Origin of the sequence: Ruminococcus flavefaciens MA2007 (genome assembly GCF_000621845.1) — a bacterium.
GTDB classification, from domain to species: Bacteria; Bacillota; Clostridia; order Oscillospirales; family Ruminococcaceae; genus Ruminococcus; species Ruminococcus flavefaciens_E.
Genome location: NZ_JHXF01000006.1, coordinates 1 through 115343, shown reverse-complemented (window position 1 = coordinate 115343; position 115343 = coordinate 1). Strand labels below are relative to the sequence as shown.

The 115343-nt window shown below is 49.0% G+C and carries 113 protein-coding genes, 1 pseudogene and 1 other annotated feature (1 of these 115 running past the window's edge); of the genes and pseudogenes, 63 read left to right on the top strand and 51 right to left on the bottom strand.

Features of this window, described 5'->3' with window-relative positions:
- The 4 genes in view from ruvB to ruvC are tightly spaced (at most 33 nt apart) and all read right to left on the bottom strand, a layout consistent with a single transcriptional unit that may run on beyond the window.
- Positions 1–466, bottom strand: partial view of a Holliday junction branch migration DNA helicase RuvB gene (gene ruvB, locus T497_RS0102330; RefSeq protein ID WP_037324326.1) — the beginning only. It extends 575 nt beyond the left edge of the window; only the first 466 of its 1041 coding nucleotides appear in the window; its start codon is at positions 464–466; its stop codon lies off the left edge, out of view.
- A 33-nt stretch (positions 467–499) separates the two neighbouring features.
- Positions 500–1234, bottom strand: a complete 735-nt coding sequence (locus tag T497_RS0102325) for an enhanced serine sensitivity protein SseB C-terminal domain-containing protein (RefSeq protein ID WP_242836600.1) — start codon at positions 1232–1234, stop codon at positions 500–502.
- Between the two features lie 26 nt (positions 1235–1260).
- Positions 1261–1884, bottom strand: coding sequence for a Holliday junction branch migration protein RuvA (gene ruvA, locus T497_RS0102320; RefSeq protein ID WP_028514234.1), 624 nt, complete (start codon positions 1882–1884; stop codon positions 1261–1263).
- Positions 1885–1897: 13 nt separating this feature from the next.
- Entirely contained in the window at positions 1898–2389 is a 492-nt protein-coding gene (ruvC, locus tag T497_RS0102315) for a crossover junction endodeoxyribonuclease RuvC (RefSeq protein ID WP_028514233.1), read from the bottom strand.
- A gap of 245 nt (positions 2390–2634) precedes the next feature.
- Between ruvC and T497_RS0102310 the strand changes: the two genes are divergently transcribed.
- Together T497_RS0102310 and T497_RS0102305 are read left to right on the top strand one after the other, a co-directional pair.
- The gene (locus T497_RS0102310; RefSeq protein ID WP_028514232.1) at positions 2635–3750 is read left to right on the top strand and encodes a bifunctional chorismate mutase/prephenate dehydratase; all 1116 of its coding nucleotides are present in this window, start codon (positions 2635–2637) and stop codon (positions 3748–3750) included.
- Positions 3751–3762: 12 nt separating this feature from the next.
- Positions 3763–6138 carry a homocysteine S-methyltransferase family protein gene (locus T497_RS0102305; RefSeq protein ID WP_028514231.1) on the top strand — a complete coding sequence of 792 codons (2376 nt, stop codon included), beginning with the start codon at positions 3763–3765 and terminating at the stop codon, positions 6136–6138.
- A 133-nt stretch (positions 6139–6271) separates the two neighbouring features.
- Here the strand turns inward: T497_RS0102305 and T497_RS0102300 are convergent, their stop codons facing one another.
- The 16 genes from T497_RS0102300 to T497_RS0102225 form a co-directional block, all read right to left on the bottom strand.
- The gene (locus T497_RS0102300) at positions 6272–7210 is read right to left on the bottom strand and encodes a lysylphosphatidylglycerol synthase domain-containing protein (protein ID WP_028514230.1); all 939 of its coding nucleotides are present in this window, start codon (positions 7208–7210) and stop codon (positions 6272–6274) included.
- The gene (locus T497_RS15555) at positions 7200–8360 is read right to left on the bottom strand and encodes a glycosyltransferase family 4 protein (protein ID WP_037324288.1); all 1161 of its coding nucleotides are present in this window, start codon (positions 8358–8360) and stop codon (positions 7200–7202) included. Before T497_RS15555 ends, T497_RS0102300 begins: the two co-directional genes overlap by 11 nt.
- The gene (locus T497_RS0102290) at positions 8357–9358 is read right to left on the bottom strand and encodes a glycosyltransferase family 2 protein (RefSeq protein ID WP_028514229.1); all 1002 of its coding nucleotides are present in this window, start codon (positions 9356–9358) and stop codon (positions 8357–8359) included. The genes T497_RS15555 and T497_RS0102290 overlap by 4 nt, the downstream gene beginning before the upstream one ends.
- Positions 9359–9375: 17 nt before the next feature.
- A complete protein-coding gene (locus T497_RS0102285) occupies positions 9376–11844 on the bottom strand; it encodes a hypothetical protein (RefSeq protein WP_028514228.1) in 2469 nt (822 codons plus the stop codon).
- Between the two features lie 9 nt (positions 11845–11853).
- On the bottom strand, positions 11854–13038 hold the full coding sequence (locus T497_RS0102280) for a glycosyltransferase family 4 protein (protein WP_028514227.1): 1185 nt from the start codon (positions 13036–13038) through the stop codon (positions 11854–11856).
- Positions 13035–14240, bottom strand: coding sequence for a glycosyltransferase family 4 protein (locus T497_RS0102275; RefSeq protein ID WP_028514226.1), 1206 nt, complete (start codon positions 14238–14240; stop codon positions 13035–13037). Before T497_RS0102275 ends, T497_RS0102280 begins: the two co-directional genes overlap by 4 nt.
- Positions 14241–14262: 22 nt before the next feature.
- Complete coding sequence (locus tag T497_RS0102270; RefSeq protein WP_028514225.1) at positions 14263–15336, bottom strand: glycosyltransferase; 1074 nt, start codon at positions 15334–15336, stop codon at positions 14263–14265.
- Positions 15336–15791 (bottom strand): hypothetical protein, encoded by a 456-nt coding sequence (locus T497_RS0102265; protein WP_028514224.1) that lies wholly within the window; start codon positions 15789–15791, stop codon positions 15336–15338. Before T497_RS0102265 ends, T497_RS0102270 begins: the two co-directional genes overlap by 1 nt.
- Positions 15792–15794: 3 nt before the next feature.
- Positions 15795–16811: a class I SAM-dependent methyltransferase gene (locus T497_RS0102260; RefSeq protein WP_028514223.1), complete on the bottom strand. Its 1017-nt coding sequence runs from the start codon at positions 16809–16811 to the stop codon at positions 15795–15797.
- 3 nt (positions 16812–16814) lie between these two features.
- On the bottom strand, positions 16815–18041 hold the full coding sequence (locus T497_RS0102255; protein WP_080693268.1) for an ABC transporter ATP-binding protein: 1227 nt from the start codon (positions 18039–18041) through the stop codon (positions 16815–16817).
- Complete coding sequence (locus T497_RS0102250; protein WP_028514221.1) at positions 18041–18817, bottom strand: ABC transporter permease; 777 nt, start codon at positions 18815–18817, stop codon at positions 18041–18043. Before T497_RS0102250 ends, T497_RS0102255 begins: the two co-directional genes overlap by 1 nt.
- 174 nt (positions 18818–18991) lie before the next feature.
- On the bottom strand, positions 18992–19468 hold the full coding sequence (rlmH, locus tag T497_RS0102245; protein WP_028514220.1) for a 23S rRNA (pseudouridine(1915)-N(3))-methyltransferase RlmH: 477 nt from the start codon (positions 19466–19468) through the stop codon (positions 18992–18994).
- Complete coding sequence (locus T497_RS0102240; protein WP_028514219.1) at positions 19465–20250, bottom strand: MBL fold metallo-hydrolase; 786 nt, start codon at positions 20248–20250, stop codon at positions 19465–19467. The genes rlmH and T497_RS0102240 overlap by 4 nt, the downstream gene beginning before the upstream one ends.
- Positions 20251–20421: 171 nt before the next feature.
- Positions 20422–21843, bottom strand: a complete 1422-nt coding sequence (gene cysS / locus T497_RS0102235) for a cysteine--tRNA ligase (RefSeq protein WP_028514218.1) — start codon at positions 21841–21843, stop codon at positions 20422–20424.
- A gap of 110 nt (positions 21844–21953) precedes the next feature.
- The gene (locus T497_RS15550; RefSeq protein WP_051530463.1) at positions 21954–22331 is read right to left on the bottom strand and encodes a hypothetical protein; all 378 of its coding nucleotides are present in this window, start codon (positions 22329–22331) and stop codon (positions 21954–21956) included.
- A gap of 21 nt (positions 22332–22352) precedes the next feature.
- On the bottom strand, positions 22353–22754 hold the full coding sequence (locus T497_RS0102225) for a hypothetical protein (RefSeq protein ID WP_028514217.1): 402 nt from the start codon (positions 22752–22754) through the stop codon (positions 22353–22355).
- Between the two features lie 469 nt (positions 22755–23223).
- On the opposite strand from T497_RS0102225, the gene htpG reads away from it, so the two are divergent.
- Positions 23224–25125, top strand: a complete 1902-nt coding sequence (gene htpG, locus T497_RS0102220) for a molecular chaperone HtpG (protein ID WP_028514216.1) — start codon at positions 23224–23226, stop codon at positions 25123–25125.
- A gap of 161 nt (positions 25126–25286) precedes the next feature.
- Here htpG and T497_RS0102215 read toward each other — a convergent pair whose 3' ends face one another.
- From T497_RS0102215 to T497_RS0102160, 12 genes are all read right to left on the bottom strand, one after another.
- A complete protein-coding gene (locus T497_RS0102215) occupies positions 25287–25673 on the bottom strand; it encodes a metal-dependent transcriptional regulator (protein ID WP_028514215.1) in 387 nt (128 codons plus the stop codon).
- Positions 25674–25692: 19 nt separating this feature from the next.
- A complete protein-coding gene (gene pgsA / locus T497_RS0102210) occupies positions 25693–26277 on the bottom strand; it encodes a CDP-diacylglycerol--glycerol-3-phosphate 3-phosphatidyltransferase (RefSeq protein WP_028514214.1) in 585 nt (194 codons plus the stop codon).
- Positions 26274–27605, bottom strand: coding sequence for a 30S ribosomal protein S12 methylthiotransferase RimO (gene rimO / locus T497_RS0102205; RefSeq protein ID WP_028514213.1), 1332 nt, complete (start codon positions 27603–27605; stop codon positions 26274–26276). Before rimO ends, pgsA begins: the two co-directional genes overlap by 4 nt.
- Position 27606: 1 nt before the next feature.
- Entirely contained in the window at positions 27607–28248 is a 642-nt protein-coding gene (locus T497_RS0102200) for a regulatory protein RecX (protein ID WP_028514212.1), read from the bottom strand.
- Complete coding sequence (recA, locus tag T497_RS0102195) at positions 28248–29432, bottom strand: recombinase RecA (RefSeq protein WP_080693267.1); 1185 nt, start codon at positions 29430–29432, stop codon at positions 28248–28250. Before recA ends, T497_RS0102200 begins: the two co-directional genes overlap by 1 nt.
- Positions 29433–29557: 125 nt before the next feature.
- A complete protein-coding gene (locus T497_RS0102190) occupies positions 29558–30166 on the bottom strand; it encodes a metallophosphoesterase family protein (protein ID WP_028514210.1) in 609 nt (202 codons plus the stop codon).
- Positions 30167–30299: 133 nt separating this feature from the next.
- Positions 30300–31157 carry a peptide chain release factor N(5)-glutamine methyltransferase gene (prmC, locus tag T497_RS0102185; protein ID WP_028514209.1) on the bottom strand — a complete coding sequence of 286 codons (858 nt, stop codon included), beginning with the start codon at positions 31155–31157 and terminating at the stop codon, positions 30300–30302.
- Positions 31151–32188: a DUF1385 domain-containing protein gene (locus tag T497_RS0102180; RefSeq protein WP_028514208.1), complete on the bottom strand. Its 1038-nt coding sequence runs from the start codon at positions 32186–32188 to the stop codon at positions 31151–31153. Before T497_RS0102180 ends, prmC begins: the two co-directional genes overlap by 7 nt.
- A 22-nt stretch (positions 32189–32210) precedes the next feature.
- Positions 32211–33614, bottom strand: a complete 1404-nt coding sequence (locus tag T497_RS0102175; protein WP_028514207.1) for a sensor histidine kinase — start codon at positions 33612–33614, stop codon at positions 32211–32213.
- Positions 33614–34315, bottom strand: coding sequence for a response regulator transcription factor (locus T497_RS0102170; RefSeq protein ID WP_028514206.1), 702 nt, complete (start codon positions 34313–34315; stop codon positions 33614–33616). The genes T497_RS0102175 and T497_RS0102170 overlap by 1 nt, the downstream gene beginning before the upstream one ends.
- 22 nt (positions 34316–34337) lie before the next feature.
- Positions 34338–35672, bottom strand: coding sequence for a hypothetical protein (locus T497_RS0102165; protein WP_028514205.1), 1335 nt, complete (start codon positions 35670–35672; stop codon positions 34338–34340).
- Between the two features lie 11 nt (positions 35673–35683).
- The gene (locus T497_RS0102160; protein ID WP_051530461.1) at positions 35684–37042 is read right to left on the bottom strand and encodes a citrate synthase; all 1359 of its coding nucleotides are present in this window, start codon (positions 37040–37042) and stop codon (positions 35684–35686) included.
- A 132-nt stretch (positions 37043–37174) separates the two neighbouring features.
- Between T497_RS0102160 and spoIID the strand changes: the two genes are divergently transcribed.
- The 20 genes and pseudogenes from spoIID to T497_RS0102065 all read left to right on the top strand — a co-directional run bounded on the left by spoIID (position 37175) and on the right by T497_RS0102065 (position 53876).
- Positions 37175–38197, top strand: coding sequence for a stage II sporulation protein D (gene spoIID, locus T497_RS15545; RefSeq protein WP_028514203.1), 1023 nt, complete (start codon positions 37175–37177; stop codon positions 38195–38197).
- Between the two features lie 204 nt (positions 38198–38401).
- On the top strand, positions 38402–39790 hold the full coding sequence (locus T497_RS0102150) for a sugar transferase (RefSeq protein WP_028514202.1): 1389 nt from the start codon (positions 38402–38404) through the stop codon (positions 39788–39790).
- On the top strand, positions 39787–40851 hold the full coding sequence (locus T497_RS0102145; protein WP_028514201.1) for a mannose-1-phosphate guanylyltransferase: 1065 nt from the start codon (positions 39787–39789) through the stop codon (positions 40849–40851). The genes T497_RS0102150 and T497_RS0102145 overlap by 4 nt, the downstream gene beginning before the upstream one ends.
- A 63-nt stretch (positions 40852–40914) precedes the next feature.
- Positions 40915–41952 (top strand): GDP-mannose 4,6-dehydratase, encoded by a 1038-nt coding sequence (gmd, locus tag T497_RS0102140; protein WP_028514200.1) that lies wholly within the window; start codon positions 40915–40917, stop codon positions 41950–41952.
- 92 nt (positions 41953–42044) lie between these two features.
- Positions 42045–42314 (top strand): hypothetical protein, encoded by a 270-nt coding sequence (locus tag T497_RS0102135; protein ID WP_028514199.1) that lies wholly within the window; start codon positions 42045–42047, stop codon positions 42312–42314.
- A 32-nt stretch (positions 42315–42346) separates the two neighbouring features.
- The gene (locus T497_RS0102130) at positions 42347–42619 is read left to right on the top strand and encodes a hypothetical protein (protein WP_028514198.1); all 273 of its coding nucleotides are present in this window, start codon (positions 42347–42349) and stop codon (positions 42617–42619) included.
- A 9-nt stretch (positions 42620–42628) separates the two neighbouring features.
- Entirely contained in the window at positions 42629–43402 is a 774-nt protein-coding gene (locus T497_RS0102125; protein ID WP_155266831.1) for a hypothetical protein, read from the top strand.
- A 12-nt stretch (positions 43403–43414) separates the two neighbouring features.
- Positions 43415–44566, top strand: a complete 1152-nt coding sequence (locus T497_RS0102120) for a glycosyltransferase family 4 protein (protein WP_028514196.1) — start codon at positions 43415–43417, stop codon at positions 44564–44566.
- On the top strand, positions 44559–45680 hold the full coding sequence (locus tag T497_RS0102115) for a glycosyltransferase (protein ID WP_028514195.1): 1122 nt from the start codon (positions 44559–44561) through the stop codon (positions 45678–45680). The genes T497_RS0102120 and T497_RS0102115 overlap by 8 nt, the downstream gene beginning before the upstream one ends.
- A 16-nt stretch (positions 45681–45696) precedes the next feature.
- The gene (locus T497_RS0102110) at positions 45697–46638 is read left to right on the top strand and encodes a GDP-mannose 4,6-dehydratase (RefSeq protein ID WP_028514194.1); all 942 of its coding nucleotides are present in this window, start codon (positions 45697–45699) and stop codon (positions 46636–46638) included.
- A 54-nt stretch (positions 46639–46692) separates the two neighbouring features.
- Positions 46693–47037, top strand: a complete 345-nt coding sequence (locus T497_RS0102105) for a hypothetical protein (protein WP_303796387.1) — start codon at positions 46693–46695, stop codon at positions 47035–47037.
- Positions 47038–47275: 238 nt separating this feature from the next.
- Positions 47276–47938: a F0F1 ATP synthase subunit A gene (locus T497_RS0102100; RefSeq protein ID WP_028514192.1), complete on the top strand. Its 663-nt coding sequence runs from the start codon at positions 47276–47278 to the stop codon at positions 47936–47938.
- A gap of 26 nt (positions 47939–47964) precedes the next feature.
- Positions 47965–48183: an ATP synthase F0 subunit C gene (gene atpE / locus T497_RS0102095; RefSeq protein WP_028514191.1), complete on the top strand. Its 219-nt coding sequence runs from the start codon at positions 47965–47967 to the stop codon at positions 48181–48183.
- Positions 48184–48207: 24 nt separating this feature from the next.
- Entirely contained in the window at positions 48208–48426 is a 219-nt protein-coding gene (atpE, locus tag T497_RS0102090) for an ATP synthase F0 subunit C (protein WP_028514191.1), read from the top strand.
- 32 nt (positions 48427–48458) lie between these two features.
- The gene (gene atpF, locus T497_RS0102085) at positions 48459–48947 is read left to right on the top strand and encodes a F0F1 ATP synthase subunit B (protein WP_028514190.1); all 489 of its coding nucleotides are present in this window, start codon (positions 48459–48461) and stop codon (positions 48945–48947) included.
- Positions 48944–49423, top strand: a pseudogene (gene atpH / locus T497_RS19010) (ATP synthase F1 subunit delta); the annotation flags it as partial. The gene atpF and the pseudogene atpH, both read left to right, overlap by 4 nt.
- Positions 49421–50971 (top strand): F0F1 ATP synthase subunit alpha, encoded by a 1551-nt coding sequence (gene atpA, locus T497_RS0102080; RefSeq protein WP_431602421.1) that lies wholly within the window; start codon positions 49421–49423, stop codon positions 50969–50971. The pseudogene atpH and the gene atpA, both read left to right, overlap by 3 nt.
- A gap of 14 nt (positions 50972–50985) precedes the next feature.
- A complete protein-coding gene (atpG, locus tag T497_RS0102075) occupies positions 50986–51894 on the top strand; it encodes an ATP synthase F1 subunit gamma (RefSeq protein WP_028514188.1) in 909 nt (302 codons plus the stop codon).
- Between the two features lie 164 nt (positions 51895–52058).
- Positions 52059–53450, top strand: a complete 1392-nt coding sequence (atpD, locus tag T497_RS0102070; protein ID WP_028514187.1) for a F0F1 ATP synthase subunit beta — start codon at positions 52059–52061, stop codon at positions 53448–53450.
- Between the two features lie 15 nt (positions 53451–53465).
- Positions 53466–53876, top strand: coding sequence for a F0F1 ATP synthase subunit epsilon (locus T497_RS0102065; RefSeq protein ID WP_028514186.1), 411 nt, complete (start codon positions 53466–53468; stop codon positions 53874–53876).
- A 174-nt stretch (positions 53877–54050) separates the two neighbouring features.
- Here T497_RS0102065 and secF read toward each other — a convergent pair whose 3' ends face one another.
- On the bottom strand, positions 54051–55022 hold the full coding sequence (secF, locus tag T497_RS0102060; RefSeq protein ID WP_028514185.1) for a protein translocase subunit SecF: 972 nt from the start codon (positions 55020–55022) through the stop codon (positions 54051–54053).
- Positions 55019–56449 carry a preprotein translocase subunit SecD gene (locus T497_RS0102055; protein WP_431602419.1) on the bottom strand — a complete coding sequence of 477 codons (1431 nt, stop codon included), beginning with the start codon at positions 56447–56449 and terminating at the stop codon, positions 55019–55021. Before T497_RS0102055 ends, secF begins: the two co-directional genes overlap by 4 nt.
- A gap of 362 nt (positions 56450–56811) precedes the next feature.
- On the opposite strand from T497_RS0102055, the gene T497_RS0102050 reads away from it, so the two are divergent.
- The 12 genes from T497_RS0102050 to T497_RS0101995 all read left to right on the top strand — a co-directional run bounded on the left by T497_RS0102050 (position 56812) and on the right by T497_RS0101995 (position 65830).
- Entirely contained in the window at positions 56812–57906 is a 1095-nt protein-coding gene (locus T497_RS0102050; protein WP_028514183.1) for an FHA domain-containing protein, read from the top strand.
- A gap of 21 nt (positions 57907–57927) precedes the next feature.
- Positions 57928–58695 (top strand): PP2C family protein-serine/threonine phosphatase, encoded by a 768-nt coding sequence (locus T497_RS0102045; protein ID WP_028514182.1) that lies wholly within the window; start codon positions 57928–57930, stop codon positions 58693–58695.
- Between the two features lie 16 nt (positions 58696–58711).
- Positions 58712–58948 (top strand): hypothetical protein, encoded by a 237-nt coding sequence (locus T497_RS0102040; RefSeq protein WP_028514181.1) that lies wholly within the window; start codon positions 58712–58714, stop codon positions 58946–58948.
- A 65-nt stretch (positions 58949–59013) separates the two neighbouring features.
- Entirely contained in the window at positions 59014–59385 is a 372-nt protein-coding gene (locus T497_RS0102035; protein WP_028514180.1) for a hypothetical protein, read from the top strand.
- 36 nt (positions 59386–59421) lie between these two features.
- On the top strand, positions 59422–60084 hold the full coding sequence (locus T497_RS0102030) for a hypothetical protein (protein WP_028514179.1): 663 nt from the start codon (positions 59422–59424) through the stop codon (positions 60082–60084).
- Positions 60085–60241: 157 nt separating this feature from the next.
- Complete coding sequence (purB, locus tag T497_RS0102025; RefSeq protein ID WP_028514178.1) at positions 60242–61681, top strand: adenylosuccinate lyase; 1440 nt, start codon at positions 60242–60244, stop codon at positions 61679–61681.
- Between the two features lie 209 nt (positions 61682–61890).
- Positions 61891–62496, top strand: coding sequence for a helix-turn-helix domain-containing protein (locus T497_RS0102020; RefSeq protein ID WP_028514177.1), 606 nt, complete (start codon positions 61891–61893; stop codon positions 62494–62496).
- 47 nt (positions 62497–62543) lie between these two features.
- A complete protein-coding gene (rimM, locus tag T497_RS0102015) occupies positions 62544–63047 on the top strand; it encodes a ribosome maturation factor RimM (RefSeq protein ID WP_028514176.1) in 504 nt (167 codons plus the stop codon).
- A gap of 1 nt (position 63048) precedes the next feature.
- Entirely contained in the window at positions 63049–63657 is a 609-nt protein-coding gene (locus tag T497_RS0102010) for a hypothetical protein (protein ID WP_242839956.1), read from the top strand.
- 51 nt (positions 63658–63708) lie between these two features.
- Positions 63709–64428 carry a hypothetical protein gene (locus tag T497_RS0102005; protein WP_028514174.1) on the top strand — a complete coding sequence of 240 codons (720 nt, stop codon included), beginning with the start codon at positions 63709–63711 and terminating at the stop codon, positions 64426–64428.
- A gap of 50 nt (positions 64429–64478) precedes the next feature.
- Complete coding sequence (gene trmD / locus T497_RS0102000; RefSeq protein ID WP_028514173.1) at positions 64479–65177, top strand: tRNA (guanosine(37)-N1)-methyltransferase TrmD; 699 nt, start codon at positions 64479–64481, stop codon at positions 65175–65177.
- Positions 65178–65557: 380 nt separating this feature from the next.
- Positions 65558–65830, top strand: coding sequence for an HPr family phosphocarrier protein (locus tag T497_RS0101995; RefSeq protein ID WP_019679940.1), 273 nt, complete (start codon positions 65558–65560; stop codon positions 65828–65830).
- A 49-nt stretch (positions 65831–65879) separates the two neighbouring features.
- Here the strand turns inward: T497_RS0101995 and spoIVB are convergent, their stop codons facing one another.
- Complete coding sequence (gene spoIVB / locus T497_RS0101990) at positions 65880–67103, bottom strand: SpoIVB peptidase (RefSeq protein ID WP_028514172.1); 1224 nt, start codon at positions 67101–67103, stop codon at positions 65880–65882.
- Positions 67104–67232: 129 nt separating this feature from the next.
- Between spoIVB and T497_RS0101985 the strand changes: the two genes are divergently transcribed.
- The 21 genes from T497_RS0101985 to T497_RS0101885 all read left to right on the top strand — a co-directional run bounded on the left by T497_RS0101985 (position 67233) and on the right by T497_RS0101885 (position 88525).
- Complete coding sequence (locus T497_RS0101985; RefSeq protein ID WP_028514171.1) at positions 67233–67703, top strand: hypothetical protein; 471 nt, start codon at positions 67233–67235, stop codon at positions 67701–67703.
- A 286-nt stretch (positions 67704–67989) separates the two neighbouring features.
- Entirely contained in the window at positions 67990–68976 is a 987-nt protein-coding gene (locus T497_RS0101980; protein WP_028514170.1) for a biotin--[acetyl-CoA-carboxylase] ligase, read from the top strand.
- 51 nt (positions 68977–69027) lie between these two features.
- Positions 69028–69702, top strand: coding sequence for a TIGR00266 family protein (locus tag T497_RS0101975; RefSeq protein ID WP_028514169.1), 675 nt, complete (start codon positions 69028–69030; stop codon positions 69700–69702).
- Positions 69703–69705: 3 nt separating this feature from the next.
- Positions 69706–69849: a WxxxWxxW domain-containing protein gene (locus T497_RS18450; RefSeq protein ID WP_177243939.1), complete on the top strand. Its 144-nt coding sequence runs from the start codon at positions 69706–69708 to the stop codon at positions 69847–69849.
- A 16-nt stretch (positions 69850–69865) separates the two neighbouring features.
- Complete coding sequence (locus T497_RS0101965) at positions 69866–70120, top strand: hypothetical protein (protein WP_028514168.1); 255 nt, start codon at positions 69866–69868, stop codon at positions 70118–70120.
- 150 nt (positions 70121–70270) lie between these two features.
- Positions 70271–70520 (top strand) — a binding site (T-box leader).
- Between the two features lie 69 nt (positions 70521–70589).
- On the top strand, positions 70590–72254 hold the full coding sequence (locus T497_RS0101960; RefSeq protein ID WP_028514167.1) for a 2-isopropylmalate synthase: 1665 nt from the start codon (positions 70590–70592) through the stop codon (positions 72252–72254).
- A gap of 20 nt (positions 72255–72274) precedes the next feature.
- The gene (leuC, locus tag T497_RS0101955; RefSeq protein WP_028514166.1) at positions 72275–73543 is read left to right on the top strand and encodes a 3-isopropylmalate dehydratase large subunit; all 1269 of its coding nucleotides are present in this window, start codon (positions 72275–72277) and stop codon (positions 73541–73543) included.
- On the top strand, positions 73540–74031 hold the full coding sequence (leuD, locus tag T497_RS0101950; protein WP_028514165.1) for a 3-isopropylmalate dehydratase small subunit: 492 nt from the start codon (positions 73540–73542) through the stop codon (positions 74029–74031). Before leuC ends, leuD begins: the two co-directional genes overlap by 4 nt.
- Before the next feature lie 233 nt (positions 74032–74264).
- Positions 74265–74675, top strand: coding sequence for an NUDIX domain-containing protein (locus T497_RS0101945; protein WP_028514164.1), 411 nt, complete (start codon positions 74265–74267; stop codon positions 74673–74675).
- A 70-nt stretch (positions 74676–74745) separates the two neighbouring features.
- The gene (ilvB, locus tag T497_RS0101940) at positions 74746–76455 is read left to right on the top strand and encodes a biosynthetic-type acetolactate synthase large subunit (RefSeq protein WP_028514163.1); all 1710 of its coding nucleotides are present in this window, start codon (positions 74746–74748) and stop codon (positions 76453–76455) included.
- A gap of 10 nt (positions 76456–76465) precedes the next feature.
- Positions 76466–76969 carry an acetolactate synthase small subunit gene (gene ilvN / locus T497_RS0101935; protein ID WP_028514162.1) on the top strand — a complete coding sequence of 168 codons (504 nt, stop codon included), beginning with the start codon at positions 76466–76468 and terminating at the stop codon, positions 76967–76969.
- A gap of 90 nt (positions 76970–77059) precedes the next feature.
- Positions 77060–78133 (top strand): 3-isopropylmalate dehydrogenase, encoded by a 1074-nt coding sequence (gene leuB, locus T497_RS0101930; protein ID WP_028514161.1) that lies wholly within the window; start codon positions 77060–77062, stop codon positions 78131–78133.
- A gap of 12 nt (positions 78134–78145) precedes the next feature.
- Entirely contained in the window at positions 78146–78523 is a 378-nt protein-coding gene (locus tag T497_RS0101925; protein ID WP_028514160.1) for a RidA family protein, read from the top strand.
- A gap of 173 nt (positions 78524–78696) precedes the next feature.
- Positions 78697–81234, top strand: coding sequence for a DNA polymerase I (gene polA / locus T497_RS0101920; protein ID WP_028514159.1), 2538 nt, complete (start codon positions 78697–78699; stop codon positions 81232–81234).
- A 143-nt stretch (positions 81235–81377) separates the two neighbouring features.
- Entirely contained in the window at positions 81378–81827 is a 450-nt protein-coding gene (gene rimI, locus T497_RS15540) for a ribosomal protein S18-alanine N-acetyltransferase (protein ID WP_037324280.1), read from the top strand.
- A 20-nt stretch (positions 81828–81847) separates the two neighbouring features.
- Positions 81848–82858 carry a tRNA (adenosine(37)-N6)-threonylcarbamoyltransferase complex transferase subunit TsaD gene (gene tsaD, locus T497_RS0101910; RefSeq protein ID WP_028514158.1) on the top strand — a complete coding sequence of 337 codons (1011 nt, stop codon included), beginning with the start codon at positions 81848–81850 and terminating at the stop codon, positions 82856–82858.
- A gap of 150 nt (positions 82859–83008) precedes the next feature.
- The gene (gene nadA / locus T497_RS0101905; RefSeq protein WP_028514157.1) at positions 83009–83941 is read left to right on the top strand and encodes a quinolinate synthase NadA; all 933 of its coding nucleotides are present in this window, start codon (positions 83009–83011) and stop codon (positions 83939–83941) included.
- Position 83942: 1 nt separating this feature from the next.
- A complete protein-coding gene (hydE, locus tag T497_RS0101900) occupies positions 83943–84980 on the top strand; it encodes a [FeFe] hydrogenase H-cluster radical SAM maturase HydE (RefSeq protein ID WP_028514156.1) in 1038 nt (345 codons plus the stop codon).
- A gap of 257 nt (positions 84981–85237) precedes the next feature.
- The gene (locus T497_RS0101895; RefSeq protein WP_028514155.1) at positions 85238–86182 is read left to right on the top strand and encodes a hypothetical protein; all 945 of its coding nucleotides are present in this window, start codon (positions 85238–85240) and stop codon (positions 86180–86182) included.
- A 36-nt stretch (positions 86183–86218) separates the two neighbouring features.
- Positions 86219–87736: a sialate O-acetylesterase gene (locus T497_RS0101890; RefSeq protein WP_037324278.1), complete on the top strand. Its 1518-nt coding sequence runs from the start codon at positions 86219–86221 to the stop codon at positions 87734–87736.
- An 18-nt stretch (positions 87737–87754) separates the two neighbouring features.
- On the top strand, positions 87755–88525 hold the full coding sequence (locus tag T497_RS0101885; RefSeq protein ID WP_028514153.1) for a type III pantothenate kinase: 771 nt from the start codon (positions 87755–87757) through the stop codon (positions 88523–88525).
- A 361-nt stretch (positions 88526–88886) separates the two neighbouring features.
- Here T497_RS0101885 and T497_RS0101880 read toward each other — a convergent pair whose 3' ends face one another.
- The 11 genes from T497_RS0101880 to T497_RS0101830 form a co-directional block, all read right to left on the bottom strand.
- Positions 88887–89573 carry an L-ribulose-5-phosphate 4-epimerase gene (locus tag T497_RS0101880; RefSeq protein ID WP_028514152.1) on the bottom strand — a complete coding sequence of 229 codons (687 nt, stop codon included), beginning with the start codon at positions 89571–89573 and terminating at the stop codon, positions 88887–88889.
- Positions 89563–90996 (bottom strand): L-arabinose isomerase, encoded by a 1434-nt coding sequence (araA, locus tag T497_RS0101875; protein ID WP_028514151.1) that lies wholly within the window; start codon positions 90994–90996, stop codon positions 89563–89565. Before araA ends, T497_RS0101880 begins: the two co-directional genes overlap by 11 nt.
- A gap of 15 nt (positions 90997–91011) precedes the next feature.
- The gene (locus T497_RS0101870; RefSeq protein ID WP_028514150.1) at positions 91012–92601 is read right to left on the bottom strand and encodes a xylulokinase; all 1590 of its coding nucleotides are present in this window, start codon (positions 92599–92601) and stop codon (positions 91012–91014) included.
- A complete protein-coding gene (locus T497_RS15535; protein WP_051530458.1) occupies positions 92598–93689 on the bottom strand; it encodes an ABC transporter permease in 1092 nt (363 codons plus the stop codon). Before T497_RS15535 ends, T497_RS0101870 begins: the two co-directional genes overlap by 4 nt.
- Before the next feature lie 29 nt (positions 93690–93718).
- A complete protein-coding gene (locus T497_RS0101860) occupies positions 93719–94816 on the bottom strand; it encodes an ABC transporter permease (protein ID WP_028514149.1) in 1098 nt (365 codons plus the stop codon).
- The gene (locus T497_RS0101855) at positions 94813–96327 is read right to left on the bottom strand and encodes a sugar ABC transporter ATP-binding protein (protein ID WP_028514148.1); all 1515 of its coding nucleotides are present in this window, start codon (positions 96325–96327) and stop codon (positions 94813–94815) included. The genes T497_RS0101860 and T497_RS0101855 overlap by 4 nt, the downstream gene beginning before the upstream one ends.
- A 157-nt stretch (positions 96328–96484) precedes the next feature.
- Positions 96485–97528: an ABC transporter substrate-binding protein gene (locus tag T497_RS0101850; protein WP_028514147.1), complete on the bottom strand. Its 1044-nt coding sequence runs from the start codon at positions 97526–97528 to the stop codon at positions 96485–96487.
- A gap of 162 nt (positions 97529–97690) precedes the next feature.
- On the bottom strand, positions 97691–98383 hold the full coding sequence (locus tag T497_RS0101845; protein WP_037324276.1) for a helix-turn-helix transcriptional regulator: 693 nt from the start codon (positions 98381–98383) through the stop codon (positions 97691–97693).
- 34 nt (positions 98384–98417) lie between these two features.
- Positions 98418–99500 (bottom strand): GntR family transcriptional regulator, encoded by a 1083-nt coding sequence (locus T497_RS0101840; protein ID WP_028514145.1) that lies wholly within the window; start codon positions 99498–99500, stop codon positions 98418–98420.
- A 440-nt stretch (positions 99501–99940) separates the two neighbouring features.
- Positions 99941–100540: a helix-turn-helix domain-containing protein gene (locus tag T497_RS0101835; protein ID WP_028514144.1), complete on the bottom strand. Its 600-nt coding sequence runs from the start codon at positions 100538–100540 to the stop codon at positions 99941–99943.
- A 214-nt stretch (positions 100541–100754) separates the two neighbouring features.
- Positions 100755–101189 carry a hypothetical protein gene (locus T497_RS0101830; RefSeq protein ID WP_028514143.1) on the bottom strand — a complete coding sequence of 145 codons (435 nt, stop codon included), beginning with the start codon at positions 101187–101189 and terminating at the stop codon, positions 100755–100757.
- A 195-nt stretch (positions 101190–101384) separates the two neighbouring features.
- On the opposite strand from T497_RS0101830, the gene T497_RS18205 reads away from it, so the two are divergent.
- The 4 genes from T497_RS18205 (at position 101385) to T497_RS15525 (ending at position 106619) form a co-directional block, all read left to right on the top strand.
- On the top strand, positions 101385–103145 hold the full coding sequence (locus T497_RS18205) for an McrB family protein (RefSeq protein ID WP_051530457.1): 1761 nt from the start codon (positions 101385–101387) through the stop codon (positions 103143–103145).
- A 15-nt stretch (positions 103146–103160) separates the two neighbouring features.
- Positions 103161–104081: a 5-methylcytosine restriction system specificity protein McrC gene (locus T497_RS0101820; protein WP_028514142.1), complete on the top strand. Its 921-nt coding sequence runs from the start codon at positions 103161–103163 to the stop codon at positions 104079–104081.
- A gap of 242 nt (positions 104082–104323) precedes the next feature.
- Positions 104324–104503, top strand: coding sequence for a hypothetical protein (locus tag T497_RS0101815; RefSeq protein WP_028514141.1), 180 nt, complete (start codon positions 104324–104326; stop codon positions 104501–104503).
- Between the two features lie 460 nt (positions 104504–104963).
- On the top strand, positions 104964–106619 hold the full coding sequence (locus T497_RS15525; RefSeq protein WP_051530455.1) for an FAD-dependent oxidoreductase: 1656 nt from the start codon (positions 104964–104966) through the stop codon (positions 106617–106619).
- A 464-nt stretch (positions 106620–107083) separates the two neighbouring features.
- Here the strand turns inward: T497_RS15525 and T497_RS0101805 are convergent, their stop codons facing one another.
- The 3 genes from T497_RS0101805 to T497_RS0101795 all read right to left on the bottom strand — a co-directional run bounded on the left by T497_RS0101805 (position 107084) and on the right by T497_RS0101795 (position 110127).
- Positions 107084–108382 carry a VirD4-like conjugal transfer protein, CD1115 family gene (locus tag T497_RS0101805; protein ID WP_028514140.1) on the bottom strand — a complete coding sequence of 433 codons (1299 nt, stop codon included), beginning with the start codon at positions 108380–108382 and terminating at the stop codon, positions 107084–107086.
- A 14-nt stretch (positions 108383–108396) separates the two neighbouring features.
- Positions 108397–109002, bottom strand: coding sequence for a ClpP family protease (locus T497_RS0101800; RefSeq protein ID WP_028514139.1), 606 nt, complete (start codon positions 109000–109002; stop codon positions 108397–108399).
- Positions 109003–109320: 318 nt separating this feature from the next.
- Positions 109321–110127 carry a hypothetical protein gene (locus tag T497_RS0101795; protein WP_028514138.1) on the bottom strand — a complete coding sequence of 269 codons (807 nt, stop codon included), beginning with the start codon at positions 110125–110127 and terminating at the stop codon, positions 109321–109323.
- Positions 110128–110985: 858 nt separating this feature from the next.
- Here T497_RS0101795 and T497_RS0101790 point away from each other — a divergent pair.
- Genes T497_RS0101790 through T497_RS15520 form a run of 3 tightly spaced genes read left to right on the top strand, consistent with a single transcriptional unit; the run spans position 110986 to position 114110 of the window.
- Positions 110986–111603, top strand: coding sequence for a TetR/AcrR family transcriptional regulator (locus tag T497_RS0101790; RefSeq protein WP_028514137.1), 618 nt, complete (start codon positions 110986–110988; stop codon positions 111601–111603).
- Positions 111604–111660: 57 nt separating this feature from the next.
- Complete coding sequence (locus T497_RS0101785; protein WP_028514136.1) at positions 111661–113424, top strand: ABC transporter ATP-binding protein; 1764 nt, start codon at positions 111661–111663, stop codon at positions 113422–113424.
- Positions 113424–114110 carry an ABC transporter transmembrane domain-containing protein gene (locus T497_RS15520; RefSeq protein ID WP_242839955.1) on the top strand — a complete coding sequence of 229 codons (687 nt, stop codon included), beginning with the start codon at positions 113424–113426 and terminating at the stop codon, positions 114108–114110. Before T497_RS0101785 ends, T497_RS15520 begins: the two co-directional genes overlap by 1 nt.
- Positions 114111–114205: 95 nt before the next feature.
- Here T497_RS15520 and T497_RS0101775 read toward each other — a convergent pair whose 3' ends face one another.
- Together T497_RS0101775 and T497_RS18445 are read right to left on the bottom strand one after the other, a co-directional pair.
- Positions 114206–115102: a sensor histidine kinase gene (locus tag T497_RS0101775; RefSeq protein WP_028514135.1), complete on the bottom strand. Its 897-nt coding sequence runs from the start codon at positions 115100–115102 to the stop codon at positions 114206–114208.
- Between the two features lie 29 nt (positions 115103–115131).
- On the bottom strand, positions 115132–115343 hold a 212-nt coding region (locus T497_RS18445), incomplete at its 5' end, for a hypothetical protein (protein ID WP_037324273.1).

Here is a 115343-nt window from a genome sequence, read left to right as displayed (position 1 = left end):
TAAAGGGTTTCAGGTCCATACGTATTGAACGTGCGGAGGGACCTTTGCCGATGATTATATCTATTACTCTGTCCTCCAGTGCAGGGTAGAGTATCTCCTCTACCGCACGGGACAGTCTGTGTATCTCGTCTATGAATAGTACGTCGTTGTCGGAAAGGCTGGTGAGAAGCGATACCAGGTCTCCCGGCTTTTCAATGGCAGGACCTGTGGTAACGCGGAGGTTCACTCCCAGCTCATGTGCGATTATTGAGGAAAGAGTGGTCTTTCCCAGTCCCGGAGGTCCGTACAGCAGCACATGGTCAAGAGGCTCGCTCCTGCGCTTTGCAGCCTCGATGTATATTGCGAGGTTTTCCTTGACCTTGTCCTGACCGATATACTCGTGGAGAGTCTGCGGTCTGAGACTTATCTCGACGTCGCTGTCCTCCGTGGTATTCTCGGGAGTTATTATCCTCGGAGCGAACTCCATATCCTCTGTCTGTATCAAAAAAACACCTCTGAATTATTTCTCGAAAAATCTCTTCTTGCGGACATAGAAGGGCTCTACGGTCTCAGCCGCCTTCTTGCCCATGTCCTGCTCATAACTGATGAAGCACAGATGCTCGTTTGCCTTTACGGTCTTGGAAAGGTACTTTGACAGCGGCACGAAGAGCTTTCTTGTGCTGCCCATCATATCAAGCACCATGAGTATCTGGGGCTTTTCGCAGCCCTTTATCATCTCCATGATGAATGCGCGGTCAACGTTAGGCTGCTTGGAAAGGAACTTGCTTGCAGCCCTTGTGATATGGCTTACGGAATGCTCTACGGGACGGTAGCTGATTATATCCGCCTCGTTGTAGGAGATAGCCTTTATCTTGAGGTTTCGGGCTATCATCAGTATGCTCTTTATCTCCTGTGACGAGAACTCCTTGCCGTAGGAATTGGGGTTGAGAACTGCCGATACGGACTGTATCAGGTCGAAAAGTCTCAGGCAGTTTATCTTGTAGCAGTCAACGTAGCGCTTTGCAAACTGCTGGAGCGCACGATAGCTTGTGAAAAACGGGATAAATATATCTCCGTCGGGATTCTGAGTGGTTATAAGTTCCAGCTGGATACCGCCCTCAGCTCTGTCGCGCTCCTGCTTTACGGGATTCTTGCAGATGACATAGACATCGCTTTTTATCAGCGTCTGTAAGAACAGCGAGCGCTGTGAGGGATCCTTTATTGCCGCTTTCAGCAATTCGTCAAGATTCATCATAACAATAACCTTCCTTGCTTATATATTTAGCGCATATTTTTTGCCGCCATGAGTCTTAATGTTTCCTTTATAAGGTCCTGTGTGCTCAGGGACTGGTCGAGCTTGCTGAGTATAGGTGCCGCCTCGCCCTGAGAATAGCCAAGCACCATGAGTGCTTCGAGAGCCTCTGCCACCGATGAGGAGGCTGCTCCTGCCGCGATATGCGAGAGCTCCGCAGCGTCATTGCTTATGCTGCCGCTTATGGATTCAGAGGATATCTTGTCCTTGAGCTCAAGCACAAGGCGCTGAGCTGTCTTGGCTCCTATGCCCTTGGTCTTGGTGAAAGCCTTGCTGTCTCCCGAAGCTACCAGCAGAGCGAATCTCTCGGGAGTAACGTCTGAGAGGATAGCCGTTGCCGCCTTCGGACCTACGCCCGATACGGATATGAGCAGCTTGAAGCAGCTCAGCTCCTGCAATGTGGCAAAGCCGAAAAGCTCCACCACATCCTCTCTCACGTAGAGGTAGGTGTACAGCATAGCCTCGCTGCCCAGCTCTCCCAGCTGTGATACCGTATTGTAGGAGGTCTTGCAGCCGTAGCCAACGCCGCCGCATTCTATTACCGCAAAGCCCAGTTCTTTCACTATGAGCTTGCCCTTTACACTGTATATCATTGTCCTGTTTCCTTTATCTGAAATCAAATCTGGTGCTGTGCCCGTGGCAGATAGCTATCGCAAGAGCGTCCGCCGCATCGTCGGGCTTGGGTATCTGCGCAAGTCCGAGAAGCTGCTTGGTCATCTCCATGACCTGCTTCTTTTCAGCCTTTCCGTAGCCTACCACGGACTGCTTCACCTGCAAGGGAGTATACTCCGAAACGGGGATATTCCTCATTGCCGCCGATAATACGGTGATACCTCGCGCCTGCGCAACGTCTATCGCCGTTTTCTGATTGGTTGTGAAGTAGAGCCGCTCTATCGCCATGCAGTCGGGGGAAAACTTGTTGAATATGAACTCGATATCCTCGTGAATGGCTCTGAGACGCTCGGGAAAGGGCGTTCCTGCCTCGGTGAGCACTGCTCCGTATTCAATGGGGGTGAACCTTACGCCGTCATAATCCAGAACTCCGAATCCGACTATGGCATAACCGGGGTCTATCCCCAATATTCTGACTTTTTTCAATGCTTTTTACCTTAAAAATTGTTAAAAGTTTCGTATGGTCATAGTTACTCACTATATACTGTATTATTATAACATAAAACAAGTAGCCATTGCAATATATTTATCCGTTTTTTATTGATTTCTACAAAAATAAATGCTATAATATGTGAGGTATATCAATGAGCCTTTAGCCATTAGCAGTCAGCCTTTAGCCGCTAATCGCTAATGGCTAAGGGCTCACGGCTAAAAACGGAGGTATTTTTTATATGGATCTTAAACAGCTTCGCGACGGGATAGATGACATCGACAGCGAGATACTTGCGCTCTTTATGAAGCGTATGGAGCTCTGCAAGGGCGTTGCAGACTACAAGAAGGAGCACAAAATGCCTGTATTTCAGGGCGGACGCGAGCAGGAGATAATCGACCGTATCAAGGCTCTTACCAATAACCCAAAGCTTGAAAACGGCACATCTGCTCTCTTCACCAATATCATGGATATCAGCAAGATACTCCAGAACCGCACTATTCTTACGGATTCCCATGATTACAGCTATACTGCTCCCGATTTTGCAGGAGCAAAGAAAATAGGCTGTCAGGGCACATCAGGCGCCAATTCCGAGGCTGCTGCCGAAAAAGTCTTCGGCAAGAGAGAGTTCACATTCTATCCCTCATTCGAGGAGGTATTCAGGGCTGTACAGGCAGGAGCGGTGGACTACGGCGTTCTTCCCGTTCAGAACTCCACCGCAGGCTCTGTGGACAGCACCTACGACCTTATGGCGAATTATCCGTTCTACATCGTGAAAATGGTGACTCTGGAGATAGACCACTGTCTCGCCGCTAAAAAAGGCACTAAATTAGAGGATATCACCTGTGTTTACTCACACAGACAGGCTCTTTCACAGTGCGAGGTGTTCCTCAGCAGGACCAAGCTCAAAAAGCACGAGTACAGCAATACCGCTACAGCTGCGGAAAAGGTGCTGAGAAGCGACGAGCCTATCGCCGCTATATGCTCCACATCATGCGCAGAAAAGCTGGGACTTGAGATAATCGCCCGTGATATCGCTGACTGCACCATAAACCGCACCCAGTTCATCATTATTTCCAAGGACCTACAGGTAGCCGAGGATTCGGACGCAGTTTCCGTAATGCTCACTATCCCTCACACAGAGGGTAGTCTTTACCGTCTGCTGACAAAATTCTACGTAAACGGCATGAACCTGCTGAGGATCGAGAGCCGTCCTATCCGCGACGGAAGCTTCGACGTCATGTTCTTTCTCGATTTCAGCGGAAAGCTCTCGGACGACAGCGTTAAGGCAGTCCTCCGCGACCTTGAGGAAAATCTCAGCAATTTCCGCTGCATAGGCACATTCAAATCCGAATAAAAGGAGATAAATATGTCCCAAAAATTCTATTCCCTGCTTGAAAACAACAGCTTCGTGTTCCTTGACGGCGGAATGGGTACGATGTTACAGGCTCATGGCATCAAGACCGAACACGTACCCGAGCTGCTGAACATCTCCGATCCCGAGGCTATTATGAAGATACACCGCCTGTACGTCGAAAGCGGCGCTGATATCATCTACGCCAACACCTTCGGCGCAAACCGCTTCAAGCTAGCAAAAAGCGGTCATACCGTTGAGGAGGTAGTCTCCGCAGGCGTTGCCAACGCTAAAAAGGCTGCCGCAGGACGCTCTCTTGTGGCTCTCGATATGGGACCTATAGGTCAGCTTCTCGAACCTGCGGGAACTCTGAAATTTGAAGAAGCCTACGACGTTTATCAGGAGCTTGTCCTCGCAGGCAGGGACGCCGATGTTATCGTCATCGAGACCATGACCGACCTTTACGAGGTAAAAGCCGCTGTTCTCGCCGCAAAGGAGAACTCCGACAAGCCCGTGCTCGTCACAATGACCTTTGAGGAAAATATGCGAACCTTTACGGGCGTTTCTCCCGAATGTATGGTGGCTGTGCTGGAAGGTCTCGGCGCGGACGCTATAGGCGTAAACTGCTCTCTCGGTCCCGAGGAGCTCTTCCCTGTTCTGGACAGGATATGCGCACTTACCACGCTCCCAGTTATTGCAAAGCCCAACGCAGGACTTCCCGATCCCGTCACCAATGAATACAACGTTGATCCCGACGATTTCGCCGCAAGCGCAGTAAAGCTGGCAAACGCAGGCGTTACTGTATTCGGCGGCTGCTGCGGAACTACTCCACAGCATATTTCGGCTATGATAGAGGCTCTTTCGGGCATGGAGCGCCAGACGCGAAAGATAGTCCGCGCAAGCATAGCCTGCTCCGCGGTGAACTGCGTTACCATAAATCAGCCCCGAGTTATCGGCGAGCGTATCAACCCAACAGGCAAAAAGCGCTTCAAGGAGGCTCTCCTCGCCCATGATGTGGACTATATCCTCGGACAGGCTGTCGAGCAGATACACGCAGGCGCCGAAATTCTGGACGTAAACGTGGGACTCCCAGGTATCGACGAAAAAGAAATGATGATAACCGCTGTAAAGGCTATACAGAGCGTATGTGACACGCCATTGCAGCTTGATTCCACTATACCAGAGGTGCTTGAAGCAGGTCTGCGAGTTTACAACGGCAAGCCTATTGTAAACTCCGTAAACGGCGAGGACGAGTCCTTAGAGGCTATACTCCCACTTGTAAAAAAGTACGGCGCGGCTGTTGTTGGACTTGCTCTCGACAAGGGCGGCATACCCAAAACTGCCGACGGACGTTTTGGTATTGCGGAGAAGATACTCCGCCGCGCTATGGAATACGGCATACCCAAGGAGGACGTTTTCATCGACTGCCTTACACTGACGGCTTCTGCCGAGCAGGACGGCGTTATGGAAACACTGAACGCTCTCCACAGGGTAAAGGTAGAGCTGGGACTCAACACCGTTCTCGGCGTATCGAATATCTCATTCGGTCTGCCCAACCGTGAGCTCATAACCCGTACATTTCTCACTATGGCGCTCCACAGCGGACTTACCCTGCCTATCATCAACCCCAATATCGAGGGAATAATCGGAGCTGTCCGCGCTTACCGTCTCCTTGCAGGAATTGACCGAAATTCCGCTGATTTCATAAGCATATACGCTCAGGACGACAGCGCTCCCAAAGCCCCTGCTCCTGCGCAGGACAAGGGAGCTCCCGATATAATGTACGCAGTTGAAAACGGACTGAAAAATCAGGCTGTAAAGGCCGCCGAGGAGCTCATGTACACCGTAGAGCCTATGGAGATAATCAATGGCTACCTCATACCTGCTCTTGACAACGCAGGCGCTAAATTTGAAAAGGGCAAGATATTCCTGCCGCAGCTCATACTCACCGCAGAAGCGGCTCAGGCTTGCTTCGAGGTCATAAAGACAAGGCTCTCCGCCGCAAACAGCGAGAGCGTATCCAAGGGCAAGGTGGTACTTGCCACGGTACACGGAGATATCCACGATATCGGCAAGAATATCGTCAAGGTGCTCCTTGACAGCTACGGCTTCACGGTCATAGACCTCGGCAAGGACGTACCGCCCGAGACCATAGTAAACGCTGCTATCGAAAACAAGGTGAGCCTTGTAGGACTTTCCGCACTGATGACCACTACCCTCGGCGCTATGGCAGAGACTATAAAGCAGCTCAACGAGAAGTACCCCGAGTGCAAGACCGTTGTGGGCGGAGCTGTGCTCACGGCTTCCTACGCCGAGCAGATAAATGCTACTTACTACGCAAAGGACGCAAAACAGACCGTGGATATTGCTTCGCAGGTCTATGGCGCATAATTGCAGGGGCTGATACTATCCGCCCGAAAATACCATAAAACCACAAAAAGCAGCCCATTCGGGCTGCTTTTTGTGCGTTATAGAATTGTTTTTTCAAATTTGGTACGTCGAGGACGTCGTCCCCTACAATTGGCTAACGGCTTTTTTCTCTGCCATAAAGCCTGCCGATAAGAAACGCCGCTACATCGGCAAATACCGACGCTATCCTCATTACCAGAACGAACAGCACTATCCTGTCCGCAAACCGGTCTCCGCATACGAAGAGCATTACTCCCTCACGTATGCCGATACCTCCCGGAGCTCCGGGGGTGACGAAGCCGATTATCCACGCAAAGAGGAAAGCTCCCGTAAGAGCGGCGAGCTCTTTCGCATCAGCCTGCGGCACCATAAGCGCCAGACAGCTCATGTACATTGCCGCCGATACGCAGTTATGGGCAAAATAGTAGAATATACCGCAAAGGAGCTGCTTTCGGCTGCCCTTTTCAAACGCCTTTGAATAGCGCGAAAGATAAGCCTTTACCTTGTCGCGGAATTTAAGCCTGAGCACTATGAAAACTGCTATGAGGAACAGCACTCCCACAGCGCCCACGACAGCCAGATTTTTACCGTATTTGCCGAGAAGCTCCGCTATCCTGCCGCCAAGGAGCAGCACTGATACGACTCCCGTCCAGAACACGCAGAAAAGCACGTCCAGAACCGTTGCGCAGGCAACGTCCACATGGCTTATCTTCATATCAGCAGCAAGCTGATTCCGTCCAACGTACTGGAAAACGTTTCCCGGGAGATACTTGTAGATGTTGGAGCGTGTAAAAACAGGCATTGCCGCTGAATAGGGTATCTTCTGTCCCGAAAGTGACCGCGTGAACAGCAGCCACGACCAGCAGCCTATGAGTATCTGCGCGGTCTGTATCACGAAGCTTACCGCAAATGCCGCTATGACACGGGGCGAGCTGAGGTCGCTCAGCTTTATGTCCATGTCGATTATCTTTTTGACAACGAATGCGAGAGCCGCAATGACAACAAGATGTCCTGCAAGCTTCATCAGCTTTTTGAGATTTATCTTATCTTTCATGGCGCTTCGCCTTTTCGTAAAGCTCCTCGATATTATCCACCATAACGTCCCATGAACGCCTGTTTGCCTCGGCGCGGACGTAATTCGTCATCTCGTCGGCATTGCCCTCGCTGTAGAACTTCTTAACAGCCTCTGCAAGGGCGTGATGATCCTTAGGCGGTACGATATAGCCTGTTTTTCCCTCGTTGACTACCTCAGGGATCCCGCCTACATCGGTAACGATAACAGGCTTGTCAAAGCCGTATGCCATCTGCACGATACCGCTCTGTGTTGCGGACTCATAGGGCAGTACAACTATATCGCAGGAGGCAAAATATTTCTCTATCTCGTTATCGGGGATATAGCCGTCAACTATTTTGATATTGCTCTCTGCTCCGCCCTTTTTGATGAGCTCCATGTAGCTTTCCTTGTCGTCGCGGAATTCTCCCACTACCCAAAGCTCGATATTCGGATCGTACTTCACTATCTCGGGCATTGCCTTGATGATATGGCGAAGTCCCTTATACTCGCGGACAAAACCAAAAAAGAGCAGTATCTTCTTCTCTGGAGCTATGCCTGCCTGCTTTCTGCCCTCTTCCTTTGTAAGGTGGTGGAGGTTGTACTGATTGTGTACGGGCAGGTCTGCCGCCTTGAATATGGGCTCGCTCTTTATCTGCTTGAGGTCCTCGGCGTCTGAGACTGAGTGGGTTATATAAGCCGAACCGCGCTTGAGGGCGAACTTCGCAAGGAATCTCTGCATGGGGAAATGCTCGTGAGGGAATACATTATGGCATATGAATATGCGGGGTATCTTCCTGAGCATGAACGAAAGACAGCCGTAGCACGGTGCAAAATAGGGGTGCCACCAGTGTATCACTATGAAATCGGGACGCATTTTCTTTATTTTACGGGCTGTGGTTATCCAGTTGAATGGATTTGCGGTATTGATAAGGAACTGTGCGTCGTCAATCTTGAAAAGGCTGTTGCTGTAGTCCTTCTGCTCCTGATGAAAGAGTATCTTCGGGTACTGCATCTTATAGGAAACAGTCTTTACGTTGAAGCGCTTTTTGAGGCTGTTTATCATAGTTGCGCAATTATAGGCTATTCCGCCCTTATACGGGTAAACAGGACCTATCATCACGACCTTTTTTCTTTTCTTTTTCTCGCTCATTTGCTCTCCGCCCTTTCAGCTCCTGCGGCTTTTTCGTCAGCTCGCTTTTCCTCGTCGCTCCTGCCGCACTCCATTTTTCTCACTCTGTACTGAACGTCCTCAAGGAGCTTTCTGTTTGACGAGATAGTGTCTCCAAGAAGTCCTATGGTTATGGTCTGGAAGCCCATCATAATGAGGATAGCCGTGAGGATAAGGGACTGGATATGTCCGTCACCCTCGCCCATAGCCATAAGGATAAGGAATCTTACGCCCAGTACTCCGCCGATAAGAAGCAGTACAAGTCCGATAGTCATGAAGAATTTCAGCGGCTTGTACATTACGAATGAACGGGTGATGACCGTTGAGGAGCGCTTCATATAGCGCCACATACTCGAAAACAGACGGGACGGTCTGGTCTCGGGATTTGTTCTTATGGGAACAGATGTCATGGCAGTTTTATTGTTTCCTGCCTGAATGATAGTTTCAAGGGTATATGTATATTCGTTTACAACGTTGAGTCTCAGAGCAGCGTCACGGGAATATGCTCTGAAGCCGCTGGGGGCGTCGGGGATATCGGTGCCCGAAGCTACGCGGACTACCCAGCTTCCAAGGTGCTGGAACTTTTTCTTCTTCCATGAGAAGTGCTCGGTCTGGTCGATAGGACGCTCTCCGATAACTATATCAGCCTTTTCATCGAGTATGGGGCGGACTATCTTCTCGATATCCGCGCCGCAGTACTGATTATCCGCGTCTGTATTGACGATGATATCAGCGCCGAGATGCAGGCAGGCGTCGATACCTGCCATAAAGCCCTTGGCAAGTCCCTTGTTGCGCTTGAATGAAACTATATGATGAAATCCCAGCTCACGGGCACGGGCTACGGTATTGTCCTTGCTGCCGTCGTTGATGATAAGGTACTCTATGGTGTCGATACCGTCTATATGTCTGGGCAGGTCGTTATACGCCAGCTCCAGCGTTTTTTCCTCGTTATAGCATGGTATCTGAATGATAAGCTTCATATTTTCATATCCTTTCTTTATGCAGCCGACGAAAAGCGGACTGACTTTACAGGTACTCCCAGTTCACGTGTGTCAACAGGATTTGAAAGCGCCGCCTTCCACAGCGGACAGCATATGGTCAGTATGTTCTCGCCTTCCCTGACCTGTTCCTCATCTGCGCTGAAATGGAGCGGCTGACCGTTGTTTTCAGCAGTTATCGTATCCGTGCCTATCTCCTTGCCGTTAAGGAGCATCGTTACCTTTACCTCGTTCACGCCCATTGCTTCAAGGGGCATTTCGCAGCCAAGCTCCAATGTTACATCATAATCGCCGGGGTAAAGTCCGCACTCTATCTGAGCCTCTTCGCTGTCTGTCCAGCAGAAATAAGTCTCAAGACCTGATACTCCGCTCATTTTCGCGTAATCTCCTGCGGCAGTGTACATGAATCTGTACTTGTCGTAGGAATATATCCTTATGTCGTCATCATAGGTGATGAAATGCTTTGAGAAAGGAACTATCCTGCCTCTGTGGTTGAGGTCGTCCTCTATGCTGTGCATTCTGTTTGAATACATTATTGAGAAGTCCTCGTCGTCCATCATTTTCTCGGTGAGCACAAGGACTCTGCCGTATCTTGCCGCAAGTCTGTCTATCTGACCTGCGTCGTTCTCGTCCTCGGGGACTACCTTTGCTCCTGTCATAGAGCGCACAGGCAGCCAGAGCTTCGTGGTGTACTTAGGAGATATCACGATACAATCGTTTTCTCCGCCGAAATCAGCGATATCCTCAAGTATGCTCCACTCTATGCGCGAATCGTCCTTGTGTCCCATAAGATATGCGTCAAAGGGGGCTATATAAAGCAGTCCCACAGCAGTTACGGGGATAAGCAGCTTTCCGCCGAAGCGGTCTGCCGCAGACGCGCAGAACAGCACCGCAACAGGTATGAAAGGTGCAAGATAACGTGAATAGTAGTAATAATGCTGTATCTGATAGCGCAGGAACGCCGAATAAACAAGTATGCAGTAGAAGAACATTATGAACAGCACAAGTCTCTGCTGACGCTCGGCAAAAAACTTTACGTTCACAAAGGCAAGTATCAGACCGAGAGGGAAAAGTATGAGTCCCGTACAGCCTGCAAAGCCCCACAGTGTGAGGTGATTGAGGTACTCCCAGCTGTCGAAGCTGAGCAGCGCCTTAACAGCTATAAATGCAGCGGGGATAATGAGCATTACCCTCAGAAGATTGCGGAAAAGCTTTGATTCCGAAGCCTTTCTTGTGAATCTTGCAGGATTGAAGTTCTGCTTGGTGCGCTTTTTTACTACAGCAATGAATATCAGAGAAGCAGCAAATGCCGCAGCAGAGCCGATAATTACAACTGTAGTTATGTCGTGTACTGTTATTCCGCCCACAAACAGCGGACTGTAATTGTTCATGGTATACATCGGCTGTACGTGTCTCATCATCAGGTAGCTTGCGAAGTATCCTGCTATGGTAACAGGCAGGAGCACTGCGAACTGGCGCTGACGGGTGAATACGTACATTCCGCCGTATATCATCACGAACATGGGTATCATGGTGTAAAGCGAAACGTGATAGCAGCCGAATACCGCTACAGGTATCACCGACAGCCATTTATGTTCGGGATAATCCTCGTCTGTCATAAAGTACAGGAACACCGCAGGGATAAGCGCAAGGAGCATTTCCGTAAGGGACGACTTTGCAACCCATATCACAACGGGAGCAAGCGCCGAGGCTGCGCATACGCAGGCGGCGGTAGTCTCCTTCAGCTTCATATTGCGGCTTATGAAGTACATCAGGAATATCAGGCACACATAAAGTATGGTCTCGAAATCCTGCATATGCTCCATTCCGAAAAGCTTGCCCCATGTGGCAAGAAGTGAGGAATATGTGGGGATACCGTGGATTATACCCGAAGCAGGTCCCTTGCTCCTGTCATACACGGTATCGGGGTAATCCTCGGGCTGTATATCAAAGCCTGCAAGGTGGTGCTTGGCGTTGTACGCAAAGGCTTCCCTTTCCTGTTCGGTGGTAAGGTCGTAGTACTCTTCAAGAGTTTTCTGGCGCTTGGTATCGCCGTTCATAAAGAGTATCGCCTGCGTCTGATAAACGCCCTCGTCCTGTCCCATGCCGAAGAAGTAATTCTTCTGTGACACAAAGGGTATCGCAAGAACGGCTATAATTATTGGTATGAGCATATCCTTTACGGAGAACTCATGACCAACGGTATGTCTTTTGCGGAAAAATTTTCCCTTGTCAAGGAACAGCACCAGACCGAGGACAGCTCCGCATATCAGCGCAGCTCCTGCGCCTGCTCGGGAAACAGTGTATCTGTCAATGACAAAGAGTCCCATGCTTGCGAATATATGGGCAAAGAACCACATTATCACGCCCATTGTCACAGCTTCTATGATGTTTTTCTTCTTAAACCAGATAACAGTGCTCAGTATGGCAAATACCATTCCCACCAAGCAGACCGCTGAAAATATCATTTATTACATTCACTCCTCACAGATATGGTTTATCATCTCACTGAAATTGCGCATTATGACTTCCCAGCGATAGTTGCTGTCGATGTAGGCTTTTGCATTTCTGCGCATTATGCCGTATTCCTCGGGGTGAGAGAAAACATAGTCCAGTACGCCCTCAAATTCAAAATAGTTTGTATAGTAAAGTCCGCCGTTGCTCTTTACGCAGTGACCTTTCAGCACCTCGCACACGCCGTTTACGATAACTGGCACGGAAAGCGTCATAGCTTCAAGCACGGATATGGAAAGGCTCTCGAAAGCAGAGGGCAGCACAAGGCACTTTGCGCCTAATATGCCGCTGAATTTATCCTCCTCGCTGACAAAGCCCAGACTCATGATGTCCTTGTCCTTGGGTATCTCGCAGACGGGCTTGCCCATTAGGACAAGCTTGAGACCGCTGTCGGGACGGCGCTTTTTGTACTCCTGAAAGTACCTGAAAAACTCGGGACAGCATTTGCCCTCGTCGATACGTCCCACGTATATGATGTAGTCGCCCTCTATGCCGTATTTGCTGCGGAAGCCTGCTTCATCGGGCTCGCAGGGCACCTCAACGCCCGTGCCCATTACGCGGCAGGGCTTGTCCTTACAGTCAAAAAGTCCCTGTACCAGCGCCTTTTCCTCGTCTGTGAGGAAAACGAAGGCTTTAGGGAGCTTGAAAAAGTTCTCATAGGTCTTGAAATGTATGAAGGGCTCCTCGTGGGCTGTGGGTATGAGTATGGACTTTTCAGCCACCTCGGGAAGTCCCTTTACGGTGAGGTAGTAGAGATAGGTCACGAAGATGAAAATGTCGTACTTATCCTTGTTTTCGCGGATATAGTTTATAGCCGCAGGGGCATAAGGTCCCTGCTTCTCGAACCACTTTTCCTCTGTCTCGGTATTGTAGTTTGCAACGCCAGAATTGAGGTACCTGCCGTTGAATTCGTTGAAATCCTTTGCGCGGAGCTTCTCAACAGGAAAACGTAGAACGTGTACTCCGTTTATGTCCTCCTCGTCGGCTTTGTAGTAATTCTCCCATGTGGTGTATTCCAGAGCCTTTGTGGTTATGACGTCCACCTCAAATTCAGAAGCAAGGCGCTCTGCGATAAGACGGGTATAGTATTCCGAGCCGCCGTTTACTTCAAGTCCGTATCTCTGATTTACAAGCGCTATCCTTTTCATTCTTCTCCGATGACCTCTCTGAAAAACTTCCTGTACTTTTCAACTATAACGTCCCATGCGAAATTGCTGCGGACGTATTCTCCGCCGTTTATTCCCATTTGCTTTGCCTTGTCCCTGTTGGCAAGATACCAGTCCGTACAGCCCTCAAACTCGAAATAGTCCCCGAAATAAAGGCCGCCGTTGGACTCGGATACGAAATTCCGCGTTACGGGACAGCCGCTGTGCACCAGCACGGGACGTCCGCAGAGCCAGCTCTCCATGATGACAAGGGAGAAGCTCTCGTTGCGTGAGGGCTGACAGAGGAACTCTGCCGCACCCTGTCCGTTGTACTTGTCCTGCTTGTCCACGAAGCCAAGGTCTATTATGCGCTTCTGCTTCACCAGATCAGCAGGGAGCTCTATGCTTCCGCCGCCGATGAGGACAAGCTTTAAGTCGGTATCGCGGCGCTTGATGTACTCCGAGAAGTACTTCACAAGGGTGTGGACGTTCTTGCCCTCGTCCTTGCGTCCAGCGTATATGATAAAGGGGCTGTCAATGCCGAACTTCTTGCGGAAAGCCTCTCCGTCGGGAACTATCCCCGTATCCATGCCAATGCCCATGACTATGGTCTTTGTGCCGCTCTGTGAGAAGCCGAAAAGTCTCTCGGCAAGCTCCGCCTCGGGACGGGCATTGAATATCATGCCTGCGGTCTGAGGGAAGAGCTCCTTATAACGGCTGATATAGGCGTAAGCCTCGTCGTGGAAGCAGGGTATGAATACCGACTTCTTCGGGAAGAGCTTAGCGCCGTTGTAGGCTGTACACAGCAGATATGGTATGAACACAAAGAGGGAGTACTCCTCGCTGTGCTCCTGCATATAGGCATAAAGCTGAGGACAGTTCACCATTTCCGACAGAAAGATATCCTCCTCCGCAGGAGTAATGCGGTGTCCCTTCATAAGCTTTGCGTTCACTGCGTCAAAAGCCGCAGTATCGCGCTTTTCTACCTTGAAGCGCCTTACGGTGATGCCCTTTGAGGTCTTTTCCGCGCCCTCTTTGTTGTAATTCTCGCTCCAGTCCGAACCTGCGTCCTTTATGCAGGTGGACAGTATCTCAAGGTCAACTCCCGCCGCATGGAGGTGGTCTGTGACCTCGCGGAGCTCCATTTCAGCTCCGCCCGGGATATTTTCTCCGTACCACGGGATAACAAATCCAATTTTTTTCATTTCAGTATCCTTATCAGGCAGCTTATTTGCCTTCAATAAAGGCTTTCAGCTTTGTCTCGAATATATTGCTGAGTCTCTCGTATGAAAAGTATTCCAGTCTCTTGCGCTGTCCCTCGATGACGCTCTCGCGGAGCTTGTCGTCGGTGAGCAGTCTGTCCATGACTGCCGCCGTGAATACGGGATCGTTATCGTCAAGAAGTATACCGCTGCCGCCGAGAGTCTCGCCGATAGCGCTGGTATTGTATGCGATTATGGGCACGCCGAAGAACATGGATTCAACCAGCGGTACGCACAGTCCCTCGTGCTCGCTCATGCAGAGAAAAGCGTCGGCAATGTGGTAATACGCCAGTATCTCGCTGAACTTGATATGTCCCGTGAAGATAACATCGTCGCTGAGCCCGAGAGCCTTGACATACTTCACAAGGCGCTCGTTGTAGTTCTCCATGCCGTTTGCCGAGCCTACAAGTATAAGTCTCGAATTCGGGTTGAGCTTCCTGTAGCAGCAGTAAGCGCGTATAATGTTTTCCTGCTTCTTGTTGGGAGCTATTCTCCCCACGAATATGATGTTTTTCTTGCCGTCGCGGTACTTCTTCATGGTAGCATCGTCGGGAGCCTGCTCATAGTCCTCAAACTTTGTCAGCGAGGGGCTTATGTCTATCTTGCAGGTATAGCCCATTCTGATAAGCTCCGACTTGTTGTACTCCGACACCGCAAGAACATAGTCCATTTTGTCGCGAAGGTACTCAACGCCCTTGTAGCCGTACTCCGTGAGCTGTGTAGCCGAAGCGCTGTAGGGGCGGAAGAAATCGGGAGGAGTGATATTGTGGTATATCATTACCCTGCGGCACTTGTAATTGTCTATTTTAAAGGATAAGTCCGTACCTGTAGACTTGTGGTATATGAGCACGTCGTCCTTTTTCAGGTCGCGGAGCTTGTCAGCCTTTATAGCTGTGCCCTCGGGAAGTCTCTTGTCTATATTCTCGGCGTAGATGTCAGTGGAATAGCCCATTTTGCCGATTATCTCTTTAAGTGCTATCGCGTCATTTCCTACGCCGTCGCCGAATGAAAGGGTAGGCAGTATCTGAACTACTCTCATTACTTGCTCTCTCCGTTAAGCCTGCTGCGGAGCTCCGCATTTTCGCGCTCCAGCTTGTCAAGACGTATCATGAGCTCCTTGTGGGCGAGCTCCATAGCCTCCACCTTGCTGCTCATATCAGCGGACTTGTTCTCTGTGAGAGACTTGATGACTGTGACCGCATTTGCGTTGAAGTCATTCTGCTCAAATACGACGGGCTCTACGTAGAACTTCATCAGCTTGCGGAGGACTTTCTTGAAGAACACCTTTATGCCGTTTCCCTGAAGCTCCTTATAGGGCTGTATATAGTAATGTGTGCTGATATAGTCGAGAGCCTCTGAGGCAGAGCCGCTCTGAGCGTTCTTCTTGTAGGGAACGTCCTCAAAGCTGAGCATATCCACAGTAAGTCCCTGCTCCTTTATCTTCTGCTTTATCTCAGCCATTATCTCTTCTATATTTATACTTCCGTTTTCCATGATTTATCCTTTCTTTACGGCTACTGCCGCGTAATCCTGACTTCCGAATATCATGTCGGATACGCGCTTCATCGCCTCATTGAATTCAGCCGTATTTTCTCCGTCTGCCAATTTCAGAGGAGGTATCTCAAAGGGCGGTCTGCTGCTTTCGGTATATATTATCTCGATGTCCCTGAAGCCTGCCTTTTCAAGGTAATATTGCAGCGTCAAAGGGTGAACAGGCTTTATATGTGAGGGATCGATGTAGAATGCATTTGTATATATGGACAGCGATGTGGGGTTCGGCGTCTCCATGATGATACAGCCGCCGACTTCAAGGCGCTCATATGCAGTATTGCACAGGCGTATTATCTGATGAGGTTTAAGGTGCTCAACTACCTGTCCCACGAATATGCCGTCAACGCCCTCGGTCTTTTCGAGGAAGTCGCAGCCGTCGGCGCAGGTGGCTTTCAGTCCCTTGGAATTGCAGTATTCGGTATAGGGCTCATAGATATCCACGCCCTCGACAGCTATGCCGTTATCCTGCATGAGTGAGAGAAATTCTCCCCTGCCGCAGCCGATATCCACTACCTTTTTCTTGCCGCGGTAGTATTTGAGGTAGAACTCCTGAGATTTCTTGATGCTCTCGATAGAGCCGCGGAAGTGGTTCTCGAAGTCGAAATAGTCGATATCATCGTAATCCGAGCCGCTGCTCTCAGCCGCAGGCTGTACGGTCTGTACAGCTCCCTCATTGCTCGTCTGCACGGGAGCTGCTTTCAGCTTCTTTTCCACAGAGCCAAGCTTGCTCTTGAGGAATTCCTCCTCGCTGATGAGCCTTTCTATGAGGGCATTGTTGTTCCTGAGATTGACGCAGGCAGCCTCAAAGTCCTTTCTCAATTCATCACTTGTCTGCACATTGGCGATATCTCTGTCTGCTGCCTCCAAGCCGGCAAAAAGCCAGCCGAAAAGCTTTCTTTTCAGCACACCCTTGATACCCTTCTGATTTTTTATACTGTCTATAAACTGCGATATATTACTCATTTTTTACCTCTTGAGCTTCCATGTGTGTTCGATGCGGGAAACTCCCACATCGCCCATTGCCGATATCATCTGTATCCTGTATGCCTGACGGAAATAGTCAATTGGTATGCCTTCGCCCTGCTCTATGGCGATGTCGATATTGTACTCGCCTGCAAGGAGCTCAACGTTTTTCATCAGTATCTCCGCCGTACCGTTTTCGCTGATAGTTATGTCGGGCTGCTTGTCTATACGGGTATTGGTGCCGTAGCACTGTATACCGTTCATGTCAAAGACTCCGAAGCCGAATACCGCGTCCTTTACGGGCTTTTTCACGGTATAGTCGATACTGAGCCTTATGTCCTCGCCTGTGCGGAAGGTCTTCTGCTCGCTGCCGTCAGCCGCAAAGGAGCGCACCTTTTTTATACGCACCTCTCCGCTGCCCCAGCGCTTTCCTGTCTCCTCCTCGGAGACCTCCTCCGTATCGCTTTCGGACTTGTTCTTTTCCTGCATTTTTCTGCTCATATAATCAAGGTATTCAAGGTCTATCTCCTTGGGAGGTCCCTCTGCCTTGATAAGTCCCTCGTGTATCCATATAGCGCGGTCGCATATCTGCTCTATCTGTCCGAGGGCGTGGGATACTATTACTATAGTAGTGCCCTGCGCCTTTATCTCCTTTAGCTTGTTGAAGCACTTGGTCTGGAAATTGGCGTCGCCCACGGCGAGTATCTCGTCGATAAGGAGCACGTCTGCGTCAACATTTATAGCTACCGAGAATGCCAGTCGCATATACATACCCGAGGAATAGGTGCGGACGGGGTTGTCGATGAACTCGGCAAGCTCCGAAAAGTCCACTATATCCTTGATACGGGCGTCTATTTCCTTTTTGGTAAGTCCGAATATAGCCGCATTGGTGTAGATGTTCTCCCTGCCGCTCATATCGGGGTGAAAGCCTGCTCCCAGCTCGATAAGGCTGGAAACTCTGCCTTTCAGCTTTATAGTTCCCTCGTCGGGATACATTATCCTTGTAAGAAGCTTCAGCGTGGTGCTCTTGCCGCAGCCGTTGTGACCGATAAGTCCTATGGCTTCGCCTTTTTTTACGTCAAAGCTTATACCGCGGAGCACCTTGCGCTCCTCATAGCGGCTGCGCTTGCGGAACAACAGGCGCTCTTTCAGCTGAGCACCCTTGTCGAGGTACACCTTGAAGCTCTTGGTCACGTTTCTGACCTCTATTGCGATATCATTTTCTGCCATCAGAGTTCCTCCGCAAAATGCCTTTGAAGCTTGTTGAATACGAATGCGCCGAATACAAGGAAGAATACTCCCAGACCTGCCGCCCAGAGAAGCGCTGTCAGGTCGGGTACCTGCTTTTCATAGAGCACCGTCCTGTAGCAGTCGATGATATGCGTCATGGGGTTGAGATTGAACAGCGGCAGATACCTGTCAGGGACTATCTTCTTGGAGTAAACTACGGGGGTAAGATACATCCACGCCATTGCAACAATGCCGAGGATATGCTCCAAGTCCCTGAAATAGACCGTTACCGCCGAAGCTATCATCGCCATACCGAGGGCGAATATATACTCCACTATCATTATCACAGGCAGAGTCAGCAGCGCAAGGAAGTTCACACCTGCTCCCGTTACTATTATCACCGCAAATATGACTATGAAGCACAGCAGCATATTCACAAAGCAGCTGGTCACATAGGATATGGGGATTACCATTCGCGGGAAGTATATCTTCTTTACGAGATCTTTCTGTGATATAATGGACGCTGCTCCCACCGTTATGGAGGAGGAGAAGAATATCCACGGTATCAGCGCAACGAAGAGGTAAAGGTAATACCTCGGTATATCGTTGCGAAGTATCTTAGAGAAAACTATCGTGTAGACTATCAGCTGGAAAAGCGGATTGATGAACGTCCACAAAAAGCCCAGCACCGAGCCCTTGTAGCGTCCGCGGAGGTCCTTTTTCACAAGGCTGAATATCATCTGTCTGTAAGCATACAGCTCTTTGATCGTACTCATTAATTGCTCCTTGAAACGCGCAGAAACGGTCTTTACCGTCAACAGCGCATAAAATTCCATAGTATCTTTTAATTATATCACAACGCCTTTTGGCTGTCAAGTCCGCAGGATTCACCTAAAATTACCGCCCCTACAAAACCAACGGCTAAAAAAGGACAGCCAAAGCTGTCCTTTCTATTTATGGTATTTTCCGCCCTCTGCTATCTGGAATGCGCGGTATATCTGCTCTAAAAGCATTACCCTTGCCAGCTGGTGTGGAAAGGTCATCTTCGACATAGAGAGCTTCAGCGCTCCCATTGCCTTTATCTCGGGATCAAGTCCGAATGAACTTCCTATTATAAAGGTCACGGTGCTCTGACCGCTTACTCCTGCGGAGCTTATCTTCTCCGAGAGCTCGGGACTTGTGAGCTGTTTCCCCTCGATACACATAGGCACTATCATGCCCTTTGCATAGCGCTTTATCTGCTCCGCTTCCTTTTTCAGCGCAGTCGCTATCTCCTTTTCCGAGGGCTCGTCGCTGAGTCGGCACTCGTCCAGCTCGTGGAGCTCAAAATTGCAGTACCTGCCCAGCCGCTTTATATATTCTGCACAGGCGCTGCGAAGATATTCCTCTTTCAGCTTGCCTATGACTATAAGATTTATATTCATCAGAAAATAACAGCTCCTCCCTGAGTTTCAACGGGAGCTACGCCCAAAAGGTAGTCCCTGCCCCTTGCGAAGCGTTCAAGGCTCCGCTGCACGGTGCTGTCCGCGATATTGGGACGGTTGTTGTCCTGACTGAGATGTCCCAACAGGAAATGGGTAGTTCCTCGCTCTATGAGCTTTCCCACCTGCACGGCGCAGTCGTCGTTGGAGAGATGACCGTTTGGCGAAAGTATGCGCTCTTTCAGATACAGAGGATACGGACCTGTGCGCAGCATATAGTCGTCGTAGTTGGCTTCGATGAGCACCATTCGGCAGCCATTCAGCGCCTCGTCCACCTCGGGAGTAACGTGCCCCAAGTCCGTACAAATGGCGCAGTACTTATCATCGGAGGTATGTATCCTGTAGCCGCAGCTCTGTATGGCGTCGTGAGGCGTATTGAAGCAGCTCACCTCGCTGCCGCCGCAGCTTATGGTCTTGCCCGTAATGTCAATGACATGAGAGACAGGCGCTATCTTATTCCCGTCGCAGAGCCGCTGCAAAGTGCGTTTCTGACCGTATACAGGCATTCCCGTTTTCTTGGTCAGCATTGCAAGTCCTGCAACGTGGTCCGAGTGCTCATGGGTTATGAAAACTCCCTGTACAGCGCTCAGAGAAATGTGGTTGACTTCGAGGGCTTCGCTGAGCCGCTTGAAGCTTACGCCGCAGTCTATGAGTATGCCGCCCTTTTCTGTTCCGATAAATGTGGAATTGCCCTTGCTGGAGCTGAAAAGGGGATAAAGTCTTGCCATTGGATATTCTCCGTTCTTCTTGATTATTATCTCTAATTAAAGAAGTTCTAAATCATAATTCACGCCAAAGTTGAGAGTTGAAAGCTGCGGTATCGCCTTCGGCGATATTATTTAAATAATATGAGCGAAGCGAATACATTAACTCTCAACTCTTCACTTTCAACTCTAAACTTAATTAAGCTTGTTTATCTCCGTGCCCTGTCTTGTTTCCTTGACCTCATAGCCCAGAGCTGCTATCTTGTCGCGGAGCTCGTCTGCCAATGCGAAATTCTTGTCCTTACGTGCAGCCTTGCGCTGTTCGACCAGTTCAAGAACTTCACTTGGGATATCAGCAGAAGCCGAACCTGCGTTTTCTGCAAGCTCCTTAGCATTTGCAATAAGGTCAAGTCCGAGAACTTCGTCGAACTTAGCGATAAGAGCAAGCTTTGTAGCCCCATTTGCCTTGGATTTCAGCACGTCGTATATAACTGTGATACCCATAGCGGTGTTGATATCGTTGTCAAGAGCGTCTGTGAAGTCCTTCATAAGACGGTCATACTCAGCCTTGTCGATATCGCCGCCGTTCTCCTTAGTAAGAGGAGCTATCTTCTCAATGAGCTTATTGTAGGCAACTACAGCATTGTCAAGGTTCTCCCATGAGAACACAAGTGACTTCCTGTAGTGTGAGAGCAGGCAGAAGAAACGGTATACCACAGGCTTGTAGCCTTTTTCCTCAAGAAGTGATACCGTCAGGAACTCGCCCTTGCTCTTGCTCATCTTGCCGCTGTTGGTATTGAGGTGGAGCACATGGAACCAGTAGTTGCACCACTTATGTCCGAGGTAAGCCTCAGACTGAGCTATCTCGTTGGTGTGGTGAGGGAAAGCGTTGTCGATACCGCCGCAATGTATATCGAGGTACTCGCCGTTGTTCTTCATGCTTATGCATGAGCACTCGATGTGCCAGCCGGGGTAGCCGATACCCCATGGGCTGTCCCATTTGAGCTCCTGGTCGTCGAACTTTGACTTTGTGAACCAAAGCACGAAGTCAGCCTTGTTTCTCTTGTTCTCGTCAGCCTCAACGCCCTCACGGACGCCTACTGCAAGGTCTTCCTCGTTGAAATCGTTGAAAACGTAGTACTTTTCAAGCTTTGATGTATCGAAGTAGATGTTTCCGCCAGCCTCGTAAGCGTAGCCCTTGTCCATAAGCACGCTGATAACGCGGATAAACTCGTCGATATAAGTAGTAGCAGGCACTACAACATCGGGCTTCTTTATGTTGAGCTTGTCGCAGTCGCCGAAGAAAGCGTCAGTGTAGAACTTGGCTATCTCCATGACAGTCTTGTGCTCACGCTTAGCGCCCTTGAGCATCTTATCGTCGCCTGTGTCGCCGTCGCTGGTGAGGTGTCCCACGTCAGTGATGTTCATAACGCGGTTAACGTCGTATCCTGTGAAGCGGAGATATTTTTCGAGGATATCCTCCATGATGTAGCTTCTCAGGTTGCCTATGTGAGCGTAGTGGTACACCGTAGGTCCGCAGGTGTACATATTGACCTTGCCCTCAGCGTGGGGCACGAATTCTTCCTTTTTATGGGATAATGAATTGTATAACTGCATTTTTATTCCTCCAAAAACATTTATGTTTGTAGGGACGCCCTTTGGGCGTCCGCAAGTTAAGCATTTATTTTCGGGCGGATAATATCCGCCCCTACAAGGCTAACGACTGTTCAGAACGCCCATATTTCAGGCGGTGGGTTCTTTATCTTCAGCTTTGAGAAATACCCGAACATCACCAGAAACTCGGGCAGTACGCGCAGTCCGTCGCGATAGTACGCGTCCATGCGCTCGCTGTCTGCGGCTATGCCCTTGTAATTGCGCGGACATGAGAACGTCCACTCTGCGGTCAGGCTGTCGAAGCTCAGCCTGAAAAAGCCTGCGGGACTGAACTCGTCAAAGGCTTCAAGAAGCGCTATGTGGTCACCTGCGTCATCAGCCGCACCTACATAGGCTTTGCTTCCGTCAAGGCTTACTGCCGCAAGGAATCGGCTGTCGTTTTTTACGGCTTCGTTTACCGCCTCGTCCGAGGGATACTTTATTATATTCATATCTGTCCTCCATTTAATATATCAAAAATCACATACAACCTTTATTTCAGGTTGTGGAACGGCATTCGGAGCTTTGTATTCAAATCCATCTATGCCATATACCATAAATGCATCTCTTAGATCTTTTTTTACTTCTTCCATATCAATAACTTCATTATCATAATCGAGCTGTTTTACACTGCTCAATTCCCATTTGATCGTATGATCATCTATAAAGCTATACTCCATAATGACATTAAAACATACATCTTTCCAGTAAAAAGCAAAATATTGTTCAGCAGGATGGTCTATGTTTGTCCAATAATAAAACATGAATACATTTTTTTCGTCATTAATAGTAAGCTGCCCCGGATCGACGGATCCGAACCCCGGTACATCAAAAACCTTTTCTTCAAGAGGTATCCACCTGTTGATAAATCCCACGCAAACCTCCTTAAAATAACAAAAGCCCCCGAGGGTATACCTCGGAGGCGCAAATGCTCGTTTCCACTCCGTCTTGAACTCGTCTTATCCTTAACGCGGACGAAACGCCGACAGATACACACGCCTATGCGCTTCCCTGCCGAAGCTGACAGCCGCACTTCACTTCTCCCGACCATGTGCTCGCACCCTCCGCACACTCTCTGAAAGTCCGCAAAAAAGCTACTCTGACTGCTATGCCTTTCTCAGTAATTAGTTTTTAGTGATTAGTGCTTAGTTCTAATCACTATGCACTAATCACTAAAAACTATTATATACTAAAAGAATAGTATTTGTCAAGATGAATCAGAGACAAATATGAACAAATTGTAAACATTTCCTTCTACTCTTGACTTTGCACCTGCAAAAGATATATACTTTATTTAGCACTCTAAGAGATAGAGTGCTAAAATCAACTACGGAGATGTTTTAAATGGAAACAAAACAGTTCAAAGCAGAGTCCAAAAGACTGCTGGATATGATGATCCACTCGATCTATACTCATAAGGAGATCTTCCTCCGCGAGCTTATCTCCAACGCAAGCGACGCTATTGATAAGCTGTATTTCAAATCTCTCACCGACGACAAGGTCGGTCTCAATAAAGACGATTTCGCTATCTGGATATCCGCCGACAAGGACAGCCGTACCCTCAAAATCACCGATAATGGTATCGGTATGACCGAGGAGGAGCTTGAAAACAACCTCGGTACTATCGCAAACAGCGGCTCTTTCAAGTTCAAGAACGAGAACAAGCTTGAAGAGGACAACCAGATAATCGGACAGTTCGGCGTAGGCTTCTACTCCGCATTCATGGTAGCCAAAAAAGTGACCGTTATCTCAAAGGCTTACGGCAGCGATAAGGCTTATCAGTGGGAGTCCGAGGGCGTTGACGGCTACACTATCACAGAAGCCGACAAGAAGAGCACAGGTACCGAAATTATCCTCGAAATGCTGGACGACACCGACGACGAGAACTACGGCGAGTTCCTCGACCAGTACAGGATAAAGTCCCTTGTAAGCAAGTATTCCGACTATATCCGCTTCCCTATCAAAATGGAAGTATCCCACAGCCGTCCAAAGGAGCAGACAGAGGAGGAAAAGGAAGCCAAGAAGCCTCTCGAATATGAGGATTACCTCGAAGTCGAGACTCTCAACAGCATGACTCCTCTCTGGAAGAAGAACAAAACAGAGCTCAAGGAAGAGGACTACAAGCACTTCTACACCGAGAAGTTCTTTGATTACAACGAGCCTCTGAAATACTCACACATCAGCAACGAGATGCCTGCTTATAACGCACTTCTCTATATCCCGTCAAAGGCTCCATTCGACTACTACTCAAAGGAGTACGAAAAGGGCTTGCAGCTCTACTCAAACGGCGTCCTCATCATGGACAAGTGCGCAGACCTGCTCCCCGACTATTTCAGCTTTGTAAAGGGACTTGTTGACTCGGAAGACCTGTCGCTGAATATCTCCCGTGAGATGCTCCAGCATGACAGACAGCTTAAAGCTATCGCCAAGAGCATTGAAAAGACTATCAGCAACGAGCTGAAGAAAATGCTGAAAAACGAGCGTGAGAAGTATGAGGAGTTCTGGAAGGCATTCGGCTTACAGCTCAAATACGGCGTATACAGCGACTTCGGCATGAACAAGGACAAGCTTCAGGATCTCCTGATGTTCACATCTTCCAACGAGCAGAAGCTGGTAACTCTCGACGAGTACGTTACAGGTATGCGCGAGGATCAGAAGTACATCTACTACGCTACAGGCGAGAGCGCAGCACGTATCGAGCAGCTGCCGCAGACTGAGCTCGTAAAGGACAACGGCTTCGAGATACTCTACCTCACCGATAATATCGACGAATTTGCATTAAAAGCTCTCATGCAGTACAAGGACAAGGAGTTCAAGTCCGTATCTGCTGACGACCTCGGTCTTGAAACTCCCGAAAAGAAAGAGGAGCTCAAGGCTAAGGAGGAGGAGAGCGCAGACCTGCTGAGCCAGCTGAAAGAGGCTCTTAACGGCAAGGTAACAAAGGTAGCACTCTCACAGAGACTGAAATCCCACCCTGTATGCCTTACCAGCGAGGGCGAGATATCTCTCGAAATGGAAAAGGTGCTCAACTCTATGCCAACCGACCAGAAGATACACGCACAGCGCGTTCTGGAGATTAATCCCGAACATGAGATATTCGGCAAGCTCAAATCTCTCAGCGAGGGTGGCGACAAGGACAAGCTGGGCAAGTACGCAAAGCTCCTCTACGATCAGGCGCTCCTTATTGAAGGCATGAGCATTGAGGATCCTGTAGAGTTCTCGAATCTCATTTGTGAATTGATGTAAATACAAAAACCCGAAAGCAATGCTTTCGGGTTTTTAGTTTAGAGTTGAAAGTTGAGAATTGAGAGTTATTGAGTCGCCTTCGGCGAAACAATTGCGATCAGCCATGTGTATGGGCTAATGGCTAACGGCTAAAAAACGGTACACTCTCGTGTACCGTTTTTTTATTTGTCCTGTTTTTTTATGGTGCGTCTTACTATCTTTTTCAGTCGTGCGCAGGTCTCCTGCGGAAAATCCGTTATGAACATGAGCGCCTGCTCATGAGCCTGCTCCTTGGGGAGCTTCAGGAACCTGTGGAAAAAGGTGTAGACCTCATCGAATGAAGCGAAAATCTCCTCAACAGCCGCCTCTCCCTCGGGAGTAAGCATAACGCTGTTGCAGAAGTCCTCGTAGACGTATCCGCAGTTAGCCAGACATCTCAGCATTTTGCTGACGCTGGGGCGTGAAACGCCTAAATGACGGGATATATTCACACAGCGCACCTGTCCGTCTCTTTCGGTGAGCTCTTTTATTGCTGCCAGATAGCGTATCTGACCTGCACAATGCTGCATTTTATGCTCCTTTCATGTATCACTTGTCGGAGTCTATGAGGTGCCAGTAGCCCTTCAGATATACTCCGCCTGAAATAACGGTGAGTATAGTCGATATCCATACGAGCACGGGCACTAAGATATTATCAACTGCGCTTCTGAAAGCATCAGGGAAGCCGATATTAAAGTCAAAGCAGAGACACAGCCAGAACAGTATAGCTATGATAGCTACCATTGTAAAGGCGGTCTTCAGCTTGCCCCAGATACCTGCGGCAACTACAACGCCGCTGTTTGCGGCAAGAAGCCTCAGCCCCGAGACCATGAATTCTCTTGCGCTTATTATGATGAGCGGTATTGCGCCCATTTTCACACAGGGCAGCTCCACAAATACGGTAAGAGCTGCTAATACAAGCACCTTATCCGCCAGCGGATCGAGGAATTTGCCGAAATTCGTAACAAGATTGCGTGATCTTGCTATCTTTCCGTCAAGAGCGTCGGTAATGGAGGCTGCTGCGAATATCACCAGCGCAATACCGTAGTGGAACGGCACGTTTATATACATAAACAGCAAAAAAAACGGAATAAGAACGACTCTCAGCAGAGTCAGCTTATTTGGCAGGTTCATTGGCTTATCACCTCTCCTATAAGGTCGTAATCAAGTGTATCGGTGATCCTTATCTTAACGTAATCGCCGATATTAAGTGGCTTATCCGACGTAAAGAACACCTTTCCGTCGATGTCGGGAGCGTCAAGAGGCGTCCTGCCGAACCAGCACTCTCCGAACTTGTCGAAGCCCTCAACAACTGCGGTGAGCTCCGCACCCATGAGGTTTTCGTTGTTCTCACAGCTTATGAGCATCTGCTGCTCCATGATTATATCAGCGCGGTGAGCGGCTGTTTCCTCGTCTATCTGGTCGGGGAAGCTGTAAGCCTTTGTGCCCTCCTCACGGGAATAAGCAAAGCAGCCCAGTCTGTCAAAGCGGACTCTCTTAACGAACTCAGCCAGCTCCTCAAACTGCTCCTCGGTCTCTCCGGGGAAACCTGTAATGAGGGTTGTACGGAGTATCACATTTGGCACTTTCTCACGGATATGAGCAAAGAGCGCCTCCAGCTTTTCCGTGTCGCCCCAGCGGTTCATACGGCTGAGTATATCGCCGTTGCAGTGCTGTATGGGTATCTCCAGATACTTCACTATCTTTTCCTCACGGGCGATAACGTCAAGAAGCTCGTCTGTGATTCGCTCAGGGTAGCAGTAAAGAGTGCGTATCCAGCGCAGGCCGTCTATCCTGCACAGCTTTGTGAGAAGCTCTGCCAGCTTCGGCTCGCCGTAGAGGTCCTTGCCGTAGAGAGCAGTGTCCTGTGCGATGACAACAAGCTCCGTAACGCCGTTGTCTGCGAGGAATTTGGCTTCTTCAAGCAGCTTTTCCATGGGAACGCTGCGGAATTTGCCTCTTATCATGGGTATAGCGCAGTAGGTACAGCAGTTCGAGCAGCCCTCTGCGACTTTAAGATATGTGAAAAAGGGCAGTGTGGAGATTATCCTCTCGCCGCAGAGCTCCGCGTCAAGCTTGGGAGCAAAGTGCACCACGCGCTCGTCTGCGAGGACGTGGTCGAGTATATCCACGATATCCTTAGTATCGCCTATTCCGATAACAGCGTCAGCCTCGGGGAACTGCTCCGCAGCCTCCTCCTTGTATCTCTCAACAAGGCAGCCTGTTATGATTATTTTCTTTAAAGTGCCCTCCTCCTTGAGCTTTCCCAGCTCGAGGATAGTGTCGATAGCCTCCTCCTTTGCAGCCTTTATGAAGCCGCAGGTGTTGACTACTGCCACATCGGCAAGTCCCGGTTCTGTAACAAGCTTGTAGCCGTGATTTTTCAGCTTGCTGAGCATACGCTCAGAGTCCACAAGATTTTTTGAGCAGCCAAGTGAAACCATGCCCACCTTGATCGCCATGTCAGTTTTCCTCCTCAAGGTCATTCCTGCTCTCGAAGTATTCCTTCACAGCGCGGTTTATCTCCGAAAAATCGTAGCCGTACCGCACAAGAGCGCTTTTGACCTTTTCTATTGATTTTCTGTCCTCAATATCTGTTAAATATCGGGAATGCTTGGTGCGGAGAAGCTCCATGAGATTCTCGCCGAATGTCTCGCTGTAGGGCGTAAGAGCGTCCTCGGCGATGAACCGGTCAACGCCTTTCAGCATTATCTCACGCTTGCAGCGGCGATAGCCGAAGTGCTTTATCTCCACCAGCTTACGCGCCATGCGCTCGGCATAGCGCTCGTCGTTGATGAAGCCGTGCTCCGTGAGCCTTTTCATCACTGCGGTGCAGAGAGCCTCGCTCTTGTAGTTCTCCACCAGCTTTTTGAACATTTCCGAATATGTGTAATCCCTGTAATCCAGCAGGTACAGCGCCCGCTGATAGGCTCTGCGGAAGTTTGAAGCGTAAACTATCTTTTTCAGGGTGTCGCGGTCTGTCTCCATGCCTGCGTGAATGCCGAAATCGGTGATGATATCGGCGTGGAGATAAAGCTTTCGCCCGTCGTCAAGCTCCGCCTCATAGGTCGAGCCCTTGTATTTGCTTACTGAGGTTATTTTCATTATTCCTCAGCTGGAGTAAATTCCTCAAAATCCTCGTCAAAGCTTGCGAGAACATCGTCGTCTGTCTCGGGAGCGCCGCCCTCAGCGGAGCTGTCCTCGGAAATGGCAGCCTTTTCAGCAGGCTTGCTCTTCTTTGCAGGAGCGGCATTCAGCTCGTCCTTATGAGCCAGTATCTGCTCCTCTATCTCCTTCATGAGAGCTTCGTCATTCTGGAGAAGCTCCTTGACGTTGTCGCGTCCCTGTCCAAGCTTCTGGTCCTTATAGCTGAACCACGAGCCGCCCTTCTTGATGATGTCAAGGTCTACCGCAAGGTCGAGCACCTCGCCTGTACGGGAGATTCCGGTGCCGTACATAAGGTCGAACTGGCACTCCTTGAATGGCGGAGCTACCTTGTTCTTGACGATCTTGCACTTTGTTGTGGCACCAATAACGTCAGTTCCCGATTTGAGCACCTCGCCCTTTCTTACCTCGATACGGACAGAGGAATAGAACTTCAGAGCGCGTCCGCCGGGGGTAGTCTCGGGGTTGCCGTACATAACGCCTATCTTCTCACGTATCTGGTTGATGAAGATAGCCACGCAGTTGGATTTTGATATAGCAGCAGTCAGCTTTCTCATAGCCTGAGACATGAGTCTTGCCAACTGACCAACGTGGAGATCGCCCATTTCGCCGTCAATTTCGGCGCGGGTAGTCATAGCAGCGATAGAGTCGAGAACTATAACGTCGATAGCTCCCGAGCGGATAAGAGCCTCTGCTATTTCAAGAGCCTGCTCGCCGCTGTCGGGCTGTGATACCAGCAGGTCGTTGATATTTACGCCGAGAGCCTGCGCATAAACAGGATCGAGGGCGTGCTCAACGTCGATGAATGCAGCCTCGCCGCCAGCCTTCTGAGCCTGTGCGACTATTGACAGTGCAACGGTAGTCTTACCTGAGCTCTCGGGACCGTATATCTCAACGATACGTCCTCTCGGAACGCCGCCTATACCCAGCGCCATATCCAGAGTCATGGAGCCTGTGGGGATAGCGTCAACATTGAGAGTCTTGGTCTGTCCGAGACGCATTACAGCGCCTGCGCCGTATTTCTTTTCTATCTGCTTGAGAGCGCCGTCAAGGGCAGTTTTCTTGTCCTCTTTGGTGGTAACTCTCACAACTGTAGGCTTTTTAGCAAGTTCTTTCTTTGCCATTGGTATTTCCTCCGTATATATTATAGTATATTAACCTTTAAATTTCCTGAATATAATTCGGAATTCCTAATTTTATTTAATGTGAGCAGAGCGAACATATCAACTCTCAACTCTTCACTCTCAACTCAACAAAGGCTTATGTGCTCAAAGTCGACTGGATCCTCATTTACTTCGATTAGGAGCCATGAAGCGCCCTCCAGTCCCGAAGCCGAAACGGAAACAACATTTCCCTTGACGAAATTCTGATGACAGTGACCGATGACTGCAAGGTCGTATTTCGTTACATTTTCGCCCTCGCAAGCCTTATCGAAGCTGCCGTCTTTCAGGCTTGACAGAGGTAAAAAGGGATAGGGCTTTTCGATATTCAAAAACAGGAAATGGGAAAAATGCAGTTTCTTTCCGCTGCTTTCTATTTCATAGAAAAGGGGCATTTCCCTGATAAACTCCATTTGCTCTGCGGTAAGCTTTTCCCTTACCCCGTCGTAATAAGCCCTGAGATGCTCCACATCGGGATCAACGTCAACGCCGTGCTGAGCGTAAAGCTCGCAGTTGCCCTTTAAACAGGTTATACCGCTTGCTCTCAGCAGTTCCAGACATTCAAACTCCTCGTTTCCGCGCTGAAAGATATCTCCAAGAAACACTGTTTTATCGGTTTTTGCTGCGTTTATCTGTTCAAGAACTGCTTCAAGGGCTTTGAGATTCCCGTGAACATCTGAAAACACCGCTATTTTCATGGCTTATCCTTTCTTGATGGGTTTGTGTAGGGAGCGCCGCCCTCGGCGTTCCGATGTAGGGGCTGATGCCCACATCAGCCCGAATTGTTTTTTAATCGAACGGGGCGATGTAGGCATCGCCCCCTACAGTTGGCTAACGGCTAAGGGCTTTAACAGCGGCTGCTGTTCTTATTATGCCGCCGCCGTCACGGCGCAATTCAACGTCAGTGAAGCCGTTTTCTTCGAGTATCGCCTTTACGGCGTCATGCTGTCCCATGCCGAATTCATAGGCTATGAAGCCGCCCGACTTTATCGAGCTTTTCCACAGCTTCGTCATGGCTCTGTAGAAGTCCAGACCGTCCTCGCCGCCGAAAAGCGCCGTGGCAGGCTCGTGCTGAACCTCTGTTTGCAGCTCTCTCATATCCTGAGCTGTAAGGTACGGCGGATTGCTGACCAGTATATCCAGCTCAGTGAGCTGCTCTGCGATACTGCTGTCCAGAACGTCGCCGTGAATTATATTTACATCACAGCCGTTGAGCTCCATATTCTGTCTCAGATAGGGCAGAGCCTTATCGGACAGCTCCACTGCGCAGATATCCGCATTGGGGAGCTCCTTTTTCAGGGCAGCTGCGATACAGCCGCTGCCGCTGCAAAGGTCGGCTATCTTAGGTGTTGTCATTTTCTCCCGTCGGCAGATGTCAAGCACCTGCTCCACAAGAGTTTCGGTATCGGGACGGGGTATCAGTACGCCCTCCCCTATTTTGAAATTGCAGCCCCAGAATTCCCACTGACCGAGGAGATACTGCAAGGGATAGCCCTCTGAGCGTCTCTGCGCAAGTGAAAGTATCTCCTGCGCCTTGTCATCGGGCACAGGGAGCTGCGGAGCGAACATGGGGTTCCTGTCTCCCAGCAGGTCCTGAAGGATACAGTTCGTATCAAAGTCGGCAGTTTCCTCGTCACGCTGAGCGATAAGGTCTCTGCAGCGGGCAAAAAGCTCCTTTCGGCTTACCACCTGTCCTCCTCCTTATCCTTGGGGATACAGGGAGTAAGAGCTGCTATTGCTATCTCTATCATGCTGTCGTCGGGCTCGCGAGTGGTTATGCGCTGCATAGCAAGTCCCGGAGCGGAAAGTATTCTTGTAAATGCGTTGTCGTTGTTGCCTGCAAGTCGTATGCACTCATAGGACACGCCAACTACCAGCGGCAGGAGCAGCAGTGAAGCAACTATTCTCTGCCATGTCACCGTGAAAGGCACGAAGCACATCACGAATATGCTGACTATGAGAACTATGAATATGAAGCTTGTACCGCAGCGCTTATGGAAGCGTGTCTGCTTGCGGACATTCTCCACTGTGAGGGGAAGCTCCGCTTCATGGCAGGCAATGGTCTTGTGCTCTGCGCCGTGATACATGAACTGGCGCTTTATATCCTTCATAAGGCTGATAATGTACATATACAGCACGAAAATTGCTATCTTGACTATGCCCTCAAGGAGTGAGCGCAGGAAACGGTGCTCCTTGACAGCAGGTATCAGACCAACTATCCACTTTGGCAGGAACACGAACAGACCGAAAGCCATGACTATACCGATGAGTATGCCGATATACATTACGATATCGTATACGGAATCCTCTTTTTTCTCGGACTTCTTCGGGGCAGCGCCCTCGGCAGGAGCAGCATCTGCGCTTTCTGCCTTTATACCGGAGGTTTCAGCCGGCTTTTCAGCTTCTTCGGACTTTTTCTTCTTGTCCTTGTCGTCCTCCTCGTCATCGGGCATCTGCTTCTCGGCAGACTTCATCATATACTTATAGCCCTTGACCAGCGAGGTCACAAAGCTCGTACAGCCTCTTACCAGCGGAACTTTCTTGTACCACGGAGCGTTCTTGCCGTTGTTTTCCTCCCACGTTTCAAGGTCTACAGTGCCGTCGGGGAGTCTGCAAGCCATTGCGCCCGTATTCGGACCTAACATCATTATGCCCTCGATAAGAGCCTGTCCGCCTATTTTTGATTTGAATTTTTCCTGTGTTGTGTTGTTTTTTCCCATGTTTTCACCTTATAGTGTGTAATTACTGCTTCACCGCAGGCAGAGTTATGGTAACAGTTGTACCAAGTCCCTCGCCCTCGCTGTCGATATCGAGGGAGCCGCCGTGCATACTGATTATCTCGTCTGCAACGGCAAGTCCGATACCCGAACCGCGGCGGGTGTGGTTTGCTTTATAGAATTTGGTCTTGACCTTAGCAAGGTCGGATTTTTTGATTCCGCAGCCCGTATCCTTTACGGAAACTATGATGTTTCCGCCCTTTTCATATGCCTTTATAGTGACGGTATCCCCTGCTGACGAGTATTTCAGCGCATTGTCGATAACGTTGATGAATACCTGTCTTATGCGGTTCTTATCGCCGAATACAAAGGGGAGCATATCGGGCTCGTCGTAGATTATCTCCTGATTCTCGCGTCTTGCCTTGTCGCTGTAAATAAGCACAGCGTCGCCAAGCTCCGCGAGGATATCCATATTTGCATTCTGAAGTGTGAAATGACCGCTCTGCATACGGGAGAAGTCAAGGAGCTCCTCTACCATCTGCGAAAGTCGCTCGGTCTCGTTGACGATAACGCCGACGCCCTTTTTCATGGTGTCGGGACTTCCGCCGCCGTCTATCATGAGAGTCTCCGCCCAGCCCTTTATAGCGGTGAGAGGAGTTCTCAGCTCGTGAGATACCGATGAGATGAACTCATTCTTCATGGCCTCCGTAGCGGAGAGCTCGTCAGCCATATTGTTTATGGCGGTACAGAGGTCGCCTATCTCGTCGTCGCTGTCGTTCTCAATACGTGTCGAGAAGTCTCCGAGGGCGAATTTACGGGCGATACCGCTTATCTGTCTGATAGGCCTTACGATAGAGCCTGCAAAATACAGACCTGTTATGACGATTATCAGTATGATAGTGACGCAGACCATAGTCACCACGGCGGAATAGCTCTTTATGGTGTTGTCTATCTCCGTCAGAGACGTTACCATGCGGACTGCGCTGTACTCGTTGCTCATAGAGGTTATGGGCACGGATACTGCCAGCACCTTTTCACCGCCGCCCAGCCTGTATACGTCGTAGCCCTCGTTCTTTTCGAGAGCCTCCTCGTAGTCGGGCATAATGTCGTTGGCGTCGGGCGAGAATCCCGATGAGGTAAGAACTACTCTGCCCTTTGAGTTTATCGCCATGAGCTCTATCTTGTCCTTCTCGTTGAAGGTCTCAAGCATTTTTCTCATCTCCGCCGAGAAATTCGCGGAGCTGTCCTGAGAATGCATACTCAGCACGCTTGTTACGGCGTTGAGCTTTGATACAAGATACTGCCTTGCGGAGCTGTAGAAATAGTTCTGTATCGCATAGATTATCGCCATATCTATTACAAGGAGCGACAGGACGACAACACCTAAGTTGTTGAATATCCAGCGCTTTGTGATACTTTTTTTAGCCATTACTGCCCGTCATTCCACTTATATCCGTAGCCCCAGATAGTGATGATGTACTTCGGGTTTGAAGGCTCCTCCTCTATCTTCATGCGGATACGTCTGATATTTACATCGACTATCTTATCGTCGCCGTAGTAGCTCTCTCCCCATATATGGTTGAGTATGCTTGCGCGGTCAAGAGCTGTGTTCTTGTTGTTCATGAAATATTCCAGTATCTGGTACTCCACCTGAGTAAGCTCTATGGGAGCGCCGTCCTTTGTAACGGTGCGGCTCTTCAAATTGAGCACGAATGGACCGCTCTCTATTACGGACTGCTTCTCGGTCTTGATGAAGCTCATGCACACACGGCGGTATATAGCGTCCACACGGGCAGTAAGCTCCGACGGTGAGAAAGGCTTGGTGATATAGTCGTCAGCGCCTATCATAAGACCGCTGACCTTGTCCATTTCCTGAGTTCTTGCAGTAAGCATGATAATGCCGATAGTCGAGCTCTTTTCACGTATCTTCTTGCAGACCGTAAAGCCGTCTATTCCTGGCATCATAATATCAAGCAGGACGATATCGAAGTTGCCGTGCTCAGCCTCAAAGGTCTTGAGAGCCGCCTCGCCGCAGTTTACATCTACTACATCATAGCCTGCGCGTTTAAGGTTTATGACAACGAATTCGCGGATCGTATCCTCGTCCTCGCATATAAGTATACGTTTCATCAGTGTTCACTCCTTTGGTGTGTCAGTCTCTGTATCTGAATCCCACAGCCGCGTCGCCCGAGGTTATGGAAAGTCCGTCGCCTTCTGTATCAACATTCTGAGGTATCAGGGCAAGGTAAGCAGAATCGCCCTTGGTATGCATGAGCATATAGCCGCCTGAGATCCTGTCCTCCCGCGAGGGTACGTCCTCTGCGCAGAAGATATGCAGGAGCTCTCTGCCCATTTTTCCGTCCCTGAAAGCGCAGAAAACGATCTCGTCATTGACGACATCGCGCTTTACCGTGACATTTCCCACCCATTTTTTAGGGAAAAGAAAGATATATCCGTCATTTACGCTGTAATATGAGGTATAGTGCTTTTCCAGCTTACCGTCGCCGCTGACCTGTTTCCAATCCGTCAGCCTGAGCTGCTCGCTCTCGGGAGACTCTCCGTATCCGGGAGCTGTTACCTGTACAGGTATCTCAATGCTGCCGTCGCCGTCAACATCGAAGCTTCCGCAGCCTGCGGGACGGATAGTTTCCGCAGACCTCTCGGGGGTGCTGAATACCTTGTGCAGAGCGCCGTTCTTCATGTACAGTACATCGGTCTGCACGGAGCCTGCGCCCGACTGAGCGTCGATATATACGCCCATTTCGGAATCGCCCACCTTGCCGTAGCTGATGTCGAAATCGCTGAAATTATCGCTGAGTTCAAGGTGCGACCTGTGGTATGTACCGCTCTCGTCCAGCTTGAAAGCCTCAGCCATAGCCTCATTCTCGCCTGTGGCTCCCATAAGTCTGAAGAGCTCGTACTGTCCGTCAAGGTCAAGGTCCACCACGTCGAAAAAGGCGTAGGACTTTGATTTCGAGAACGTAGGCGGCTCCTGTAATTTGCCGTCGGCATAGGTGTAAACGGAGACATTCTTCTCAGAACGGTTTATCATACTGGTACCGATGATGATGTTCACACGGTCGTTTGAGCCGAGTCTGGATATCTTGACCTCCTCTATCTCGCTGCCTGCGGCAGGGATATCATAGGCAGAGGTCCATTCGCCGTCCTCCTTTTTGTCGAGGACGTTTATATGCAGGGGATTCTCGTCAGCTGCATGGTTGTTTCTCTCATAGAACACAAGAGCCTCGTTGCCGCCGTCGCCGTCGATATCCTCGATTATGAACGCCGAGAGATACTTGCCCGACTTGGGGTATTTAAGGCTAATGTTCGATGTGTTGAGGGAAGTCGTCAGCTTGGAGTATATCTGCTCCTGCTCGGGACCGAGCTTCGGCGGAGTCATAAGGGTATCTATGCTTGCACCGAAGGTACAGCCCGTAAGTGCAGCCCCCGTTGTGAGGGCTGTGAAAGCTGCTGATATTTTTTTCATAGGATATGAGCTTATTCGCGCTCAGAGAGCTTTATGTATTCCTTTTCCTTTGCGATAGCCTTGTAAGCAGGACGGATTATTCTTCCGCCCGTGAGTATCTCCTCCATGCGGTGAGCAGCCCAGCCTGCCATACGCGCAATTGCGAACAGCGGTGTGAAGAGCTCGTCTGGGATACCCAGCATACGGTAAACAAGTCCCGAATACATATCAACGTTAGCGCACATTGCCTTTGAGCTGCCCTTGAGCTCGAGGAATATCTCGGGAGTAAGTCTCTCGATAGTTTCGAGAAGTCTGAACTCTGCCTCGATCTCCTTGCCCTTTGCAAGCTCGAAAGCCTTTTTCTTCAGTATAACGGCACGGGGATCGGAGATAGTATATACCGCGTGTCCCATACCGTAGATAAGACCTGAGTGGTCGTTGGTCTCCTTGCGGATAGTCTTGCGCATATAGTCGGCTACCTCGCCCTCGTCCTCCCAGTTCTTGATGTTAGCCTTGAAGTTGTCAAGCATATTGATAACAGCAAGGTTAGCGCCGCCGTGACGGGGACCTTTAAGTGAGCATATAGCCGAAGAATAAGCCGAATAAGGATCGGTTCCCGATGATGTGAGGACTCGGCAGGTAAATGTGGAGTTGTTTCCGCCGCCGTGCTCAGCCTGTAACATCAGGAGACGGTCAAGCATCTGAGCCTCGTCCTTGGTGTACTGTCTGTCGGGACGGAGCAGAGAGAGGATACACTGAGCGGTGTTCTCCTCGTAGTTTATAGGGTGCATTATCATGCTCTGGTTGTCGAAAACCCTGCGCTTTACCTGATAAGCGTTAGCCATGATAACAGGCATCTTGGCGATAAGGCTTACCGCTGTGCGCATTTCGTTTTCAAGCCCCTTGTTCTCGCACTCGTCGTCGTAGGAATACAGAGCCAGCACCGAACGGGCAAGCTTGTTCATGATATTCTTTGACGGAGCTTTGAGTATCATATCCTCAACAAAACCGTTGGGGAGGTCTCTTTTCACTGAGATATAGGAGCTGAAAGTCTTGAGCTCCTTCTCGTTGGGAAGATGACCGAAGAGCAGGAGGAAAGCAGTCTCCTCATAGCCGAAGCGGTCGTCCTTTTCAACATTCTCAACAAGGTCGTTGATGTTATAGCCTCTGTATATTAACTGTCCGGGGATAGGCTCCTTTTCGCCCTCGTTGACTACATAGCCGTGAACATTGCAGATATTGGTGATACCTGCCATAACACCTGTGCCGTCGCTGTTGCGAAGTCCTCTCTTGACATGATATTTTTCATAAAGCTTGGGATCGATAACGGAATTATCCGCAAGTCTCCCGCATAAATCTGTAATGTTAGCGCCTGAAATGTATGACGGCATCACGATCACACTCCTAAAACATATTCATATTCAATTATACACCATATTCATTATAATGTCAAATGTTATTTACAATATAAAGAGCTGTTGCAAAACAAACGTTCTTGTATATTGTGCCGAAAGGAGAACCCTATGAAAAAGCTTCTTATCTCAGCTTTACTGCTTGTTGTATCCGTAACTGTGCTCCCTGCCGTTCCCGTGCTTATCCGCGGCAGAAGCGGTCAGAACGATACGGAACAGGCGGTGAAGCTACAGGAAATAGTCCTCGATGACAAAAATACCGCCGAAAGCTCGGCTTTTTCCACCGAGCCCTACAAGGTCCTCGACATTGACAGCGGCAGGGTGCTGAAAGTGCCCGTCCGCGAATACGTCATCGGAGCTGTCTGTGCGGAAATGCCCGCTTCATTCGGCGAAGAAGCCCTGAAAGCTCAGGCTGTAGCCGCCCATACCTATGCGGAGCGCCAGCGTCTCCGCGAAAAAGAAAGCCCCTCGGCAGAGCTGAAAGGTGCGGATTTCTCCAATGATACCGGGAAATATCAGGGCTGCTACACAAAGGAGCAGATAAAAGAGGCTTTCGGGGACAATTTCGATAAAAACTACAAGAAAATAGCCAAAGCCGCCGACGAGGTGCTCCCCTACATCATCACCTACGAAGACGCGCCTATTATCGCCGCTTTTCACTCCATGTCGGCAGGCTTTACCGAGAGCGCCGAAAACGCATGGGGAGCTCCCGTGGACTACCTTGTGGAGGTTGACAGCCGCTCCGACCTGACAGCTCCGAAATTCCGCGAGGACAAGCGCTTTTCTCCCGATGACCTGAGAGCCGCCCTTGAAGCCGCCTTTGAGGGCATAAAACTGGGTGACGATTTCAGGGAATGGCTCAATGTGCTGACCGTTTCCGACTCGGGCACAGTCCTCACTGCCGCCGCAGGTGACCGCACAGTCACAGGAAACGACCTGAGACAGGCTCTTTCCCTGCGCTCCGCAAGCTTTGAGGTGCGCTGCGAGCCCGACGAGATAGTCATCACCACCAAGGGCTACGGTCACGGCGTGGGCATGAGCCAGTATGGCGCGGACGCCATGGCGGCACAGGGAAAAAGCTGGCGTGAGATACTGGAGCATTACTACCCGAACTGCACCATATCAAAGAGCTGAAATAATGGCGCTGCTCCTGCATTAATTAATCTGTTTTTGTGCAAAACGCAATAATATCTTTTCATTTATTGCCAAATACGTCAAATTATATTGACAGGTCTTTCCAGATTTGCTATAATAACTCTGTACCGCTTTTTGCGGCACAGAGAGATAATAAATACAGAATCACAAGGAGACTGCGTCCGTCACAAGCGGATAAGGATTATGAACAAAAACAGAGATTTATATAAAAGATTCGTCACCTTTATTTCGGGAATACTGCTTCTCGCCATGCTTACGGGCATTTTCGCCTTTGTATGGTACAAGAACTACAGCGGTGAGATAGTGCTCCCCTACTACAGACGAGGAAACTGGGTGCTCATCGCTATATACTGCCTGCTGGTATGGCTCTTTTTCCGAGCCTACGGCGGCTTCAAGCTGGGCTACCTCAAAAAGACCGATATGCTGTACGCGCAGATGATATCAATGGTCTGCGTAAATACAGTTTCATACTTTCTCATAAGCCTCATAGGACGACATTTCATGGCTGTTGCTCCTGTGGCGCTGATGACCTGCGCGGATATGGGAGTCATAGCCCTATGGACTCTCCTTGCAGGCAAGCTGTACTTCATGATATATCCGCCCAGAAAGCTGGTCATCATATATGGCAGTCATCAGGCGGCGGCTTTAGTCCTTAAAATGAGCCAGCGTGTGGACAAGTACATGATATGCGAGTCCATAAGCATAAACGAGCCCGAGGAAAAGGTCCGCGAGATAATTATGAAATACGAGGGCGCTATCATATGCGATATCCCTGCCGAGCAGAGAAACGATTACCTGAAATTCTGCTTCGAGCACTCCAAACGTGCGTATATCGCCCCGAAAATCTCAGATATTATAATAAGAGGCGCAGATGATATCCGTCTCTTCGATACACCTCTAATGCTCTGCCGAAATTACGGACTTGATTTCGAGCAGCAGCTCTTAAAGCGCGTATTCGATGTTATATTCTCACTTATCGCGCTTATCCCTGCGGCGCCTTTCATGCTCATATCCGCACTGGCTGTAAAGCTCTACGACGGCGGTCCCGTGTTCTACAAGCAGAAGCGCCTTACCCTCAACGGCAGGGAGTTTGACGTTTACAAGTTCCGCAGCATGATAGTTGACGCGGAAAAGGACGGCAAGCCCCGTCTCGCTTCGGAAGAAGACGACCGCATAACTCCTGTGGGAAAGATACTGAGAAAATTCCGCGTGGACGAGTTTCCTCAGCTCCTTAATATCCTGAGGGGCGATATGTCCGTGGTAGGACCGCGTCCCGAGCGTCCCGAGCTCACCAAGGAATACGAAAAGGAAATGCCCGAATTCGGCTTCCGCCTTAAAGTAAAGGCAGGTCTAACGGGCTATGCGCAGGTTACGGGAGCCTACGACACAACACCCTATGACAAGCTGAAAATGGACCTGATGTATATAGAAAATTACTCGATACGTCTCGACCTTCAAATAATATTAATGACATTAAAGACAATGCTCTTCCCACCAAAGAACAACGCCGAGACCGAGGAGCTGCTCCTTGGGGCGAAGAACAGCGAAAAAAAGGAGAACACAGAGAAATGAAGACCACCGCAGTTATCATGGCAGGCGGACGTGGCGAGCGCTTCTGGCCAAAGAGCCGAAATGCTACTCCCAAGCAGTTCCTCTCCCTCACAAAAGACGGAGAGACCATGATACAGAAAACCGTAAAAAGACTTCTGCCCATTGTTGAGGCTGAGGACATCTACATCGTTACAAATGCAGCTTACACAGACCTTGTACACGACCAGCTCCCGGATATCCCGAAGGAGAATATACTGGCTGAGCCCTGCGCAAGGAACACCGCGCCCTGTATAGCCTTTGCGGCGGCTGTCATCAACCGCAAATACGAGGACGCAGTAATGCTGGTACTGCCCTCTGACCACCTCATCGGCTATGAGGAGATATACATCAATACTCTGAAAAAGGCTATAAAAGCCGCTGAAAAAGGCAAGCGCCTCGTTACCATAGGCATTACTCCCGAATATCCCGAAACAGGCTACGGCTATATCAATTTCGGCGAGGAAAAGGGCGATGTCTATGCAGTTGAGCGCTTTGTTGAAAAGCCCGACCTTGCTACCGCCAAAGAGTACCTTGCTTCGGGAAGATACCTCTGGAACAGCGGTATGTTCGTATGGAAGATATCCTCCATTATGCTCAATCTAAAGGCTCTCATGCCTGATATATACGAGGGAGCTGTCCGTATCGGAGAAGCTTTCGGCACTCCGCAGTTCACGGACGTTCTCGTTAAGGAGTTCACCGCATTCAGAAGCGAATCCGTTGACTTCGGCATCATGGAAAAGGCAAAGCACATCTACACTATCCCCGGAAGCTTCGGCTGGGACGACGTGGGAAGCTGGCTGGCAGTTGAGCGTATCAACGAGACCGACGACGACAAGAACTACATCGACGGCGACGTTATCACCATTGACTCAAAGCGTACCACGATATGCGGCGGCAAGCGCCTTATAGCCGCTGTTGGTACAAGAGATATCATAATCGTCGATACCGACGACGTCCTCCTTGTGTGCTCAAAGAACAACACACAGGACGTAAAGAAGGTCATTGCTCAGCTGAAAGAGCAGGAAAGAACAGAATTTATATAAATTGAGAATTATTATGCGGGCATCGCCCCCTACAGCTCAGATTTGAATAAAAGGAGTATAAATATGAAAAACGCACTTATTACAGGAATCACAGGACAGGACGGCTCTTATCTTGCAGAGCTTCTCCTCGAAAAGGGCTATAACGTTTACGGTATCTGGAGAAGAAAGGCTACCGTTGATTACGGCAATATCGCTCACCTCAAGGACAAGGTGCACCTTATCTACGCCGATATGACAGATCCTGTGTCTCTCATCTCCGCTATGAAGATATCACAGGCTGACGAGGTATACAACCTTGCCGCTCAGTCCTTCGTTGCTACAAGCTGGGATACACCTCTCGGCACAGCAGATATAGACGCTCTCGGCGTTACAAATATGCTGGAGGCTATCCGCATAGTAAAGCCCGAGGCTCGCTTCTATCAGGCTTCCACATCTGAGATGTTCGGTCTTGTACAGGAGATACCCCAGAAGGAGACAACTCCTTTCTACCCGAGAAGCCCATACGGCGTAGCTAAGCTCTACGGTCACTGGATAACAAAGAACTACCGCGAGAGCTACAACCTCTTCGCTTGTTCAGGTATCCTCTTCAACCACGAGTCGGAGCGCCGCGGCATAGAGTTCGTTACACGTAAGATAACCGACGCCGCTGTACGCATCAAGCTTGGCGTACAGGAGTACATGGAGCTCGGCAACATGGACTCAAAGCGTGACTGGGGACACTCAAAGGACTACGTCCGCGCTATGTGGCTCATGCTCCAGCAGGACAAGCCCGACGACTACGTTATCGCTACAAACGAGACAAGAACTGTCCGCGAGTTCGTTGAAACTGCTTTCAAGCACCTTGATATCGAGGTTGAGTGGAAGGGCACAGGCGTTGACGAGATAGGCATCAACAAGGCTAACGGCAAGACTATCGTAAAGGTAAACAAGAAGTTCTTCCGTCCTGCCGAAGTAGATATACTTCTCGGCGATCCTTCAAAGGCTGAGAAAACTCTCGGCTGGAAGCGCGAGATAAACTTCTCACAGCTTGTTGAGCGCATGGTAAAGAACGACTTGGAGCTTGTACAGAATGAATTAAAGGTCAAGGAGATACTTGGCTGATATAAACCATAACAGCAGGTCGGAGGGACTGGGGATACAGTCCTTTGAGAGGGGTTCGGTCTGCTGTAAAAATGATAAAAGGGAGTATAAATATGGGCATGGAGCTTGATATTTTAGGCTACGAGAAGGGTGGCTACAATCAGGAGTCCTTCATAGCCAAACTGGACGCATACAATACACTCATAACCGCAATGCAGAACGGTCTTCCCAACGACAAGGCAAAGGCTGAGCTGGAGCTTATCCACCAGCAGCCTATGTTCAGGGAAAAAGGCGGATTTTTCGGCAAGGCGGGCTTCTCCGTGAAGGATACCGACGCCTACATCGCAGACCTTGAAAAAGGTATCGCAAAAGCATTCAAGTAAAACACACAGCGCTTTCTGAAAGGAGCGTTACTATGGGAAATGAGATTTATTTTGACACTGTGCTGGGGGGCTATGTCAAAAATGACGTCCTCGCAAAGATAGACGCCTACAATGCGCTTATCGACAGAATAAGCGGAATGATGATATCCGACGCAGTTATCAATGCAGAGCTGCTGAAAATAAGACATATGCCGCTGAGAAAGGCGAAAATACTGTTCCTGCCTGCTTCGGGCTTCTCTGTAAGTCAGACGGACAGCTATATCGACGACCTTGAAAGAGAAATAGCAGACAAGGTAATGCTTTAAGGCGGAAATATGATGAATTTCATCTGTTTGCTCAGCTTTTCGGAGAGATTCAAGGAGATCTTAGAGGATTATGGTCTGATAGCACTTGCAGCTGTACCCAGTCTGGTGATTATCGGCGTTCTTATCGCAAAATATATCAAGCTGCTCATAGCCGATCCGCTGGGCTCGCTTTCCGCACTTTTTCTCGTGCTGGGCGTTATCGCAGCACTGACCGTACCTGCATTTTTCATTGATCCCGATCTGTGGTGGGACATTATCTATCTCGCCATTCTCGCTGTACCTGTGATATATTTCGCGATAAAACAGCCCAAAAGAATGGTGAAGATAACACTGTTGACTCTTATCTGTGCAGCACTTCTTATAGCGATAGGCTTTATTTTCAGCCCTGCTATAGCTATTGCCGCAGCTTTCAACGGAATTATGGGTGCTATAACGCTGTCGTCTTTTTTCAGTCTCAGAAAATGCATAAGGCTTGAAAAAACAGGCCTGCGCACCGAGGGCAGATTCCTGCGGTGGCAGATATACGGCAGGAATGCTAAGGCTATATTCGGCTATACCACTGATGACGGAGCGTACCATGAGGAAGCTGTCCGCGATTTTGCAGCGGCTTCACGAAAAATGAAAAAACAGCAGCTGACACTTCTATATGACAGAGATGACAAAAAAACTGTATATGTACAGAAGTATTCTCTTATAGGCTGTATCTCTTATTTCTGCATATTCCTCGCCTTATCGGCAGGATTGCTTATTTTTACGATATATCTGCTTATTTTGAGCAGATAAACAGGAGCTATTATGAACATCACCTTCGACGCTGTGCCTATTTGCAGCGAAAAAATGACGGGCATAGGCTGGTGCGAGCTTGGACAGACTCAGGCTGTAGCATCGCTTTACCCCGAAAACAAATACGAATACAGCTTCTTTACAAGCGGCGATAATGAGCGCGTAAAGCGCGTGAAGCAGCTTGCAGGCAAGGATATAAAGCTCAATACATCGGGCTTTTCGGGCTTTGTCTACAGAGCTGTCAGCACCTTTCTGCCTGTTCCCTACTCGTTCTTCTTCGGCAGAAAGTCCCATATCACCCATTTCTTCAACTATATAGTGCCGCCCTTTGTCCACGGCAAAAAGGTAGTCACCGTCCATGACATGGTGTACAAGACCTTTCCCGAGACAGTCCGCGGCAGGACTAAATATATGCTTGATATAGGTCTGAAACGCTCCATAAGGCGTGCAGACCTTATCGTTACGGACTCGGAATTTTCCAAGACCGAGATAATCAAATATTTCCCCAAATGTGAGAGCAAGATAAGAGTCGTTCCCTGCGGAGTCGACCTCGAGCGCTTTCACCCCTGCACAGAGCCTGAGCGTATCCCCGAGGTGAAGAAGTCACTTGAGATAGAGGGAGATTACTTCCTCTATGTGGGTACTATCGAGCCACGCAAGAACTTAGAGCGCCTTATATCGGCTTATGTGGCATTTGCCAAAAAGGTCGGAGAAAAAGCTCCGAAATTAGTGCTTGCAGGGGGCAAGGGCTGGCTCGACAAGGGAATTTACAGCCGAGTTGAAAAGCTTGGCATGGAAAAGAATATCATCTTCACAAAATACGTCCCCTCAGAGGACATGAATCCTCTCATGTGCGGTGCTCTGGCATTCGTTTTCCCGTCACTGTACGAGGGCTTCGGTATGCCGCCTTTAGAGGCTATGGCCTGCGGAGTACCCGTGCTTGCTTCGGGTGAGGCTTCACTCCCCGAGGTAACAGGCGACTGCGCAGTTATCTGCGACGCATACGACGTAAAGAGCATAGCAAAGGGACTTTACAGGCTCTACAGCGACGAAAAGCTCCGCGAAGAGCTGAGCCGCCGAGGACTTGAAAGAGCGCAGGGCTTCACATGGGAGCGCTCCGCAAAAATGCTCATGGACGTATACAGGGAGCTGAAACATGAATAAAAAACTGCGAATCCTTGAAGTAAACAAAGCTTATTATCCCCATATCGGCGGTATAGAAACCATAATCAGGCAGTATTCCGAGGAGCTTGGCAGGCTTGACGGCGTCGAGGTAAAGGCTCTGGTCTGCCGCGACGGACGGGGCAGGACTATCCGCGAGAAGATGTGCGGCGTTGACATTACCCGTGCAGGAAGCTTCGGGACCTATTTCAAATGTCCCATATCGCTGTCGTTTATCCGATATCTGCGAAAAATGTCTAAAAAAGCCGACATCGTACACATACACGTACCCTTTCCCCTTGCTGACGCTGCACTCATGCTGTCGGGATTCAAGGGCAAAGTGGTAGTCTCATGGCACAGCGACATCGTAAAGCAGAAAAAACTCATGCTCTTTTACAAGCCGTTCATGCGCTATCTGCTGAAAAGGGCTGATATCATACTGACGGCTACGGAGGGACACGTTAAGCACTCACTGTATCTGCCCGAATTTGCGGACAAGTGCAGAGTTCTCCCCTACGGAATAATCCCCGAGGAGTACCTCGCCGTACAGCGCCGTCCCGTGCTCACCGAAAGAGCCACTGACAAGAGCAGCGTCAAGGTGTTCTTCACAGGCAGACTTGTCTATTACAAGGGCGTTGACGTGCTTCTCCGCGCCTTTACAAAGGTAAAGGGCTGTGAGCTTTTCATTGCAGGCACAGGCGATTTGGGCGACAGGCTGAAAGGCTACGCCGCCGCTCACGGCATGGAGGACAAGGTACATTTTCTGGGATTTCTCCCCGATGAGGAGCTCCGTCAGGCTTACGCCGACTGCGATATCTTCGTGCTCCCGTCGGTAGCTCCAAGCGAAGCATTCGGCATAGTACAGCTTGAAGCTATGGTCTACGGAAAGCCCGTAATCAACACATCTCTCCCCTCGGGAGTTCCATATGTAAGTCTCCACGGCAAAACAGGACTTACCGTACCGCCCTCGTCGCCAAAGGCTCTGGCAAAGGCGATAACTCTCCTCGCAGAGGATAAGGAGCTCCGCGAAAAATACGGCAGAGCCGCCGCAGAGCGCGTACAGACGGACTTCAACGAGAAAAAGATACTGAACGACCTATACGAATTACTGAAATAAACAGGAGGGCAGACATTTGAAAGCATTGATAATCGGTGCGGCAGGCTTTGTGGGCGGCTATCTTATCCGCGAGCTCAGCTCCGCAGGCTGGGAGGTACACGCGACCTGTCTGCCTAATGAGAATATAAGCGAAAGCTGTCCCTCATATCCGCTGGATATCCTGAAAAAAGAGGATATATCGGCGCTTCTTGACAAAATATCCCCCGATATCGTATATCACCTTGCGGCTCAGAGCTCCGTTTCCGTATCGTGGAAAAAACCTCAGCTCACCGCAGAAATAAACGTTGTGGGAAGCATAAACGTACTTGAAGCTCTCCGCGAAGCCAAAAAGCAGGACATTCGCACCGTGCTCATCGGCTCAGGCGAGGAATACGGCTATATCCGTGAGGGAGCCTGTCCGCTCAGCGAGTCCGAACCGCTGAATCCCGGCAATATCTATGCCGCTACAAAGGCTTGTCAGGGTATGCTGGGCGAGATATACGCCCGCGCCTACAAAATGGATATAATCATGGTTCGCGCTTTCAACCACTCGGGACCTGCACAGAGCAATATCTTCGTTATCTCGGATTTCTGCCGTCAGATAGCGGAAATTGAAAAAGGCCTCCGCGAGCCCGTCATAAGCGTGGGAAATCTCTCAGCAAAGCGCGATTTCACTGACGTCCGCGACGTTGTGAGAGCCTACAGGCTCCTCGGTGAAAAGGGCAAAAGCGGCACTGTCTACAACGTGGGCAGGGGCAGAGCTGTGGATATACAGTTCATACTGGATACTGCTCTGTCTTTCGCAAAATGCAATATCGAAGTAAAGCAGGACCCCAGCCGCATGAGAGCTTCGGACATACCGCTGATAGAACCCGATGTGTCCCGAATCTTCGGCGATACAGGCTGGAAAGCCGAGATAACCATGGAGCAGACCGTTGAGGACACTCTCAACTACTGGCGCGAAAAGCTCATGTCCTAAGGGACTTTCCTCGGAAAAGAACAATAAAGAAACAGAAAAACAAAAGAACAGGAAGTGAACAAATTGTCCGATTTAAAGCTTACAAACGAGAAAATGCGCACCTTTACAGGTCACGAGAAGATAGGTACCCTCAAAGCAGGCGAAAAGCTTACGGAATTCGGCGAAAAACAGAATAACGCCAACGAGCTTCTTGCCGCAAACGTCAACGACCTTATCAAAAGAGTATGCGCTTTAGAGGACAAGCAGATACAGAACGAAGACATTATGCGCAAGATAGCCAACGAGCTTGGCGCGTTCAAGAAAGAGCTTGACCGCATACGTCTCACGGAAAAGCTCAACTCAGGTGCTATAGAGCGCCTTGACCGCGCAATAAAGCTCTCAGAGGGCGACGGAAAGTAACAAAATATATATTTTGATATTCCCAATGATTATGCATAAATTTTCGTCAAACTCTTGACAATGGACGGATTTTGTTATATTATATAAGGGTGTGGAAAGGATATACCACCGCTGCTTGAAAAAAGTCCGTCGGACCGTATATCTATACTCTATCAAGACTCAATCAACGGAGATTTGTGTAATTGCAGTCTCCGTTTTATTATTTTGGCACAAAGCCATACTGAAAGAAGGTGTTTAAATGGACAATCTTTTGGAAGAGCTGCAATCCAAGACCGCCTTTACGATACCGATTCTCGGAGGTATACCCGTTGCCGATTCATGTGTGGTAACGTGGATAATAATGGCAGTTATCGTTCTTTTGTCCATAATATTTACACGAAAGCTCAAAAAAGTACCCACAGGCTCTCAGTGCATACTTGAGGGCATAATCGACTGGCTGGATAACTTTTTCCTCGGCATACTCGGTCATAAGGGCAAAAAATACCTGCCATTCCTCGAAACTCTGATAATTTACATAGCATTTGCCAATTTAATAGGTCTGTTCGGCTTCGTTCCGCCCACAAAGGACGTAAACGTCACGGCTGCTCTGGCAGGCGTCGCTATAATCGCCGTTCAGCTGTCGTTCATCATCGAAAAGGGACCGCTGAAATGGCTCAAGAGCCTGCTGAACCCTATAAATCTGCTGGACCTTGTGACAAGACCGCTGTCGCTGTGTATGCGACTTTTCGGTAACGTCCTCGGTGCATTCGTAGTCATGGAGCTTATAAAAACAGGTCTCTGCGCAATAGGCGTTCCTGTTATCGCAAGCGCATACTTCGATATTTTCGACGGACTCTTACAGGCTTATGTATTCGTATTCCTTACTTCACTTTACATGGCTGAAGCCATTGAGGAAGAATAACTTCAACTTCACGGAGGTATAAATTTATGGGACTTATCGCAATCGGCGCTGCTATCGCCGTTCTTACAGGCGCAGGTGCAGGCGTAGGTATAGGCATCGCTACAGCTAAGGCTACAGAATCTATCGCAAGACAGCCCGAGGCAAAGGGCGACATCAGAACAGCACTGCTTCTCGGTTGTGCTCTCGCAGAGGCTACTGCTATTTACGGCTTCGTTATCGCTATTCTTATCATCGGTAAGGCATAATCACATATATGGAGGTATATTAAAATGGGACTCATCGCAATTGGCGCTGCTATCGCCGTTCTTACAGGCGCAGGTGCAGGTGTAGGTATAGGTATCGCTACAGCTAAGGCTACAGAATCTATCGCTCGTCAGCCCGAGGCAAAGGGCGATATCAGAACAGCTCTCCTGCTGGGCTGTGCTCTCGCAGAGGCTACCGCTATCTACGGATTCGTTATCGCTATCCTTATTATCGGCAAGGCATAAGCCGAAGCAGATACACATAAGGAGGGCATATAATGATCAAATTTGAATTCTGGTACATTGTCGAGACTGTCATAAATGTACTGATATTGTTTATTCTGCTGAGGATATTCCTTTTCAAGCCTATAAACAAGATGAAGGCTGATCGTACACGTACTATACAGGATAACCTCGACTCTGCCGAAAAGGCAAAGGCTGAGGCTGAAGAGCTCCGTCAGCAATATGAGGAATCTATCAGCGAAGCCAAGGAAAAGGCTAACCAGATAATCATGAAGGCGCATGAGGACGCTGAATCCGAGCGCAGTGCAATTATCAGGAAATCTCAGGAGGAGGCTGAAAAGATAGTTGCCGACGCCGACAAGACCATAGAAAACGAGAGAAAGCGCGTTCTCCGTCAGGCTCAGTCCGAGATCGCAGACCTTGCTATCGAGGCTGCTTCCAAGATCATCGGCGAGAATGTTGACGACGAAAAGAACCGCAAGCTTGTAGATAAGTTCCTTTCCGATGAGGAGGGCAAGAAATGAGAGACACAGACAGAGAACTCCTGAAAGAGCTGGTACGTCTGGACGTTTCCCAGACTGACTGCTCCGAGACAAGGCGTGTGCTGGAGACCTGCCCCGATGTGGCTGATACTCTTGCAAATCCCCTTGTTACTCACGACGAAAAGCGCGGCATAATCAGCAAGCTTTTCCCCGAATCGGTACAGAAATTCATGATAAATACTGTCCGCAGCGGCGCTGTGGCAAATATAGGCGAGATACTTGACGAGTACGAGGATATGCTCCTCGACAAGCAGGGCAGCATCAAGGCTGTAGTCCGCTATGTTACTCCCCTTACGGAGTCTCAGCAGGCTGATCTCCGCAAGTTCATCATGGAGAAGTTCGTCAAAGAGGACGTTGACATAGAGTACAAGCACGATCCCGATATCATCGGCGGCTTCATACTCAACGCAGGCGACCTTGAATACGACAAGAGCTACCGCACAAGTCTCCGCCTTATGAAGGACACTCTCCAGACCAAGGCGGCTGAATACGTAGACGCTCCTTCCTCTGTAAAAAGCAAGAACAGCGATATCATTTCCGTTCTCAAAACAGAGGTGCGCGACTTTGACGTAAAGTCAGGCGCTACGGAAACAGGCTTCATCACCCGTCTTGGCGACGGTATCGCACGAGTTTACGGCATGAATTCCGTAATGTACGGCGAGCTTGTCGAGTTTGAAACAGGCATCAGAGGTATCGTTCAGAACCTTGAAGAGAAGTCCATCGGCGTCGTTCTTCTTGGTGACGACCACGGTCTTACAGAGGGCTCTTCCGTTATCAGAACAGGCAAGAGAGCAGGTATCGGCGTAAGCGACGAGCTCCTCGGACGTGTAGTTGACGCTCTCGGCTCGCCTATCGACGGTCTGGGAGCTATCAAGGCTGAGGACTACTTCCCTATCGAGCGCGAAGCTCCGGGTGTTATCGAGCGTAAGCCCGTAAATACCCCATTGCAGACAGGTATCCTCGCTATCGACTCCATGTTCCCTATCGGACGCGGACAGCGTGAGCTCATTATCGGCGACAGACAGACAGGTAAGACCTCTATCGCCGTTGATACCATAATCAATCAGAAGGGACAGGACGTTATCTGTATCTATGTTGCCATAGGTCAGAAGTCCTCTACCGTTGCACAGATAGTAAACACACTGAAAAAGTACGGCGCTATGGACTATTCCGTAGTCGTTTCGGCTTCGGCAAGCGATCCTGCGCCTTTCCAGTATATATCGCCTTATTCGGGCACGGCTATCGCTGAGTACTTCATGTCAAAGGGCAAGGACGTACTCATAGTATACGACGACCTTTCAAAGCACGCCGTTGCATACAGAGCCATGTCCCTCCTGCTCCACCGTCCCCCAGGACGTGAAGCTTACCCGGGTGACGTATTCTACCTCCATTCGAGACTTCTCGAGCGCTCCAGCCGTCTTGACGACGAGCACGGCGGCGGTTCGCTGACAGCTCTGCCTATCATCGAGACTCTGGCAGGCGATATCTCCGCATATATCCCGACCAACGTTATTTCTATCACAGACGGTCAGATATTCTTAGAGAGCGAGCTTTTCAACTCAGGTCTCCGTCCTGCGGTGAACTACGGACTTTCCGTATCCCGTGTGGGCGGCGCGGCTCAGACAAAGGCTATGAAGAAGGCTTCGGGAAATCTCCGAATCGACCTTGCTCAGTTCAAGGAAATGGAGATATTCACACAGTTCTCCTCGGAGCTTGACCAGTCCACAACAGAGCTTCTCGACCACGGCAGAATGCTCACAGAGCTGCTTAAACAGCCCCTGTATAATCCACTGCCCCACTCCGAGCAGGTAATACTCCTCTATGCGGCACAGCACGGCTTCTTCAAGGGCATCCCCCTCAAGGAGCTGAGAGAATACCGCACAGACCTCATGACATATATCAGAAGCTACGGTCAGGATATAACCTCCGAGATAGATGAGAATAAGGTCCTCACCGACGATCTTGCAGACCGTATCGAAAGAATACTCACAGCTTTTGAAGAATAAGGCGGTGACAAGCTATGCCTAACATGAGAGAGATCCGTGAAAGGATCGCAAGTATCCAGCAGATACTGAAAATCACCAATGCTATGTACCTCATGTCGTCCTCCAAGCTGAAAAAGGCAAGGAAGTCCCTTGAGTGTACAGAGCCCTACTTCTACAAGCTCCAGTCCACCATTGAGAGCGTTCTGGAGCACACTCCGCACACCCGTCAGCTCTACTTCGACAGACGTAAGGATATCCCCGAGGATAAGCGTAAAAAGGGCTATATCGTCATCACAGGCGATAAGGGACTCTGCGGAAGCTACAATCACAACATACTCAAATATACCGACCAGAAGCTGGACGAGGCTGCCGACCTTGATAACTGCTACCTCTTCGTTATGGGACAGGTAGGCAGAATGTACTACCAGAGGCGTATCAACAGCGGCAAAAAGGCTTCCGTTGACGGCGAGTTCCTCTATACCACCCAAAATCCAACGCTCTACAGAGCAAAGGAAGTGGCGGAGATAGTTCTGGAAAAGTTCGAGAACCGCGAGCTGGACGAGGTATATCTCATCTATACGGATATGGTCAATTCGAGCCTACAGGAGACAAGAACCCTGCGGCTGCTGCCCTTTGAGCGAAAGCACTTCGGCAAGGCGGCTGACGGTACTATGAAGAAGCTGCCAAAGGCTTCGTTCATGCCCTCTCCCGAGGAGGTAATGAACTACCTTATCCCACAGTACGCAAAGGGTATCATCTACGGAGCTATGGTAGAGGCGTTCTGCTGTGAGCAGCAGTCCCGTATGACCGCTATGGACGCGGCTACTACCAGCGCAAAGGACATGATAAAAGACCTGTCCCTGCTGTACAACCGTGCAAGACAGGCGGCTATCACTCAGGAGATAACCGAGGTATGCGGCGGAGCACAGTCTCTCGTTGAATAATCGTAGGGAACGCCGCCCTCGGGCTCCCGATCGAAATTATACGTCTATCGCGGGAGGGCGAGGGCGCCCTCCCCTACATAATGTTACATAAATTATGTGGAACGCCGAGACGGCGTTCCCTACAATTGGTTTATCCCAAATTCTCTTAAACAAAGGAGAAAGCAATGGAAAAAGGCAGAATCACACAGGTCATCGGACCTGTTATAGACGTTGAATTCGGCGCTGGAAAGCTCCCTATGATAAGGGACGCCCTCACCGTCGAGGTCGACGGCAAAAAGCGCGTTATGGAGGTCGCTCAGCATATGGGCAACCACATAGTCCGCTGTATCATGCTGGCGTCCAGCGAGGGACTCAGCAAGAATATGGAGGTCACCTCCACAGGCTCCTGTATCAAGGTGCCTGTAGGCGAGCAGACTCTCGGACGTATGTTCAACGTCCTCGGCGAGCCTATCGACAAGAAGGGTGACGTCGAGACCGAGGAAAAATGGGAGATACACCGCAAGGCTCCTACTTTTCAGGACCAGAGCCCTGTTGTAGAAGTCCTCGAAACAGGTATCAAGGTCATCGACCTTATCGCTCCATACGCTAAGGGCGGTAAGATAGGACTTTTCGGCGGTGCAGGTGTTGGTAAGACCGTCCTCATTCAGGAGCTTATCAGAAATATCGCCACCGAGCACGGCGGCTACTCCATATTCACAGGCGTCGGAGAGCGTTCCCGTGAGGGCAACGACCTCTGGAACGAAATGCAGGAATCGGGAGTTATCTCCAAGACCGCTCTCGTTTTCGGTCAGATGAACGAGCCCCCCGGATCACGTATGCGTGTTGCTCAGACAGGTCTTACTATGGCTGAGTACTTCCGTGACCGCGAGCACAAGGACGTTCTTCTCTTTATCGACAATATCTTCCGTTACGTACAGGCAGGCTCCGAGGTATCGGCTCTTCTCGGTCGTATGCCCTCTGCCGTTGGCTATCAGCCTACTCTGGCTAACGAGGTCGGCGAGCTTCAGGAGCGTATCACCTCTACGAAAAACGGCTCTATAACCTCAGTACAGGCAGTCTACGTCCCTGCGGACGACCTTACCGATCCTGCTCCTGCGGTAACCTTCGCACACCTTGACGCTACTACGGTACTTTCCCGTAAGATAGTCGAGCAGGGTATCTACCCTGCCGTTGATCCTCTGGAGTCCAACTCACGTATCCTCGAACCCGAGATAGTCGGCGAGGAGCACTATACCGTGGCAAGACGCACACAGGAGCTTCTCCAGAAATACAAGGAATTGCAGGATATCATCGCTATCCTCGGTATGGAGGAGCTTGACGAAGATGACAAGCTGGCTGTATACCGTGCAAGAAAGATACAGAAGTTCCTCTCACAGCCGTTCAACGTTGCGGAGAACTTCACAGGTCTCAAGGGCAAGTACGTGCCGTTAAAGGACACTATCGAGGGCTTCAAGGCTATCATCGACGGCGATATGGACAAGTACCCCGAGGCTGCATTCCTCATGGCAGGAACTATAGACGACGTTATCATGAAGGCTCGTCAGATCGACGAGTAATAGGGAGGCTTAACAATGGCTAAGACCTTTCACCTTGAAATAATCGCTACAGACCGTGTGTTTTTCAGCGGCGAGGTGGAGCACCTCGTTATAACCGCTATAGACGGACTTCTCGGTATAATGGCAGGACATGAGCCTCTTGTAACCTGTCTCCCCACAGGCGAGCTGAAGTACCTTGTGGACGGCGAATGGAAGTATGCCGCCATTTCCGAGGGCTTCATACAGGTAATGCCCGATTCTTCCATTATCCTTGCGGAGACCTGTGAGCTTCCCGAGGAAATAGACATCAAACGCGCTCAGGAAGCCCGTGAACGCGCCGAGGAACGCCTCAGGCAGAAGCAGAGCATCAAGGAGTACTATGAGACTCAGGCTGCTCTCAACCGCGCTATGAACCGTCTGAAAATATCACAGAAACATTTCAAGTAAAAAATGCGCTCCGACGGAGCGCATTTTTAGTAATTAGTGATTAGTGATTAGTTGTAGGGGCGACGTCCCGTCGCCCGCCAAACCAGAACCACGTATCACACGGGCGGCGAAACGCCGCCCCTACATACAAACAACATACAAAAAACCGTCCGCTTTTTGCGGACGGTTTTGATTTTACTTGGAAGTCTTTCCCTTTGCAGCTCTCTTGTTCATCCACCATGACCATGTTACAGGTGCAACGAAGAGTGATGAGAACGTACCTGAGATAAGTCCCATCATAAGCGGAACAGAGAAGCTGAGGAGCGAATCATAGCCTGTTACCATAACAACTATTGTAACTATGAGCATTGTGCCGATAGTTGTGATAGATGTTCTGATAGAACGTGTAAGCGACTGTGTGCAGCTTACATTGATAAGCTCGTTAAGAGAAGCCTTTGGCATAAGCTTGCGGTTCTCTCTGATTCTGTCGTAGATAACGATAGTGTTGTTGATAGAGTAACCGAGGATAGTAAGGAATACAGCAACGATATTTGAATCGATGTTGAATTTGCATACTACTGTAGCTGTAAACGCAACGAGAAGGTCGAGGCAGAGAGCGAATATTGAGCACACACCTGCTGACCAGCCGCCGATATTTTTGAATCGGATAGCGATATAGATGATAACGACGATAGCAGCGAAAACGACTGCTACCAGACACTTGAGCAGGAACTCACGTCCCGATGTAGGATTAACGTCGTTTGAATCGTATATCTCAAGGTCGTTTTCGGCAAACTTTTCTCTCAGAGCTGTAGTGAGCTCTGTCTGTCTGTCAACAGTAAGTCCCTGATCAGAGGTAAACGAGATAGTTACCTGCTTTCCGCCTGAGTCAAGGCTCTCACCTGTTCTTACTACAACAGTTGAACCAACGACGTCCTTTACTGCGGAAGCAACATCGTTTGTATTGATCTCGCCCTGATAAGTGTAGGTGATAAGAGTACCGCCCTTGAATTCGATAGCGAGATGAATGCCTCTTATAATAGCTCCTGCGATGAATACGAGCAGAACGCCGATAACAACGCCGAGTATGAGCTTTTTCTTTGAACAGAAGTTATATACCTTCTTGGGAGTTAATACGACTTCTTTCTGAGTATCTTTCTTGCTCATTTCGTATCACCTCCGTAAAGCTTTCTGTTTTTGAAGCACTTGAACTTGGAGAGTGATGTTACCATAAGTCTTGAAGCAAATACTCCGAAGATGAAGTTGCAGATAACGCCTGCGAGCAGGGTAAATCCGAAGGAGTAAACAACGCCCTCAGCTGTAGCGCCGAATGCGAAGAAAATAGTCTTGTTGAGTATCTTTGAGAAGAAGCTGTCGGGAACACCGAAAGCGCCCATAAGGATAACTGCGATGATAACGTTTGTGATGTTACCATCGAGGATAGCGGAGAATGCTCTCTTGTAAGCTATCTTTATAGCAGCGTCAAGTGACTTGCCTGTTCTGAGCTCTTCCTTGATACGCTCGCCTGTGATGATGTTTGCGTCAACTCCCATACCTACTGCAAGTATGATACCTGCGATACCGGGTATGGTAAGAGTCGAGCCGTTCATGAAGCCGAACCAGCCTGTGATAGCTGCGATAGAACCTGCTACCTGTCCGCAGAGTGCGATAACAGCAACAAAACCGGGAAGTCTGTAGAGGAATATCATGTATACAGCTATTCCGACGAATGCGATGAGAGCTGCAAGGAGTATAGCGTCCAGTGAGCCTTCACCCATTGTAGGAGAAATGGTCCTGAAGCTCTTTGTCTCCATTTTGAACGGAAGAGCACCTGAATTTATCTGGTCAGCAAGCTTCTTTGAAGAATCAGCGTCAAAGCTGCCTGAGATCTGAGCTCTGCCGTCTGTGATAGTGCTGTTTACTCTCGGAGCAGATATCATAGTGTTATCCATCCAGATAGAGATAGGTGTTTCAGTACCCATGAGCTCGCCTGTAGCAGCAGCGAACTTCTCTTTACCTGAGTTTTCACCGTCTGACTTGAGCTCAAGTGAAACAACATATTCCAGATCCTTGCCGTCGTCTGTAGGTAAGTACTGGCTCTTTGCAGAAGCGATATCGTCACCTGTGAGGACGATCTCACCTGAAGGAATGGTATTTCCCTCTGCGTCAGTAGTTGTATCAGTGCCCTTACGGAATGTCAGCTCAGCCATTTCGCCGAGCTCCTTAACGGCAGATTCGGGATCGAAGTTTGATTCGCCGACCTTCCAAGGAAAGCGAACGATAATTCTGTCGCTCTTTGTATCGCTGTAGACCTCGTTATCCGTGATACCGAGTGAAGAAAGTCTTGTCTTGATGACCTCGGTAGCGGAATCCAGCTGAGCTTCGTCAGCGTCGAAGTCGCCTGCGGGACCGAAGGTAACGTCAACACCGCCCTTGATATCGATACCAAGACGGATATCGTCAACGCCCTTGACGTAGGTGGTCCTGTTGTCGCCGTAGAGCTTATCAATGCCAAGAACTGATGTTACGGCGAAAATAGCGATAAAAGCAACGACAATGAAGAAAGTTTTTTTGCCTGTCTTTTTCACAGTCATGCCTCCTGTTTTTGAGCTTTTTTTCAGGTCTGCCAGTGCGCAGATAAGCCTTTAAGCTCATATTTCCTGTCTCTATGACAATTACAATTATTGTACTATATTTTTATAAAAAAGTCAAGCATATGAGCTGAAAATATTCCCATTTCAAAAATATGCACAATTACAGCGGCTCAAATTTGGAATTATGAACAAATTACCTGTAGGGAACGCCGTCTTCGGCGTTCCGAGTCTTTAGCTTGCAGGGGCGGATATTATCCGCCCGATAATACGTAACGGGTGAACGTCGTCCCCTACAGTAAAATCTTGACTTTGCATACATAATATTGTATAATATTAAACAGCAAACCGAAAGGAGCGGTAACGTGGCAAAGCTTAGATTTTCCGAAAAAAACGGCGAGGTGTGCATACACTGCAGATTCATGGGCAGCGAAATGCTCAACGAAGCCGAATACAACTATTTCATAGACAATCGCATAAAGGGCTGGCTCGTACCGCGCTCCACAGCCGCAGACAAGCTTGAATTCACAGGCGCAAGGGGTATCCCCCTCATGCACCTCCTGAAAAGCGGCGTCGACACAAAAAAATATTTCCGAATAGTTTCAAATCTTCTCGATATACTTGAAGTGGCTGAAAACTGCGGATTTAATATGCAGAATATCGTACTTGACCTTGATTTCGTCACGGTTTCTCCCGAAAACTGCGATATCCACCTGTTTTATCTGCCGCTTTGGTACAACGAGAGCTTCAACGACGGCATAGTGAACTGCCTGCGCAAGATCTCCACTTACGCTAAATACGCAGACCAGAACACCTACGCCAACATAGACAGCTTCATGAATTACGTCATCGGTATGCGGGTTTTCAGCATATACCAGACCAAGGAGTATATCCGCGAGACCTGTCCCGAGATATTCGGTCAGTCCTACGACCACAGACAGTTCAGCAGACCTGCTTCTCAGGAGCAGCCCGTCCGCACACCGAGAGTTATACCGCCTGTTCAGCAGAGCGGCGACACTCACCAGTTCAATATACCAAAGCCCGTAAAGGCACCCGTGCCTGCGGTGCAGAAGCCCGAGCCAAAGGTGCTGCCCTCTATAAACGAGGAAAAGCGTCAGCCCCTCCCCGAGCTCATAAAGCAGGAAAGACCTCATGTTGAAGTGAGATATCCTACCCTCACAAGGCGCTCTACGGGAGTTACCGTGAATATCAGCAAGCCTGTGTTCAGGATAGGCAAGGAACGCGACCGCGTTGACTTCTGCGTTACCGAAAACAGGACCGTCAGCCGAGTTCACGCCACTATCTACACCCGTGACGGCTCATGCTTCATCGAGGACAACAACTCCACCAACAAGACCTATATAAACGGCACGCCCCTGCTCCCCGAAAGGGAGATAAAGCTGAAAAGCGGCGACGTGCTCACACTTTCAAACGAAGAATTCGATTTCACAGACGTATGATGTGCGTCACAAGGGGAAATTATGGAATATATTGCAGCCTGTGATACCGATGTGGGTATCGCCAAAAAGATAAATCAGGACAGCGTATGCATAAAGACTGCTAAAACAAATACAGGCAGAGCCGCGCTGATACTGGTATGCGACGGCATGGGAGGACTCTCACGGGGAGAGCTTGCCAGCGCCGAGGTAGTCCGCAGCTTCGCCGAATGGTTCGACAGGGAGCTGCCCTTTGAGCTGCCCGAGTGGGACTGGCATACTGCCGCCCATAACGTAATAAGCAGGCTCCGCCGCCTTAACGCAAAGCTTGTTGCCTACGGCAGGCGCGAGTGTATGCAGCTGGGCACTACCGCAACAGGCATTATCGCCGTGGATTCGCAGTTCATGACCTTCCACGTAGGCGATACCCGTATATACAAGGTGTCGGATAAGCTGAGCCAGCTCACCGACGACCACACTTTTGTCAACCGCGAGGTAAAGCTGGGAAATATGACTCCCGAGGAGGCTCGCATCGATCCCCTCAGGAACGCTCTTGTGCAGTGTATCGGCGTTACCGACGATGTTTTCCCCGAGGTAAAGCTTGGCGACCTCGAAAACGGCGTCAACTACATGATATGTTCCGACGGTTTCCGCCATGTTCTCACGGAAAAGGAGCTTTTCGAGGAGCTTTCGCCTAAAAAGCTGACCACAAAGGCTGATATGCAGAAGCAGCTCCGACAGCTCATCGACACCGTCAAGGACAGAGACGAGACCGACAACATCACCGCCGCACTGTTCCGTCCCGAGCTGTAATGCAAAGGAGATACATATGACTACAGGAGAGGTACTTGTTATCGCAGCTGCGGCTGCGGTATTCATCATAATAAACATCATAATGTGGAGCATTATCGCTAAAAAAGAGCGAAAAACCAACGGAAGCGGCGCTTCACGAAGCAAAATGACATCTGTTCCGCTCAGCGAGGTATCCGCGGCAGCTGCCGCAGCAGGCTTTGAGCTCATGGAAAATACTGTCATAGTCCACACAGACGATGTTATAAGCGATTAAGCCCGAGCTCCCACGCAGGCTTCGGTTTAATATATTTTTGTACATGATATAGGAGGAAAATCAAAATGAAAATAGCATTCAAGGTCATGAGCATATTACTGCTCGTTTATTACGGCATTATCGCCATTATCGGCATACTGGGCATAGCAGGCGTCGGCGCTGCTACCGCAGGAAAAACAGGCGGAGAAGCTGCCTTCGGCGGTGTAGCTATACTCGCTATCCTGCTGGCTCTCATACCGACTGCAATAGCTCTGTTTATGGCTTTCTACGGCGTAAAGGAGAACTACAATATGTGCTTCAAGCTGGCGGCGATACTTATGGTGCTCAACATCATATCATTCATCGGCTCGGACAACAAGAGCTCCGCTGTTTTAGGACTCGTTTTCTCTATCGCTTACTGCTTCATGGCTAAAAAGCTGGACGACGGCGCATACTAAGCAATAACCCACTGTACATAAGGAGGCGCAGCATATATGGCACAAATCGACGAATTAGGCCATAACCGAAACGTTAGGTCACAGGAATTTGCACACAACAGAACCCTTTACAACAGAGTACAGAGTATCCGCTCAAAGCTGATATTCTTCTATATAGCGCCTCTTGCAGTATATCTGCCCGCAGCGATATTTATGGGACTTATCTCATATGTAGTCGCAGGCGCACTTGACGCACTGATAGTGGTACCCATTGCAGCCTATTTAGCGTGGAAGGGCTGCTACAGATATCACGACTTCTCACTCATGGCACTCATAGGTGTACTGGTGATGAATCAGCTGCTCCTGATGTTCCTCAGCCCGTATGAGAACAAGCTGTTCTACGATTTCAACATCTTCGGCAAATTCTCGATGATACATCTGGTACTGCTGGCAATAGTGGGCACAGCGGCAGTCATCAACCTTAAAATAAACGTGACCTACCACAAGCTCGAAGAAGCCGACGGCTTTCCGCAGTTCAACGAGCGCTTTTTCGACCAGGAAATGGACATCAGGCAGTACGGCATAAAGAATCCCTATCAGCAGATGATAGACGACCGCAAAAGAACTGCCTCAGACTCCATGTCAGATGTGACGATTCCTCAGAACAGCCCTGACGACCATATCGGGGAAACAAAGCAGGACTCTATGGACGAGCTGTGATGTCAATGGGTAATTTACACAGAAATAAAGCAAAATTTCATCAAAACTAAGGCGGCTCCGTGCCGCCTTTTTTATTGACATGACAGGCTTATGATGATATAATTGAATTGATGTACTGTCGAAGTACGACAATTGATGTAAAAGGAGTAAAATCAACATGAGCGGTAATATCAACAGCTATGAAAGCCCATTCTGCACACGTTATGCAAGCGAGGAAATGCAGTATATTTTCTCTGCGGATAAAAAGTTCACTACATGGAGAAAGCTCTGGGTAGCTCTCGCAAGAGCCGAAATGAAGCTCGGTCTCCCTATTACAGAGGCACAGGTGAAGCAGCTGGAGGAGCACATAAACGACGTTGACTATGAAATGGCAACAGAGCGCGAAAAGATAACCCGTCACGATGTTATGGCTCACGTTTTCACATACGGACAGGCTTGTCCCGACGCCGCAGGAATAATCCATCTCGGAGCTACTTCCTGCTATGTAGGCGATAATACAGACGTTATCATCATGCGCGACGCTCTTAAAATAGTCCGCAGAAAGCTCATAAACGTCATGAACAACCTTGCAAAGTTCGCAGACGAGTACAAGAACCTCCCCTGCCTTGCTTATACACATCTTCAGCCTGCACAGCTCACAACTGTGGGCAAGAGAGCTACTCTCTGGCTCAACGAGCTCCTCATGGACTTCAACGACCTTGAATACCGTATGTCCACACTGAAGCTCCTTGGCTCCAAGGGCACAACAGGCACACAGGCTTCATTCATGGAGCTTTTCGAGGGCGACACAGACAAGATAAAGAAGCTTGAGCAGATGATAGCCGAGGAAATGGGCTTTGACGCCGTAGTTCCCGTATCAGGTCAGACCTACTCACGTAAGGTCGACTCAAAGGTGCTGGAGCTCCTCAGCGATATCGCACAGTCCGCAAGCAAATTCTCCAACGATATGCGTATTCTCCAGTCCTTCAAGGAAATGGAGGAGCCAAGAGAGAAGAAGCAGATAGGCTCTTCTGCAATGGCTTACAAGCGCAATCCTATGCGCTGTGAGAGGATAACTTCCCTCGCACGTTACGTAATGATAGACAGTCTTAACCCTGCATTCACAGCAGGCACACAGTGGTTCGAGAGAACTCTGGACGACTCTGCAAACAAGCGTATCAGCGTAGCAGAGGCATTCCTCGGCGTTGACGCTATACTCAACATCATGATGAACGTTACAAACGGCATCGTGGTATATCCCGAAATGATACGCCGCCGCGTTATGGCAGAGCTCCCATTCATGGCAAGCGAAAACATCATGATGGACGCTGTCAAGAAGGGCGGAAATCGTCAGGAGCTCCACGACCGTATCATGGACTACTCCATGGAGGCAGGCGCAAACGTTAAGGTCCGCGGTCTGGACAACAATCTCTGCGAGCTCATCGAAGCTGATCCGATGTTCATGGTAACAAAGGAGGAGCTGGACGCTGTTCTCAAGCCCGAGAACTACACAGGCAGAAGCTCACAGCAGGTTGACGAGTTCCTTGCTGAATGCATAAAGCCTATCCTCGAAGCTAACAAGGATATCCTCGGCGAAAGCTTTGAAATGAAGAACTAAACGCAGCCTTCGGCTGCTCAGTTGAGAGTTTTTGATACCCTCCGCTGTCAAGAGCAGTTTTTTCAACTCTCAACTCTAAACTCTCAACTTTTTGCGATATTCCGCACTCTACGAAGCGTAGACTCCGCTTGATACCGTAATTCTACGCCCCATGGGTGTACTTTTTCTCCGCGGCATGATACACTTTTCTCAGAAAGGAGGACACATGAATGGATCAGGTAAAGATCGGCAAATTCATCTCTCAGATGAGAAAAGAAAAAGGACTTACACAGAAACAGCTTGGCGAAGAACTCCTTATCAGTGATAAGACAGTTTCCAAGTGGGAGACAGGCAAGGGTATGCCCGAGGTGTCCCTTATGCTCCCCCTCTGTGAAAAGTTAGGTATCAATGTAAACGAGCTCCTCACGGGCGAGCGTATCCCCGACGAGGACTACAAGAAGAAAGCGGAGGAAAATATTATGAATATCATGCGTGAAAAAGAGGAAAGCATAAGAAAAATAATCATTTCGGCTATTTCAGCCGCTATCGCAGTACTTGCAAGCGTTACGATCATATTAGTGGCAGGCACACTGAAAATGGAAACATGGCAGAGGATTCTGCTTATCGCAATAGCCGTGATCGTTATGGCAGGCGGTATCGCTGTTGCCTGCATGGCGGATCTGAGCGCAGGCACTTATGAGTGCAGGCACTGCGGAACACGCTTCGTACCGTCTGCAAAGAGCTATGTTTTCGGCATTCATACTCTCACAAAGAGAAAGCTCACCTGCCCCAAGTGCGGCAAACGTTTATACTGCAGGCGCAGACTTACTCACTGAATTATCGGGCGGATAGTATCCGCCCCTACAGAATATAAGGAAACACAATGAAAAAAAAATATCTCGAAGCAGGCAAGATAGTCACTACCCACGGCATACGCGGCGAGGTGAAGATAATGCCTTACACTGACAGCCCCGAGCTTCTTGCGGAGTTCGACAGGCTTTTCATAGGAAAAAACCACGAGGAAGTGTTCATCGAGCGCTCCCGAGTGTTCAAGAATACAGTTATTGCAAAGATAGAGGGGATCGACACTCCCGAAGCGGCTGAGAAGCTCCGCAACAAGGTGCTCTATATGCACCGCGACGATCTGGAGCTTGATGAGGATACCTACTTCATACAGGACCTCATAGGTCTTGAAGTCCGCGACGCCGACAACGATACCGTTTACGGCAAGATAGCCGACGTTATGCAGACAGGCGCAAACGACGTTTACGTAATAAAGGGCGACGACAAGGAATATCTCATCCCTGCTATCGCAGACGTTGTGATCTCTACGGACATTGACGGCGGTATCATGACTATCCGTCCTCTTGACGGACTTTTCGACTGAAATGAAAAAGAGCAATATAATAGCTGTCGGAGCTCTTACTGCGGCTTTTGCGGCAATTTCCGCATGGTCGGCAATGACCAGCATAGAACCGCTGAAAGGCTGGCTACAGCTCTCGAAATGGGGCATATCAGTGACGGGAATAGTCTTCCTGCTCATGCTGTTTATCCCCAATATCATATGGAGCAAAAACCAGCCCGCAGGCTATGAGGAGTCCACAAAGCGCGAAAGCAAGCTTCTCCTCGCACTTGAACGTGCAGGCGAAGTCCTTGTATCGATCCTGGTTATTACAGACCGACGACTTGACCGTCTGTGGCTCAGCTCAGCTTCGGGACCTGTAATATCCCCGCGGCTCGGCTATCTTGTACTCGCCCTCATACTTATGATAATGTATGAGCTCTACTGGATAAAGTATTTCCGAAGCAGCCGCACTCTCGGAGATATGTACGCGGATTACTGCGGCTTTCCGCTGGCAGGCGCTTCACTGCCTGTATTTGCGGTATTTCTCCTCGGAGTATTCGCCTGCAATGCTTTTCTTACTGCGGCGTCAATAATACTTGGGATCGGACACATAGGCATACACCTTATGCATAAAAAAGAGATAGAAAAATAAAAAGAACAAAAGAAAATTCGGCGTGAATACGCCAAAAGGAGGCACCCAACAATGAAAAAATTCTTCGGCATACTGTTTTTGCTCGTAATCGTCGCAGCAGGCGTCTGCGCCTACTTCTTCCCCGGCATACCGTACAAATACAAATGCACCCACGAATTACAGCTCACAGACAGTATATGGGAGACCATTCCCGATAATCTGCCGCCTCTTCCTGCGGACTATACCGACTATTCAAGCTTTGGTCTGCGCCTGACTGCATGGGACGACATGAAGCCCATGCGCACCGACGACAAATCCGAGGCAAAATGGCAAAACGGCGACGATACCCACTATATCATCATAAACGAGCTGAATATAAGCGAAAGCGACGATTTTCTCGACAGAACGGGCATTTCCAAGGAAGCTCTCGACCGCTACTGCAAGGCTGTGGAAAAGACCACTCCCGAGAACGGCTATGAGTTCACAAAGCTGAAAATGTCCCTTACTATGGAGGATTTCGATATCCATGACTTCAAGAACTCCAAGACCTTTTATCTGATGATGAAGGAGAAAAACGAAGCGTATTTCGGCGAAAACAATCCGAAAGTATACTATTCCGTTGACGGAGTAGGCTTCCGCGGCTGTCTCCACATCGAAAAGGTGTCAGACTACAACATGGCATACATCGACATCTACCCCGAGCGTGACAAAAAGACCAAATACCGCATCGGCATAAAGGTCACAGATACAAACGAGACACTGGCGATCGCAAACAGTATCAAGCTTACATAATAATATCCGAGACCGCTTCATGCGGTCTCAAATCATAAAGGAGCATAAATATGCATATTGAAATAGCCACACTGTTCCCCGAAATGTGCGAAGCCGTCCTCGGCGAGAGCATTATCGGCAGAGCCCGCAAGGCAGGAAAAATAAGCCTGCACTGCCGTCAGATACGGGAATACACTCAGGATAAGCACCGCCGCGTTGACGATACGCCCTACGGCGGCGGAATGGGCATGGTAATGCAGTGCGAGCCCATTTACAACTGCTACAAGGCGGTCTGCGAGGACCTCGGCGCAAAGCCCCATACTATATATATGTCCCCCAAGGGCAGGATATTTGACCAGCAGAAAGCCATCGAGCTGTCAAAAATGGACAATATCCTCATTCTCTGCGGTCACTATGAGGGCGTAGACCAGCGTGTTATCGACAAGATCGTAGACGAGGAGATATCCATTGGCGATTATGTACTCACAGGAGGCGAGCTCCCTGCAATGGTAGTTGCCGATACTGTTGCCCGTATGTGCGAGGGAGTCCTCTCCGACGAGGTCTGCTTCACCGACGAGAGCATTTACAGCGGACTTTTAGAGTATCCGCAGTACACACGCCCCGAAATATGGGAGGGCGAGGCGGTTCCGCCCGTGCTCCTTACAGGACATCACAAGAACATCGAAACATGGCGTCACGAGCAGAGCCTGAAGCTCACAGAGGAGCGCCGACCTGACCTTCTGGAAAAATATAACGGAAAAATTTGCTGACCAATTCCTCAGAAATTTGTTCCACAAAAAAAGCCATTGTTCCACAAAGTGTTCCACACATAACTGGCTGTATAGACAAAAAAGCATTCTCCCTTTAGAAAAAAATACCATAATATCATGTTGATAAATATGCACTTTCAACAATCACTATCAACAATTTTTTGTAGTGATAATAAACAAGCAAGTTGATAAAATTTCATTCACATTTAATCTAAATGTAGAATTTAGCGGAAACATGACTTTTAATCATAAAAATCCGTTGACTAAGCAAAAAATAGACTGTATAATAAAATCAGCAAGTGAAACAAATTTGCAAACGGCAACACAGTCCTTAAAAAGAATTAGAGAGACTGTAACTTACGAGAATAGGAGAGTTGTTTATGTTTGTCAGAGAAGTAATGGTAAAGAATCAGGTTGGACTTCACGCAAGACCCGCAACCTTCTTTATTCAGAAGGCTAACGAGTTCAAGTCATCGATCTGGATCGAAAAGGAAGAGCGCAGAGTAAATGCAAAGAGTCTGCTTGGCATTCTTTCGCTCGGTATTGTTGGCGGTACAAACGTAAAGGTAATCGCTGACGGCGCTGATGAAAAGGCTGCAGTTGACGCTCTTATCGAGCTTGTTGACAGCGGTTTCAGCGAGGAAAACAGATAATCAGACAAAAAACTTGGGGCGTTACCAAAAGTAACGCCCATTTATTTTTTTACAGCTCAGAAGCCATATTTTCCGCAAAAATACCGTATCCCTTAGCAGGATCGCCCACAAAAACATGAGTTACCGCGCCTATGAGCTTGCCGTTCTGGATTATAGGACTGCCGCTCATGCCCTGAACTATGCCTCCTGCCGCATCAAGAAGCCGCTTGTCGGTTATGCGTATCACCATGTTTTTCGAGCTTGTGCCGCTGCTGTAGTCAACACTGACTATCTCAGCGGAATACCTCTCAGGAGTATCTCCCGAAACTGTGGTGTATATCTCGGCTTCGCCCTCGGTTATCTCCTGACGGAAAGCCATGGGGAACTCCTGACAGTCTGCGGTCATCTCCGCAAGAGCCTCGCCATTTAGCCGCCCGTAGATACCGCTGGGCTTGTTCCGTTCAAGAATGCCGAAGCTGTCAGACATGGCGAATTTGCCCCGAAGCTCCCCTGCCAAGCCACGGGCGCCCCGCTTTACATCGGTGATCTCCACAGGCACAGCCTCGCCGCTGTGAACAGGGACTATCCCGCACGTATCGGAATCACAGATAGGGTGTCCAAGTCCTGCAAAACAGCCTGTTTTCGTGTCAAAAAACGACATAGTACCTATGCCAGCTATGCTGTCACGAACCCACATACCGCCTTTCAAGCCGCCGCTTCTGCGCGAGAACACGGGCTGGAGCTCCATATCTATATCCTCATCGCCGCGGCGCACCGAAAGTTCAAGGACGTTTCCGCCCGAATCGGCTATTTTCTGCTGTAACTGGTCGTTTGAGGTGAGTATCTCGCCGTCTGCAAGACGTATTATATCACCCTTCTGCAAGCCTGCGTCCTCGGCAGGACAGGTCAGCGAGCCGTCCTGACATTCCACGTCGCCAAGTCCCGTGACCATGACGCCCTCCATGAGCAGCTTTATTCCGAAGGGACGACCTCCCACAGCTAAAACGGGAGCTTCTGTTTTTCGGACTTCAACATTTTTGACGGGGATAGCTCCGAAAAGCGAAAAAGTCACCTGCTCCCCGTCTGAGCAGGTACCTGCGGCAGGTACGGCGAGCTCAGGCGCAGCAGAGCAGCTGAGCTGCGGAAAAGCCGCTATTTTCAGGTCATCTGCCGACGAAGCGCTTATCACCGCAGGCAAATGTGCGGAATAATAGCCTGCTGTCCCGAATAATCCCACAAAAGCTGCAAATAATAGCGTTGCAGCAGATCTTACGATTTTTCTTTTAAAAAACATTTTGTTATCCTTTCCTGTTCCTCGGGAACATATTGCTCCGAAAAAAGGGAGCTGTTTATATTATGCTTCGGCTGAGTGCTTTTATAGATGTGAATTACACACAGCCGAAAACTACATAGGGAGTAAAAAATGAGCAAAAAAAACACAAAAAAGCTTCCTGAAAGGCGGTCGCCCCTGATGACGGTATGCAAGGTCATTACCCTGCTGCTGAGCTTATGGTTTTCGGGAGCTATGACCGCACTTTCGGGGGCAGGTCTCATATATAACGGAGAAAGCTACGGCGCAGAGCTGAAAAATACGGGAGTTTTTCTAATAATATCCGCAGTTCTTATGGTTTCGGGAGCTTTTCTGTGCCTTTTCAGAAAAAAAACGCCGAATATTCTGGCAATTATTCTTGCTCTGGGCGGACTTGTCCTGTGTCTGGTGATGCTGAAGCAGCTCACAGACCACGCCGATTCAAGCGGCTGGACGGATAAATACACCTTGCTGCCCGTCAGCGATATGTATATGCGGAGAATTCTGCCAAGTATAGCGCCCTGTGTGCTTACGGCAGCCATAGCCGCAGTACAGCTGAAGCACTTTGGCGCAGTTGAGAGTTGAGAGTGCAGAGTTGAGAGTTAATGTGTTTTATTCGCTAATTTTATTAAAATCTTGTCGCCAACGGCGACTCCATAACTTTCAACTCTAAATTCTCAACTCTCAACTTTTTGCCCGTGCAAAATAAGATTATACAACAAGGTCGGTCTCGAAACCCGTCCTTTTTTGCGTTCAGCTAAAATTATGATATCTCCGAACGTCATTTTCACTAATTTTCCGTGATTTCTCTTGCAAAAACTATTTTTTTGTGATACAATGTTATCAATATTACCGAAAGGAACACTCAACTATGAACGTAAAATCCGAATTGCTCGCTTCTCTTGCAGGCGCAGAGGGCGATTATATCTCGGGAGCCGCCCTTGCAGACAAGCTCGGCGTGAGCCGCAATGCTGTGTGGAAAGCTGTAAAAGCGCTTGAGACCGAGGGCTTTTCTATCAGCTCAGTGACCTCAAAGGGCTACAAGCTCAACGATGACAACAACAGACTTTCGGAAGACCTTATCACTCCGTTTCTGAAAACAAAAGAGCTGGGACGCAACCTCAGCGTGTATGATACAGTTGAGTCCACCAATAATATCACCAAGGAACAGGATTCAAACAACGTTCCCAACGGTACTACCTCCGTTGCTGACCGTCAGACCGCAGGCAGAGGACGTATAGGCAGGAGCTTCGTTTCCCCTGCGGGCAAGGGACTATATATGAGCACTCTTGTGCGCCCCGAATTCAGCCTTGAATACGCTCCCATGATAACAGGAGCGGCAGCCTGCGCAGTTGCGGAAGCTATCGAATACTGCTGCGGTCAGCCCGTCATGATAAAATGGGTGAACGACCTCTACATGAACGGTAAAAAAATATGTGGCATACTGACAGAGGCTTCATTCGGACTTGAAATGCGCACTCTTGACTGCGCCGTTATCGGTATCGGCATAAACGTCCGCAGTATAGGCGACAGCTTCGATGAGGAGCTCCGCAAAAAGGCTACATCTATCGAGGACGAGACGGGAGTTGCCGTAAACAGGAACAGACTGTGCGCAGAGGTGCTCAACCGCCTTGAAATATATATGCATAAAATAGAGAACCGCAGCTTCCTTTCAGCCTACAGGGAGCGCGAGCTTCTCACAGGAAATATAATAACCGCAAATGTGGGAAATAAGCAGATAATCGGCGAAGCTATGGGCATAGACGATAACGCCAACCTCATAGTTCAGCTTCAGTCGGGAGAGACTATCCATCTCAACTCGGGAGAGGCTAATCTTTGCAGGATAAAAAATGTTTAAAAGCGGTAATTCCGCTGAAATATAATAAAATGTTAAGGAGGGTATGTCTGTATGAGATATACGATTATTGGTCAAACAGTACCGGCAGTAGAATGCGAGCTTAATGCAGGAGAATCAATGTTCACACAGTCAGGCGGAATGATCTGGCAGTCACAGGGCATCAAGATGAGCACAAATGCAAGAGGCGGTCTCGGAAGAAGCCTCGGAAGAATGTTCACAGGCGAATCCATATTCATGGCTAATTACACAGCAGAAGTTCAGGGCGCAAAGATAGCTTTCGGCGCTACAGTCCCCGGTTCTCTCGTTCCTGTAAATATATCCAACGGCGGTCTTATCTGCCAGAAGGGCGCTTTTCTCTGCGCTGAGCAGACCGTAGACCTCAAGGCAGTTTTCACAAAGAAGATACTCTCGGGATTCTTCGGCGGTGAGGGATTCATTCTCCAGCAGCTCTTCGGAAACGGCATGGCTTTCCTCGAAGTTGACGGAGATATGGTAGAGAAAAACCTCGCTCCAGGCGAGATACTCAAAGTAGACACAGGCAACGTAGTTGCATTCGAGCCCACTGTACAGTACGAGATAGAGACTGTAAAGGGACTGGGAAATATATTCCTCGGCGGCGAGGGACTTTTCCTCACAAAGCTGGTAGGTCCGGGTAAGGTAATACTCCAGACACAGAACTTCAACGACTTTGCAGGCAGGATACTTTCTCTCGGCGTAAAGAAGTAAATCATGAAGCACTGGCTCATCGCTGCCGCTGTTGCGGCAGTATACCTATTATTCAGCGTATTCACAGGACTCTGGGCGATATCATGGATAATATGGGTATTCTACGGAATATACAGGATAGCTGACTATATAAAGTCGCAGCAATAGCAATGAGGTAACGTTTATGTTTATATTCGGTTTTCCCGTTGTGGGCTTGCAGTATATGACCAACGGCGAAGCGCTTTTCCGCATGGCTGCGGAGAACAAGGCTGCTCCCGTGTGGAACGGCGAGAAATGGCGCTGTGTATGCGGAACGGAAAACAGTACCAATTTCTGTCCCGAATGCGGCATGAAAGCGCCCGTAAAGCCGTGGAAATGCAGCTGCGGCAGGGAGTGCACCAGCAATTTCTGCCCTGACTGCGGAAGTAAAGCTCCTTGAGCTGTAGGGGCGGGTTCCGCTCGCCCGAATAAAATGACACAAATACTTACGGGCGCCTGTTAGGCGCCCTCCCCTGCAATTTCAATTTGCAAAATTTATGCAAATGCTTGACAAACGCTGTTTTTCATTGTATAATACAGTTAATAAATTGAAAATGCTATGAAGGGAAACAAAGCTTGTGTGAGTTTTCACAGAGAGCCGACGGCTGGTGAAAGTCGGCAGACAAATGCAGGTCATAACTCCTCCCCGAGCAGCCGTCCCAAAGGCGCAGACCGCGTCAAGTAGGCACGGACGGGCTCTCCCGTTACAGAGATATGCGTTGATCCGACGCAGATGAGTGGGTGTATTCTTACATCAAGAAGAGTGGTACCACGGAGTATATTGCAGCTTCGTCTCTTCCATGCCGTGCATGGAGGAGATTTTTTATTACCCTCCTGCGAGGCAAACGGATCGGAATGGAGGTTTTGACATGAATAACGTAAAAAAGTACACAAGACAATTCTTTGAAGCGCCGAAAACTGCCATGAAATGGACGGAAAAGTCCTATATCGACAAGGCTCCCCAGTGGTGCAGCGTGGATCTCCGCGACGGAAATCAGGCTCTTATCATACCCATGAGTCTCGGTGAAAAGCTGGAATTCTTCCGCAGACTGGTTGATATCGGCTTCAAGGAGATAGAGATCGGCTTTCCTGCCGCTTCCGAGACCGAGTACGACTTCTGCCGCACTCTTATCGAGCAGGATCTCATTCCCGACGATGTGGCGATACAGGTTCTCACCCAGTCCCGTGAACACATCATCGAAAAGACGTTTGAAGCCCTCAAGGGCTGCAAGAACGCCATAGTTCACCTTTACAACTCCACCTCCGTTGCTCAGCGAGAGCAGGTCTTCCGCAAAAGCAGGGAGGAGATAATAGATATCGCGGTCAGCGGAGCAAAGCTCCTTAAAGAGTACCGCGAGAAATACGAGGGCAATTTCCGCTTTGAGTACTCCCCCGAGAGCTTCACGGGCACAGAGCCCGAATTTGCGCTGGAGATATGCAACGCCGTTCTTGACGTGTGGCAGCCCACACCCGAGGACAAGGTCATAATCAATCTCCCCGTAACGGTACAGCTCTCAATGCCCCATGTTTACGCAAATCAGATAGAGTATATGTGCGAGAACCTGAAATACCGCGAAAACGTCATAGTCTCTCTCCACCCCCACAACGACCGCGGCTGTGCGGTAGCTGACACGGAAATGGGACTCCTTGCAGGTGCAGAGCGCGTTGAGGGAACTCTCTTCGGCAACGGCGAGCGCACAGGCAACGTGGACATCATCACCCTTGCTATGAATATGTACTCGCAGGGCGTTGATCCCGAACTGGATTTCAGCGATATACCGTCGCTGTCCGAGGACTTCTCCCGTCTGACGAGAATGGGTATCTACGAGCGCCAGCCCTATTCGGGAAAGCTGGTATTCGCGGCGTTCAGCGGCTCTCATCAGGACGCTATCGCCAAGGGCATGAAATGGCGCGAGGAACACGGCGATACTGTCTGGAACGTGCCCTATCTGCCTCTTGATCCTACTGATATCGGCAGAGAGTACGAATCAGACGTTATCCGCATCAACAGCCAGTCTGGCAAGGGCGGAATCGGCTACATACTGGAGACTCGCTTCGGCTACGACCTGCCAAAGAAAATGCGCGAGAGCGTGGGCTACCTTGTCAAGGGCATATCCGACAAAAAGCACAAGGAGCTCCTCCCCGACGAGGTCTACTCAATATTCAAGAGCAACTATGTGGATATAACCTCGCCTATAAACATCACGGAAACTCACTTCGTACAGCGCAACGGTATCGAAGCAACTGTAAGCTTCGATTACAGCGGCAGACGAGTTACTGTAACCGATACAGGTAACGGACGTCTTGACGCCGTCAGCAACGCTATACGCTCATATACAGGCGCAGACTACAGTCTCAACAGCTATACCGAGCACGCTCTGGAAGTAGGCTCGGCTTCAAAGGCTGTATCCTATGTTGAGATAGTCACAAAGGAGGGCAAAAGCTTCTGGGGAACTGGTATCGACAACGATATCATCACTTCTTCAGTCAAGGCTCTTGTCAGCGCGGTAAATAATATGCTCAACAAGCAGTAATGTAAAGGAAGTGTGGAAATATGGCAATGACAATGACTCAGAAGATACTTGCGGCTCATTCGGGCAGAGAGTCAGTCTGTTCAGGGGAGCTTATCCTGACAGACCTTGACCTCGTTCTCGGCAACGATATAACCTCTCCCGTCGCTATCAAGGAGTTCGCAAAGCTGGGTAAGGACAGCGTGTTCGACAGAAACAAGGTCACCATGGTCATGGACCACTTCGCTCCCAACAAGGACATAAAGGCGGCAGAGCAGTGCAAGATGTGCCGCGATTTCTGCACGGAAAAGGATATAACACACTTCTACGACGTGGGAGAAATGGGCATCGAACACGCCCTGCTCCCCGAAAAAGGTCTTGTTACCGCAGGAAATGTGGTCATCGGCGCTGATTCCCACACCTGCACCTACGGAGCTTTGGGAGCTTTCTCAACAGGCGTGGGCTCAACGGATATGGCTTGCGGAATGGCTACAGGCAAGGCGTGGTTCAAGGTGCCCGAGGCTATAAAGGTAGTCCTCACAGGAAAGCTCCGCAGATTCGTGTCGGGCAAGGACGTTATCCTCCACATTATCGGCGAGATAGGCGTGGACGGAGCCCTTTACCGCTCTATGGAGTTCACAGGCGAGGGGCTTGCCTCACTGACTATGGCTGACCGCCTTTGCATGGCGAACATGGCTATCGAAGCAGGTGCAAAGAACGGTATCTTCGAGGTGGACGGTATAACTCTCGACTATATCCGCACACACGGCGGCGCAGAGCCCGTTATATACAAAGCTGACGAGGACGCAGACTACGACGAGGTACTCACCGTTGACCTGTCGGAGATAGAGCCTACCGTGGCTTTTCCTCATCTTCCCGAAAACGCACGTACCTTCGCTGAAATTGGCGATGTAAAGATAGATCAGGCAGTCATCGGCTCATGTACCAACGGCAGGCTTGAGGACCTCATCGCCGCCGCTGAGATAATGAAAGGGCGCAAAGCCGCAAAGCACGTCCGCGTTATCGTGATACCTGCAACTCAGCAGATTTACCTTGACGCTATGGAAATGGGGCTTATCCGCACATTTATCGAGTTCGGCGCAGTGGTGTCAACTCCTACCTGCGGACCGTGCCTTGGCGGATATATGGGCATTCTTGCCGCAGGCGAGAGAGCCATAACGACTACGAACCGCAACTTCGTGGGACGTATGGGACACCCCGAGTCCGAGGTATACCTTGCAAGCCCTGCAACTGCGGCGGCAAGCGCCGTAACAGGCAGGATAACAAGTCCGTGGGAGGTAATGGAGCTATGAAATACACAGGAAACGCTATAAAATACGGCGACAACGTGGATACAGACGTTATTATCCCTGCACGTTACCTCAATACAAGCGACCACAGGGAGCTTGCGAGCCACTGTATGGAGGATATCGACAAGACCTTCGTGAGCCGCGTAAAGCAGGGCGATATTATGGTAGCAGGACAGAATTTCGGCTGCGGCTCGTCCCGTGAACACGCTCCCATAGCCATAAAGGCAAGCGGAATCTCCGTTGTCATCGCCAAGAGCTTCGCCCGTATCTTCTACCGCAACGCTATCAATATCGGACTTGCTATCGTGGAATGTCCCGAAGCTGCCGAGGGTATCTCCGAGGGAGATAATGTGGAAGCTGACCTCGATAACGGCATTATCCGCAATATCACCACGGGCAAAGAGTACAAAACCGCTCCTTTCCCCGAATTTGTCCAGAAAATAATCGAAAACGGCGGACTTATGCAGGCTATCGCCAACGGCGTTATTTGAGTGATTAGTTGTTAGTGATTAATGCTTAGTAGGGACGACCATTGACCGTCCGCACGGTAAAAATTATTTTGCAGGGGCTGCCTTTGGCAGTCCGCAAGTCTCGAAACAAGTATAAATGACATCATTGTAGGGGCTGATGCCTACATCAGCCCGCAAATATAAATCGAATAGTTTGTAGGGGCGGCGTTCCGCCGCCCGTATCAGGATTTCCAACACTCCCCAAAGGAGATAAAATGATAGCAAAAATAATCGTAAAATGTATAATATACAACCCCAAGCTCAACAGATTTCTTCTGATAAAGCGATGTGAAAATGACGATATCGGCGCCGGTTCATGGGAGAATGCAGGCGGAAACATCGAAAGCGGCGAAACTCCCGAGGACGCTGTTATGCGCGAGATACAGGAAGAAACAGGCATTACGGATATCAGGATAGGAAATATCGCTTATGTTGCCGTTCTGGAACGGGAGATCCCCGACCTGCTCATAGTATATCTCTGTGAAACATCGACAGAAGCCGTAAAGCTGAGCTTTGAACATCAGGACTATACATGGGCGGACGAACAGCAATGCAGGACTCTTCTTCCCGACGCCATAATCCGCGATTTTGAAAAGAACAATGTATTTGATATCCTGCGGCAATAGCATATCCGACGCCGAGAACGGCGTTCCCTGCAAAAATCCTTATTTACACCAAAGTAAAGGACGTTTTAATATGAAAATATCAGGTGCAAAAATCGTCGTTGAGACCCTCATCGAGCAGGGCTGCGACACTATATTCGGCTACCCCGGAGGTCAGGTCATCGACCTCTTTGACGAGCTCTACAACGCCCGTGACCGCATAAAGCACATACTCACCGCCCACGAGCAGGGAGCCGCTCATGCTGCGGACGGCTACGCCCGTTCAACAGGCAAGGTGGGAGTTGTAATAGCTACATCAGGTCCCGGAGCTACGAACCTTGTAACAGGCATAGCTACGGCATATCTGGACTCCGTACCCATGGTTGCCATCACGGGAAATGTCTCCTGCGACCAGATAGGTCGTGACAGCTTTCAGGAGGTCGATATAGTCGGCGTGACCATGCCTATCACCAAGCATAATTTCATTGTCAAGGACATAAACGAGCTTGCGGACACTCTCCGCACAGCCTTTAAAATAGCCAAATCGGGCAGACAGGGACCTGTTCTTGTGGATATCCCCAAGGACGTACAGACGGCGCTCTGCGAGTACGAGTCCAACGCACAGCCCGTTATCCCCTATCCCCTGACCTTTGCTTCGGAAGAAAAGCTTCAGAAAGCGGCGGAGCTCATAAACAGCGCCCAGAGACCGTATATCTACTTCGGCGGCGGAGTCATCAGCGGCAAGGCTTCACAGCAGGTCACAGCTCTTGCGGATAAGATAGACGCGCCTATGAGCAGCTCTCTAATGGGACTTTCCGCAGTACCTCACGACCACCCGAGATTTCTCGGTATGCAGGGTATGCACGGTCATTTTGCTTCAACTGTTGCCGAATACGAAGCCGACCTTGTTATCGCTCTGGGAGTTCGCTTCAGCAACAGGTCTACAAGCGAAAACAGCCGATTCACCAAGAGCTTCAGTATCATACACATAGATATCGACGGCGCGGAGCTCAACAAGAATATCCCTGCCGACCTCTCCATACGCGGAGACCTCCGCGACTCCGTGGAGCGCCTTATCGCCATGGTAGAGGAGAAAAAGCACCCCGAATGGGAGAAGCGCATAGCGGAGCTTAGAGCCGAGGAGAAAACGCGCACCGAGTCTGCAATGGCTTCAGCAAGGGAGAAAACAGCGGCAAAGGGCGGCTCTCCGAAGCTCAGCCCCTATGAGATAATCGATATCATCAGCGCCCGTGCAGGCGATGACGTTATCATCGCCACAGACGTTGGACAGCACCAGATGTGGACGGCTCAGCGCTATCCCCTCAAAAAGCCCCGCACATTCCTTTCCAGCGGCGGTCTCGGAGCTATGGGGTACGGACTTGGCGCAGCTATCGGAGCTTCAACAGCTACGGGCAAGCGCGTTGTTCTGTTCACAGGCGACGGCAGCTTCGGCATGAACTTAGGCGAGCTGGCAACTGCGGTATCTCAGGATATCCCCGTGGTCATCGTCGTTATGAACAACGGCGTACTTGGAATGGTTCGTCAGCAGCAGACGCTTTTCTACGACAAGCACTACTCCAATACCACTCTTGACCGCAGGACCGACTTCGCAAAGGTAGCCGAGTCATTCGGCGCAAAGGGCGGTCACGCTTCAACAGCCGAGGAACTGAAAGCTTTAGCTGATGAAGCATTCGGCAGTAAATCGCCATTCGTTATCGACTGCGCGGTGGACTGCGACGAATTAGTCCTGCCAATACTCCCCACAGGCGGCACGGCAGACGATATAATCACAGCTGTAAAGTGAGGTGACATTTATGGGACAGCAGTATGTAATAGGAGTTATAGTTGCCAATGTTTCGGGCGTTCTTTCAAGAGTTTCTGGAATGTTCACACGCCGCGGCTTCAACATCGACAGCCTTACCGTGGGCGAGACCGAGTCCAGCGGCTTTTCAAGAATAACTATCGCCTTTCACGGCGATGATGACATGAAAGAGCGCATATTGCAGCAGCTGCAAAAGCTCCATGATGTCAGAGAAGTCGAGGTGCTTGACACCAAGGACAGCGTTATCCGCGAGCTCCTGCTCATAAAGGTACGCAACAAAGCCGAGATACGTCAGGATATAATGACAGCAGTTGAGATATTCCGCTCAAAGATAGTGGACTACTCCCCTACCTCCCTCACCTGCGAGCTTACGGGAGAGACCTCGAAAATAGACGCATTTATAGAGCTTTTGAAGCCATTCGGAATCATGGAGATGTGCCGCACGGGTATCGTAGCTATCGAGCGCGGCGAGAACTGTCTGAAAACGGTCAAATAATTGAGATCATGGTATCGCTGACGCGATAAATCTGTCCGCAAATCGGACACATTCATTCTCAATTCTAAATTCATGCAAGGGAGGATTTGTATGGAGCTTAATATCGCACTTCTCAAGGGCGACGGCATAGGTCCCGAAATTGTGGACAGCGCCGTTGCCGTACTGGAAAAAACCGCATCAAAGTTCGGACATAAATTCAATTTCACACCGTATCTTATCGGCGGCTGTGCTGTCGACGAAACAGGTCTGCCCCTGCCGCAGGAGACCGTGGACGGCTGTTTAGCCTCCGATAGTGTGCTCCTCGGAGCTGTAGGCGGTCCGAAATGGGACGGTCTCGCAGGAGATATCCGCCCCGAAAAAGCCCTGCTGGGCATACGCTCGGCTATGGGACTGTATACCAATCTCCGCCCTGCAAAGCTCTATCCTGCCCTGAGAGGAGCTTCTCCCCTGAAAGACGAGATAGTGGGCGGCGGCTTCGATATACTCATAGTAAGGGAATTAACAGGCGGTATATACTTCGGTGACCGCGGCTACCGCGAGGGTAAATACGGCACAGAAGCTTTCGACACCGAGGCTTACAGCGTAACCGAGATACAGCGCATAGGCAAGGCTGCCTTTGAAGCTGCAATGAAGCGCGGCAAGCGGCTTTGCAGCGTGGATAAGGCTAATGTTCTGGAGTCCTCACGGCTCTGGCGCAAGACCATGCACGAGCTTGCAGAGGAGTACCCCGAGGTGGAATACAGGGATATGTTCGTGGACAACGCCGCTATGCAGCTTGTACGCGATCCCAAGCAGTTCGACGTCATCGTTACGTCCAATATGTTCGGCGATATACTGTCAGATGAAGCTTCACAGATAACGGGCTCCATAGGTATGCTGGCTTCGGCTTCACTGGGAGCTTCAAAGCGCGGACTCTACGAGCCCATACACGGCTCAGCCCCAGACATCGCAGGCACAAACGCCGCAAACCCCATAGCTACTATACTTTCGGGAGCTATGATGCTTCGGTATTCATTCGGACTTGCAAAAGAAGCCGATACCATAGAAGCCGCAGTTGACAAGGCTCTCAACGACGGTCACAGAACCGCCGACCTCATGGGCACTGACAAGGGTACGCCCCTGACCTGTACGGAAATGACAGAAATAATACTGAAAAATATTTAGGAGGAATCTATCATGATAAAGATCCACACAGAAAAGGCGCCTGCGGCAGTAGGACCTTACTCACAGGCTATAGTTTCAAACGGAATGGTCTACACCAGCGGTCAGATAGCCATTGATCCCGTTACAAACACGGTAAAGGGCACTACTATTGAGGAGCAGACCGAGCAGATAATGCGCAACTTGGGAGCTGTTCTTGCTACGGCAGGCTCAGGCTTTGACAAGGCTGTGAAAACTACCTGTTTTCTGGCAGATATGAACGATTTTGCCGCATTCAACGAGATTTACGGCAAATATTTCACATCTCTGCCTGCAAGAAGCTGTGTTGCGGTAAAGACTCTCCCCAAGGGCGTTCTTGCCGAGGTAGAGGTAATTGCAGAGAGCAATCTATAATGCATAATTACATGGGCGGATACTATCCGCCCTTTTTTGCTGCGATTTCGGGCGCACACTGTTCGCCCCTGCAAGCTAACGGCTAAAGGCTTGAAATTTTATCCCTTTTGTGTTATAATCAATAAAATGGGCAAATTGTATATTGATATAAATTTTACAACAAGGAGACCGCTATGAAACTTCTCGCAATCGACGGAAACAGCATACTTAACCGCGCTTTTTACGGCATAAAGCTGCTTTCAAATAAAAAAGGACAGTTCACCAACGCCATTTTCGGCTTTATGAATATATATCTCCGCAATATCAGCGACGTAAAGCCCGACGCTGTGGCTGTAGCCTTTGACCTGCGCTCTCCTACCTTCCGTCACAAGGCTGTGGCGACCTACAAGGCTAACCGCAAGGGTATGCCTCCCGAGCTTGCAGAGCAGCTCCCCCGTGTCAAGGAGCTCCTCACCCTTATGGGCGTTAAAGTCGTGGAATGCGAGGGCTTCGAGGCTGACGACGTACTTGGCACCCTCTCAAAGCTCTGCTCCGACAGCGGCAACGAGTGCTTCGTGCTGACAGGAGACCGTGACAGCTTGCAGCTCATCGACGACAAGGTCACTGTTATCCTTGCCACAAACAAGGAGAATATATACTACACTCCTGAGCGATTTACCGATGATTACGGCTTCGAGCCCATAAAGCTCATCGACCTGAAAGCCCTCATGGGCGACAGCTCCGACAATATCAGCGGAGTTGCAGGCATCGGTGAAAAAACTGCTTCCGCTCTTATCAAGGAATACGGAAGTATCGAAAATCTTTACGAGAATTACGAGGATTCCACCCTCACCAAGGGCGTTAAGGCTAAGCTTGCCGCAGGCGCAGAAGCCGCCAGGGAGAGCAAATGGCTGGCAACTATCGTCCGCAACGCTCCTATAGATACAGACCTTGACAGCTATAAGCCGAAAGCTCCCGACAACGGCGCTATCGGACGTATGCTCAGCGAGCTGGAGATGTTCAAGCTCCTTGACAAGCTGGGTATCAGCGCGGCTGAGAGCACAAATTCCGCCCCCGAGGTCAAGGCTGAGGAAGTCCCTGTTATCGAGGCGAAGGTCAGCGAGCTTACGGCTGATATCATCGGAAAGCTCAGCGAATGCGAGTACCTTTTCCGCGAGGATAAGCTCTCTGTACGGGACGGAGACAAAGTTTACACGACTGACAATGAAGATATTATAAAGGCGTTTTTCGGCTCTGAATGCGCTAAGTCCACCGACGACGGCAAGGCGCACTACCGCTGGGCAATGGCTCACGGCGGCGAGCTGAAAAATCTGAAAAGCGACGCGGCGATATGCGGCTATCTGCTGAATACCTCCGCTTCGGACTACGCAGTGGATAAGCTCTGCGCCGAGTACGGAGTGCATTTCTACAGCGAAAACGGCGATTTGGCGGAGCTCCTTTCACTTAAAGGGCTCATTGCAAAGCTCCGCGCTGAGATAGAATCCGAGGGCATGACGAAGCTCCTTGAAACAGTGGAAATGCCCCTGACGGAAGTCCTCGCTTCAATGGAGGACACAGGCGTTCTCATCGACAAAAAGGGCGTTGAGGACTTCGGCGTGTACCTGTCGGAAATGATAGAGGAAACTCAGCAGATGATATACGACGAGGCAGGTCACGAGTTCAATATCTCCTCGCCGAAACAGCTCGGCACCGTCCTTTTCGAGGAAATGGGACTGCCAGCCAAAAAGAAAACAAAAAGCGGCTACTCCACCAATGCGGAGGTGCTTGAAGAGCTCCGCAATTATGCTCCAATCGTTGACAACGTGCTGAAATACCGCCAGTACACAAAGCTCAATTCCACCTATGTTGTGGGACTTCTTGATAAAATCGCTCCCGACGGACGTATCCACACATGGTTCAGACAGACCGAGACCAGAACGGGACGTATAAGCTCCACAGAGCCAAATATGCAGAATATCCCCGTCCGCACGGAGCTTGGCGCACAGATGAGGAAGTTCTTCACCGCCGACGAGGGAAAAACTCTTATCGACGCCGACTACAGCCAGATAGAACTGAGAGTTATGGCTCACCTCTGCGGCGACGAGAACATGACCGAGGCTTTCACATCGGGCGAGGATATCCACACCTCAACTGCGGCACAGGTATTCGATATGCCCATATTTATGGTGACTCCCGAAATGAGAAGCGCCGCAAAGGCGGTAAACTTCGGTATAATCTACGGTATCGGAGCATTCTCCCTTGCAAAGGATATCGGTACTTCCGTGGCAAAGGCAAAGAAGTACATCGCGGACTACCTTGCGAAATACCCCAAGGTAAACGAGTTCATGGAGACCACCGTGGACAATGCCTTCAAGGAGGGCTATGTTACCACCATGTTCGGCAGAAAGCGCCGTATCCCCGAGCTTTCATCGTCCAACAAGATGTTACAGGCGGCAGGCAAGCGCATAGCCATGAATACTCCCGTGCAGGGAACAGCCGCCGACCTTATCAAGATAGCCATGATAAACGTCTACAACCGCTTAAAGGCTGAAAAGCTCAACGCTAAGCTCATATTGCAGGTTCACGACGAACTCATTATCGAGTCGGATATCGCCTGTGCAGAAAAATGCGCTGAGCTTCTCAAGGAGGAAATGCAGGGCGTTTACGATATGCGTGTGCCCCTTGCTGTGGACGTTCACACAGGACACTCATGGTATGACGCTAAAGGCTGAGCAGCGTGACGCTGCACCCTTGCCACGTTGTCGCTTGTTTCACGCGCTCACTTTTATAAAAACCGTTACTTGTACATCGCTTACGGTTTATTTGTAGGGACGGCCACAGGTCGTCCGCAAATCAAGCATAAAAAGGAAGAAAAATGAATATTTCTCAATTCTCAATTCTTGATTCAAAATTTGATTACGATAAATTGTCCGAACTGGATAAGCTCTGCGTAGGCGCGGACGGCTGGTCGGCGGATTCCTTCCGCGAGGAGTCACAGCGTCCCGAGAGCATTATCCTCACCGCCTACGACGGTGACACCCTTGCAGGCATGATAGCAGGCTTCACTGCCGCCGATACGGGAGAGATACTCACTGTTTGTACCGCTCCCCAGTACCGCAGGCAGGGTGTTGCAAGAATGCTTATGGAGACTTTTTTAACATCTGTCCCCGACAGTGTTGAAAGTATAGCCCTTGAAGTTCGGCAGTCCAATACCGCCGCAATCGAGCTGTACAAGAGCTTCGGCTTTGAAAAGGCAGGCGTGCGGAAGCGGTTCTACCAGAATCCTGCCGAAGACGCAGACGTTATGGTCTGCAAGCTGAAATAAATAACGAAAGAAGATATAGTATGCTTATACTCGGAATAGAAAGCTCCTGCGACGAGACCGCCGCAAGCGTGGTGCGCGACCAGCGAGAGATACTCTCGTCGGTGATATCCACGCAGATAGAGGAGCACAAGAAATACGGCGGAGTTGTCCCCGAGATAGCCTCGCGCCGACACTGCGAGAATATCCTCGGAGTTGTCCGTCAGGCTCTCGACGAAGCGCAGGTGAAGCTCTCAGACCTTGACGGTATCGCCGTTACATACGCCCCGGGACTTATAGGCGCTCTCCTTGTGGGAGTAAGCTTCGCAAAGGCGCTTGCCATGTCCTCGGGAAAGCCACTGATACCCGTTCATCATATCGCAGGTCATATCGCTACCAATTATCTGACCTTCCCCGACCTTGAACCGCCTTACCTCTGCCTTGTGGCAAGCGGCGGTCACAGCCATATAATCGAGGTGCTCAGCTATAGCAAGTTCCGCGTAGTGGGAAGAACCCACGACGACGCGGCAGGCGAATGTTTCGACAAGTGCGCAAGAGCTATGGGATTCCCCTACCCCGGCGGAGTCCACATCGACAACGCCGCACAAACAGGCGACAGGAACGCATTCAAGCTCCCACACCCTGCCGTTGCAGGCAGCGAGTTCGATTTCAGCTTCTCGGGACTGAAGACCAACGTGATAAATCTGCTCCACAACGCCGAGCAGAAAGGCATAGATATCAACAGGAACGACCTTGCGGCAAGTCTCCAAGCAACTATCGCGGAGATACTCACGGATAAGACTATCCGTGCCGCCGAGGCTCTCGGCTACAAAAAGGTAGCTCTTGCAGGCGGAGTTTCCGCAAATACGGGAGTCCGCGAGACCTTGTCCGAGGCTTGCAGAAAGCGCGGCTTTGAGTTCTATATGCCCTTGAAGAAGCTCTGCGGCGACAACGGCGCCATGATAGCCTGTCAGGGCAGCTATAATCTCCTCGCAGGCATAACCGCCGACGAGAGCCTGAATGCAATTGCGACATTATCAATGGAAGACATTTAATGTAGGGGCGCACATTGTGCGTCCGAGAATACAGCAACATCAGAAGCCGTTAGCTGTAGGGGCTGATGCCTACATCAGCCCGATTGGATTTGGAATTTAACGGGGCGATGTGGGCATCGCTCCCTACAAGATAAATGAAAGGAAAAAACTATGACTGTTCGTGAATTACAGGATAAGATAATCCAGCTCAAAAAGGAAACAAACACCGCAGTTCTCGCACACTGCTATCAGGCTCGCGAGATATGCGAGGTTGCCGATTTCGTAGGCGACAGCTATAAGCTCAGCGTTGACGCAAAGGGCGTATCACAGGAGAATATCCTCTTCTGCGGAGTTCATTTCATGGCTGAGACTGCAAAAATGCTCTCTCCTCAGAAGCGCGTTTACCTCTCCAACAAGCACGCAGGCTGTCCTATGGCTGAGCAGATGGACAAGGAGCTCATCAGCGCTATCCGCGCACAGGAACCCGACCGCACCGTTGTTGCCTATGTTAATACAACTGCGGCTCTCAAGACCGTCTGCGACGTCTGCGTTACATCGTCAAGCGCTCTGCGTATCGTCAAGGCGCTCGACAACGACAAGATACTCTTTATCCCAGACTGCAATCTCGGCGACTACATAAAGAAGCAGTGCCCCGAAAAGGACATAAAGCTCCTTAACGGCGGCTGTCCCACACACGCAAGGATAACCGCAAAGGAAGTCCTCGCCGCTAAGGAGGAGCACCCCGACGCTCTCTTCCTCGTACACCCCGAGTGTACTCCAAAGGTAGTTGAGCTTGCGGACTACGTGGGCTCTACCACAGGTATCATGGACTTTGCAAAGAAGTCCGACAAGACCGAGTTCATTATCGGTACTGAAAATTCTATCGTGGAGCACTTGCAGTATGACTGCCCCGAGAAGAAGTTCTATCCCGTGAGCCGTGACCTTGTCTGTCACAATATGAAGCTGACCACTCTGCCCGATATTTACAACACTCTCCTCGCAATCAGCGGCAAGGGCGGCGAAGCCTTTGAGATACTCATGGACGACGAGCTTATCGCACAGGCGAGAAAGTGCATAGACGAAATGATAAGGCTGGGCGGCTGACATGACGGAATTAGTCGAAAAGCTGTACCAAACTGGCGACCTGTCCGACGGGGAGCTCAAAAAACTCATCGAGACCGACGATAAGAAGACAGCGGAGCTTCTCCGCCGATATGCCGACGAGACAAGGCAGAAAAGCTACGGGAAAAAGGTCTTTCTCCGCGGACTTATCGAGGTCTCCAGCTACTGCAAGAACAACTGCCTTTACTGCGGTATCCGCCGCGGAAATAATGAAGCCGACCGCTACCGCCTGTCCCGTGAGGACATACTGAAATGCTGTGAAAACGGCTATGAACTGGGCTTCCGCACATTCGTAATGCAGGGCGGCGAGGACGCATTTTTCACCGATGATTTCCTCTGTCCCCTTATATCCGAGATAAAGGAAAAGTACCCCGACTGCGCGGTGACGCTGTCCCTCGGTGAGCGCTCCTATGAGAGCTACAAGCGTCTGAAAGAAGCAGGGGCGGACAGATATCTGCTCCGTCACGAAGCGGCTTCGCAGGAGCTTTACTCAAAGCTCCACCCCGAGGAAATGAGCCTTGAAAACCGCAAGGACTGCCTGTTTCAGCTGAAAGAGCTGGGCTATCAGGTGGGCGCAGGCTTCATGGTGGGAGCTCCATTCCAGACCACAGAGCACATCATAACCGACCTGCGATTCTTGCAGGAGCTCCAGCCCCAGATGATAGGCATAGGACCATTCGTCCCACATCATAAAACCCCATTTGCCGAGGAAAAAGGCGGCACACTTGAGCTCACGCTGAGACTTTTAGGCATACTGAGACTGATGTTCCCGAAAGTTCTACTGCCTGCCACGACAGCTCTCGGAACTATCGCTCCCAACGGCAGGGAGCTTGGTCTGCAAACGGGCTGTAACGTTGTAATGCCCAATCTTTCGCCTGTTATGGTGCGCAAGAAGTACGACCTCTACGACAATAAGATCTGCACAGGCGAAGAAGCCGCAGAGTGCCGATTCTGTCTGCAAAGGAGAATAGAGTCCGCAGGCTACGAGATAGCGCAGGAGCGCGGAGACTGCATAGATTAAATCAAATTTTGCAAGGCAAAATTTGAAGCCGTTAGCCATTAGCCTGTAGTGGGCGATGCCTACATCGCCCCGTTTAATAAATCACGGGCTGATGTGGGTGACTCCCTACAGTGTAGGGAGATGTCGCAAAGCGACAGAGGGTATGGGTGCCTGTTAGGCATCAGCCCCTACAATTTGAATCCGTCGCCGCAGGCGACACCATAACTCTCAACTCTACACTATAAACTTTCAACTTATCATAATTTAAGGAGAATACTATGCGAGTACGTTTTCATCTGCCCGACTTTTCGGGAAATTTCAAGCTTAACCTGCTCTTTGCAGAGCTTCTGGAGCGCCGTCCCGACCTCTTCCGCGAGGGCGTTGAGATAGCTTCGTTCTACGGCGTATTTCCGCCGTCTATCTGGAACGGCGGCAGAACTCAGGGCGGCGTCTGTGACAAGACCTTCGTGAAAAGCGTCATCAAGACCTTCAACGAAAAGAGCATTCCCCTGAGATTCACCTTCACAAATCCTGCACTGGAAAAAAAGCACCTCAGCGACCAGTTCTGCAATATGGTGCTGAATTTAGCCAATAACGGACTCAACGAGGCTATCGTTATGTCTCCCATACTGGAGGACTATATCCGCAGGAATTTCCCGAAATACAAGCTGACAAGCTCCACCTGCAAGCGCCTGAATACAATAGAGGGACTTCTCGACGAGCTGAAAAAGGACTACCACATAGTCGTTATGGACTACGACCTCAACAACAGATTCGACCTGCTGGAGCAGATACCTATGGCGGACAGACCGCGTATCGAGTTCCTGTCAAATGCCTGCTGTGAGCCGAATTGTCCGCGCCGTTCTGCTCATTACCACTCTATCGGCGTTCAGCAGATAGCCTACAACGAGCACATCAAGAAATACCCGAATCTCCCCTTTGACTCATCAAAATACGATCCCGATAACTTCCGCGACTGTCCTTATTCACAGAGAGGTCTCTTTGAGATAAAAAAACTCCGCACTCATATTTCTCCCGACGATATCTGGGAGAAATACGTGCCTATGGGCTTTGAGCAGTTCAAGATAGAGGGACGAACAGCAAGTCCGCTGAACGTCCTCGAAACATATATGTATTACATGGCTAAGCCCGAATGCCGCGACGAAACGCGCTTCATGCTCCTCAAGGCTATGGAGAATTCGGGCGCGCTCTCATTCAAATAAACCACCACGACTTTCAATGAACTGAGGTGAATCACCATGAAGGCTGCTGCTGTTTTCAGCGATAACATGGTGCTGCAAAGGAACAGAAATATCCGAGTTTTCGGCACTTGCAGCAAAAACGAAAAGATAATAACCGTCCGCATACCCGAGCTTGAAAGCTTTGCCCGCGCCGTTGTCAAGGACGGCAGATGGGAGGCTGTCCTGCCGCCGCGAAAGGAGTACAGTTCATGTACTCTGGAAATATCCTGCGGCGCTGTGAAAAAGGTATTCCACAACGTTGCCATAGGCGAGGTATGGCTGGCAGGCGGACAATCCAATATGGAGTTCGAGCTCCAGCACGAGCGCAAGGGCGCTGCGGCGCTGGCGAGCTGCTACAGCGAGAACGTCAGATTCTATTATACTCCCAAGTGCTCAATGCTCGGTGATGAGCTTGAACAAGCCGAAAAGGAGAGCTGCTGGCGCACTCCCTCTCCCGATAACGCAAAAGCATGGTCGGCTGTAGGCTACTACTTTGCAAGGGAGCTGAGCCGCAGGCTGGGCGTTACCGTAGGCATTATCGGCTGCAACTGGGGCGGCTCCTCGGCTTCTGCGTGGATAAGCCGCGATTATCTCAGCTGCGACAAGCGCCTTAGCCCATATCTTGACGAATACGACGAAGCTATCAAGGGCAAGTCCGACGAGGAAATGATAGCCGAGTACGACGAGTACAGCACATATCAGTGGGCTTGGGAGCAGCGCATGATAAAATTCTGCGCCGAGAATCCAGAAGCAAAGTGGGACGAGGTGCTGAAAAACTGCGGCGAGAACCGCTACCCCGGTCCTCACAGCATAAAGAACCCCATGCGCCCCTGCGGTCTCCATGAGACTATGGTGAAGCGTATCGCTCCCTATACTCTTGCAGGCGTGCTGTGGTATCAGGGCGAATCCGACGACCACCGTCCAAACACTTACGAAGTTCTTCTGAAGCTCCTTATTGAGAACTGGCGCGACCTCTGGAAAGACAAGGAGCTGCCCTTTATGATAGTGCAGCTGCCCATGTTCAGATATATAGACGATCCCGACACAAAGAGCTGGGCGCTGATACGCGAGGCTCAGGAGAACGTTTTCAAGAGCGTGAAAAACACAGGTCTTGCAGTCTGTCTTGACTGCGGAGAGCTGAACAATATCCACCCCACAGACAAGTCTCAGGTAGCTCACAGGCTCTATCTGCAAGCTATGAGCGAGGTCTATGAGGTCATCACACGCCGCGATTCCCTGCCGCCTATGTACGATAACTTCGAGGTCATCGGAAACGCCATGCTGATACACCTGACCAACTGCGAAATGGGACTTGGCGGCAAGGACGAGCACTGTCTCGACGGCTTCGAGATAGCAGGCGAGGACGGCGTTTATTACCCTGCAAAGGCAACGGTGAGACTGCCCTATATCGAGCTTCGCAGCGACAAGGTGAAAATGCCTGCCGCCGCACGATACAAGTGGACAAATTACGCAGATGTGGGACTTTTCGGCATAAACGACCTGCCCCTGCCGCCTTTCCGCACGGACAAATACTAATTTCAAAGGAGATACAATATGCTTTTAGCAGTAGACATCGGAAATACCAATATCGTTTTCGGCTGTGTTGACGACAATGACGAGGTAGTGCTCTTTGAGCGCATAAGCACCAACCACAATGCGACTGCCGCAGAATACGCTGTACTTATCAGGACGATACTGGAGATGAACAGCTTCAATACCTCGGATATCCATGACGCTATCATGTCGTCTGTTGTTCCCTCGGTGACAAACACTGTAAAAGAAGCGATACGCAAGCTCTTTGACGTTGACGTAATGATAGCAGGTCCGGGAGTAAAGACAGGACTCAATATCCTTATCGACAACCCTGCACAGCTGGGAAGCGACCAGGCAGTAGACGCTGTTGCAGCTATAAATCAGTACCCTGTGCCTCTTATCATCATCGACATGGGAACTGCTACAACTCTTTCAGTTGTTGACAGCAAGAAAAATTACCGCGGCGGACTTATCCTCACAGGCATGAAGGTAGCTGCCGACGCTCTTACAGCCCGTACTGCACAGCTCCCCAAGGTAAATTTTGAGGTGCCTGCACACGTTATCGGCACAAACACTATCGACTGCTTAAAGAGCGGTATCCTTTATTCAAATGCAAGCGCACTTGACGGTATCATTGACCGTATCGAGGAGGAGCTTGGCGAGAAATGCACCGCCGTTGCTACAGGAGGTCTCTCCGAGCTGGTAGTACCGCTGTGCAAGAGAAAAATTATCCTTGACAATAATCTTCTTATCAAGGGACTTGCTATTATTTACAAGAAGAATAAGAAATAAAAAGCTTATAGTATTTAAGGGACGCCCTCTCTTGCAGGGCGTCCCTCTTTCAAAAACAGTCCACCGGACTGTTTTTGAAATTCACCCTTGCGGAGCGCTTTGTAACTGCGGGGCTTTGCCCCACACCCCACCAGAGGCGCCGCCTCTGACCTTACCGGTACGTCCCCTCTGTCCTTCGGACATCTCCCCATCTTATGGGGAGTCACTCTGCCAAAGGAACACAGTCCCTTTGGAATCCCTTTCTTTGGTAAGGCAGCCTTTTATACATACTACAACGAGAAAAGCTCTGTTTCATTACAAAACAGAGCTTTTTTCGGTAATTGGAGAGAAAAATCCTTTTTAAAAGTGAGGTCTTTAAAATTTATTTTTGTCCGTAATAGGCATTATCACCATGTTTACGGAAAAAATGCTTATCAAGCAGTCGCTGCGGCATATTCGGAGTGTCGCTGCGGAGAGTCTTTGTTATCCACGCCATAGCGGAAAGCTCCTCCAGCACCACTGAATTGTGCACAGCCTCCATGCAGTCCTTGCCCCACACGAATGGACCGTGATTGGCAACAAGAGCCGCAGGGATATTTTCATAGTTCTTGCAGCACTCAACGATGACCTTGCCTGTTTCAAGCTCGTATTCACCGTTTACTTCTGCGTCTGTCATCTCGCGTGTACAGGGTATCTCGCCGTAGAAGTAGTCGCCGTGAGTAGTACCGAGGGGCGGTATGCCCATGCAAGCCTGCGCAAATGATGTTGCATAGCGGCTGTGGGTGTGGACTACTCCGCAGATGCCGTTGAAGTTCCTGTAAATTTCAAGATGTGTAGGTGTATCACTTGACGGAGAGAGCTTACCCTCTACCTTTTTGCCGTCAAGCGTCAGGACAACTATATCGTCAGCCGTCATGGTGTCGTACTCGACGCCGCTGGGCTTAATGGCGATAAGTCCCGATTCTCTGTCGTATTCGCTGACGTTGCCCCATGTAAAGGTAACAAGACCGTACTTCGGGAGAAGCAGGTTTGCTTTCAGGACACGTTCTTTCAGCTCCTTAACGTCCATAGATAACATCTCCGATCATGATATCGCGCTCGAGACCGTTCACTGTTGTATCCTTGTTGATAACAACAAGCTCGATGCCCATGATACGTGCAAAGCTTCTTACAGCTTCGTCTGATATGTCGTAGGAGAGCACTGTATGATGAGCTCCGCCTGCAACTATCCAGCATTCGAGACCTTCAAGGAATGAAGGCGCAGGTCTCCACATAGTTCTTGCAACAGGGAGATTCGGCATGGACTGGAATGGCTTTACGCACTCAACGTCCTGTGAGATAAGTCTTAATCTTCCGCCGATATCGATAAGGGAGAGAGCCTTTGCAGAGCCTGCCTTGCCCTCGAATACTATTCTTGCAGGGGGCTCCTTGCCGCCGATACCCAGCTTGTGAACCTCTATGCGAGGCTTGTCAGCTGCGATAGAGGGGCAAACCTCCAGCATATGTGAGCCCAGAATGAGCTGCTGCTTGTAATCGTATGTATAGTCCTCCATGAATGAAGTATTTCCGTCGGGATACATTGCCTTGACAATAGCTGTCATGCCTGCTGTTTTCCAGTCACCCTCTGCGCCGAAGCCGTAGCCCTTGTGCATAAGGTGCTGTGTAGCAAGTCCCGGGAGCTGCTTCATGCCGTGAAGGTCCTCAAAGGTATTGGAGAATGCCTTTGCGCCCTCGCGAACAAGTATCTTCTCGATAGCTATCTCCTCACGAGCCTGATATCTGATAGTCTCTTCGTCTTCCTTCTTGTAGTCGTAGAGCTCAGCGTACTCCTTCATGAGAGCGTCTATCTCTGTGTTTGTAACAGCGTTCATTATCTCAACAAGGTCGCCTACTGCAAAGGTATTAACCTGCCAGCCGAGCTTCAGCTGTGCCTCTACCTTGTCGCCTTCGGTAACAGCTACCTCGCGCATATTGTCGCCGAAACGAACTATCTTCAGGCTCTTGCTGAACATAACGCCTACAGCGGCACGCTGCCACTCTGCTATCTTAGCCTGTACCTCGGGATCCTGCCAGTGACCTGCAACGACAGCTCTCGGCATACGGAGTCTTGCTCCGATAAAGCCGTGCTCTCTGTCGCCGTGAGCGGACTGGTGGAGGTTCATGTAGTCCATATCTATAGCTTCATTTGGGATAGTCTCATTGAACTGTGTGTGGAAGTGGAGCCATGGCTTCTGGAGAAGTGCAAGTCCGTTTATCCACATCTTAGAGGGCGAGAATGTATGGCAGAAAGTGATGATTCCTGCGCACTCGTCATCATAGTTGGCTTCCTTGATGATACGCTCGATCTCTCTTTCTGTCTTTACCGTACTCTTGTACTCAACAGGGAAAGGCAGCTTCAGTCCTGCAACTATCTTCTTTGAATCCTCGTCTACCTGTCTGAGAGTCTCCTCGCCGTATAAGAACTGGGAGCCTGTAATAAACCAAAATTTCATCCTTTATCAATCCTTTCAATCCTCGGAGGCTGCCGCTCTTACAGCTGAAAGTCCCGAGAGGTATTTCTTCATATAAGCATTGAGACCGTCAACGTCCTCCTTGTCAGGAGAAACCGTGCTGCCCTTCATATCCGCAAATACTCTGCCGCTGAGATAGTCGGTCAGCTTTTCGCCGCTGCTCCTGTTAGCCATATATGAAGCAAGAAGCGCTATTCCCCACGCTCCGCCCTCGCCTGCTGTCTGCATGAGAGTAACATCTGCTCCCAGTGCAGCTGCAAGGAATTTCTGCGTAGGTACAGGCGTCTTGAAGAAACCGCCGTGAGCATATATCCTTTCAAGGCTTACGTGCTCCTGTTCGGTGAGTATATCATTGCCTGCCTTTAATGCGGCAACGCATGAATATACAAGACTGCGCATAAAGTCTCTGATATTGAATGCAGTATCAGGGCTGCGCATAAGCAGAGGAAGTCCGTTTTTCACGCCTGTAACGGGCTCGCCTGCATAGTAATTGTAGGATATTACGCCATTGCAGTCGGGAGCGCCCTCTGCTGCAAGGCTGTAGAGCTTGTCGTAGAGCTGTCCCTTTGGCATATCCACGCCTATCTCCTTGAGGAATCCGCCGAAGATACCGAACCATGCGTCAAGGTCTGAGGTACAGCTGTTGCAGTGTACCATAGCCACGGGATCGCCGCAGGGAGTTGTAACGATATCTATTTCGCGGTGTACCGCCGAGAGGTCCTTCTCCAGAACTATCATGGAGAATATGGACGTACCTGCGGACACATTTCCTGTCCTTGGAGTTATGCTGTTTGTGGCAGCCATACCTGTCTGTGCGTCGCCCTCAGGGGGACAGAAAGGAATATCGCCGCCGAATGTTCCCGTAGGATCAAGGAGCTTTGCTCCCTCAGCCGTAAGTCTGCCTGCGCACTCGCCTGCGGGGACTATACGGGGAAGTATATCAGCAAGCTTCCTGTTGAGAGCAGTGCCCTCCGCAAGCTTGTCGAACTTCGACATCATTGCGCTGTTGTAGTCACAGGTCTTTGAGTCTATTGGGAAGATTCCCGAAGCGTCGCCTGCGCCGATGACCTTTTCACCTGTGAGGATATAGTGAACATATCCTGCAAGGGTAGTCATAAATGCGATATCGCCTACATGAGGCTCCTTATTGAGCATTGCCTGATAGAGGTGAGCTATGCTCCAGCGCTGTGGTATATTGAAGCTGAACTCCTCTGTAAGCTTGTCGGCAGCCTCCTCGGTCATGGTATTGCGCCATGTCCTGAAAGGTACAAGCTGCTTATCCTTTTCGTCAAATGCCAGATAGCCGTGCATCATAGCCGATATGCCTATTGCAGCGGCTGTCTCCAGCTTTATTCCGTATGCTTCCTCAACATTTTTCATAAGGTCGGCAAAGCATTCCTGAAGTCCTTTTCTGACGTTATCAAGAGAATATGTCCATACTCCGTCAAGCATTTCGTTCTGCCAGTCGTGAACGCCCGATGCCAGCGGTGAGTGGTCCTCTCCTATGAGGACCGCTTTGATACGTGTTGAGCCGAATTCGATACCTATGACCGCTTTGCCGTTCTTTATTTCATCTGCACTGCTCATGTCTTAACTCCTTTTGCTGCTGTAGGCTTTGTTGCTGCAAGATTAGCCTTCTTGCGGCGGGCGATGATGATACTCTGAACGATAAGGAATATGCAAAGCATAGAAGCGTTTGTGATTCCTGTCCACCATGCCTGGTCAAGTCCTACCGATGATACGATATTCTGAATAAGAGCAAGTGAAAGTACGCCGAAAAATGTTCCGATGATATTTCCAACGCCGCCCGTCAGCATAGTTCCGCCGATGATAGACGAAGCTATGGCGTTCATCTCAGCGCCTGTTGCGTGAGAAGCTGAACCCGAGCCAACGTGCATAAAATAAACAAATCCGCCAATTCCGCCTAAGATTCCGCACATGAGATATGCAAGGAATGTAGTTCTCTTTACGTTTACTCCAAGCATAAGTGCGCTCTGCTTATTGCCGCCTACTGCATAGAAGCTGCGTCCTGTCTTGGTCCATTTGAGGAAAACGAAGAGCGCGGCAACACAGATAAGTGCGATAACAACGCCGATTTCTATATAAGCGTCGATATAATCGCCTCTTTTGTTGATAGAGCCCATTCCGGGTATGATTATTCTTGTTTCCTTGAGCTTTACGAAAGCCTCGTTCTGTACGTTGAAGGGGTTTGTGTTTACAATGGTGGTCATACCTCTTGCAAAGAACATACCCGCCAGCGTTACGATAAAGGGCTGTATGTCAAGGTAGGCTACAAGAAAGCCCTGTATAAGTCCGAATGCAAGTCCGATACCCAGTGATATCATTATCGCGCCGAACACGCTGCCGCTGTGCATATCAAGGTAAACGGCTGAGCTCATGCTTACGAGAGCCGCCATACCGCCCAGCGAGATGTCGATACCGCCTGTTATCATAACAAGTGTCATTCCGCAGGCAAGTATTATGAGCGCGGCATTTGCATTCAGCATATTGAAAAATGTCTGTGCCTTTAGAAATCCCTGTCCAAGACCGAAGATAGCGAATACATACATAAGTATGAACACTACTATGGTTATGGACATCAGTAAATTGGTATCAGAGATACCCTTTAACAGATGTCGGCGCGGTCTGCCGACAGCCATATCTGTTTTCGGCATATTTATTCCTCCATTCCACGCTTTTGTCTTCAGCTTTTACTCTCTGCTTTTGCAGGAGAACTCAGTTTCTTGAAGAGAGCTGCAAGTTTTTCTCTTACTATCGGTGCGCTCAGTATTACCAGAGCGATAACTACTACAGCCTTGTATGCAGGCAGAGCGTCCGATTGTACCTGAAACTTGTAAAGCGTTGTGGTAAGGAACTGGATAACATATGCTCCGAGAATGGAAGCAGATATGTTGAATTTACCGCCGCTGAGAGAGTTTCCTCCGAGAGCGACTGCTAAAATAGCGTCCATTTCGATGTCCTTTGCAACTACAGAGTAGTTGATGGTGGACAGTCGGCTGACCTTGATGAATCCTGCGATAGCTACGCACAGACCAAGTATAACGTATGTAACGAACTTGATGAGCGCAGGATTAAGACCATTCAGACGCGAAGTCTTTTCGTTGATACCGACGGACTGAACATACAACCCGAGGTTGGTGAACTTCAGTGCCAGCCATGTCAGAATGAAGCAGGCTATGGCAATGAAAAACGGCGTCGGTATCGGTATGCCTGGTATATATCCCCCGAAATATGTGAATGTCCTGTCACTAACAACAGGCAGCTCATTGTTGTTTATCCAAGCGGCGATAGAACGTCCCGCTGTGAAGAGTATGAGAGTTGCTACCATTGGCTGTATCTTGAATACGGAAACGAGGGTTCCGTTAAAGGCGCCGAACGCCATTGCAACGAGACAGCTGATAAGGAATGCAACTATTATAGGAGCCTGCAATGTATCGGGGCGGGAGTTTGTTCCGCAGAGAACTCTGAGGACCACGCTTCCGCTGATAGCTATGGCAGCTCCCACGCTGATATCCTGTCCTCGTGAAGCCGCTGTTACCAGCGTCATTCCGATAGCAAGGATAGCAAGCTCTGAGCCGTAGTCGATGATAGATATGATATTTCCCGAAAGGATAGGATCACCCTCGCTGTTGTGTCCCAGCGTTACCTTAAAGAAGGACGGATCCACGATAAAGTTGAATATTGCAAGAATGAGCAGCGCAGCTATCGGTATGAATATCTGTCTTCTGACTATGCTTGCAAGAAACGAGCTTTTCTGTGCAGTCTGAGTCTGTACTTTCATTCCCGCTCACCTCCTGCTATAGTGTTCATGATGTTATTCTGCGTGAGCTCATCGCCCTTAAGCTCTCCTACAAGCTTTCTGTCACGCATAACAAGAAGTCTTGAACAGGTACGGAGCATCTCGTCTGTTTCCGATGATATGAAGGTAATGCTCATACCCTCGGAAGCAAGCTTGAGAACCAGCTTCTGGATGTCCACCTTTGTACCTACGTCGATACCGCGGGTGGGCTCGTCGAGAATGAGATATTTCGGGTGAGTAAGGAGCCAGCGTCCAAGAATTACCTTCTGCTGGTTTCCGCCCGAAAGTGACTTTATGGGCGTATTTACAGAGGCTGTCTTGATATCGAGGAGCTTGATGTACTCCTCTGCGAACTTATTAGCCTCTGCCTTTGAGAACGGCTTGAAAAAGCCCTTCTTTACCTGTAATGCAAGGATGATATTGTCCTTTACGGAAAGGTCGCCGACGATTCCGTCGCGCTTTCTGTCCTCAGGAAGATAAGCAATACCGTTCTTCATTGCGTCCATCGGCTTGTTTATCTTGACTTCCTTGCCTTCTACTCTTACGATTCCGCCTGTTACCTTATCGGCGCCGAAGATAGCTCTTACGCACTCGCTTCGTCCTGAGCCGAGAAGTCCTGTGAAACCGTTTACCTCGCCCTTGCGGATATAGAAATTGAAGGGCTTGATGCCTTCAGAGCTGCAAAGCTGTGAGGCTTCATAAACGTATTCTTTGTTTTTGTCGTTGAATACGGGGATATCGTTCTTGATATCAGCCATATCGTCAAGCTCCTTGCCGAGCATTTTCGATACCAGCTGAACTCTGGGGAGATTTTCGATCTCATACTCTCCCACAAGCTGTCCGTCACGGAGAACGGTTATCTTATCGCAGACCTCGTATACCTGATCGAGGAAGTGGGTAACGAAGATTATACCAACGCCTCTTGACTTTAGCTGGCGCATAAGGTCAAAGAGCTTTGCTACCTCTGATTCATCGAGAGACGAGGTGGGCTCATCGAGAATGAGCACGCTGCAGTCCATGTCAACGGCTCTTGCTATAGCTACCATCTGCTGTACAGCGATAGAGCAGCTTGCAAGCTGCTGTGTGGGCTTTACAGCTATACCGAGAGAATCGAGGAGCTCTCCTGCCTTTTTGTTCATGGTACGCCAGTTGACCAATGCACTTTTGCCTCTGCCGAGGAAGATATTCTCTGCCACTGAGAGGTTGGGGCAAAGGGATATCTCCTGATAAACCGTACTGATGCCTAAATTCTGTGCCTCCTGAGGGGAATGTATCTGTACGGGACCTGAATGTCCTTTTATGTATATATTTCCCTCGTCCTTGATATGCACACCTGTGAGGACCTTGATAAGAGTAGATTTGCCCGCGCCGTTTTCGCCCATGAGCGCGTGTATCTCTCCTTCACAAAGCGTAAAATCAACATTCCTGAGCGCCTTAACTCCGGGAAAGGATTTATATATCCCACGCATTTCCAGCAATGATCTTTCCTGCATTGCTTTTCCTCCTAAGTGAGTTATATGTAGGGAATCTCCCTGTTTTCCGTTGGAAACCCCAATATTTTCTTAAAATTTATGCGGTGACACAGATCATTCACGAATGCGTCACCGCACTTATTTAATCTTTATAGTTTAGTGTCCTGTATACTAACTATCAGATACCGTACTGCTCAACGTCAGCGTCAGTGATCGTCTTTGCGTCAAAGCCCTTTTCGTCCATGATGATCTTCTTCTCGGGGAGAGTCTCACCCTTTTCGAGCTTGTCGATGATGTCCTTGATGTAAGTTGACTGGAAAGGATTGCACTGTCCGTCGTAGTTCCAGTTGCCCTTCTTGAGCTCTTCAAGCGCCCACTTGTTGCAGTCGAAGCCTATAACGACTACATCCTTGTCAACGCCGTGTGAGATGTTTGCTCTGTCGAGAGCAGCAACTGCGCCCTTTGCCATATCGTCGTTCTCTGCATAGATAACATTGAACTTCTTGTTAGCGTCGATAGCTGACTGAACGATCTGCTGTGCCTTTTCAGCATTCCACTCAGCTGTCTGCTGTGTAACGATATTCCAGCCAAGCTCCTTTGCGGTCTTGTCGAGAGCTCCTGAACGTCCCTTCTGAGCTGCTGTGCCCATTACGCCCTGAAGGTGGATAATATCATAAGCCTTGAGATCCTGACTCTTGAGCCACTCAACAGCCTGCTCGCCTTCCTTGTCCATATCGGAAACGATAGAAGCATCGTAAAGGCTCTCGTCTGCGTCGATAGTACGGTCAAAGAGGATAACTCTTACGCCTGCGTCCTTAGCGTCCTTGAGAACTGAATCCCAGCCTGCTGTATCAGCAGCAGAGAGGAGAAGGTAGTCGACCTCGTCCTGAATGAACTTCTGAGCGTAGTTGATCTGCTCTTCGTTTTTAAGGCTGTATGCAAAGGAAGCATCGAAGCCGTTTTCCTTTGTGAATGTAGCCTTGAGGTCGTTTACGTTCGCTGTACGGTAGCCCGACTCGTTAGGATCGTTGTTGATGATTCCTACCTTGATAAGTGAGCCCGATGAGCTGTTGTCGTTGTTAGCTGTATCAGCCTTTGAAGTTGCGTCAGGCTTATTTGCTTCGTTGTTTGATGATGATGAGCCCGAAGCTCCGCAGCCAACGAACATTGCGCCGCAGAGTACTGTGCTTGCTGCCATTGCTAAGACCTTTTTGATTCTCATAATTAAATTTCCTCCATCCAAATTTACTTATCCCATTAACGTCTGAGCCGTTAACTTGTATTTACATTATAATCAATTTGTACATACATTGCTACCGAAATTATTTCACAAAATGTTTATTATATTTTGAATATTATTTCCAGTATATTACAGTATACAATTTTACGGACAAATATTTGCGCTGTTCTGGAATTGTCTGGGTGTCTGTCCTGTATATTTCTTGAAGATCTGGCTGAAATACCGATAATCCCTGAATCCTACATCGTAGGCGACCTCATAGACCATTTTGGACGTACAGCAAAGAAGCTCCCTTGCGTGGGAAATACGCGCTACTGCAAGATACTCGAACAGGTTCTGTCCGTACTCCTTTTTGAACTGTGTGCTCAGGTAAGAGGGACTGAGCCCCACAGCGTCGGCAACTACAAGGAGCGAAAGCTCGTCGTTCATGTAGTTTTTGTCGATATAGTCCTTTGCCTTGGCGATTATGCTCCTGCCGCTTTCCTTTGCCGATTCTATGCGCCATTTGATACAGCCGCGTACAAGGTCGTGGAGAAATTTCCGTGTGTCCTCTGTTGTCATCAGCTCCGCGCCTATCTCGTCGGCAGTTCCGAAGCACTCAAAGAACTTCTCGCTGCTTACGCCTATTTTCTGAGCAAAGGCGTGGGCTGCCACATAGATGTCCATACAGACGTAAAGCCTCAGCATAAGAGACTGTATCTCAGTGAACCCCACCTCGTCGAGTACAGAATCCAGCATAGCGCCGCAGTTTTCGAGGCTTCCGCTCTGTAACAGCTCTTCTGTTTTCTTGATGTCAAGACGTTTGACGTCCTGCATTATCTTCGACTCTTTATTCATTTCAATACCCCACTATGTTCTCAAAAAAAACGTATCAAATGCCTTTTACAGAGTCGCGGAGCTTCAGCTCGGGAGTAAATATGATGTCTCCGTTGTCCGAAGGATAGGAGTTTATCATATCTATGAGCTTTTCCGCAGCCGCTTCGCCAAGTCTGCGCTGAGGGTGAGCCACTGAGGTCAGCGGCACATCGCATATGGAAGCGTATTTTGAATCGTCTATGCCCACGACTGAGAGGTCGTCGGGGACGCTTATGTCGCGCTCCTTGCAGAATTGGAGCAGCTTGATAGCTATGTTGTCATTGTAGCAGACAAACGCTGTAGATTCGCTGATAAGCTCCAGCAGTCTGTTGCTGCCCGATGTGAAAACAGAGCTTTTATCCGAGGTTGCAAACCACAGAACGTTGTCCTCTGCGTTTCTCTGTCCGTGGGCGATACAGCTCTTTGTGAAGCCGCTGTAGCGCTTATGTCCCTGTATATCGTCAAGGGCGAAAATACCCGCAACACGCCTGTGTCCCTGAGAAAAAAGATAATCAGTAGCTATCCTGCCTGCGGCTTCGTCGTCCATTGCAACGCAGGGATAGTCCGACCACGGGTACTTGGCGTTGAAGAACACCACGGGGATATTCTTTCGTCTTAGCTCCTCATACAGTGCTGTATTTGGATTCGGCAGGGCGCTCTTTGAGGGCTCGACGATAAGTCCCTGAACTCCGCCCGATATCATGCTCTGGAGAGCCTGCTGCTCCTCAGCTACCTTATTATGAGTAATGGCGAGCTGCATGGAAAAGCCCGAATCGTTGAGGACGCTTTCGATACCCGTTACAATATGGGGAAAGATGTAATCGGTGAAATATGTGGATATTACGCCGATATTCCTTATCTGACCGACTGCGTCGCCCTGTGCATAGCCCGATGATACAAAGGCTCCGCTGCCTCTTACACGGCTGATGACGTTCTCGTTTTCGAGGCACATAAGCGCCTGTCTGACGGTCTGTCGGCTGACGCCGTGTATCTCGCAGAGCTCCTTTTCGGTGAGGAAACGGTCCTTGGGCTTCAATTTATGAGAGCTTATGAAGTTCTTGGACCACTCCACTATCGTCATATATTTATAGTCTTCCATAGATTCCTCCGAAGGGATTCCGATAATATCGGATTTTTCTTCATAATAACACAATTGTACAGATTTGTAAATACAACTTTCAAAATCTGTTCACAATTTTGTATGTACAGACAAAACAGTCTTTCCCTCTTTGTGCAACACGACAACTATAAGAATACAACTTCTTCTGCGGAACAATACAACTTGAAAAAACGAGCACAAAAAGCTCCTTTCATATATACCTCGGAACGCGGCTTTTTTCAACACGGACAGGTTGAATTTCAAAAAAGTTTTTTCGATGTTCTCTGAAATACACAAAAAGAAGCCGCACCGAACAGGCAATTTCATTAAGTAAAAAAGGCATAAAGAGCGCGTCTTTATGCCTTTTACATATGTAGGGAACGGCGTCCCATTAATTCGACGGAACCGACGTACTGCCGAGGACGCCAGCCCCTGCAAGCTTAGTTCTTAGTTCTCCTGATATCCTGATAGAAAAGTCCGTGCTGTGTGCAGTACCATATCAATCTTCCCGAACGGTAAAAGGGCAGTGTTACCTGCAAATTCCACTCGGGATACTGCTTGAACATCATGGCGGAGCTGTCCGTCACATACGCCACAAAGGAGATATAGTGCTCCTTTTTCATTTCATGGTCCGAAGATATGAACCACTCGCCGCCTAAATCCTCGGTTTTCAGCATATCAGCTCCCTCAGCTTTTACAGGCTCAAGGGCAGTGAGCTTGTTTCCGCAGCAGGTCACAGCCGCCTCGGAGGTTGCCGTGATGATGTTACCGCACTCCTTACACACATAAAATTTCAGCTTTTTCATATTTCCTTTCTCGCTTTCATTTTTATTTATGCTGCCCGACAGCAAAGTCTGCACGTCCGTACCGAATACAGCGGATAGCTCTGCAAGCAGGGATACGTCGGGACAGCCGTTGCCGCATTCCCATTTTGATACCGCCTTGTCGCTGACGCATAGTGTCTCAGCAAGCTGCTTCTGCGTCATTCCCGAATCCAGTCGAAGCTGTCTGATAAGGGCTCCTGTTTTTATCTGATCCATGATAATCACCTCTGCCGTAGTCTGTTCTATGCTTTAATTGTAGCGTGACAGCGGGAAAAAGTCAATCTACGCTCCGTAGATAAAACAAGGCGGTGATATTTCACCGCCTTAGTTGAGAGTTGAGAATTGAGAGTTGAAAGTTATGGAGCCGCCTGCGGCGGCATTATATTGTGAGCAGAGCGAACACATAAACTCTCGGCTTTTATACGCATAATTATTCAGCTTCGCGGAAGAAAAGTCCCTCGGCGCTGACAAGCTGTGAGATAAGCTCCGCGGCTTCGCCCTGTGCATTGTAAACCGCCATATACAGGTCATCGCTGTTGAGCGTAAGCAGTATCTCATGCTCGGGAAGAAGTATGTTCACATAGTCGACACCGCCGCTGAAACAGCTGTACAGAAGCGTGACAAACTCCGATACATCAGGATCTTTCACGGAATTATCCGCTGTAACTGCGGTCATGTCGTAATAACAGTAAAGCTTTAAAATTATATTTGTGAGCTTGCGGTCAAGGTCAGCCCTGTTTTGCTGAAAGTATTTCTCTGCGGCGAAATATCGGTCATCAGCTTTCTGCGGAACTCTCCTCGGGAAGATATCTATAAGGTGTGGTTTTTTATTCAGAAGCTCTTCAATAAGCGGATATATATTCATTTTTGCACTCCTTTTCCTGCGCTTTTTCACTTATAACATTATACTCCGCCATGGATAAAATTTCAATACTTCTGTGATATTACAAAAAGCTTATTGTTTTGTGAATAATGTGTAAAAATTTTTGATTCCGTTGACATTTGTTTGTCACCATGGTACAATTACAGTAGGATATTATTGGAAAGGTTGTAATAAAATATGGAGAAAACAAAAATTATTGAAGAACTCAAGCAAAAAAACGAGATACAACCTACAGAATTTGACGGAACTTACAGCTCGGTGTACGAAGCCGTAGAGTGCTACGCAAAGCTGAAAAAAACCGCTCTCATAGACTATAAGGACCTCGACCTGCTGTACTATCTCTCGCTGGGATTCTGGACAGGCGATAAAAACGAGCTGAAACAGCATATCCAGAACAGCCACCTGCTCCACATAGACAAGCATATGCTTTATGAGACTGTCGAAAAAATATGGAACAAGGGCGCAAGAATGCTGTTCACTCACCTTGTGGACCAAAACGAGATGAGCTTCCTTACAAAACCCGTTACGTTCAAGAACTCGCTTATTGCCGAAAAGCCCGAAGCGATACAGTTCTTTTTCAAGATGTGCATAAACATATCAGGACTGGAAAACGACGGCAAGGTTCTTGATACTGCACATAAAATGCTCAATCCCCTGATAAAGGAATCGGGAATGCCTGTTTTCGCTTTTTCGAGGATACTTCACTGCCTTAAACCTGCTACTTTCCCGATACTCGGCGAAAGCCTGACCAATTCTATGGTTTTCAGGGAGATAGGTGTAGGAATAAAGAATGTTGACGATATTTCCCATTATATCTTCAACTGCCGAAAGATAATAGATTATCGCAATTCTCATTTCAAGTTCAAGAATATGAGGATATTCGATGTCATGTCATGGAAGCTGCTGGCTGAGTTCAAAACCGAGACTGAAAACAAGTCCGATACTGACCTTACACGCCGTCAGCATTCAAAGTCCGAAGTTTCGCTGAATCAGATACTGTACGGACCTCCGGGCACAGGTAAGACATATAATGTTGTCAAGTACGCAGTACAGCTCATAGAGGGCAAAAAGAACGACGACGAGCCTTATTCCGCTATAAAGGAAAGATACGAAAAGTATGCCAGTTCAGGTCAGATAAAGTTCACTACTTTCCATCAGGCTTACAGCTATGAGGAATTTGTTGAAGGTATCCGCCCTGTTGTAGTTGACAGATACGGCAACGATACCTCTGTTGCGCATGAGGATACCACAGTTATCTACAGACCGTTCAACGGCGTTTTCAAGTCTCTCTGCGAAAAGGCTTCAAAGAGCCCTCATATGAAGTTCGTTTCTATCATAGACGAGATAAACCGAGGCAATATCTCAAGGATATTCGGTGAGCTCATCACCCTTATCGAGAACACAAAGCGCGGAAGCTCGGTAATCCTGCCCTATTCGCAGTCAGATTTCTTCGTGCCGTCAAATGTGTATATACTGGGCACTATGAATACTGCCGACCGTTCTATCGCTATGCTGGACACCGCTCTGAGAAGACGTTTTGACTTCGTTGAGATGATGCCTATGCCCTCACTGCTGGGCGAATGCGGCGGTGTTGACCTGTGCGAGCTTCTCACTGCGCTGAATGAGCGTATCGAGTATTACTACGACCGTGAACACGCTATCGGTCATGCTTATTTCATGAACGCCGACGGCTGTATAAAGACTCTCGACGAGCTGAAAGAGGTCTTTGCTACAAAGATAATCCCCCTGCTTCAGGAGTACTTCTTCGATGACTATGAAAGAATAAAGCTGGTGCTCAACGATGACAATACCTTCATCGAATGCATTACTCCGAAATACATCAAGAAATTCGATTCGGGACAGAAACTTTACCGCCTCGGCAAGCCCGAAAACTGGAGCAAGGAGCACTTCATAAGGATATACAAGGATATTTCATGATGAACGGAGAACATAATGTATACCAGACATATTTGCGTATCAGCCAACGAAAAGATAGCGGACATTTCAGCAAAAAACGGCGAGCTGGGCATGATGCTCGGCGAGTTTGCGGAGGTCTGCAGGGCTGACAGCAGAAAAGCTGTCTCTGCGGCTGAAAAAAACGGAAATAAATATATCACAGCAGGCTCCTACTGCGGCTTTATCTGCCTTGCCGACGGGACTCTAATCGAGATACTCCCCCATTCCGAGGGCGGCACTGAAAGCGCAAGAAAAGCACTCTGCGAGGAGTTCTGCGACAGGTGCGGATACGAATTCCGTCCCATGAGCTTCGATCCCGATATGAACTTTTTTGAGTACTTCGTTTCCGTGTTTGCAGGAGAGACAATGAAGATAATCAAAAGCGGCGTTCTCTCCGCCTATGCCAGCCGCGAGGAAAATCTGAACTCTGTTCAGGGCACTATCCTGTTTTCCGAGAATATACGCAGAAATCTCGTTCACCGCGAGCGCGTTTTCGTGCGGCATGAAGTGTTTACTCCCGACCGCGCCGAAAACCGCATTATAAAAGCGGCGGCGGCAAAGCTCATAAAGCTCACCGCAAACCCAAACAGCTCCCATATTCTCAAGGAGTCGCTTTCCTATCTCGAAGAAGCCCGTACTCCCCTCAATATAGCCGCGGAGTTCAGCAAATGCATCAATACCAGAAATACCAAGAAGTACAACACGGTACTCGATATTTGCAGAATGCTCTTTGATAAAAAAGAGGGTACTGCCTTTTCGGGAAAATATGTGCTCTGCGCTCAGCTTTACCAAATGGAGGAGGCAGAAGCGGCGGTGTCCGAGCAAAAGTCAGCAGAAGCACCCGAAGCCGCTGAAAAAACAGCTCCGAAGCCTGCTCCCCAGAAAAAGAAAACTAAAACAACAAGGAGAAGAAAATAAAACATTCAAAGCCGCAGATATACTGCGGCTTTTTTGCTGCGTGAACATTTCAACATTTCTTTTGTATATTTTCAACTATATGTTGACAAATCTGTTGAAATATGATATAATAAATACATAGTAAACAAGGCTTTTCAGCTTAGATGAGGTGATTCAGATGTTCATTGGATAACATATCCCGATATTAGTGTACAAACTCCCCGAACATGGCTATTTCAAGCCTATAAGAAGGAGGATCCGTTATGTGTGCAGCTGTTTTTGATTATAATGACAATGATTTTATAACAACGTTCGACGGTAAAATGGGCGTTGACTCCAAAGGCAACTTAATGCGCCGATTAGATGATTATGTTGCCCTTGATATGAATTCAGGCAAGTTTCACTATACATCTCCGTGGACGGAAGATGATGATAATAAATAGTATTGATATAAAAAGGCTGGAACTATAACCGTAATACTCATATAGAAGCTTATAGTTAATTATGGGGGAAACCTTTCTGAGGAAAGGTTCTCCCCCATCCCCCTTTCCAAAGACTTTTATCTGGTTTTTTCTCAGATAGGGCGCTCCTGCATTTTGCAGGACTTTTTTATTTTATAAAGCGCTCTATCTGAGAAAAAACAAAACGAAAGTTTTAGGGAGAGAGTTTGAGAGTGACTCCCCGCAGTGCGGGGAGATGTCACGCAGTGACAGAGGGGACGTCCTCCGTAAGAGAAGCCCCTTTTTCAAAAGGGGTTCTCTCAATAATAAGCATAAAACTTCTTTATACGTACTACGGTTAATACTTCCAGCCTTTTGTTTTTTGCATAAATGAATTGACTTTTCTTGCAGAAGTGCTATAATTGAAACAGACAGTTATTTTTAACGGAAGGAATGATACATCATGGATAAAACAATAAACGCAGTACCCGACGGAATAACAGCGGCAGAAGTCGGCGATTCCGTCTGCGAGCTTGGGAATATAGTTCCCGACCGTACAGAGGATTATGATATAGTAGTCGTAGGCGCAGGAGCTTCGGGAGTCCCTGCGGCAGGCTGGGCGGCTGAGCTTGGAGCAAAGACTGCCCTGCTGCAAAAGGAATCAACTGTAATTTCTCAGGGCAACTGCGGCTCTGCCATAATAAAGTCACGCTCCACCGAAGCAGGCATTGCCAAGTGGATACACCACACCAACAGTCTATGCGACTGGAGAGCCGATACAAAACAGCTCCGCGCATACGCCGAGTATTCCGAAGAGGCTATGATGTGGTTCCTCAACCGTGCAGGTCTCACAAAGGAGACTGAGTACGGCGACGGCAGCAGGGTTGACAACAACGCCGAGAGCGCAAAGCTCCTCAACGACGGGGACAAGCTCTGCGCTTTCAGAAGCACCAGCGGCGACTTCACAGGCGTATGGAAGGACCGCATGAACAGCTACGATTACGGCGACGACCACTGCTATTTCTGGGCTCCGTGGATAGGTCCGAAGCCTCTCAACGTGGGAAATGCTCTCCACAACGCCCTCAATAACATCATGGAAAAGCACAGTGATCTCCACGCATATTTCTCAACTCCTGCGGTAAAGCTTATCATGAACGACAAGCGTGTAACAGGCGTTATCGCCAAGGACAAGGACGGCAAGTATATACAGTTCAACGCTTCAAAGGCGGTCATTCTCGCTACGGGAGACTACACCAACAACGCCGCTATGGTAAAGCGCTGGTGTCCCGACATCGCGGAATTTGACAAAAAGCAGTTCGGCAAGACAGGCGACGGTCATATCCTTGCCATAAGCGCAGGTGCGAAAATGGAAAACCTCGGCCACACAAAGATGATGCATGATTTCGATTCCGCTCTCATGTTCGAGGAGCCCTTCCTCTATCTGAATATGAACGGAGAGCGCTTCACCAACGAGTACACGGGCTTTGTGTACATGGGCAACCTGCTGAAATATCAGCCGAAATTCAAGGGCTCTATGCTGGACGCCGACCACAAGGACGGCTCAAAGGGCTGGTACTGCACGATATACGACAGCGATTACGTGAACTGGGATAAGGACAGCTTTGTGGACGGCTGTGTTCCGCCCTTTGTTATGGAGAAGTTCATTCCCGGAGCTGTAGAGGAGCCACAGGGCGTTTTCAAGAACCTCATCGACCTCCACAGGTGCGATACTCTTGAGGAACTGGCAAAGGAACTGGGTATCCCCTACGACAAGATGAAAGCTTCCATTGACCGCTACAATGAGCTCTGCGAAAAGGGCGTGGATACGGACTTCGGCAAGCCTGCGAAGTATATGCACAAGATAGAAAAGGCTCCTTTCTGGGGCGCAAGAAAGCATATCCGCGTATCTGCTGAGGTCTCGGGAGTCATCACCAACGAGAACGCTCAGGCTCTTGACTCCGACGGCAAGCCTATCGAGGGACTTTACTGTGCAGGAAATCTGGGCGGTCCCTTCTACGGCGGAGCCGATTATCCATTCCACCAGACAGGTCTTTCCCTCGGACGCTGCTATACATTCGGCATGATAGCCGCCAAGCACGCTTTGGGTATGCTGCGCTGATAAGAATTGCGGAAACCGAACAGAAGCGCTTCATTTGATATAATAAACACAAAAAACAGCCGCGCAGTCCATAACCATGATACTCATATAGAAGTTTTATAATTATTATTGAGAGAACCCCTTTTGAAAAAGGGGCTTCTCTCAAACTCTCTCCCTAAAACTTTCGTTTTGTTTTTTCTCAGATAGGGCGCTCCTGCATTTTGCAGGACTTTTTTATTTTATGAAGCGCCCTATCTGAGAAAAAACCAGATAAAAGTCTTTGGAAAGGGGTATGGGGGTGACTCCCCGCAGTGCGGGGAGATGTCCGCAGGACAGAGGGGCGCGCCTCCGTCAGAGGAACCTTTCCTCAGAAAGGTTTCCCCCATAATTAACTATAAGCTTCTATACAAGTGTTGCGGTTAAACCGTGTGGCTGTTTTTGTATATATGCGCTGCAATACAGAGCTCATTACCGTACAGACATTTTTATCCTGTCTTTTCCCTGTAGCCTTTTTCCATAATGCGGTACGCGGAGAGATCGACTGTTTCCGAATGCTTCGGCTGTTCGCCGCGCCTGAATATCCAGTTGGTCCCAATAGGCATATTCAGTATCTTTTGCAGCGGCTGGTTGCATCTTTCGGAAATCATTCTGGCTGTTTCGACGTCATTTCCGCCCATATAGACTATGGTATCGCAATTGTCAATAATAGTATGGGAGCTTTCGCCGTAGCCCTGTTTCAGCTGCGCTTCGGACTGCAATATGAGCGTTGCCGATATATCCCTTGAACGGATATTTGATATCATGTTCTCGAAGCCGTGGATACGGCAGTTAGTGCCAAAATCGTCAAGTATAAACCTGACGGGTACAGGCAGGCGGCTGTCTTTACACTCATAATCTGCATAATTACAAAGCTCATTCATTGCCTGACTGTAGAAAATATTTGCAAGAAGATCCTTTGAACGATCGGTATCGCTGATACCAAGAAATACTATCGTTTTTTCCTGTCCAATAGTTTTGAAATCAATGGTATTAAAACCGGAAGTCATTGATTTGAGTCCCTTTGAAGCAAAAGGTCCGAGCATTGCCTGTATAGTTATAATTATACAAGCCAGAGTACGCGGAGGTGTTGCCTTGAACTTAAGATACTGGTCATACGCCCAACTATTCTCGAACATTCTTTGATACCTTGCTGCATGGCGCACAAATATCTTGTTGAGTTCTGAATTATTAAGGGCGAAAGTATCCTCATCTTCAAAATCGATTTTTGTAAGCAGTTCGGAAATACTGTTAATGGAGCTCAAAACCTCATAGCAATTTTCCATTACAAGCCCTATGAGAGATTTCAGCAGCAGTTCCGCTGCTCTGTCCCAGAAAGGATCCTTTGAATTCATAACCCCGCCGTATCCGAGGTTAACTATTTGTGTTGCCAGTTTGCAGGCATCATCTGAATTATGTACATAGCACAGCGGATTATATCTGTCCGAGCATTCGGGGCGGATAAGGTCTATATGTATTACCTTATATCCGTTTTTTCTCATGAGGTCTGCATATCTGGTATACAGATTGCCCTTAGGATCGGAAACGATATAGCTGTTTACGGCAGACAGGATATTCGGGATAACGAAGCTTCGCGTCTTGCCTGCACCCGAAGCTCCGAATATGGATATGTTGTTGTTCCGTCTGGTTTTTATGCTGTTCATATCAAACAGTTCACCATTTGGAAGAATGCCATATCCATGACAATGTGCTGCAAATAGCTTATTTTTATTTGAATTGTTCGCCATTTCTCATGCCTCCATCAGAATATACTTCTTATTTCGTCGCAAATCCCGAATTTGACAGCTTCTTCCGATGTCATGAAGTTGTCTTCAAGAGTTGCCTTGTTTATCTCGTTAACGCTTCTGCCTGTATGCTCAGCCAGAATTTTATTGAGCACAGCCTTCGTTTCAAGAATACCTTGAGCTGTTTTTTCGATAGATGTAGCAGAACCGCCAAAGCCGCTGCTTATAAGAGGTTCATGTATCATTACCTGCGAATGCGGAAGAATAAAACGCCTGCCCTTTTGTCCTGCCGCAAGAATGAACGCCGCCATGCTTGCAGCAAGCCCTGTACAGTACATAGTTATCTTGTATTTATAGGACCTCAGGACATCGTATATCATTAGTCCGGCAGAAACCTCTCCGCCGGGGCTGTCGATGATAATTTCTGCATCTTTCTTTTCTTCCGCGAGCACAAGCATTGCCGATATGAAATCAACAGCCATTCTGTGGTCTATCGGTCCTACAAGAAACAGCCTTCCATTTTTGAATTGCTGTGTTATAATATCTGTGTCTCTGCTTCCTCTGCATTCTTCGACTATTACACTTTTGGGAAGCATATTGTTTGAATTGTATGTATCTGCCATAGTGATACCTTTTCCTTTCTTATCCGTTTGTTTTTGCGAATGGATTTTTGTAACAAGGTCGGAGATGATCCCTGCACCTGTTAAGAGAAATCAATAGCTTTAGTTCGTTATATCGCCCTCCTCTGCTGATAAAAACAGAATGAATAATACCGACTTATTCATTGCTTTACTCACTCCGCTTTTACTAAACACTGAACCTGTAAGTATTAAGACCGTTTTTTCTGTATTTTTATTATACCATACCCATTTATACATTTGATTCCATAATCTGCAACTATATGGAACAAAAAACCGCTGCTAAAAAGCAGCGGTTTTTTATCAGATACACTTATCGTGATCAGAGTATTTTATCCAGTTGATGAATCTTTTGTAATTGATATTACCAATGTCTATTTGTTCCTTGATCTTGCGTTCAATAGGAGTGCTCGGGAAATCAGCAGCCACAGCACGTATAAACTGGTACAGATCAGCCCTTGGAAGTTCAAGACCAAAGCTGATTATCAGCATACGGTTTCTTTTATACGTAGTTGTCTCACCAACCTTGATGCGGCATATCGTCGATTTGGAGCAATCCGATAATCGGGCAAGCTTTTCTTCCGTTACGACCTTCAGTTCGTCGATATACCTGTTCATGTAATTGGTAACGGTATACTTATTCAACGGGAACTGCGGCTCTTCTTCGCTTATGCAGAACTTTTCCAGATCATTCGCACCAAGTTCCAGCAAAGAGTTATAAAGCATAGAACGCGGCTGTGCGGAATAATACTTATAAAGCTCCTTGATGATCTTAAAACGGACTTCGCTCACCGATCTTCCCTTGAAATGTCTGATAGAATCATCAGGGAACGGATAGTTGCAGCATAACAGCACCTCGTCCTCGTCAGGGCATGGTTCAATATGTCCACGAACACTTGGCAGATCCAGACCGTGCCAGATGTTGGGCAGACGTGTCCAGCGGGACATATCATGTGCCCGTTCAAATTCTGCCGCTTTCATTTCAAGAGCTGCCTTTTCTGCTCCTGAAATTACATAATACTCGCCTGTTTCCTGATCATAATAACAGATCCTATGAACACCGTTTTTATTCTGTTGATTTGAATTGTTCATACCGTAATCATCTATCATATCACGGCACCTCCCTCTGCTTATGCAATACAATACTTCCGAACCTTCCATAACGAACGCGGAATAATTCGGGCTATGCATCACACTTTTTTCATGTTGTCTTTTTTTGTTTTTTCTCCGTTATATATATGTTCAGGCAGTAATCAGATGTCGGTATTTTATCTTAATAATATAGGCTGACTATAGTTTGTCTTTTACAGAAAAAAACACATATTTTTCACGGTCTCGATCTTACTCCTTCAGATCAGCAGTATCGACCTTTCCTCGTTCCGATCAGTGCTTATGTCGGAATTGCTTGATACATTGGAAATATTTTTCGGTTCCTAACACCATGATCTTTATGAAGTTTTTCTTACAGTATTAACTATATCAAAAATGATTAAAAAACGCAATAAACTTTATAAAAATTTGGTGTTTTACATAAACAAAAAAACCTATTTTTTAACGGAATGCACAATGACTTATCTTTTGTATAATTATATGAAAAACAGTTTGTGAACAAATCATGAATTACATAACAAGTCATTCAACAATGATGCTATGCATCACAACTTCACGGGAAATGCAAAGATATCCACTGTATCGGCAAAAATGATATCATTGATAATATTTTTCTCATAAGTTATCAAGCTCTATATTATAATTGATTTAACATTAGAGTTGTCAGTCACGGCACAAGCCAAAAATCGCCTTCTACTTGTCATATATATTAACATTAATGCTGACATCAAAATTGCAATGCCTTATATAGTTGTTTTAATGCGCACATGATTTTTTGAAAAAGCTATTGACAAATGGAAAATCATGTTATATAATGCTAATTGTAAGTGAACATCGTTCACTAAAAGGAGGTGCAAAATGCCGAGAAACAAAACCGAAGCACATGAAAAAATCATAGCGGCGGCAGTCAGTGAATTTATGGAGTACGGCTTTGAAAATGCATCTATGCGCAGGATTGCTTCAGAAGTCGGGCTGACTGTGGGAGCGCTTTACAGGCATTTTCCAAACAAAGAGGAGATGTTTGCGGCGCTTGTAGAACCAACGATAAACAAGCTTATGGCAAAGTATCAGGAGTTCTGCGAACAGGGCTATGAGGTCATGAAATGCGGCGATGTTCAGCAGCTCTGGAACGAGAGCGAAAGCGAGACAAAATGGCTGATGAGCTTTATTTACGACCATTTTGATATTTTCAGACTGCTGGTCTGCCGTTCTCAGGGAACAAGATTTGAGAGCTTTGTTCACGATATGGCGCTGCTGGAGGAACGCTCTACCCTTGACTACTTCGAGCGCATGAAGCAGTACGATATGACCGTCAACGAGCTTTCAAAGCAGGAGTTCCATATGCTGGTGACAGCTAATGTCTCGGCACTGTTCGAGGCGGTGATACACGGTTTCAGCCGTGAAGAAGCAATGCATTACGCTGAGACTCTCGACGCTTTTTTTTCGGCAGGCTGGAAAAAAATACTCGGCATATAACGCCGAATATTTTTTAGCATACTGTTAGTTTATACTAATATTTTAGGAGGATAATTTATGGAAAAACAACAGCGGAAACGCTCCACTCTCAGTTGGGTGGCTGAATTTGCAGGGCAAAAGAGACCGAATTATATACTAAGCGTCCTGCTTGCGATGATAAAGGTCGTCTGCGGTATCATGCCATATGTGTATATGGCGGACATCGTGGATAAGCTTCTGAAAATGCACAGCGGTGCTCTGGAAAAGGATATGAGCCTGCTGACCGCAAGCATTGTGAAAATGGCTGTGTTCTGGCTTATCTGCCGCATATGTCATGCGATATCCACAACCCTTTCTCATGCGGCGACCTTTGAAGTCCTCGCAAATATACGCCGTCAGCTCACCGAAAAGCTGTCAAAGCTGCCCCTCGGCTCGGTGCTTTCCCAGTCCAGCGGTACATACAAGAACATCATCTGCGAGCGCGTGGACTCCATTGAAACTACCCTTGCCCACATCATTCCCGAGGTGCTGTCCAATGCTTTTGTGCCTGTGGCGCTCATAATATATATGATGACCATAAACTGGAAGCTGACGCTCATTTCTCTGGTATGCGTACCCGTTGGAGCGGCATTCTTCATGCTGATGATGGTAGGCGGTCAGGAGAGCTACAACAACTGCGTTACCAAGACAAAACGCCTGAATGATACCGCTGTCGAGTACATCAACGGTATCGAAGTCATCAAGGCTTTCGGCAAATCCAAAACTTCCTATGAAAAATTCGTCATTGCCGCAAAGGAAGGCGCTGACTGCTTCATCGACTGGATGAGAAGATGTAATCTGTGGCAGAATATCTCCCTGCTGATAATGCCCTATTTTCTGCTGGGACTGCTGCCATTCGGCGCTATGTTCTATATGAAAGGCAGCATTTCCGGCTCCGACCTGCTAATGCTGATTATCCTTTCTCTCGGCTTGGTATCGCCGTTTATGACTATCGCCTCTTACTGGGACGGCATTGCAAAAATGGGAACTGTTATCGGTGAAGCTACGGAAATTCTTGAGCGTGAGGAGCTTATCCGTCCCGATACTATGACAGAAAAGCCAAGCGGTACGGATATCGTTCTCAAAGATGTTCATTTCGGCTATAAGGATGAGGAGATACTCCACGGTATTGATCTGAACATCAGACAGGGAACGGTCAATGCACTTGTTGGTCCTTCGGGCTCGGGTAAGTCCACTATTGCAAAGCTTATTGCTTCATTCTGGGACGTTGACAGCGGCAGTATCACCTTCGGCGGAGTTGATATCCGCAAGATACCCCTTACCGAGTACAACCGCAATATCGCCTATGTTTCGCAGGATAACTACCTCTTTGATGAGACCATAATGGACAATATCCGTATGGGCAGTCCGAATGCAAGCGATGATGACGTTATCAACGCGGCAAAAGCCTGCGGCTGTCACGACTTCATCATACAGCTCGAACACGGTTATAATACAGTTGTCGGCGGTGCAGGCGGACATCTTTCGGGCGGCGAAAGGCAGCGTATCTCTATTGCAAGAGCCATGCTGAAAAACGCTCCCGTCGTTATCCTTGACGAGGCAACTGCTTACACTGATCCCGAGAACGAGGCTCTTGTGCAGTCCTCTGTTGCGAAGCTGGTACAGGGAAAAACTCTGCTCGTTATCGCGCACAGACTGTCAACTATCGCTTCTGCCGACCAGATAATACTGATAAACGACGGCAAGGTGGAAGCTGTTGGAACACAGCAGGAGCTTCTGAATAAATCGCCGCTGTACACGCAGATGTGGAACGCTCACATGGCAGTAAGGGAGGGAGCATAATGTTTACTACACTCAAAAAATTCTTTGATTTCTGCAACGTTGAGGACAGGAAAAAGCTGTACACTGCAATAGGTCTCGGCGTTGTAAGGGCGATATTCGCGGCTCTGCGAATTTCGGCGATAGGCGTTGTTATCATGGGCATACTCGATGATAATATGTCAGATAAGCATATATGGACAGCCATTGCCATACTTGCGGCTTCGGTGCTGGGACAGCTTCTTATCAATCTGAAAACTACCATGCTCCAGACAGAAGCAGGCTACAATTCCTGCTCCCACAAGCGAATCGAAATCGCGGAGCACCTGCGCTATCTGCCTATGGGCTATTTCAACGACAACAGTCTCGGACATATCACCAGCGTTACGACCAACACAATGGAAAATCTGGCGGACGTTGCAACAAGAGTTGTAATGCTCACTACACAGGGCATACTTACTACTTTTGTCATCACAGCTTTCGTTTTCATCTTTGACTGGCGCATAGGACTTCTCCTCACAACAGGCATTGCTGTTTATGCGCTCGTCAATGCGGCTATGCAGAAAAAGACTCGCAGGGGCGCTCCTATACAGCAGAAAGCCAACAGAGACGTTGTAGCCGCTGTTATCGAGTTCATTCAGGGCATAAGCAGAAAACAAAAAATAGTCACAGGAGCACAAAAGATCCTGCGACTATTTTTATGTGTATAATGCGAGATTCAGCCCAAAAGGTATTGAGAAACCGTGCGGAGAAGCCAATCAGTCAATACATCTGATATCGGGCATTTTGTACCCATAATTATTATTTAAAAGCATATCTCAACAGTGAATATGCCGCTGTCAAGTTTTGCAATAACATTCCAATTCATTCTGCTACACAGAAGCTTTATCACGTACAGACCAAGTCCCGAGCCGCCTGCCGTTCTTGAATCCATGCGGTAGAATGGCTCGAAAACTCTGCTGACATCTACATTTGAGCTGTCTGCAAGAGTGTTGGATACGGATAATGTAATTCGTTTATCATCGCGCTTCAGCGAAACTCCGAAGCTGTCCGCGGTGTACTTTTGCGCATTGGACATGAGATTGCTGAGTATCCTTGTCAGGCAGTGCACGTCAGCCTGCACTATGATACCATCGGGAACATCAAAGTTCGCGGTGATGTTCCTTTCGGATATCCAGCCATGCTGTTCAAGCAATGCTTCTGTGAGAACATTGCTGAGATTGATGTCTTCAAGGCTGAGATTTTCATTACTGTTTTCGGTCTTAGTGACCTCAAAAAACTCGTCTGAAAGCTCTTTCAGGTATTTGTTTTTCTGCATAGCGACAGCAAGGTATTCTACACTTTTGTCAGATAATTCTCCGCTTTTCTCTATCATTTGAAGATAGCCGAGTGAAGCCGTCAGCGGTGTACGAAAATCGTGGGAGATGCCCGAAATGACCGTACCGAGCTGCTGTTTACGCTGCTCATATTCCACGCCGAGCTGCCGCTGTATGTCGGTATGCTCGTTGACCTTGACTGCAAGTTCAACTAAATCCTTATCAAAATCAGTTACTTTCATAGGCTGTCTGTAATCGGTGCTTTTCAGCTTGTCAAGTTCCTGTGAAAAGTGACGGATATTGCGTTTCAGCGAGATATATTTCCATAACAGGACACACAAAATGACAAGAAGGCACACACAGATTGTTCCGAGCAGAATTTTCATAGCGTGTACCTCCTTTTTAGTTCATATTATTATACGTGACCGCCGATGGTAGTCCTTACGTACCACTTTTTCTTATATGATGTATAGGCGAGCCAGTACATCAGCGCCGCTTCGATGACAAAGCCGATGAGCGCCTTTATTATCAGGTCGCTGTCGAGCATACCGTTTGCCACAAGGGTGCATTCCGTTGACGGGAACCATTTGAATACCGAGATGATACCGCCTGTCATGTCGAAGACTT

What these genes read in the sequence shown, in the direction of transcription:
- T497_RS0102165 (WP_028514205.1), bottom strand. Translation starts at nt 35,672, where the DNA reads ATGAAAAAAATATCAGCAGCTTTCACAGCCCTCACAACGGGGGCTGCA.
- T497_RS0102280 (WP_028514227.1), bottom strand. Translation starts at nt 13,038, where the DNA reads ATGAAAAGGATAGCGCTTGTAAATCAGAGATACGGACTTGAAGTAAAC.
- T497_RS0101820 (WP_028514142.1), top strand. Translation starts at nt 103,161, where the DNA reads ATGTATACCAGACATATTTGCGTATCAGCCAACGAAAAGATAGCGGAC.
- T497_RS0102325 (WP_242836600.1), bottom strand. Translation starts at nt 1,234, where the DNA reads ATGATGAATCTTGACGAATTGCTGAAAGCGGCAATAAAGGATCCCTCA.
- spoIVB (WP_028514172.1), bottom strand. Translation starts at nt 67,103, where the DNA reads ATGTTTTTTAAAAGAAAAATCGTAAGATCTGCTGCAACGCTATTATTT.
- T497_RS0102120 (WP_028514196.1), top strand. Translation starts at nt 43,415, where the DNA reads ATGAACATCACCTTCGACGCTGTGCCTATTTGCAGCGAAAAAATGACG.
- atpE (WP_028514191.1), top strand. Translation starts at nt 47,965, where the DNA reads ATGGGACTTATCGCAATCGGCGCTGCTATCGCCGTTCTTACAGGCGCA.
- T497_RS0102055 (WP_431602419.1), bottom strand. Translation starts at nt 56,449, where the DNA reads ATGACTGTGAAAAAGACAGGCAAAAAAACTTTCTTCATTGTCGTTGCT.
- T497_RS0102255 (WP_080693268.1), bottom strand. Translation starts at nt 18,041, where the DNA reads ATGGCAGAAAATGATATCGCAATAGAGGTCAGAAACGTGACCAAGAGC.
- T497_RS18450 (WP_177243939.1), top strand. Translation starts at nt 69,706, where the DNA reads ATGAAGCACTGGCTCATCGCTGCCGCTGTTGCGGCAGTATACCTATTA.
- T497_RS0102160 (WP_051530461.1), bottom strand. Translation starts at nt 37,042, where the DNA reads ATGCCGTCATACATTTCAGGCGCTAACATTACAGATTTATGCGGGAGA.
- T497_RS15535 (WP_051530458.1), bottom strand. Translation starts at nt 93,689, where the DNA reads ATGCCGAAAACAGATATGGCTGTCGGCAGACCGCGCCGACATCTGTTA.
- atpF (WP_028514190.1), top strand. Translation starts at nt 48,459, where the DNA reads ATGATCAAATTTGAATTCTGGTACATTGTCGAGACTGTCATAAATGTA.
- T497_RS0101885 (WP_028514153.1), top strand. Translation starts at nt 87,755, where the DNA reads ATGCTTTTAGCAGTAGACATCGGAAATACCAATATCGTTTTCGGCTGT.
- gmd (WP_028514200.1), top strand. Translation starts at nt 40,915, where the DNA reads ATGAAAAACGCACTTATTACAGGAATCACAGGACAGGACGGCTCTTAT.
- T497_RS0102115 (WP_028514195.1), top strand. Translation starts at nt 44,559, where the DNA reads ATGAATAAAAAACTGCGAATCCTTGAAGTAAACAAAGCTTATTATCCC.
- T497_RS0101835 (WP_028514144.1), bottom strand. Translation starts at nt 100,540, where the DNA reads ATGGATCAGATAAAAACAGGAGCCCTTATCAGACAGCTTCGACTGGAT.
- T497_RS0102260 (WP_028514223.1), bottom strand. Translation starts at nt 16,811, where the DNA reads ATGAGTAATATATCGCAGTTTATAGACAGTATAAAAAATCAGAAGGGT.
- atpE (WP_028514191.1), top strand. Translation starts at nt 48,208, where the DNA reads ATGGGACTCATCGCAATTGGCGCTGCTATCGCCGTTCTTACAGGCGCA.
- T497_RS0102150 (WP_028514202.1), top strand. Translation starts at nt 38,402, where the DNA reads ATGAACAAAAACAGAGATTTATATAAAAGATTCGTCACCTTTATTTCG.
- T497_RS0102310 (WP_028514232.1), top strand. Translation starts at nt 2,635, where the DNA reads ATGGATCTTAAACAGCTTCGCGACGGGATAGATGACATCGACAGCGAG.
- T497_RS0102275 (WP_028514226.1), bottom strand. Translation starts at nt 14,240, where the DNA reads ATGAAAAAAATTGGATTTGTTATCCCGTGGTACGGAGAAAATATCCCG.
- leuC (WP_028514166.1), top strand. Translation starts at nt 72,275, where the DNA reads ATGGCAATGACAATGACTCAGAAGATACTTGCGGCTCATTCGGGCAGA.
- T497_RS0102240 (WP_028514219.1), bottom strand. Translation starts at nt 20,250, where the DNA reads ATGGCAAGACTTTATCCCCTTTTCAGCTCCAGCAAGGGCAATTCCACA.
- T497_RS0102020 (WP_028514177.1), top strand. Translation starts at nt 61,891, where the DNA reads ATGGATCAGGTAAAGATCGGCAAATTCATCTCTCAGATGAGAAAAGAA.
- T497_RS0102270 (WP_028514225.1), bottom strand. Translation starts at nt 15,336, where the DNA reads ATGAGAGTAGTTCAGATACTGCCTACCCTTTCATTCGGCGACGGCGTA.
- T497_RS0102290 (WP_028514229.1), bottom strand. Translation starts at nt 9,358, where the DNA reads ATGAAGCTTATCATTCAGATACCATGCTATAACGAGGAAAAAACGCTG.
- T497_RS0101870 (WP_028514150.1), bottom strand. Translation starts at nt 92,601, where the DNA reads ATGAGCAGTGCAGATGAAATAAAGAACGGCAAAGCGGTCATAGGTATC.
- rimI (WP_037324280.1), top strand. Translation starts at nt 81,378, where the DNA reads ATGAATATTTCTCAATTCTCAATTCTTGATTCAAAATTTGATTACGAT.
- leuD (WP_028514165.1), top strand. Translation starts at nt 73,540, where the DNA reads ATGAAATACACAGGAAACGCTATAAAATACGGCGACAACGTGGATACA.
- htpG (WP_028514216.1), top strand. Translation starts at nt 23,224, where the DNA reads ATGGAAACAAAACAGTTCAAAGCAGAGTCCAAAAGACTGCTGGATATG.
- T497_RS0102040 (WP_028514181.1), top strand. Translation starts at nt 58,712, where the DNA reads ATGACTACAGGAGAGGTACTTGTTATCGCAGCTGCGGCTGCGGTATTC.
- T497_RS0102180 (WP_028514208.1), bottom strand. Translation starts at nt 32,188, where the DNA reads ATGGGAAAAAACAACACAACACAGGAAAAATTCAAATCAAAAATAGGC.
- purB (WP_028514178.1), top strand. Translation starts at nt 60,242, where the DNA reads ATGAGCGGTAATATCAACAGCTATGAAAGCCCATTCTGCACACGTTAT.
- T497_RS0102145 (WP_028514201.1), top strand. Translation starts at nt 39,787, where the DNA reads ATGAAGACCACCGCAGTTATCATGGCAGGCGGACGTGGCGAGCGCTTC.
- rimO (WP_028514213.1), bottom strand. Translation starts at nt 27,605, where the DNA reads ATGGCGATCAAGGTGGGCATGGTTTCACTTGGCTGCTCAAAAAATCTT.
- pgsA (WP_028514214.1), bottom strand. Translation starts at nt 26,277, where the DNA reads ATGAACCTGCCAAATAAGCTGACTCTGCTGAGAGTCGTTCTTATTCCG.
- leuB (WP_028514161.1), top strand. Translation starts at nt 77,060, where the DNA reads ATGGAGCTTAATATCGCACTTCTCAAGGGCGACGGCATAGGTCCCGAA.
- T497_RS0102010 (WP_242839956.1), top strand. Translation starts at nt 63,049, where the DNA reads ATGAAAAAGAGCAATATAATAGCTGTCGGAGCTCTTACTGCGGCTTTT.
- T497_RS0101880 (WP_028514152.1), bottom strand. Translation starts at nt 89,573, where the DNA reads ATGGACGTTAAGGAGCTGAAAGAACGTGTCCTGAAAGCAAACCTGCTT.
- T497_RS0102305 (WP_028514231.1), top strand. Translation starts at nt 3,763, where the DNA reads ATGTCCCAAAAATTCTATTCCCTGCTTGAAAACAACAGCTTCGTGTTC.
- T497_RS0101895 (WP_028514155.1), top strand. Translation starts at nt 85,238, where the DNA reads ATGCGAGTACGTTTTCATCTGCCCGACTTTTCGGGAAATTTCAAGCTT.
- ruvA (WP_028514234.1), bottom strand. Translation starts at nt 1,884, where the DNA reads ATGATATACAGTGTAAAGGGCAAGCTCATAGTGAAAGAACTGGGCTTT.
- polA (WP_028514159.1), top strand. Translation starts at nt 78,697, where the DNA reads ATGAAACTTCTCGCAATCGACGGAAACAGCATACTTAACCGCGCTTTT.
- T497_RS0101945 (WP_028514164.1), top strand. Translation starts at nt 74,265, where the DNA reads ATGATAGCAAAAATAATCGTAAAATGTATAATATACAACCCCAAGCTC.
- T497_RS0102130 (WP_028514198.1), top strand. Translation starts at nt 42,347, where the DNA reads ATGGGAAATGAGATTTATTTTGACACTGTGCTGGGGGGCTATGTCAAA.
- nadA (WP_028514157.1), top strand. Translation starts at nt 83,009, where the DNA reads ATGACTGTTCGTGAATTACAGGATAAGATAATCCAGCTCAAAAAGGAA.
- T497_RS0102175 (WP_028514207.1), bottom strand. Translation starts at nt 33,614, where the DNA reads ATGGCTAAAAAAAGTATCACAAAGCGCTGGATATTCAACAACTTAGGT.
- secF (WP_028514185.1), bottom strand. Translation starts at nt 55,022, where the DNA reads ATGAGCAAGAAAGATACTCAGAAAGAAGTCGTATTAACTCCCAAGAAG.
- T497_RS0102215 (WP_028514215.1), bottom strand. Translation starts at nt 25,673, where the DNA reads ATGCAGCATTGTGCAGGTCAGATACGCTATCTGGCAGCAATAAAAGAG.
- T497_RS0102170 (WP_028514206.1), bottom strand. Translation starts at nt 34,315, where the DNA reads ATGAAACGTATACTTATATGCGAGGACGAGGATACGATCCGCGAATTC.
- hydE (WP_028514156.1), top strand. Translation starts at nt 83,943, where the DNA reads ATGACGGAATTAGTCGAAAAGCTGTACCAAACTGGCGACCTGTCCGAC.
- cysS (WP_028514218.1), bottom strand. Translation starts at nt 21,843, where the DNA reads ATGCAGTTATACAATTCATTATCCCATAAAAAGGAAGAATTCGTGCCC.
- atpG (WP_028514188.1), top strand. Translation starts at nt 50,986, where the DNA reads ATGCCTAACATGAGAGAGATCCGTGAAAGGATCGCAAGTATCCAGCAG.
- T497_RS0101965 (WP_028514168.1), top strand. Translation starts at nt 69,866, where the DNA reads ATGTTTATATTCGGTTTTCCCGTTGTGGGCTTGCAGTATATGACCAAC.
- T497_RS0101800 (WP_028514139.1), bottom strand. Translation starts at nt 109,002, where the DNA reads ATGGCAGATACATACAATTCAAACAATATGCTTCCCAAAAGTGTAATA.
- T497_RS0102125 (WP_155266831.1), top strand. Translation starts at nt 42,629, where the DNA reads ATGATGAATTTCATCTGTTTGCTCAGCTTTTCGGAGAGATTCAAGGAG.
- T497_RS0101855 (WP_028514148.1), bottom strand. Translation starts at nt 96,327, where the DNA reads ATGCAGGAAAGATCATTGCTGGAAATGCGTGGGATATATAAATCCTTT.
- T497_RS0101775 (WP_028514135.1), bottom strand. Translation starts at nt 115,102, where the DNA reads ATGAAAATTCTGCTCGGAACAATCTGTGTGTGCCTTCTTGTCATTTTG.
- T497_RS0101815 (WP_028514141.1), top strand. Translation starts at nt 104,324, where the DNA reads ATGTGTGCAGCTGTTTTTGATTATAATGACAATGATTTTATAACAACG.
- T497_RS0102035 (WP_028514180.1), top strand. Translation starts at nt 59,014, where the DNA reads ATGAAAATAGCATTCAAGGTCATGAGCATATTACTGCTCGTTTATTAC.
- T497_RS0102065 (WP_028514186.1), top strand. Translation starts at nt 53,466, where the DNA reads ATGGCTAAGACCTTTCACCTTGAAATAATCGCTACAGACCGTGTGTTT.
- trmD (WP_028514173.1), top strand. Translation starts at nt 64,479, where the DNA reads ATGCATATTGAAATAGCCACACTGTTCCCCGAAATGTGCGAAGCCGTC.
- T497_RS0101845 (WP_037324276.1), bottom strand. Translation starts at nt 98,383, where the DNA reads ATGAATAAAGAGTCGAAGATAATGCAGGACGTCAAACGTCTTGACATC.
- T497_RS0101960 (WP_028514167.1), top strand. Translation starts at nt 70,590, where the DNA reads ATGAATAACGTAAAAAAGTACACAAGACAATTCTTTGAAGCGCCGAAA.
- T497_RS0102200 (WP_028514212.1), bottom strand. Translation starts at nt 28,248, where the DNA reads ATGAAAATAACCTCAGTAAGCAAATACAAGGGCTCGACCTATGAGGCG.
- atpD (WP_028514187.1), top strand. Translation starts at nt 52,059, where the DNA reads ATGGAAAAAGGCAGAATCACACAGGTCATCGGACCTGTTATAGACGTT.
- T497_RS0101860 (WP_028514149.1), bottom strand. Translation starts at nt 94,816, where the DNA reads ATGAAAGTACAGACTCAGACTGCACAGAAAAGCTCGTTTCTTGCAAGC.
- atpA (WP_431602421.1), top strand. Translation starts at nt 49,421, where the DNA reads ATGAAGGACACTCTCCAGACCAAGGCGGCTGAATACGTAGACGCTCCT.
- T497_RS0102250 (WP_028514221.1), bottom strand. Translation starts at nt 18,817, where the DNA reads ATGAGTACGATCAAAGAGCTGTATGCTTACAGACAGATGATATTCAGC.
- recA (WP_080693267.1), bottom strand. Translation starts at nt 29,432, where the DNA reads ATGGCAAAGAAAGAACTTGCTAAAAAGCCTACAGTTGTGAGAGTTACC.
- T497_RS0101995 (WP_019679940.1), top strand. Translation starts at nt 65,558, where the DNA reads ATGTTTGTCAGAGAAGTAATGGTAAAGAATCAGGTTGGACTTCACGCA.
- araA (WP_028514151.1), bottom strand. Translation starts at nt 90,996, where the DNA reads ATGAAATTTTGGTTTATTACAGGCTCCCAGTTCTTATACGGCGAGGAG.
- T497_RS15550 (WP_051530463.1), bottom strand. Translation starts at nt 22,331, where the DNA reads ATGAATATAATAAAGTATCCCTCGGACGAGGCGGTAAACGAAGCCGTA.
- T497_RS15520 (WP_242839955.1), top strand. Translation starts at nt 113,424, where the DNA reads ATGTTTACTACACTCAAAAAATTCTTTGATTTCTGCAACGTTGAGGAC.
- tsaD (WP_028514158.1), top strand. Translation starts at nt 81,848, where the DNA reads ATGCTTATACTCGGAATAGAAAGCTCCTGCGACGAGACCGCCGCAAGC.
- T497_RS0101785 (WP_028514136.1), top strand. Translation starts at nt 111,661, where the DNA reads ATGGAAAAACAACAGCGGAAACGCTCCACTCTCAGTTGGGTGGCTGAA.
- T497_RS0101840 (WP_028514145.1), bottom strand. Translation starts at nt 99,500, where the DNA reads ATGGAAGACTATAAATATATGACGATAGTGGAGTGGTCCAAGAACTTC.
- T497_RS0101985 (WP_028514171.1), top strand. Translation starts at nt 67,233, where the DNA reads ATGAGCAAAAAAAACACAAAAAAGCTTCCTGAAAGGCGGTCGCCCCTG.
- T497_RS0102300 (WP_028514230.1), bottom strand. Translation starts at nt 7,210, where the DNA reads ATGAAAGATAAGATAAATCTCAAAAAGCTGATGAAGCTTGCAGGACAT.
- T497_RS0102135 (WP_028514199.1), top strand. Translation starts at nt 42,045, where the DNA reads ATGGGCATGGAGCTTGATATTTTAGGCTACGAGAAGGGTGGCTACAAT.
- T497_RS0101790 (WP_028514137.1), top strand. Translation starts at nt 110,986, where the DNA reads ATGCCGAGAAACAAAACCGAAGCACATGAAAAAATCATAGCGGCGGCA.
- ilvB (WP_028514163.1), top strand. Translation starts at nt 74,746, where the DNA reads ATGAAAATATCAGGTGCAAAAATCGTCGTTGAGACCCTCATCGAGCAG.
- T497_RS0101850 (WP_028514147.1), bottom strand. Translation starts at nt 97,528, where the DNA reads ATGAGAATCAAAAAGGTCTTAGCAATGGCAGCAAGCACAGTACTCTGC.
- T497_RS0101795 (WP_028514138.1), bottom strand. Translation starts at nt 110,127, where the DNA reads ATGATAGATGATTACGGTATGAACAATTCAAATCAACAGAATAAAAAC.
- T497_RS0102100 (WP_028514192.1), top strand. Translation starts at nt 47,276, where the DNA reads ATGGACAATCTTTTGGAAGAGCTGCAATCCAAGACCGCCTTTACGATA.
- T497_RS0102030 (WP_028514179.1), top strand. Translation starts at nt 59,422, where the DNA reads ATGGCACAAATCGACGAATTAGGCCATAACCGAAACGTTAGGTCACAG.
- T497_RS15525 (WP_051530455.1), top strand. Translation starts at nt 104,964, where the DNA reads ATGGATAAAACAATAAACGCAGTACCCGACGGAATAACAGCGGCAGAA.
- rimM (WP_028514176.1), top strand. Translation starts at nt 62,544, where the DNA reads ATGAAAAAAAAATATCTCGAAGCAGGCAAGATAGTCACTACCCACGGC.
- T497_RS0101890 (WP_037324278.1), top strand. Translation starts at nt 86,219, where the DNA reads ATGAAGGCTGCTGCTGTTTTCAGCGATAACATGGTGCTGCAAAGGAAC.
- T497_RS18205 (WP_051530457.1), top strand. Translation starts at nt 101,385, where the DNA reads ATGGAGAAAACAAAAATTATTGAAGAACTCAAGCAAAAAAACGAGATA.
- T497_RS0101925 (WP_028514160.1), top strand. Translation starts at nt 78,146, where the DNA reads ATGATAAAGATCCACACAGAAAAGGCGCCTGCGGCAGTAGGACCTTAC.
- ilvN (WP_028514162.1), top strand. Translation starts at nt 76,466, where the DNA reads ATGGGACAGCAGTATGTAATAGGAGTTATAGTTGCCAATGTTTCGGGC.
- T497_RS0101830 (WP_028514143.1), bottom strand. Translation starts at nt 101,189, where the DNA reads ATGAATATATATCCGCTTATTGAAGAGCTTCTGAATAAAAAACCACAC.
- T497_RS0101980 (WP_028514170.1), top strand. Translation starts at nt 67,990, where the DNA reads ATGAACGTAAAATCCGAATTGCTCGCTTCTCTTGCAGGCGCAGAGGGC.
- T497_RS0102005 (WP_028514174.1), top strand. Translation starts at nt 63,709, where the DNA reads ATGAAAAAATTCTTCGGCATACTGTTTTTGCTCGTAATCGTCGCAGCA.
- T497_RS0102190 (WP_028514210.1), bottom strand. Translation starts at nt 30,166, where the DNA reads ATGAAAATAGCGGTGTTTTCAGATGTTCACGGGAATCTCAAAGCCCTT.
- T497_RS15555 (WP_037324288.1), bottom strand. Translation starts at nt 8,360, where the DNA reads ATGAGCGAGAAAAAGAAAAGAAAAAAGGTCGTGATGATAGGTCCTGTT.
- T497_RS0101805 (WP_028514140.1), bottom strand. Translation starts at nt 108,382, where the DNA reads ATGGCGAACAATTCAAATAAAAATAAGCTATTTGCAGCACATTGTCAT.
- T497_RS0102045 (WP_028514182.1), top strand. Translation starts at nt 57,928, where the DNA reads ATGGAATATATTGCAGCCTGTGATACCGATGTGGGTATCGCCAAAAAG.
- T497_RS0102285 (WP_028514228.1), bottom strand. Translation starts at nt 11,844, where the DNA reads ATGATATTTTCAGCGGTCTGCTTGGTGGGAATGGTATTTGCCATACTG.
- spoIID (WP_028514203.1), top strand. Translation starts at nt 37,175, where the DNA reads ATGAAAAAGCTTCTTATCTCAGCTTTACTGCTTGTTGTATCCGTAACT.
- T497_RS0101975 (WP_028514169.1), top strand. Translation starts at nt 69,028, where the DNA reads ATGAGATATACGATTATTGGTCAAACAGTACCGGCAGTAGAATGCGAG.
- T497_RS0102265 (WP_028514224.1), bottom strand. Translation starts at nt 15,791, where the DNA reads ATGGAAAACGGAAGTATAAATATAGAAGAGATAATGGCTGAGATAAAG.